This is a genomic window from Priestia sp. FSL H7-0729 (genome assembly GCF_038005685.1).
Classification (GTDB): Bacteria; Bacillota; Bacilli; order Paenibacillales; family Paenibacillaceae; genus Paenibacillus.
The window spans coordinates 461374-576716 of record NZ_JBBOTQ010000001.1 but is presented as its reverse complement, the minus strand read 5'-3'; the positions used below and the strand labels follow the sequence as shown (position 1 = coordinate 576716).

General features: G+C 44.0%; 91 protein-coding genes (2 of these 91 only partly in view). 68 read left to right on the top strand and 23 right to left on the bottom strand.

What is annotated here, in order from left to right; translation table 11 throughout:
• From MHH93_RS02500 to MHH93_RS02465, 8 genes are all read left to right on the top strand, one after another.
• Positions 1–3333 carry the 3' portion of a rhamnogalacturonan lyase family protein gene (locus tag MHH93_RS02500; RefSeq protein WP_500052636.1) on the top strand. Its footprint begins 3054 nt before the window's first position, so 3333 of the gene's 6387 nt are visible here — the last part of the coding sequence; its start codon lies off the left edge, out of view; its stop codon occupies positions 3331–3333.
• A 219-nt stretch (positions 3334–3552) separates the two neighbouring features.
• On the top strand, positions 3553–5265 hold the full coding sequence (locus tag MHH93_RS02495; RefSeq protein ID WP_500052635.1) for a sensor histidine kinase: 1713 nt from the start codon (positions 3553–3555) through the stop codon (positions 5263–5265).
• On the top strand, positions 5262–6665 hold the full coding sequence (locus MHH93_RS02490) for a response regulator (RefSeq protein ID WP_500052634.1): 1404 nt from the start codon (positions 5262–5264) through the stop codon (positions 6663–6665). The genes MHH93_RS02495 and MHH93_RS02490 overlap by 4 nt, the downstream gene beginning before the upstream one ends.
• Before the next feature lie 253 nt (positions 6666–6918).
• Positions 6919–8655: a type 2 periplasmic-binding domain-containing protein gene (locus MHH93_RS02485; protein WP_500052633.1), complete on the top strand. Its 1737-nt coding sequence runs from the start codon at positions 6919–6921 to the stop codon at positions 8653–8655.
• 60 nt (positions 8656–8715) lie between these two features.
• A complete protein-coding gene (locus MHH93_RS02480; protein WP_500052632.1) occupies positions 8716–9630 on the top strand; it encodes an ABC transporter permease in 915 nt (304 codons plus the stop codon).
• Positions 9631–9643: 13 nt separating this feature from the next.
• The gene (locus tag MHH93_RS02475; RefSeq protein ID WP_500052631.1) at positions 9644–10537 is read left to right on the top strand and encodes a carbohydrate ABC transporter permease; all 894 of its coding nucleotides are present in this window, start codon (positions 9644–9646) and stop codon (positions 10535–10537) included.
• Between the two features lie 22 nt (positions 10538–10559).
• Positions 10560–12188 (top strand): glycoside hydrolase family 13 protein, encoded by a 1629-nt coding sequence (locus MHH93_RS02470; protein WP_500052630.1) that lies wholly within the window; start codon positions 10560–10562, stop codon positions 12186–12188.
• Positions 12189–12247: 59 nt separating this feature from the next.
• Positions 12248–13915 (top strand): glycoside hydrolase family 13 protein, encoded by a 1668-nt coding sequence (locus MHH93_RS02465; protein WP_500052629.1) that lies wholly within the window; start codon positions 12248–12250, stop codon positions 13913–13915.
• A gap of 102 nt (positions 13916–14017) precedes the next feature.
• Here the strand turns inward: MHH93_RS02465 and MHH93_RS02460 are convergent, their stop codons facing one another.
• The 3 genes from MHH93_RS02460 to MHH93_RS02450 all read right to left on the bottom strand — a co-directional run bounded on the left by MHH93_RS02460 (position 14018) and on the right by MHH93_RS02450 (position 16529).
• Entirely contained in the window at positions 14018–14299 is a 282-nt protein-coding gene (locus tag MHH93_RS02460) for a GNAT family N-acetyltransferase (RefSeq protein ID WP_253436160.1), read from the bottom strand.
• Complete coding sequence (locus MHH93_RS02455; RefSeq protein WP_500052628.1) at positions 14292–14543, bottom strand: (4Fe-4S)-binding protein; 252 nt, start codon at positions 14541–14543, stop codon at positions 14292–14294. The genes MHH93_RS02460 and MHH93_RS02455 overlap by 8 nt, the downstream gene beginning before the upstream one ends.
• Before the next feature lie 192 nt (positions 14544–14735).
• Positions 14736–16529, bottom strand: a complete 1794-nt coding sequence (locus tag MHH93_RS02450; protein WP_500052627.1) for a methyl-accepting chemotaxis protein — start codon at positions 16527–16529, stop codon at positions 14736–14738.
• A 276-nt stretch (positions 16530–16805) separates the two neighbouring features.
• Between MHH93_RS02450 and MHH93_RS02445 the strand changes: the two genes are divergently transcribed.
• Positions 16806–18545 carry an ABC-F family ATP-binding cassette domain-containing protein gene (locus MHH93_RS02445; protein ID WP_500052626.1) on the top strand — a complete coding sequence of 580 codons (1740 nt, stop codon included), beginning with the start codon at positions 16806–16808 and terminating at the stop codon, positions 18543–18545.
• Between the two features lie 70 nt (positions 18546–18615).
• Here MHH93_RS02445 and MHH93_RS02440 read toward each other — a convergent pair whose 3' ends face one another.
• A complete protein-coding gene (locus tag MHH93_RS02440) occupies positions 18616–19011 on the bottom strand; it encodes a collagen-like protein (RefSeq protein ID WP_500052625.1) in 396 nt (131 codons plus the stop codon).
• A 513-nt stretch (positions 19012–19524) separates the two neighbouring features.
• Between MHH93_RS02440 and MHH93_RS02435 the strand changes: the two genes are divergently transcribed.
• Together MHH93_RS02435 and MHH93_RS02430 are read left to right on the top strand one after the other, a co-directional pair.
• Entirely contained in the window at positions 19525–19782 is a 258-nt protein-coding gene (locus MHH93_RS02435; RefSeq protein WP_500052624.1) for a hypothetical protein, read from the top strand.
• Positions 19783–20031: 249 nt separating this feature from the next.
• Positions 20032–20832 carry a Cof-type HAD-IIB family hydrolase gene (locus MHH93_RS02430; RefSeq protein WP_500052623.1) on the top strand — a complete coding sequence of 267 codons (801 nt, stop codon included), beginning with the start codon at positions 20032–20034 and terminating at the stop codon, positions 20830–20832.
• A gap of 81 nt (positions 20833–20913) precedes the next feature.
• Here MHH93_RS02430 and MHH93_RS02425 read toward each other — a convergent pair whose 3' ends face one another.
• Positions 20914–21810, bottom strand: coding sequence for an AraC family transcriptional regulator (locus tag MHH93_RS02425; protein ID WP_500052622.1), 897 nt, complete (start codon positions 21808–21810; stop codon positions 20914–20916).
• A gap of 123 nt (positions 21811–21933) precedes the next feature.
• Here MHH93_RS02425 and MHH93_RS02420 point away from each other — a divergent pair, with 123 nt between their 5' ends.
• Entirely contained in the window at positions 21934–23331 is a 1398-nt protein-coding gene (locus MHH93_RS02420) for an MATE family efflux transporter (protein ID WP_500052621.1), read from the top strand.
• 13 nt (positions 23332–23344) lie between these two features.
• Entirely contained in the window at positions 23345–23974 is a 630-nt protein-coding gene (locus MHH93_RS02415) for a sugar O-acetyltransferase (RefSeq protein ID WP_500052620.1), read from the top strand.
• 329 nt (positions 23975–24303) lie between these two features.
• Here MHH93_RS02415 and MHH93_RS02410 read toward each other — a convergent pair whose 3' ends face one another.
• Positions 24304–25869, bottom strand: coding sequence for an FAD-dependent monooxygenase (locus MHH93_RS02410; protein WP_500052619.1), 1566 nt, complete (start codon positions 25867–25869; stop codon positions 24304–24306).
• 129 nt (positions 25870–25998) lie between these two features.
• Between MHH93_RS02410 and MHH93_RS02405 the strand changes: the two genes are divergently transcribed.
• From MHH93_RS02405 to MHH93_RS02375, 7 genes are all read left to right on the top strand, one after another.
• A complete protein-coding gene (locus tag MHH93_RS02405; protein WP_500052618.1) occupies positions 25999–26658 on the top strand; it encodes a TetR/AcrR family transcriptional regulator in 660 nt (219 codons plus the stop codon).
• 20 nt (positions 26659–26678) lie between these two features.
• On the top strand, positions 26679–27440 hold the full coding sequence (locus tag MHH93_RS02400) for a pentapeptide repeat-containing protein (RefSeq protein ID WP_500052617.1): 762 nt from the start codon (positions 26679–26681) through the stop codon (positions 27438–27440).
• Positions 27441–27740: 300 nt separating this feature from the next.
• Positions 27741–28487 (top strand): ABC transporter ATP-binding protein, encoded by a 747-nt coding sequence (locus MHH93_RS02395; protein ID WP_500052616.1) that lies wholly within the window; start codon positions 27741–27743, stop codon positions 28485–28487.
• The gene (locus tag MHH93_RS02390; RefSeq protein ID WP_500052615.1) at positions 28471–30099 is read left to right on the top strand and encodes a hypothetical protein; all 1629 of its coding nucleotides are present in this window, start codon (positions 28471–28473) and stop codon (positions 30097–30099) included. The genes MHH93_RS02395 and MHH93_RS02390 overlap by 17 nt, the downstream gene beginning before the upstream one ends.
• 32 nt (positions 30100–30131) lie before the next feature.
• Positions 30132–30695 (top strand): GNAT family N-acetyltransferase, encoded by a 564-nt coding sequence (locus MHH93_RS02385; protein WP_500052614.1) that lies wholly within the window; start codon positions 30132–30134, stop codon positions 30693–30695.
• Positions 30696–30855: 160 nt separating this feature from the next.
• Positions 30856–31017, top strand: a complete 162-nt coding sequence (locus tag MHH93_RS02380; protein WP_500052613.1) for a hypothetical protein — start codon at positions 30856–30858, stop codon at positions 31015–31017.
• A 126-nt stretch (positions 31018–31143) separates the two neighbouring features.
• A complete protein-coding gene (locus MHH93_RS02375) occupies positions 31144–32022 on the top strand; it encodes an RCC1 domain-containing protein (RefSeq protein ID WP_500052612.1) in 879 nt (292 codons plus the stop codon).
• A gap of 75 nt (positions 32023–32097) precedes the next feature.
• Here MHH93_RS02375 and MHH93_RS02370 read toward each other — a convergent pair whose 3' ends face one another.
• The 3 genes from MHH93_RS02370 to MHH93_RS02360 form a co-directional block, all read right to left on the bottom strand.
• Positions 32098–33654: a glycine betaine uptake BCCT transporter gene (locus tag MHH93_RS02370; protein WP_500052611.1), complete on the bottom strand. Its 1557-nt coding sequence runs from the start codon at positions 33652–33654 to the stop codon at positions 32098–32100.
• A gap of 195 nt (positions 33655–33849) precedes the next feature.
• A complete protein-coding gene (locus tag MHH93_RS02365; protein ID WP_500052610.1) occupies positions 33850–34467 on the bottom strand; it encodes a CPBP family intramembrane glutamic endopeptidase in 618 nt (205 codons plus the stop codon).
• A complete protein-coding gene (locus MHH93_RS02360) occupies positions 34464–35153 on the bottom strand; it encodes a MerR family transcriptional regulator (RefSeq protein ID WP_500052609.1) in 690 nt (229 codons plus the stop codon). The genes MHH93_RS02365 and MHH93_RS02360 overlap by 4 nt, the downstream gene beginning before the upstream one ends.
• 341 nt (positions 35154–35494) lie before the next feature.
• Here MHH93_RS02360 and MHH93_RS02355 point away from each other — a divergent pair, with 341 nt between their 5' ends.
• The 3 genes from MHH93_RS02355 (at position 35495) to MHH93_RS02345 (ending at position 38482) form a co-directional block, all read left to right on the top strand.
• Positions 35495–37429 carry a fructose-1,6-bisphosphatase gene (locus tag MHH93_RS02355; RefSeq protein WP_500052608.1) on the top strand — a complete coding sequence of 645 codons (1935 nt, stop codon included), beginning with the start codon at positions 35495–35497 and terminating at the stop codon, positions 37427–37429.
• A gap of 178 nt (positions 37430–37607) precedes the next feature.
• Positions 37608–37958: a DoxX family protein gene (locus tag MHH93_RS02350; protein WP_500053305.1), complete on the top strand. Its 351-nt coding sequence runs from the start codon at positions 37608–37610 to the stop codon at positions 37956–37958.
• Between the two features lie 98 nt (positions 37959–38056).
• Positions 38057–38482: a MarR family winged helix-turn-helix transcriptional regulator gene (locus tag MHH93_RS02345; RefSeq protein ID WP_500052607.1), complete on the top strand. Its 426-nt coding sequence runs from the start codon at positions 38057–38059 to the stop codon at positions 38480–38482.
• Here MHH93_RS02345 and MHH93_RS02340 read toward each other — a convergent pair.
• On the bottom strand, positions 38447–38707 hold the full coding sequence (locus tag MHH93_RS02340) for an NAD(P)-dependent oxidoreductase (protein ID WP_500052606.1): 261 nt from the start codon (positions 38705–38707) through the stop codon (positions 38447–38449). The genes MHH93_RS02345 and MHH93_RS02340 overlap by 36 nt on opposite strands.
• A gap of 88 nt (positions 38708–38795) precedes the next feature.
• Here MHH93_RS02340 and MHH93_RS02335 point away from each other — a divergent pair, with 88 nt between their 5' ends.
• Together MHH93_RS02335 and MHH93_RS02330 are read left to right on the top strand one after the other, a co-directional pair.
• Positions 38796–39356, top strand: coding sequence for a helix-turn-helix domain-containing protein (locus tag MHH93_RS02335; RefSeq protein ID WP_500052605.1), 561 nt, complete (start codon positions 38796–38798; stop codon positions 39354–39356).
• Between the two features lie 176 nt (positions 39357–39532).
• Positions 39533–40780, top strand: a complete 1248-nt coding sequence (locus MHH93_RS02330) for a CynX/NimT family MFS transporter (RefSeq protein WP_500052604.1) — start codon at positions 39533–39535, stop codon at positions 40778–40780.
• 139 nt (positions 40781–40919) lie between these two features.
• Here MHH93_RS02330 and MHH93_RS02325 read toward each other — a convergent pair whose 3' ends face one another.
• The gene (locus tag MHH93_RS02325) at positions 40920–41177 is read right to left on the bottom strand and encodes a GlsB/YeaQ/YmgE family stress response membrane protein (protein WP_500052603.1); all 258 of its coding nucleotides are present in this window, start codon (positions 41175–41177) and stop codon (positions 40920–40922) included.
• Positions 41178–41331: 154 nt separating this feature from the next.
• Here MHH93_RS02325 and MHH93_RS02320 point away from each other — a divergent pair, with 154 nt between their 5' ends.
• From MHH93_RS02320 to MHH93_RS02305, 4 genes are all read left to right on the top strand, one after another.
• The gene (locus MHH93_RS02320; protein WP_500052602.1) at positions 41332–42039 is read left to right on the top strand and encodes a response regulator transcription factor; all 708 of its coding nucleotides are present in this window, start codon (positions 41332–41334) and stop codon (positions 42037–42039) included.
• A gap of 71 nt (positions 42040–42110) precedes the next feature.
• On the top strand, positions 42111–43463 hold the full coding sequence (locus MHH93_RS02315; protein ID WP_500052601.1) for a sensor histidine kinase: 1353 nt from the start codon (positions 42111–42113) through the stop codon (positions 43461–43463).
• 125 nt (positions 43464–43588) lie between these two features.
• Positions 43589–44293: a hypothetical protein gene (locus MHH93_RS02310; RefSeq protein WP_500052600.1), complete on the top strand. Its 705-nt coding sequence runs from the start codon at positions 43589–43591 to the stop codon at positions 44291–44293.
• Between the two features lie 241 nt (positions 44294–44534).
• The gene (locus tag MHH93_RS02305; protein WP_500052599.1) at positions 44535–46781 is read left to right on the top strand and encodes a glycoside hydrolase family 3 C-terminal domain-containing protein; all 2247 of its coding nucleotides are present in this window, start codon (positions 44535–44537) and stop codon (positions 46779–46781) included.
• Between the two features lie 38 nt (positions 46782–46819).
• Here MHH93_RS02305 and MHH93_RS02300 read toward each other — a convergent pair whose 3' ends face one another.
• The gene (locus MHH93_RS02300; RefSeq protein ID WP_500052598.1) at positions 46820–48043 is read right to left on the bottom strand and encodes a helix-turn-helix domain-containing protein; all 1224 of its coding nucleotides are present in this window, start codon (positions 48041–48043) and stop codon (positions 46820–46822) included.
• Between the two features lie 151 nt (positions 48044–48194).
• On the opposite strand from MHH93_RS02300, the gene MHH93_RS02295 reads away from it, so the two are divergent.
• The 7 genes from MHH93_RS02295 (at position 48195) to MHH93_RS02265 (ending at position 59542) form a co-directional block, all read left to right on the top strand.
• The gene (locus tag MHH93_RS02295; protein ID WP_500052597.1) at positions 48195–50924 is read left to right on the top strand and encodes a glycoside hydrolase family 78 protein; all 2730 of its coding nucleotides are present in this window, start codon (positions 48195–48197) and stop codon (positions 50922–50924) included.
• Between the two features lie 242 nt (positions 50925–51166).
• Positions 51167–52594 (top strand): MFS transporter, encoded by a 1428-nt coding sequence (locus MHH93_RS02290; protein WP_500052596.1) that lies wholly within the window; start codon positions 51167–51169, stop codon positions 52592–52594.
• Positions 52595–52713: 119 nt separating this feature from the next.
• A complete protein-coding gene (locus MHH93_RS02285; RefSeq protein WP_500052595.1) occupies positions 52714–53946 on the top strand; it encodes a cytochrome P450 family protein in 1233 nt (410 codons plus the stop codon).
• Positions 53947–54260: 314 nt separating this feature from the next.
• On the top strand, positions 54261–55019 hold the full coding sequence (locus tag MHH93_RS02280) for an SDR family NAD(P)-dependent oxidoreductase (RefSeq protein WP_500053304.1): 759 nt from the start codon (positions 54261–54263) through the stop codon (positions 55017–55019).
• A 219-nt stretch (positions 55020–55238) separates the two neighbouring features.
• On the top strand, positions 55239–56450 hold the full coding sequence (locus tag MHH93_RS02275; protein ID WP_500052594.1) for a sensor histidine kinase: 1212 nt from the start codon (positions 55239–55241) through the stop codon (positions 56448–56450).
• Positions 56451–57122 (top strand): response regulator, encoded by a 672-nt coding sequence (locus MHH93_RS02270; RefSeq protein ID WP_500052593.1) that lies wholly within the window; start codon positions 56451–56453, stop codon positions 57120–57122.
• Positions 57123–57325: 203 nt separating this feature from the next.
• Positions 57326–59542 carry an MMPL family transporter gene (locus tag MHH93_RS02265; protein WP_500052592.1) on the top strand — a complete coding sequence of 739 codons (2217 nt, stop codon included), beginning with the start codon at positions 57326–57328 and terminating at the stop codon, positions 59540–59542.
• 80 nt (positions 59543–59622) lie between these two features.
• Here the strand turns inward: MHH93_RS02265 and MHH93_RS02260 are convergent, their stop codons facing one another.
• Positions 59623–60207: a TetR/AcrR family transcriptional regulator gene (locus MHH93_RS02260; RefSeq protein ID WP_500053303.1), complete on the bottom strand. Its 585-nt coding sequence runs from the start codon at positions 60205–60207 to the stop codon at positions 59623–59625.
• Positions 60208–60494: 287 nt separating this feature from the next.
• Between MHH93_RS02260 and MHH93_RS02255 the strand changes: the two genes are divergently transcribed.
• A complete protein-coding gene (locus tag MHH93_RS02255) occupies positions 60495–61283 on the top strand; it encodes a glucose 1-dehydrogenase (RefSeq protein ID WP_402876531.1) in 789 nt (262 codons plus the stop codon).
• Between the two features lie 140 nt (positions 61284–61423).
• Here MHH93_RS02255 and MHH93_RS02250 read toward each other — a convergent pair whose 3' ends face one another.
• Positions 61424–62317, bottom strand: a complete 894-nt coding sequence (locus MHH93_RS02250; RefSeq protein ID WP_500052591.1) for an alpha/beta hydrolase — start codon at positions 62315–62317, stop codon at positions 61424–61426.
• Positions 62318–62415: 98 nt separating this feature from the next.
• On the opposite strand from MHH93_RS02250, the gene MHH93_RS02245 reads away from it, so the two are divergent.
• The 5 genes from MHH93_RS02245 to MHH93_RS02225 all read left to right on the top strand — a co-directional run bounded on the left by MHH93_RS02245 (position 62416) and on the right by MHH93_RS02225 (position 70468).
• The gene (locus MHH93_RS02245) at positions 62416–63330 is read left to right on the top strand and encodes a LysR family transcriptional regulator (RefSeq protein WP_500052590.1); all 915 of its coding nucleotides are present in this window, start codon (positions 62416–62418) and stop codon (positions 63328–63330) included.
• 643 nt (positions 63331–63973) lie between these two features.
• Positions 63974–66640: an endo-1,4-beta-xylanase gene (locus MHH93_RS02240; RefSeq protein ID WP_500052589.1), complete on the top strand. Its 2667-nt coding sequence runs from the start codon at positions 63974–63976 to the stop codon at positions 66638–66640.
• Positions 66641–66874: 234 nt separating this feature from the next.
• Complete coding sequence (locus tag MHH93_RS02235) at positions 66875–67840, top strand: ABC transporter permease (protein WP_500052588.1); 966 nt, start codon at positions 66875–66877, stop codon at positions 67838–67840.
• 17 nt (positions 67841–67857) lie between these two features.
• Complete coding sequence (locus MHH93_RS02230; protein ID WP_253436334.1) at positions 67858–68736, top strand: carbohydrate ABC transporter permease; 879 nt, start codon at positions 67858–67860, stop codon at positions 68734–68736.
• 46 nt (positions 68737–68782) lie between these two features.
• Positions 68783–70468, top strand: a complete 1686-nt coding sequence (locus MHH93_RS02225) for an extracellular solute-binding protein (RefSeq protein ID WP_500052587.1) — start codon at positions 68783–68785, stop codon at positions 70466–70468.
• A 100-nt stretch (positions 70469–70568) separates the two neighbouring features.
• Here MHH93_RS02225 and MHH93_RS02220 read toward each other — a convergent pair whose 3' ends face one another.
• The 6 genes from MHH93_RS02220 to lpdA all read right to left on the bottom strand — a co-directional run bounded on the left by MHH93_RS02220 (position 70569) and on the right by lpdA (position 77653).
• Positions 70569–72185, bottom strand: coding sequence for a response regulator (locus MHH93_RS02220; RefSeq protein WP_500052586.1), 1617 nt, complete (start codon positions 72183–72185; stop codon positions 70569–70571).
• On the bottom strand, positions 72163–73893 hold the full coding sequence (locus MHH93_RS02215; RefSeq protein ID WP_500052585.1) for a sensor histidine kinase: 1731 nt from the start codon (positions 73891–73893) through the stop codon (positions 72163–72165). Before MHH93_RS02215 ends, MHH93_RS02220 begins: the two co-directional genes overlap by 23 nt.
• A 40-nt stretch (positions 73894–73933) precedes the next feature.
• Positions 73934–74497, bottom strand: a complete 564-nt coding sequence (locus MHH93_RS02210; RefSeq protein ID WP_500052584.1) for a GNAT family N-acetyltransferase — start codon at positions 74495–74497, stop codon at positions 73934–73936.
• A 128-nt stretch (positions 74498–74625) separates the two neighbouring features.
• On the bottom strand, positions 74626–75774 hold the full coding sequence (locus MHH93_RS02205) for an ABC transporter permease (protein WP_500052583.1): 1149 nt from the start codon (positions 75772–75774) through the stop codon (positions 74626–74628).
• Positions 75758–76180: an HlyD family secretion protein gene (locus tag MHH93_RS02200; RefSeq protein WP_253436352.1), complete on the bottom strand. Its 423-nt coding sequence runs from the start codon at positions 76178–76180 to the stop codon at positions 75758–75760. The genes MHH93_RS02205 and MHH93_RS02200 overlap by 17 nt, the downstream gene beginning before the upstream one ends.
• Before the next feature lie 93 nt (positions 76181–76273).
• Positions 76274–77653, bottom strand: a complete 1380-nt coding sequence (lpdA, locus tag MHH93_RS02195) for a dihydrolipoyl dehydrogenase (RefSeq protein WP_500052582.1) — start codon at positions 77651–77653, stop codon at positions 76274–76276.
• Positions 77654–77850: 197 nt separating this feature from the next.
• On the opposite strand from lpdA, the gene MHH93_RS02190 reads away from it, so the two are divergent.
• The 6 genes from MHH93_RS02190 (at position 77851) to MHH93_RS02165 (ending at position 81544) form a co-directional block, all read left to right on the top strand.
• Complete coding sequence (locus MHH93_RS02190) at positions 77851–78432, top strand: TetR/AcrR family transcriptional regulator (protein WP_500052581.1); 582 nt, start codon at positions 77851–77853, stop codon at positions 78430–78432.
• A 114-nt stretch (positions 78433–78546) separates the two neighbouring features.
• On the top strand, positions 78547–78987 hold the full coding sequence (locus tag MHH93_RS02185; protein ID WP_500052580.1) for an acetyltransferase: 441 nt from the start codon (positions 78547–78549) through the stop codon (positions 78985–78987).
• A gap of 211 nt (positions 78988–79198) precedes the next feature.
• Positions 79199–80416 (top strand): DNA polymerase IV, encoded by a 1218-nt coding sequence (locus tag MHH93_RS02180; RefSeq protein WP_500053302.1) that lies wholly within the window; start codon positions 79199–79201, stop codon positions 80414–80416.
• Positions 80413–80778 carry a YolD-like family protein gene (locus MHH93_RS02175; protein ID WP_500052579.1) on the top strand — a complete coding sequence of 122 codons (366 nt, stop codon included), beginning with the start codon at positions 80413–80415 and terminating at the stop codon, positions 80776–80778. The genes MHH93_RS02180 and MHH93_RS02175 overlap by 4 nt, the downstream gene beginning before the upstream one ends.
• Positions 80762–81130, top strand: coding sequence for a YhjD family protein (locus MHH93_RS02170; RefSeq protein WP_500052578.1), 369 nt, complete (start codon positions 80762–80764; stop codon positions 81128–81130). Before MHH93_RS02175 ends, MHH93_RS02170 begins: the two co-directional genes overlap by 17 nt.
• Positions 81131–81328: 198 nt before the next feature.
• The gene (locus tag MHH93_RS02165; protein ID WP_500053301.1) at positions 81329–81544 is read left to right on the top strand and encodes a hypothetical protein; all 216 of its coding nucleotides are present in this window, start codon (positions 81329–81331) and stop codon (positions 81542–81544) included.
• 80 nt (positions 81545–81624) lie between these two features.
• On the opposite strand, the gene MHH93_RS02160 is transcribed toward MHH93_RS02165, so the two are convergent.
• On the bottom strand, positions 81625–81882 hold the full coding sequence (locus MHH93_RS02160; RefSeq protein WP_500052577.1) for a GlsB/YeaQ/YmgE family stress response membrane protein: 258 nt from the start codon (positions 81880–81882) through the stop codon (positions 81625–81627).
• A gap of 197 nt (positions 81883–82079) precedes the next feature.
• Between MHH93_RS02160 and MHH93_RS02155 the strand changes: the two genes are divergently transcribed.
• The 5 genes from MHH93_RS02155 to MHH93_RS02135 all read left to right on the top strand — a co-directional run bounded on the left by MHH93_RS02155 (position 82080) and on the right by MHH93_RS02135 (position 90069).
• Positions 82080–83732 carry an extracellular solute-binding protein gene (locus MHH93_RS02155; protein ID WP_500053300.1) on the top strand — a complete coding sequence of 551 codons (1653 nt, stop codon included), beginning with the start codon at positions 82080–82082 and terminating at the stop codon, positions 83730–83732.
• A gap of 74 nt (positions 83733–83806) precedes the next feature.
• Positions 83807–85645, top strand: coding sequence for a sensor histidine kinase (locus MHH93_RS02150; protein WP_500052576.1), 1839 nt, complete (start codon positions 83807–83809; stop codon positions 85643–85645).
• 3 nt (positions 85646–85648) lie between these two features.
• Positions 85649–87190, top strand: a complete 1542-nt coding sequence (locus MHH93_RS02145) for a response regulator (RefSeq protein ID WP_500052575.1) — start codon at positions 85649–85651, stop codon at positions 87188–87190.
• 152 nt (positions 87191–87342) lie between these two features.
• Positions 87343–89391, top strand: coding sequence for a glycoside hydrolase family 16 protein (locus MHH93_RS02140; protein ID WP_500053299.1), 2049 nt, complete (start codon positions 87343–87345; stop codon positions 89389–89391).
• A 315-nt stretch (positions 89392–89706) separates the two neighbouring features.
• The gene (locus MHH93_RS02135) at positions 89707–90069 is read left to right on the top strand and encodes a VOC family protein (protein WP_500052574.1); all 363 of its coding nucleotides are present in this window, start codon (positions 89707–89709) and stop codon (positions 90067–90069) included.
• Between the two features lie 54 nt (positions 90070–90123).
• On the opposite strand, the gene MHH93_RS02130 is transcribed toward MHH93_RS02135, so the two are convergent.
• Positions 90124–90558, bottom strand: a complete 435-nt coding sequence (locus MHH93_RS02130) for an Rrf2 family transcriptional regulator (RefSeq protein WP_500052573.1) — start codon at positions 90556–90558, stop codon at positions 90124–90126.
• 286 nt (positions 90559–90844) lie between these two features.
• Here MHH93_RS02130 and MHH93_RS02125 point away from each other — a divergent pair, with 286 nt between their 5' ends.
• The 10 genes from MHH93_RS02125 to MHH93_RS02080 all read left to right on the top strand — a co-directional run bounded on the left by MHH93_RS02125 (position 90845) and on the right by MHH93_RS02080 (position 106745).
• The gene (locus MHH93_RS02125; protein ID WP_500052572.1) at positions 90845–91342 is read left to right on the top strand and encodes a MarR family transcriptional regulator; all 498 of its coding nucleotides are present in this window, start codon (positions 90845–90847) and stop codon (positions 91340–91342) included.
• Positions 91343–91347: 5 nt separating this feature from the next.
• Entirely contained in the window at positions 91348–91923 is a 576-nt protein-coding gene (locus MHH93_RS02120) for a nitroreductase family protein (RefSeq protein ID WP_500052571.1), read from the top strand.
• 16 nt (positions 91924–91939) lie between these two features.
• On the top strand, positions 91940–92425 hold the full coding sequence (locus MHH93_RS02115) for a nitroreductase family protein (protein WP_500052570.1): 486 nt from the start codon (positions 91940–91942) through the stop codon (positions 92423–92425).
• 45 nt (positions 92426–92470) lie between these two features.
• Positions 92471–93043 carry a histidine phosphatase family protein gene (locus MHH93_RS02110; protein ID WP_500052569.1) on the top strand — a complete coding sequence of 191 codons (573 nt, stop codon included), beginning with the start codon at positions 92471–92473 and terminating at the stop codon, positions 93041–93043.
• Positions 93044–93173: 130 nt separating this feature from the next.
• Positions 93174–93329: a hypothetical protein gene (locus MHH93_RS02105; protein WP_500052568.1), complete on the top strand. Its 156-nt coding sequence runs from the start codon at positions 93174–93176 to the stop codon at positions 93327–93329.
• A gap of 132 nt (positions 93330–93461) precedes the next feature.
• Entirely contained in the window at positions 93462–95516 is a 2055-nt protein-coding gene (locus tag MHH93_RS02100; protein WP_500052567.1) for an alpha-galactosidase, read from the top strand.
• Positions 95517–95668: 152 nt separating this feature from the next.
• Complete coding sequence (locus MHH93_RS02095) at positions 95669–97999, top strand: glycoside hydrolase family 95 protein (RefSeq protein ID WP_500052566.1); 2331 nt, start codon at positions 95669–95671, stop codon at positions 97997–97999.
• Positions 98000–98099: 100 nt separating this feature from the next.
• Positions 98100–99632 (top strand): response regulator, encoded by a 1533-nt coding sequence (locus tag MHH93_RS02090; protein ID WP_500052565.1) that lies wholly within the window; start codon positions 98100–98102, stop codon positions 99630–99632.
• Positions 99633–99876: 244 nt separating this feature from the next.
• A complete protein-coding gene (locus MHH93_RS02085) occupies positions 99877–104457 on the top strand; it encodes an S-layer homology domain-containing protein (protein WP_500052564.1) in 4581 nt (1526 codons plus the stop codon).
• A gap of 167 nt (positions 104458–104624) precedes the next feature.
• Positions 104625–106745, top strand: a complete 2121-nt coding sequence (locus MHH93_RS02080) for an alpha-galactosidase (protein ID WP_500052563.1) — start codon at positions 104625–104627, stop codon at positions 106743–106745.
• Between the two features lie 68 nt (positions 106746–106813).
• Here MHH93_RS02080 and MHH93_RS02075 read toward each other — a convergent pair whose 3' ends face one another.
• Positions 106814–108571, bottom strand: coding sequence for a cache domain-containing sensor histidine kinase (locus tag MHH93_RS02075; protein ID WP_500052562.1), 1758 nt, complete (start codon positions 108569–108571; stop codon positions 106814–106816).
• 223 nt (positions 108572–108794) lie between these two features.
• On the opposite strand from MHH93_RS02075, the gene MHH93_RS02070 reads away from it, so the two are divergent.
• The 5 genes from MHH93_RS02070 to MHH93_RS02050 form a co-directional block, all read left to right on the top strand.
• Positions 108795–109751, top strand: coding sequence for an ABC transporter permease (locus MHH93_RS02070; protein ID WP_076289390.1), 957 nt, complete (start codon positions 108795–108797; stop codon positions 109749–109751).
• A 28-nt stretch (positions 109752–109779) separates the two neighbouring features.
• Positions 109780–110670, top strand: a complete 891-nt coding sequence (locus tag MHH93_RS02065) for a carbohydrate ABC transporter permease (protein WP_029880772.1) — start codon at positions 109780–109782, stop codon at positions 110668–110670.
• 133 nt (positions 110671–110803) lie between these two features.
• Positions 110804–112408: an extracellular solute-binding protein gene (locus MHH93_RS02060; protein WP_500052561.1), complete on the top strand. Its 1605-nt coding sequence runs from the start codon at positions 110804–110806 to the stop codon at positions 112406–112408.
• A 472-nt stretch (positions 112409–112880) separates the two neighbouring features.
• Positions 112881–114044, top strand: a complete 1164-nt coding sequence (locus MHH93_RS02055; RefSeq protein WP_500052559.1) for a cation:proton antiporter — start codon at positions 112881–112883, stop codon at positions 114042–114044.
• 586 nt (positions 114045–114630) lie between these two features.
• Positions 114631–115343 carry the 5' portion of a glycine C-acetyltransferase gene (locus tag MHH93_RS02050; RefSeq protein ID WP_500052557.1) on the top strand. Its footprint extends 478 nt past the window's final position, so only the first 713 of its 1191 coding nucleotides appear in the window; it begins with the start codon at positions 114631–114633; its stop codon lies off the right edge, out of view.

The window sequence follows — 115343 nt, the reverse complement described above, 5'->3', positions numbered from 1 at the left end:
GAACCCGAACCAGAGCCGGAAATCCAACTCTATGAAGAGGATTTTGAAGGCGATGCTGCGGGCTACCAGTATGCAATGGTCAATGCAACGGGTATTGCAGGAACCATGGCGGGAACGGTGGTCGAGCAGTCCGGAAATAAGGTACTGTCCGTCACAGGGTCCGGATCGGGCAATCGGGCCAAGGTGTTTCGTCTGTTTGATGCCGTAAACGGTGATCAAGTAAAAGTGAACTTTGACTGGCAATCCGGTAATGTGAGTGCCTATCCATCAGAAGGACATCTCACGATTCAGGATTCTAACGAAAATGCCCTGTTCACGCTGTATACCAAGACCGGAAGCTCGAAAATCCATTATTTTATCGGTGCGTATAATCCGGATTACGGCACAGGGGATACGGCCATACCCGAAGGAGGAACAGCTACAGATATTTCCAAGAATCAGTGGGTCAAAGTGGATGCAACCGTTAATTTCACCGAGAGAACACTTGATCTGACATTAAGTAATCTGGCAGATCCGACAGTTACTCAGACGATCGAAGATATCCAGATGAGTTCCGCCGCCTATGCGGACAATATCAGATCCATGCGGTTCCTGGGTACGAGAAAAGGCGGTGGAGGCACGTTGAACTGGACCACCCAGATCGACAACGTACGGATTGAAGGCACAGAACTTGCTTCAGAGGGCGGCGACCAGACGGCCTTAATCGCTCTATACGATGAGATCAAAGCACTTGATCTGTCGAATTATACAGAAGCATCCAAAGCTGTAGTGAACCGTGCTTTGGTAGCTGCCGAAGCGATTTTTAACACGGAAGCCACTCAGGCTCAAGTTGACCATGTGTTGAATATGTTAAATGTTGCGCAGGATTCATTGACAAGTGAACCGAGCGAAGAAATAAACGAATACCAATTTGATTTTGGTTCCGGCGGTGCTGCCGAAGGATATATCAAGGTCGATGCCAAGAGAGCATACATCGAAGGCAACGGGTATGGTTTTGCCGATACTGCACTGACCAAAGATGAGAACCGTGAGACCGGGGATGCACTCCAAGAGGATTTCACACGGGTAAATGGCACCTCCTTCCTGGTGGAGATGAAGCCAGCCAATTACCGGGTAACGATGACTATCGGGGATGCGGAGGAATCAACCAGCGCAAATGTTGTTGTCGAGCAGATGACAAAACTGCCGCTCACAACCATTGCCAAGGGCGAATTCAAAGAAATCACGTATGACATTGCCCTGATCGATGGCATATTTAACTTCAACTTCACCGGAAATGCACCGAAGATTAATGCGCTGAAGCTGGAGCGTCTGCCAGATCACAGTGCAAGCGATAAACCTGTTATATATTTGGCGAGCGATTCCACCGTGGCCAATTACGCTGAGAACTATCGTCCGCAAGCTGGCTGGGGTGAAACATTAGGCGACTATTTCGATCAGAATGAAGTCAGCATTGATAACCGGGCAGTTGGCGGTCTGAGCAGCAAAACCTTCCTGGTTGGCGGATATCTCAACGATATTTTGCTCGACATTCATGAAGGAGATTATCTGTTCATGCAGTGGTCTCACAACGATTCCACGCCATCCCGTCCGGAGCGTTATCTGACGCCCGAGCAGTTTAAGGTATATCTGAAAGAATACATTGACGGTGCACGCCAGAGAGGTGCGATTCCAGTTCTGGTCACACCAGTGAACCGCCGTGATTTTACCGGAGAGGTGCTGAACAAAAGCTTCCCGGCATACGTGCAGGCGATGAAAGAAACAGCCCAGGAAACGGAGACGCTCATCATCGATCTGAACCAGGCAAGTTGGGAGCATTTCCAGGAGCTTGGAACAGAAGGAACCAAATCGATATTCATGTGGGTAGGTACGACCGAAGACAATACACATTTGCAGATGAACGGTGCAATCAAGGTGTCTGAACTCGTGGCACGCCTTGTAAAAGATTTGAATATACCTTTATCTGATTTTGTCACGCTGGAAGGGGAATCACCGGAGCAGGAAGCCCCGCATACTAAGGCAACTGTGGAAGGGGAATCGCAGAACGACTGGTATACTTCTCCAGTACAAGTAACCTTTACAGCAAGCGATGAAGACTCCGAAATCGAAGGGACCTATTATCAAATCAATGGTGGCGAAACGGTGAGCGGTGCACAGTTGACCCTGACTGAAGAAGGTACACATACGATCACCTACTGGAGCGTCGATGTTGACGGTAACAAAGAGAGTGAACAATCGTTGTCCATATCCATTGATCTCGTACCTCCAACCATTGAAATCCATGGTCAAACTGAATACACCATTGATCAGCACGTGGAAATTGGCTATACCGCCTCCGATACTGTTTCTGGTGTGGCAGAACCGGAGGGTGTACTCCTGGACACACCGGCCTATACACTGGAACCCGGTCTAAACCAGGTCACGGCAACCGTCTCCGATATGGCTGGCTGGGAACAGACGGTTGAATATCGTTTTGCGGTTATTGCTACGTTCGATAGTCTGATTAATCTGACCAACGCCTTTGCTGATGAATCGATCGATCCGAATGCCGGTGTACTTGCTGATCAGCTTGCGAACACGTTACAGCAGGCCAAACAGGCAGCAAACGATCGTGAAGGAGCAAAAGCGCGTCAATGGCTTGCATCCTACGGTAATGACGTTCAAGCAGCTAGAGGAACCGTATTTACAGATGAGCAAGCAAGTGGGCTAATCAAGTGGGAGGAATGGCTTCAACAATCAACGCCACTAGCAAACGGGGCCCCTGGCACTCCGGTGTTATCTGATAATAATGGTTACGACACAGGGATCAAAGACGGGGACTATACCATCACAATGAATCTGTGGTGGGGGAATAACGGCAATCAGTTCAAGCTGTATGAGAATGGTGAATTGATCAAGGAAATTCCTCTGGTGGATCAATCCCCATCCGCCCAATCTGTTCAAGTTGATATTACTGGAAAGAAAAATGGCACCTACATCTATACTGGAGAATTGATCAATTCACTGGGTACAACCATGAGTATGTCGCTGACAGTTGTAGTCACAGATGCTTCCCCGGGGCAAGCCGTTCTGTCGCATGACAATTGGGACGGTGACGGAAACTATCATGTCACCATGAATCTATGGTGGGGAACAAACGCAACCGAATACGAACTTTACGAAAATGGTGTATGGATTGACACACAATCGTTGCAATCTCATTCACCTGGAGCACAGTCTGCGGTCACTTCAATCTCTGGAAAGGCACCTGGAACCTATGAGTATGAAGCCATACTTCGTAATTCTTCAGGGGAAACCAGATCTCACAAGTTAAATGTGACGGTACGAGAGTAAAGTAGGTATATCAAAAGTGCTGCACCTCATCATTCTGAGGTGTAGCACTTTTGTCTTTTCTGAGAAGCTCTGAACAGTAAGGGCAATGACAACTACGAGTATGAAAGCGTTTGACATATTTGAATATCAATCTATAATGATGAAAGGAAATTGGACTTGGAGCAAGCTTCTATACACAGGAGGCTTGCTGTTTCATTTTCAGAAGGAGATTAGGTCCCCATGACTCTTAAAAAAAGAATATTTTTATTGTTCTTTCTCAGTGCGTTTATCCCTTTTATCAGCATCTTTGCAATCTCTTATTATACTATTGACTCCATCTTCGCCAACAAAATTGATGATGGCATCCGTAGCAATTTACAGCAGGTCACGTCCTCATTGGAGAATTCAATCACCAATATGAATCACGTTACCCAGCAATTGTCGTACAGAGGAACTTTAGGCAAAAGCATGGATGAATTCTTGAATCCGTCCTCTGATATCTTCGAATTAATTGAGGCCCGGGACGAATTAAAGAGCGAGTTAAGTGTGGTCACATTTACCAATCCTAACATCGGACTGACTTTATATTACTTTGAAAAAGAAGGTACTACTCAGTTCGGCAACTTTCCAATTAAGGATCGGTTCTCTCCTGAGTCTCTGCCTGTGCTCTTCCAAACCTACGGCATTAAGTATTATGGCCCCCATATGAGTATGAACCGATTTGATGATCAACTTGTTCTGTCTGCTATGCGTAAAGTACAACTTTCCGAGAGGAACGACGTGTTCATTTACGTAGAATCAGGCTTTCGCCTCACACAGGATATCTTGGGCTACAATCAATACAACGGCGCACTTTCTCATCTCATCCTGGATGGTGAAGGCAACATTGTGTACAGCGAAATACCGGAAGCCATGAAGGTCGGGGAGAATTTCCCCAGCCTAACATCAGGTCCTGCCAAGGACGGAATATCCCGTGGGTATCACTGGTTCAAGGAGGATTCTTCACAGCAATGGAGTGTCGTATCGGTCATTTCACAGGCTCAATATCAACAGGAGAAAAACCAGTGGTTGCTGCAAATTTTACTGGTCGCTTTATTTTTCCTCGGCTTTACCGTGTTTCTCGCCTGGCTCTTATGGAAGATGGTCTACAAACCACTCGGGCTATTCCATATGGAAATCAATGGAATGTCCAAGAATCCACAAACCACTGGGAGCCGAGCTCGTACTCAGATTCCCGAATTTGATTTTCTGCTCAGTGAATTTTCGAATATGCAGCATCAGATTGGTGACCTCTTCAAGGAAGTTCAGCAGAAAGAGAAGATTCGTGCAGACCTCGAGGTGGAAAAACTGCTCTATCAGATCAACCCTCACTTTCTGATGAATACACTGGATACGGTGCACTGGTTAGCCGTCATGAACGGTCAAGGGGAGATCGACAAGCTGGTGCAGTCTTTGAACAAGCTGCTCTATTACAATCTGGGCAAATTAGGGCAAGTATCCACGATGGAAGAGGAGATCGATGCGTTAAGACAGTACCTGATTTTGCAGCAAATTCGGTATGACTTTGAATTTGACGTCCGCATTACTGCGGATGAACAGGTGCTTCAAATTCCTGTGCCCCGCTTCATTCTGCAACCGCTGGTTGAAAATTCGTTATATCATGGATTGAGTGACGAAGGTTTTATTCAGATAGAAGTGACATGCACGGCAACGTTGAACATTATGATACAAGATAATGGTGCAGGCATGACAGAAGAAACCATTCATAATCTGCTAAACAATCGTGTGGCTGAACAACAAAAAGTTGGGATGGGCATCGGACTCAACTACGTTCACCGCATGTTGAAAGCACAATATGGGGACCAAGCACAACTGGTGATCGAGAGTGAATTGGGAACAGGGACCAGCATTCTGCTCGTATTACCTATTAAAGGAGAAGATATCTCGACATGATTAAGGTATTGATTGTAGATGATGATAAGCTGGTACGCAAAGGCATTAGCTCTGCGATGCCGTGGAATGAGTTCAACATGGAGGTCGTAGGAGAGGCCAGCAACGGCGCAAAAGCACTGGATTTCCTAAAAACTCAATCGGTCGATCTGATGCTGACGGATCTTGCGATGCCCGTCATGTCAGGGATTGAACTGATGCGAATTGCGAGACAGCTTTATCCTGAACTTCATATTGTTGTATTAACCCTGCATCAGGATTTCGATTATATCCAGGAAGCTCTGAGGCTTGGAGCCATCGATTATATAGCCAAAGTCCAGCTGGAGAAAGAGCAATTCGAACATGTTTTGCAACGGATACATACCCGAATCAACGGGTTGACAAACACGATCAGAAAGATGCCTGCGCAGAATGAAATCAATGTCCATTATCAACATGTGTATGTACTGGTTTCACAGGATCGAAAATCAGAGCCTAAGTGGCCAATGGAGATAACTGCACATGAAGATGAGATAAGGTGGGAGGTGGAACGTAATAGCTGCATGTGGGCTGCCCACCCGTCCAAAGAGGATCAACTATTCCATCAATTGAAGGCATCCCTGGATCAAGTTCCCCATGGTACGTTGTTGGTGTTGTCTGATGTACAAGAGCGCACGTGGTCGCAAATCAAAAACTGGATTATGAACTATACAGATACGTCTTTATTCTATGCTTACAACCCCAATATCCAAGTCATTACTGTTTCGATGAATGAGGGGGAGATATGTTCAAAAGAACCGCAGGATGAAGATATGGATCGGATTAAGCAAAGTTGGTTCCAGACACCATGGACCCACCATGAGAGTTACTACAACCAACTCATCGACCAGTTTATATCTTTACACTTACATAAAAGTCAGTTGATGGGATTGTTGTACTCAATCGTGATGGAATGGAACCATCTTTTTGCCCAAACCACGCTTGGAAGAATCTCCATGATTCATTCTTTCGAGTCCTGGTACGAGGTTGAAGAATGGATTAAACAGACTGCTTCAAGCATTCGAAAGGCAGATGAGCAGACTTCGTATTCGCCGGAAATCATCGATGCCGTGAAAAAAGCAGTGAGGATCGTGCAGCATGATATGGAACAGGCCTATACAGCTTCAGGTCTCTCCCAACAACTCAATATCAGTCGAAGTTATTTCAGTCAATGTTTCAAAGATCTGATGGGGAAAACCTTTAATGAATACTCTCGTTTCATCCGGGTAGAGAAGTCCAAAGAGTATTTGCTCAATACGAACAACACCATTTTCTGGATTGCGGAGCGAGTGGGTTATACGGATGAGAAATATTTTAGCCGCATTTTTCGCGAACTGACAGGTCTTCTTCCAAGCGAGTATCGGCAGCAAGGCAGAGGAAATTAATAGCCGACAGCTTCCTGTTTCAGGGGCTGACGGCTTTTGTTTTTGATTCAGAGTGAGGGGAGTTAGACGAATGTAGATCAGCAGGTAGGGTAAATGCTCACAAGTTGGAAGTGCTTCGTAGTTTTCGATTGAAAACTGTACACATTAATCTATCCAAACGACCGTACAATCCCTATCTCCATTAGTCTACACTTCATTTTATAATGAAAGCGCCAACAAAAATCAACATCAGAATAAAGGGGAATCGAATTAGATGAAAACAAAATGGTCCATGAAAAGCAAACTGCTGACGAAGCGTCTGGCCGTGCTGTCCATGTCAGCCTTAATGGTAGCAATCCTCGCGGCATGTGGAGACTCTTCCACTCCTCCTACTGCAGAGGAAGCAGGCAAATATGAGGTAACGCCGGGAGATCCGTTTAGTGCCTATAAAGACGAAATTTCCGTAACCATGGGACGGGTAACTACAGCCAATCCAAAACTGCCGAGTGGTGATACCTATGAAAACAATGCATATACCCGACTGGTCAAAGACACGTTTAACGCTAAGATTTCAGATCAATTTGAAGCCAATGGCGAAGATTATAGCCGTCAGGTTTCGCTCGCCATCGCATCCGGGGAATTGCCTGACATGATGCGTGTTGATTCCAAAGATGAATTGAAAGAACTGGTGGATAACGATCTGATTGAGGATCTGACAGCCATATATGATCAATATGCTACAGACAATATTAAGCAGATATACGATTCCTATGATGGCCGTGCATTAGAAAATGCGACGATTGACGGACGTTTGATGGGACTTCCGGCGACTTCTCTGGATTCTGCACCCACGATGGTTTGGGTTCGTCAGGACTGGTTGGATCTGTTGGGGATTCAACTTGATGCGGACGGAGACGGTGCCATCTCGCTCGATGAAGTAGAGAAAACGGCACAGGAATTCCTGGAAAGAGACCCTGGCCAATCCGGGAACCCGGTAGGTATTCCATTTGTGAACACGATGAATACAACAGATTATAATGGCTCTGCATATACGATGCTGGGTGTGGCCTCAACCGAGGGAGCCTTCCCGCAATATTGGATGAATGGTGAAAACGGCAAAATCGTGTATGGTTCCACGACAGAAGCAACGAAGAAGATGCTGGGTATCATGGCGGATTGGTTCAAGAATGGTATCATTGACCCGCAATTTGGAACCCGCACGTTTGACGATATTACCGCACTCTACGCCAATGGCCAGAGCGGTATTGCTTTTGGACCTTGGCATATCCCTGACTGGGGACTGATCAGTGCGAAACAGATGGATAAAAATGCGAAATTCTCGGCTTATACGCTGGAGGATGCAAACGGCAAGGTTAACGTGGCGCATGCCAATCCATCCAACCAGTTTATCGTGGTGAGAAAGGGATATGAACACCCTGAACTGGCCGTTAAAATTCTTAACCTGTTCTACGATAAACTGGCCAATGATAAAAACGCCGCTACAACCATGCCGGAAGCTGCCAAGTATCAGGAGACTGGGGTAGACGGATCTACGAGACCTTTTAATATCGAAGTCAATTCGGCTACATCGCTGCTGGATGATTACTCTGACGTTGTTCGTGGGATCAAAGGAGAGATTGGTCTGGATGAGGTTCGAACAACCGAATCGAAAAACAATATCGGAAGCATCAAAACTTATTTGAGCGACATGGATACGGATGATGTAACTGCCTGGTCCAAATATCATTCACGGATCAACGGAGTGGGGCTTATTGACAAATTGACACAGGAAAACAAATTCGTATGGATGACACCTGCTTACTCTGGCACTACACCAAGCATGAAACAGACATGGGCCAATCTGACGAAGTTGGAGCAGGAGTCGTTTATCAAAATCATAACGGGTTCAGAACCTTTGGATTACTTCGATACATTCGTTAATAATTGGAAAAAACAAGGCGGTGATCAAGTCATTCAGGAAATTGAAGATGAGATCGCATCCAAACAATAATATCCATGCACAGTAGGGGGCTGCGATATGCAGCCTTTCTTCAACGAAAGGGGTTCATCCATGAAACAGAGGAATTTGAAAGCGAGAGGGCGCCTCAGTCCAGGTGCCATGTACCATATGATGATGCTGCCGGGTATTTTGTTTTTGCTGGTATTCAGCTATATCCCGATGGTCGGTGTCATCACAGCTTTTCAGGACTATGTACCGGCGAAAGGAATGTTTGGCTCTGAATTTGTAGGGCTCAAGCATTTTATGTATATGTTCAAGCTGCCGGATATTGCGCAGGTCGTCAGCAATACGTTGGTGATTGCGATTGGCAAGATTTTACTTGGAACGATGATGGCCATCATTTTTTCCGTTTTATTAAATGAAATTCGTGTCAAATACGTTAAAAAATCGGTGCAGACGATCGTTTATCTGCCGCACTTTCTATCCTGGGTTGTACTGGCATCGGTCGTTGTCAACATGTTCAGTTTGGATGGCATTGTGAATCAAATGCTCGCGTTCTTTGGCCTCGAAAATATTAATTTCCTTGGCAGCAACACCTGGTTCCAGCCACTGATTATCGGTACAGACGTATGGAAGGAGTTTGGTTACAGTTCCATTGTCTATTTGGCTGCGATCACGTCGATTGATCCCGGTCTGTATGAAGCGGCAGGCATGGACGGAGCCAGTTGGTGGAGAAAAGTATGGCATATTACCTTACCAGGAATGCTGCCTATTATTCTGCTCATGGGCGTAATGAGCCTGACCAACATTTTGAGCGCAGGTTTCGATCAAGTTTATAATCTGTATAATCCGGTTGTCTATGAATCGGGCGACATTCTGGATACCTATGTCTATCGGATCGGTCTCGTTGGGCGACAGTATAGCTTCGGTACGGCTGTTGGTTTATTCAAGTCTGTAATCGGCATTGTACTGCTTATGTCTGCCAACCAGTTGGCCAAAAAATACACGGATCGAAAAATATTCTAAGGAGGCCAAACCTGTGTCCTATTCTGCAAACTTCAAAGAACGAATTGGCCGGTTTGTCATCTATGCCATCGTCATTATGCTGGCATTGGTCTGCCTTCTTCCGTTATGGAATATCGTTGCCATATCATTCAGCAGCAGCGAGGCGGTATCCGCCAATGCTGTAGGTCTCGTTCCGGTCAATTTTACAACAGCAGCGTACACCAAAATTATTGATGATGCACAGTTCTGGCGTTCCTTTGGCATCTCCATTCTACGTGTCGTGCTTACTCTTGCGCTGAATATGATTTTGATTATTTTGATGGCTTATCCGTTATCCAAATCAAAGAGGGACTTCAAAGGCAGAAATATTTATATGAATATCATGATTTTTGCCATGTTGTTCAGTGGAGGCATGATTCCGACTTACCTGTTGATCAAAAACCTGGATATGCTAAATACGATCTGGGCACTCGTCCTGCCAGGCGCTGTCCCGATATTCAGTGTCATCCTCGTGATGAACTTCTTCTCTGCTGTACCTAAAGCGCTTGAAGAAGCAGCATTCATTGATGGGGCCAATCCGCTTCAAGTCTTGTTCAAAGTGTATGTTCCCGTGTCCATTCCAGCGCTGGCGACAGTTGCCTTGTTCAGTATTGTGGGGACGTGGAATGACTTCTTCAGCGGTCTGATCTATATGACCAAAGTCAGCAATTATCCGCTAATGACCTATATTCAATCCCTTAACGTGAATATTGCCGATTTGCTTCAAGCCGGTACGAATTCCAGCGAACTCAGCAATTTGACTGAAATTTCGAACAAAAACCTGAACGCTGCCAAAATCGTAGTCGCTGTTATCCCGCTGTTGCTGATTTATCCGTTACTGCAAAAATACTTTGTAACTGGCATTGTCGTAGGATCGGTCAAAGAATAACGTTAAGGAGGTTGAATGGAACATGGAAAATAAAAAATGGTGGAAAGAAACCGTTGTGTATCAAATATATCCACGGAGCTTTCAAGATAGTAACGGGGATGGCATCGGCGACTTGAAGGGCATTGTATCCCGATTGGATTATTTGCAAGAACTCGGCATTGGTGCGATCTGGTTATCACCTGTTTGCAAGTCTCCTCAGGATGATTACGGTTATGATATTTCAGATTATCAGGATATCGATCCGATGTTTGGTTCTTTGGAAGATATGGAAACGTTAATTCTTGAAGCGAAGAAACGAGATATTCGGATCATCATGGATCTGGTGTTGAACCATACATCTGATGAACACCCCTGGTTTCAAGAAGCCAAAAAAGGCAAAGACAATCCGTACCATGACTACTACGTCTGGAGAGATGGTGTTGAAGGAACACCTCCGAACGACTTGGGGTCCACCTTCGGTGGTTCAGCCTGGGAATGGGTGCCTGAGATCGGACAATATTATTTGCATTTATTCTCTGTTAAACAGCCGGATCTCAACTGGGAAAACCCCAAAGTCCGGCAGGAGATATACAATATGATCAATTGGTGGATCGACAAGGGTGTTGGTGGTTTCCGACTTGACGTTATCGACTTAATTGGCAAAGAACCAGATGCAAAGATTACGGGCAACGGACCAAATCTGCATAAATATATCAGGGAACTAAGCAAGGAGACGTTCCAAAACGCGGAAGACCTTCTGACCGTAGGCGAGACATGGGGCGCCACTCCGGAAATTGCCAAACTGTACAGCAATCCAGACGGTAGTGAGTTTTCAATGGTCTTCCAATTTGAACACATCAGCCTGGATGAACAAGAAGGCAAAGGAAAGTGGGCTCTTAAACCTTTGGATGTGTTGGAATTGAAAAAAGTGCTGTCCAAATGGCAGACGGAGCTGGGGGGCGAAGCCTGGAACAGTTTGTTCTGGAACAACCACGATCTGCCCCGAATTGTCTCTCGTTGGGGGAACGATGGCGAATTCAGGATCGAATCGGCTAAAATGTTGGCTACCCTTCTTCATGGCATGCAAGGCACACCTTATATTTATCAGGGTGAAGAATTGGGTATGACGAATGTACAATATGCGATTGAGGATTATCGAGATATTGAATTGCTGAACTTTTATAAGGAAAGAATGGGGAAAGGTTATCCTGAAAGCAGCGTGATGGAGTCGATCTACGCCAAGGGACGTGATAATGCACGCACACCTATGCAATGGGACACTTCCGATAACGCAGGTTTTACACAAGGGGAACCTTGGATTAAGGTGAATCCGAATTACAAGCATATCCATGCGGAAGAAAGTTTGAATAACCCTGAATCCATATTCCATTATTACCGGAAGTTAATTCAATTACGTAAAGATCATGAAGTCATCGTATATGGTGATTATGAGCTGATCTTTCCAGAAAACCCGGACGTGTTTGCCTATACCCGTACGTTGGATGGTACTATAATTCTTGTGGTATGCAATTTCCAGGGGAATACGATCGAACTTCCGCTTCAGGAACATTTAACAGCTTCCAATCAGCTATTGATATCCAATTATACAGGTGAGCACTCAGAGAGCATATTACGACCATATGAAGCAAGAATGTACCTTATTCATAATTAAGGCATTACACGTAATACGTTATGTCATGTTCAGTTCTCAAGAAAGAAGGATTATAGTCAATGAAAAGAGTATGGTGGAAAGAAGCAGTAGCCTATCAAATCTATCCGAGAAGTTTTATGGATTCCAACGGAGACGGGGTTGGTGACATCAAGGGGATCATATCGAAACTGGATTATATCCAAGATCTCGGTATTGATCTGATATGGGTCTGCCCGATGTATAAATCACCCAACGATGATAATGGTTATGACATCAGTGATTACTGTTCCATTATGGATGAGTTCGGCACGATGGCAGACTTTAATCAATTACTGCATGAAGTGCATCATCGCGGCATGAAACTCATTATGGACTTGGTGATTAATCATACAAGTGACGAACACCCATGGTTTATCGAATCCAGAGCTTCGCTGGATAACCCTAAACGAGACTGGTACATCTGGAGAGATGGGAAGAACGGTGAGGAACCAAATAACTGGGAGAGCATCTTTGGCGGTTCTGCCTGGGAATATGATGAAGTCTCCGGACAGTACTATCTCCATCTGTTCTCCAAAAAACAACCGGATTTGAATTGGGCTAATAAAGATGTTCGTAAATCAATATATGAAATGATGAATTGGTGGCTGGATAAAGGGATTGATGGGTTCCGTGTTGATGCCATTAGCCATATTCACAAAGAAGAGGGCTTGTTGGATATGCCATTCAAGGAAGGCTTTAAATACATCTCTTCTTTTGAAAAACATATGAATGTGAAGGGAATCCAGAGTTATCTGCAAGAAATGAAAGAGAATACATTGTCCAGATATGACGTCGTGGCTGTTGGGGAAGCGAACGGAGTAAAGGTAGAGGACCAGGAAGATCTGCTGGATTGGATCTGTGAAGTCAGAGGGAAATTTAATATGGTCTTCCAATTCGAACATCTTGATCTTTGGAAAAACAGCACGGACAGAGAACTGGATATCCCCAAATTGAAAACCGTCTTGACCAAGTGGCAAAAATCACTGGAAAACGTCGGCTGGAATGCTTTGTTTATTGAGAATCATGATCAGCCCCGCAAAGTTTCATCTTGGGGAAATGACAGTGCATATTGGTATGAAAGTGCCACTGCGCTTGGCGCCATGTACTTTTTCATGCAAGGTACGCCTTTCATATATCAAGGGCAAGAAATAGGCATGACCAACGTGGCTTACCCCTCTATAGAAGATTATAACGACATAGCCGATCGGAATATGTATCAGATCAAACGTGAAGAAGGGATGTCGCATGAGGAGATCATGAACATCATCTGGGCTTCAAGTCGTGACAATTCCAGAACGCCGATGCAGTGGTCTTCGGCCAAACAGGCCGGGTTTACTAGCGGTACGCCATGGCTGAAGGTGAATGACAATTACGTCCATATTAATGTAGAGAAACAACTCCAGGAACCAGGTTCCATCCTTCACTTTTATAAACAAATGATTCAGCTGCGAAAAGAGCATGATACGCTGACTTATGGTATTTATGAGCTTCTTATGCCGGATCATCCGAGTGTATATGCCTATACACGTACACTCGCAGACCAACAGGTGCTGGTTGTCATCAATCTAACCGAACATATCGTGGAGCTTGAGGAAGATGAGCTTAACCTCAACTTCTCAGAGATCTGGCTTACCAACTATAAGGATGGCATGCTGCCTCTAGTGTTGCGACCGTTCGAAACCATTGTTGGTTTAAGCGATAAGGAATAAGCAGAAAACGTAAAAAGGCGTCTATATCATGGTCTGAATGATATAGACGCCTTTATTGTTGTGTAACCCTATAAAAATCAACTGCGAATATTAGCCCTAGTATTATTGATGAAGAACATCCGCGTATTCAGAGATGCGCTCGAAACGTCCCTTGGCAAAAGGGCATAAAGGTAAAATTTTAATTCCGTTTTCCCGCGCGTATTCCACCATAGCTTTGATGAGCTCATCGCCAAGCCCTTGTCCTCGGTATGCATTTTCGACCAATGTGTGATCAATAATGTACAGCTCTGGACTTGAGATTACATACGTCATCACTGCAGCAATGTCGCCGTTATCTTGAATAAGAAATCTTTTGTTGGCGACTTCATGTTCTACATTATGCATGTTCATCCTCTTTCTTTGTTGAGTATTCATCTTTCAGAAGCTTGTACGTCAATGCTCCGCTTGGACATGTGTCAATATGCCGGGCAATGGCATCTGAAGTGTCACCATCAGGATCAACCCAGGGACGCTTGCTTAAATCAAAAACAGCAGGAAGGCCCTTTACGCAAATCCCGGAATGAATGCAGACATCCGAATTAAACATGACCTCGATATCTTTACCGTAGTATACCTTTTGTTTACTCATAGTTACTCACATCTTTCACGGTTGAGTTTTGTTTACAGATCTATAGTTCAGTCTTACCTGGCAAGCAGTATCTGCTTGGCTTTCGATGTCCGAATTATAAATGAGGAATCGTTAATTAGTCAACGTGACAAATCTCCTAATAATTTGGTGTAGCTGTATGCATTCGTCTTGTTCGCAAAAGAATTTCAGTTCTCAATCAGTGATGGAATCACCCTTAATGAGATCGGGAACTAATTTAGCGGCTTCGATCTGAAATTGATCGGAATAGGATTTGAGGTTGCCAGCAAGGCCGGCGAGCTGCCCGGAGATGTTCGACAGTTCACTCGCCGATCGCTGCTGCTCCACAGCACTGGCGGTGACTTCTTCAGCCATGGCCGAAGTTTCCTCCGTTGCAGAAGCAATATAGCTTAGGTGCTGTTCCACTTCCTGACGAATAGAATGCATATCCATCGTACGGTTTTCCAAACGCTGAGCAAGCTCGTGCACTTCAGTCGATAAAAGGCTAACCTGTCTGAAGGCCTGAAGGCATTCAGCGATCTGTTCTTCCTGTTCCTTAACCGCCACCATATTCGCTTCAAAATGACTGCCCATCCGGTGAATTTCTTGAACAAATGAACCCAGGATTACATCAATCTCCTGGATCGAACGTTCGGACTGCTGAGCGAGCTGTCCCATTTCACCAGCAACGACCGCAAATCCTTTACCTGCTTCGCCAGCACGGGCTGCCTCAATTGAAGCATTCAGCGATAGAATCTGGGTTTGTTTCAGGATATTGTGAATTTGACCGCTAATAGAGGATGCGAGTTCCGATTGAGTGGTTAGAGACCTGGAAATTTCCTGCTGATGCTCAACCCGCTTGGCATTCTCCCGGCCTTTCTCAAGCAGAACTTCATGTTCACGTGTAACTTGTACTTGTACGGCAGACAGCTGCTCTGAAGTATGGGTAAACTGTTGCACATAAGAACCTACTTCATCCATGATTATGCCGAGATTCTCCGAATGTTGGACGGAATGTTCAGTTTCTTCTGCCTGTTTCATGGAGCCTATAGCAATTTCCTCGATTGCTCTGGAGAGTTCTTCCGTCTGACGTTGGTTCGTCTGAGCCGTTTCCGCAATATTGGCCGAGGACTGCTGGAGCGTATTCGAACCTTGTTGTATTCCCATCAGTATGTTCGTCAATTGCGCAACCATGACATTAATCAAATCACTGATGTCACCGAGCTGATCGTTGGTCATATGTGCGGATACAACTTTGAGATTCCCATCCGCGACCTGTTCCAGACTTGACTTAATATCGCGTACTTGTCTGAGAATGCCTCTTACCACCAATAGCATCATGACCAGTGATAGAATCAGTACAACCACAAAAATTGGAATAATGGTCCGATACGCATTATTCACCGATTCAGCAGACACTTGATTTACTGCTGCAGCCGAAATATCAATGCCCAGATAGCCAATAATCGTACCTTGCGAATCCTTGATTGGTGTAAAGGAGGAAAGAAGCTGTCCCCAGGTTGGATCATCCACAATGCCTGTAGTAACGACTTCACCGCTTAACAAACGTTCCTGAATCTGGGCATTGAATTCCATTGCCGTCCCATAAGCGCTATATTCCGTGTCATCCCAATCCGCTCCATCTACCGTGTAAATCCACCCGTCTGACGTTTTGTTATACATATATACATAGAGGGCCCCCGATTGAAGCCGGACTTTAACGAGTTCGTCTCTAAGACTTTTGTATTCATCGCTTTCCTCTGAAGCCGTGGAGGATAATGTCTTGATTGATTCCGATTCCTGGCCTAGCAGGGAGGCGGTGTTTACTGCTAACTGCTGATTCTTATGCTGCATGGTCATTACAGATGCATTTTTACTGGAGTCAATGGTTGTCCACATGATGAGGCCGCCCATGGCCAGTAATGGAACCAATATGATTAAATACAGTTTAAACCTTAAATCCATCTTTTTTTTGAGAGTCTTTCTCACGTTGTGTTCCCCCTTGGATGTAATAAAGCAATATGGTTTATATGTAAAACCCCATACTATTTATCGTAACATTGAAGGGGGAAATGAAGACTGATTCTAAATTTGTATATACATATAGTTTGGAAGGGACTTGCTAAAGAAACTTTTCTAATTTTTGAGTGAGGGTAAGGACTACAAATGGATTGTACTTGGTGGTAATCAGTGTTACTCTAAAAGTCTGTGTTCGACAAATTATTTAATATACTCACCATTTTAGTTATAAAGAAAGGTAACACTATGATAAAAGTTGATAACTTAAGCTTCTCGTTTCCGCAAAAAGAACTATATCAAGACATTTCATTTACGCTTGAAGAGGCGCAACATTGCGCTTTTATAGGAACCAGTGGCAGTGGGAAAAGTACACTGATCGATATATTGATGGATCCGGAAAGATATTTGTTTGATGGCAAGTTAGAGATAGACCCCGATTGCAAAATCGGATATGTGAGTCAGTTCTCCCAAGTCGACAGCACAAAAGAAATGACCGTTTTTGAATATATCGGAGAAGAATTCATCAAGATACAGGATGAACTCACTGCCCTCTATGCGGAAATGGCAACTACATCGGATATGGATTCGCTGCTGGAAAAGGTTCAATTGGCTTTGGATGCCTTTGAGGCAATGGATGGGGATAATTTCGAAAACACCATTAATAAACAGCTAAACCTGGCCGACCTCATGAAGATAAAAGACCTTGATCTATCCGAATTAAGCGGCGGGGAATTCAAACTTATTCAAGTGATGAAAGAAATGCTGAATCGTCCCGACTTAATGATCATGGACGAACCCGATGTGTTTTTAGACTTTGAAAACCTGAATGCACTTAAAAAATTGATTAATTCCCACAAGGGAATGCTTCTCGTTGTTACGCACAACCGCTATCTATTGAATCATTGTTTCAATAAAATAATACACCTTGAAAACACAGAGATTCAAGAGTTTGACGGGCGATACATCGACTACAACTTCTCGCTGCTTCAGACAAAGATCGAGCTGCAAGAAATCGCGGTTGCTGAAGCTGAAGAAATTGAGAGATACGATCATATCATCGACAATCTTAGAGAGATCGCCACGTATAATTCGGAAGCCTCCCGAGGGAGAGCATTAAAAGCCAGAGTCAGGTTTCAAGAGAGATTGGAAGCACGTCGAATAAAAGAGCCCTTTGTTGATATCAAACAGCCGAATATCCGTTTTGGTATCGATAAGGAAATGGAAGACAACGTTGTGGTTAACGTCAATAACTACAGCGTTTCCTTTGATGAGTTGCTTTTGGAAAATGTGAACTTTGAGATCAAATCGACAGATAAAGTAGCCCTGATCGGTCCAAACGGTACCGGGAAAACGACTTTACTTCGAGAAATCTTCCAAAATAATCAGGACTCCATCCAAATAAATGCTGATGCTACAATGGCTTATTTATCCCAGTTTCAAGGCGAAATGCTCAAGGATTCGAATACCATACTAAATGACTTTATTGATGCTGGGTTTCAAACGTATGATGAGATTAGATCGCATCTTGTGGACTATGGCTTCGAAGGAGAAATCCTTGATCAAAAAATAGAGTCTTTATCTGGCGGAGAAAAAAACATGCTTCAATTGGCTAAAGTTGCTGCCAGTCAAGCGAGCGTGTTGCTTCTGGATGAACCGACAAGCCATTTAGACATCTATAGCCAAATCGCATTGGAGAAAGCTATTGAGGACTATAAAGGTGCGATTCTCATGATTTCTCATGATTTCTACTCTGTTGTGAATGGTATGGATTATGTTCTAATAATTAAGGACAAAACAATTAGTAAAATGAGTATAGAAGAATTTAGAGAGATGATTTATACGAGTCATTTTGATGAAAACTACCTGGAAGCGGAACAAAAGAAAAAGTCTGTTGAAATGAAAATCGAATTGGCTTTGAAAGATACTAATTTTGAACTTGCAAAAAGTTTGGTTGATGAACTGGAAAAACTGATTAAGTTGCTTTAGACAAGCTGAATTAGTCCAAAAATCCAAATCCCCCTGTATGCGGACTGATCCGTATACAGGGGGATTACTTCTAGAAACAGCTAAACGAGCTGATTCGCTGCAGATCAATACCGGTATATAGCCAGAAAAAGCCATTCCAGCGGAAGCCAGCCACCGAATTTCTACCTACAAATACGGGGTACATCCAGAAGCCGGGACCACGATCCGGCCAAATATATGTGTAGCGAAACAGACAGCCAGAGATGGCTCTTGGATCTACTGCAAACAACGAAGCGGGTTGCTGTGGAATGAATGATGGCGGCGGACCACTAGGTGCCTGCACGCCTTGTGGTCCGCCGCCGCCCCCACCTCCGGGGAACGATGGCGGACCAGGCATTCCACCAGGTCCTCCGGGTCCTCCGGGTCCTCCGGGACCCCAAGGTCCGCCAAATCCTCCGCCAGGTCCAAAAGGAGGTAAAAATGTCATATCACATCACTCCTGTTCATTAGTCTAATGTATTGTATGTAGGCAATTGAACAGGGGAATGGGTGAGAGCCCAGATTTTATATTTGAACACATGGTGAAGGAGCATCCTATTGTTTCTACAACCGAGCGGAAAATGGTAAAATGAATGTAATCTAAGCAAAGACATGGAAAGGGACTAAACTGTCATTGACCCCTACATACATTCAGAGGTTCAGCTTTCGGGCGAATATATTCATTGCTAAGCTTGTACGATATTTGGAGGAAGAAGGTGCACAGTAGTGAGTAAAATCCATGAATTTCTAACGTGGGCTGAAACCAACGGTTGGACAATCAGCTCCAAAACAGATCGTGATTTAAATTTAGATCTGGATGTGAGGATCAGATACAACAACATTCCTGATCAATATTTAGATTTGTTACGTGTTGTAAAACAATGTATTTCACCTAGTGAGCAGACATGGTTCCTGTGTGAAGATGAATATAATCACAGCGCAGATACGGAATTTCGATGGAATGAATTTGAATTACTCAGCTTGGAAGCAGCAGCTGGAGATGATCAATGGTCATCAGAGATTAAGACGTGGTGGGATCATTACCTGCCAATCGTCATCTGTACATGAAGGATATTCGTTCTACGCGATTGATCTGTTTAACGAGATAGGTTCAATTGTGCATGGAGAAGAACCTGAATTTGAAGAACTCACCAAAGTCGCAGACCATTTAGATGATTTTTTGCAACGTATTATGACCAATTCAATCGTTCTAGAATGAGCGGATAGACTGCAATCATCTTTTGTGGCGGCGATGTTATTCATGTTAAATTCAAAATAAATGTTGACATGAAACCAGTTACATACCTTAATCTTGAATTGTAGAGAGAGATCACACAATCTTAAATGCAAGTCACGATAGTTCTCTTTTTTTAAACACTTATTAAATATACATTATAAAGTGTATAAATAAAGATGTGGTCTCAATTCAAAAGACAAATAGGACATACTAAAATATGGAGGCATTAAGATGATTAAACTGGTAGTCACTGATTTAGATGGAACGTTCCTCAACAACAAAGGTTCGTATGATGTCGAACTCTTCAAAAAAGTGTACGCAGAGATGCAGCAAAAAGGAGTCACCTTTGTCGCATGTACCGGGAAACAATGTGAACGCGTAGAGAAACTGTTTGATGAGCATGGAAAAGGCGTTTGGATCCTGGGTGATAGTGCTGCTCGAATTAAAAAAGATGGTGAAGTTGTCAAAGAGTTCAGCATGAATAAGGATCTCGCCTTGAAGGCAATTCATCGAATTCAGGATTTCGACAACACGATGACTCTTATCGTATGTGCAAGCGATGCTGCTTACGTTCATTCTTCCATTTCGGAAGAAATGTATGAAGTCGTGAAGGGCTCTTATGAACGTGTAATCAAAACAGATTCCTTTGAAACGATCGAGAGTCATTTTATCAAAATTACGGTCTTTGATACGGAAGGACGCAGTACAGCATTAAGAGCACATGTGGAGGGTACAATGATCGGACAGATTTACATTGTTGACTCCGAGGCTAAATGGCTGGATATAACAGCATTACACACACATAAAGGAGAGACTGTTAAGAAGCTGCAAGACATGCTCGGTGTCACTTATGAGGAGACGATGTCATTCGGTGACGGTGAGAATGATGTGGAGCTCATGGCCATTGCCAAATATAGTTTTGCAGTAAGTAATGCTTGTGATAATACGAAAAAAGCAGCAAATTTCATCACGAAATCCAACGAAGAGAATGGCGTTCTTCTAACGGTTCAAAAAATACTGGATTTGCAGTAATACTTGTCTATTAAGAGGTATTGCATATTCGAATCGATAGGGCAATCATAAGATTGCCTTATTTTCATTGGATAATAAACGTTATTTGGAGTCCGATTCGTTGTACGTTACTTGTTTACGATAGTGCTGTGGAACTACACCCATCTGTTTACGGAAAATGGAGGTGAAATAACTTGAGCTTTGAAAACCGCAGGCAAGTGCAATTTCACTTATGGATCTTCGTGTTTCTTTTAACATTTCACAGCTTTTCTGAACTCGATACTGCGTGACATAGTTGTTCGGCGATTGGCCTACATATTTGTTAAACAACTTACAACAACGGCTTCTGCAAACAGCTCCGGCAGATGCGATCTCCTCAAGCGTTATCTTCTGATCATAGTTATGGTGAATGAATTGAGTCATTTCCTGAACATGCGTTAGTATGCCAGGCTGACCGGAAACGGGCTTTAACTGATCGCCAATTGTAGCACACAGTGACAACGCTTGGGATACCAAACGAAGTGGATTGGGAGGCGTATGTTCCCTATGCATTTCCCCATAGAGTTCCTGAATGGACTGTACGATGTTTTGTTGCCAGGTTATCTGCTCCGTGAGCACAACAAAATCAGCCATGTTGGAACTGAATTTCTCCTCCCAGTACGTCTGAAGATACGACGTTTTCTCACCAAGGATAGACGGATGGATAACGACCACCAGGAACGAACAATCGTTGTGATCCGCAACAGCGAAACCATAATGCAAACGTTGGCTGTTCACAAATAGTCCATCTCCTTGATGCAATCGAGTGATAACTCCATTAACAGAGAAATTCATCGATCCCTTTAATATATAGATAAACTCCAGATCCACATGCCAATGTGCAACTGCTGCATGATTACTAAATTGATGAAGACTTCCTTTACGGACATACAGGGGTAAGTCAGGAAGATTATAATCCAACCGTTCTGATAAATCAGAGAACACTTCTAAATCTGTCATTGAGAATCCCCTCTTTACACAAATGTACACGATATTAACAAAAGTATAGCCAATAGTGATGGAAACAACAATTAAAGTATCCTATTCTTATATTATCGAAAACAACGGAGAGGAAAGATAGAGGTGAGAAAACGCATGCAACTTCAAGGTTTCGGCAAACGAGACTTTAATCGAGAGTTAATATCGCTTGTGATCCCCATTGCATTACAGAATCTAATATCAGCAACGGTAATATCTGTTGATGTCATTATGCTGGGTATGATGAGCCAATCGGCAATGGCGGCCGTATCGCTCGCAGGACAAGTCACCTTCACATTAACATTATTTTATATGGGGTTGTCAGCCGGGGCGAGTATCCTCACTGCTCAGTACTGGGGAAAGAAGGATACAGTAACCATACAGCGCATTCTAAGTATCGCCTGTGTATGCTCCCTATGCATATCGATCCTGTTTTTCTTGTCTTCCTTTCTGTTTCCAGAAGCACTAATGCACTTGTTCACCAATGATCCTGAATTGATTCAATATGGTTCAAGGTTCTTACAGTTCAATTCCTTTTCTTACCTCTTCATGGGATTATCGCAGATGTATCTGAGTGTGATTCGAAGTATGGAAAATGCAAAACTCAGTGCTTGGATCAGTTCTTTATGCTTGGTTTTGAACATTATATTTAATGCCATTTGCATTTTTGTACTATTTCCGTCCAACCCGGAACTTGCGATTGCGGCAGTTGCTCTTGCCACGGTATTGGCACGTGTAATAGAACTGGCATGTTGTGTGATTCATTCCTATACTAAGGGATCTATTCGCTTTCGTTTACCGGTACGTGACAGTATGCAGCGTAATTTATTGAAGGATTTCCTGAGATATACTCTGCCTGTGCAGGGGAATTATATCGTATGGGGAGGAGCACTTACTGCTACAGCTGCCATTATAGGCCATGTGAACTCCGATATGGTAGCGGCGAACTCGATCGCATCTGTAGTCAAAAACTTGGCGGTTATTCTCTGTGGTGGCATAGCTACCGGGGGCTCTGTACTGGTTGGAAAGTATCTTGGACAGGGGGAAATGGAGAAAGCAAAGTATGCGGGTAACCATATGTGTTATTATGCTTTCATTTTTGGAGTCATTGCAGGCTGTACCATTTTGCTTATTAAACCTTTGGTTTACTCCATCGTCAATCTGAGTCCAGTTGCTCAAAGCTATCTGGATGGCATGTTATACATTAGTGCATATTACTGTATTGCAAAGTCGTTTAACTCCACAACGATAGCAGGTATATTCCCGGCTGGTGGAGATGCGAAGTTCGGATTATGGTGCGACATGGTTGTCATGTGGTTTATTATTCTTCCACTTAGTTACCTGTGCGCTTTTGTCTGGCAAGTGTCTCCCATTTTCTTGTACGTCATCATCAGCTTAGACGAGTTAATCAAACTGCCTATTGCTTTGGTGCGATACCGTCAATATAAGTGGCTGAACAACTTAACTAGAAACTTTAAGAAACCTGATCTTAACCAGGGATAAAGGAGAAGAGTATATGAATATTCAAGAACGAATGGCAAGCAAACAATTATTTACGGATGATGATGCGAATTACCCGAAAGAAGCTGAGGCATTAGCCAAGGCACGCCAGCGAGGTAAGGCACTATGCTATGAAATCAATAATTTGCATCCAGATGAGGTAGAGAAGCGCAAAGCCTTAATGAAACAACTTTTTGGTAGTATAGGGGAAAATGTATGGATGGAACCTCCGCTCCGCATGTCATATGGATCAACTACGACCGTAGGAAATAATGTATATATCAATTTTAATCTAACTGTGGTGGATGACTATAAAGTAACCATTGGGAATGATGTCATGTTTGGCCCAAATGTAACGATTGCTGTAACGAGTCATCCTGTACACCCTGAGAAGCGTAAAGAAGGCGGGATGTTTGCATTACCAGTTGTGATTGAAGATGGAGCGTGGATTGGGAGCGGAGCGATTATTCTACCAGGAGTCACAATTGGAGAGGGCAGTGTTATTGGTGCCGGCAGTGTTGTAACCAAGGATGTGCCTGCAAACGTAATCGCTGTTGGCAATCCATGCAGAGTTCTTCGTGAGATTACGGAACAGGATCGAGAGTTCTACTATAAAGACATGCGTTTTGATCAGGTTGAATGGTAAAAGAAGTGACTTTCACCTTCTAGAAAGGAGTTTGTCTGTGACTATGACTATCATATATGCTGTTCTTACATTATTAGCTCTGTTTTTTGTCATTAGAGCCATTGTTCATTCCCGCAGAACCCACTTCATAGCTAGTAAAATGAATAGAAAGTTTGAACATTACTATGATGAAGATAACTATCATAACGATATTTCTTCTGATGGAATAAAGTTAAACGATATAGGTGGTTCATGAATCAAAATTCGCGCCGTTGATTTAACGGCTTTTTTTTATCGGAATATGTTCTTGTCTCCAACCGAAGACAAGACTCATATTCCGATTGGGCAGATCAGTTTGCGCGATAGATGGAATTCAAGTAATTCGAAATCAATGTGGGTTCATCCATGGATGTACGCAGTGCGATGTAACCGTCGGGACGAATCAATATGAGTTCTTCACTTGCTACATCGTAAATTCGATAGGCATTGCCTGCTGCGTCTATTATGCCTTCCGCTCCCACTACGTTGGATGGCAGGATATGGTGCACATGGAGTTCATCGTTAGTGAAGTTATTCAGCGAAGGATGGGTGTGGTCTGCAAATACCAAAAGCGTCCAGTGAGGGCCACGCAATAGGTCAAAGATACTTCCAGCAAAGCCGGTGCCTTGCAGGCCTGTAGCATTAGGAGCACGATCCCCAGGACATAAACAGGCAGCATGTGTCAGTGCAGACGGACGGATTATAGAACTAGACCGATAGGAAATCAGAAGACCGCTCGTCAGATCGTCGGATATGGTGCTCAAAGATTGGGACAATCCACCGCCTTCAGTCGCCGTTCCTATGACCACTCCCATCTTCTTCGTGCTGTCTTCAAGCACGGCTTGAGCCACTGGGCGACGCTCCTCATCGTAAGTGTCGAGTAAGGTAGTATCCGCTCCCCGTAGCACAGCCGCCAGTTTCCAGCCAAGGTTGTACGCATCCTGCATCCCCGTATTCATGCCTTGTCCGCCGGCTGGTGAATGAACATGAGCAGCATCGCCGGCAAGAAATACCCGGTCATTGCGGTAACGTTCAACCATCCGAATGTTGACCCGGTAAATGGAGAGCCAGGAAGCATCCGTGAACTGAACACGTCCGGCCCCGGCCCTGCGGTCAAACATCGCTTGATATGCTTCCAGCGACGGCTGCTCTGGTTCATCGATATCTTCCGGAATTGTAGCCTGCAGCTGCCAAATATCGGATTTCGGCAGCGGTGTCACTCCGACCATTCCCTCTGAAGATGTCCAGATATGGATATGGTCACGATCTAATCCTTCCAATCGTACATCGCCAAGATACCAGCGCTCATGATCATGTGTTTCTCCAACCAGCGGTAAGTGAATAAACTTCCGGATATTGCTTTTTCCCCCGTCAGCGCCGACGACATAACGAGCACGAATGTGTTCTTCTCCTTGTGGGGAATTCACGGTCACCGTTACACCATCCACATCCTGAACCAGCCCCACAGCTTCCATGCCTAACTCAACTTGACCGCCAAGCTCTGCATATTGATCGCGCAATGCTTTTTCCACATCAAATTGAGCAATCCAGACCGGATCACGATAGGGCGTTTCAAGTTCGGCGCTGGCTGCAACAGTAATCGTCGGCTTCTCCACACTTGTGCCATCTGCGGTATAATAACGAACAGGCAAATCTACAACACCAGTGTCAGTGATGTAGTGAACAGCGTCCAAATCATCGACAACTTCAAGCGAGCGAGGCTGGATTGCTTTCGCGCGAGAGGCAACGTTATATACGGAGCTTCGTTCAATAATCCGATGGTCAACGTTTCGACGGGCAAGATCGCAGGCAAGTGTAAGCCCTGTGGGTCCGGCCCCAACAATGAGAACATCAACAAAAGACCGCTTGGTATTCATGGTAGAATCCTCCTTGATCATTGATTTAATATGCTACATTTGCTATACTACACCGTGCAGTGTAGTTTGTAAACAAAGCTTTAACTCTAGTTGATTTCAGATCGAATACATGTAGGGGGCATCATAAGAATGGATATGACGGAAAAAAAGAAAATCCGCAAAGGCTCTGCTGACAAACGAGCCAAAATTATAGTGGCAGCACGAGAACTGTTTCTTGCAGATGGATTTGAACGGTCCAGCGTCGATGCGGTCGCAGCTCAAGCGGGAGTCTCCAAACGGACAGTGTATGATTACTATGGCGACAAGCAGAACCTACTGCTTGCCGTTGTGGAAGAATCCAGTTTGGCCGTTCTTGAGATGATTGAGCAAGGGATTACAGACCATCTCTTGGAATTCCAGGATCTGCAGCAGGCCCTCATCTTATTCTGTGAACAAATTGTAGCTTCCGCGAACGGTTCGGCCGACTACATGGCTTTGATCCGGCTGGTTATGGTGGAAGAAGCCAACCTGCCAGACTCGTTATTTGAAAGGCTGGATAACGCAACAGAAGAGGGGATCATGAGGCGATTTACAGAGTTGGGTCAAAAGGGATTAATCGATGTGCCAGATCCTAAAATGGCTACCAAACACTTCGCTGCATTAACGATTCTATTGGTGTTTAATCAACCTAGAAGAACAGGGAGTGTGGATGTCGAACAAACGAGACATATTATCACTGAGGGTGTACGCGTCTTTCTTTCCGCTTATGCACATTCAAAGAATCAGCCTCAGGCAGATGACATATTCTGAAGAAAAGTAGGGGAATTGGGATGAGAAGACTTGAGTCTGGTGTGTCAGTAGACGACGAATTATTTTCTGATATTGTCAGGTACGAGCACGAAACGATAAATAGAACGACCATAACCAACTCGAATGTAGGCTCACCTATATTTTGGAACTGCAACCTGCATCATCTTGTATTTGATAGCTGCGATCTTTCGAATGCGAGATTTTTTGCCGGTAGTACGATTGATCATTGTACATTTATTCGTTCCGACTTACGCTCAGTAGGTATTGCCAAAGACGAAGCTGTTTTCACCAATTGCGAATTTACCTCGTGCGATATGAGAGGCATGACACTGGAGAATGCTACCTTTATCGACTGTACTTTTGTTCAATGTAGATTCAATGACCGGATTTTACAAGCGGCAAATATCGTCAATTGTTCATTTGCCGGCAAGCTAGTCGATATTACGTTTGAGGGACACAGCAGACAAAAGCTAATCGCCAATTTTGAAAACTGCATTCTTGACGGTGTTCGTTTTGTGGGCTGTGACCTGACGCAATGTATTCCTCCAAAATCCAAAAACCATCTCTATGTTGAACAGGTATCCGCACGTGTGAAAAATGCTTTGAAGAAGATCGACGTTGACACGAATCTATCCGAAGAGGATCGAAAAATGCTGGTACGCAGTCTGCGCAAGCTTGAGCATATGGAACAATATATTTTTAACATGAATTATATGAAGAAAATATATGGTGATGTTTTTGTTGAACGATTCTTCAGTAGTCTGGAATGTACCACTGCGTAAAAACTACATATCGAGGGACAAAAACATGATTCCATTTAAGCCGCTAATAGCGGCTTTTTTTAATTGATCGGCACACGTTCTTGTCCTGAATATGTTACATACCAGCACGCAGAAAAAGCGAAACAAAGGGATTATATCATTCAAAATAGAATATTTATAAGAGGAATTGTCTAATTTACCCACATTAGTTATATAGACCGAAAAAGGCGATTCTCAAAATACCGAAAGGATTGATATGTATGAAAACTAAACAACTTTCAAATAGGTTTGAAAACGGGAACAACATGGAGGAGAAAATATATGAAATTGGTACTTCAGAATTTAAGGAAGCGTTTTGGTAACCAACAAGTATTAACAGATCTGAATTTTCAATTTGAAAAGGGGAAGATTTATGGTCTTCTCGGACGAAATGGTGCTGGTAAAACAACATTATTTAATTGTTTAGGAGGCGAGATTCAGGCGGATAATGGCACAATGAAACTAGTGGACGAATCCACATCGCGTGACTTAGAGATGGATGATGTTGGATACGTGTATTCCATGCCAATGTTACCGGAATTTCTGACAGGATATGAGTTTATACGTTTTTTCATTGATGTTAATTCCGAAGTGATTGAAGGGCGAGGAGACGATATGGACGCCCTTTTTGATATGATGCACATTACACACGACGATCGGCATAAACTCATTAAGCACTATTCACACGGGATGAAAAACAAAGTGCAAATGCTGTTATTTTTACTTACTAAACCCACTGTGATCTTATTGGATGAACCTCTAACCTCGTTTGATGTTATTGTTGCGAGCGAGATGAAACAATTGCTACGAGATATGAAAAAGGATCATGTACTCATTTTCTCAACTCATATATTACAATTGGCAACCGATCTGTGTGATGAATTAGTTATTCTGAATGGTGGCCGTTTGACGCAGATTTCGCCAGAAATTCTCACGCAACCTGATTTTGAAGAGAAGATTATTGCCTTATTACAAGTCGATAACGAACAGGGTGCCCAGAAGGAGAATGCCGATGCAGGAAATGTTTAGTACGATTTCTCGCATGCGGCAGCTGCAGGTTATCACACTCGTAAACCGCATCATCTATTTCATGCAGAAGATACCCGTTGTTGGCCGTGTCTTCAGTGAACAGACCTATGCTGCTTTTCGGACGAAACGCATAATTGGTGCATTCGCAGTGGTTCTGATGCTTGTCGGCGGGTTGTTAGAAAGTGTGCTCTATTTCGGGGGAATGCTTGCATTGCCCATACTCTTATGGACAGAGGGTTCTAACACTACAGAGCGGTTCGCTCTTCTTCTTCACATGTATTTTTGCATTAGTGGAGTGATGGCCGGGATGACTAGTGCAAAAGTATTGGAATCAAACAAAATGAAGTATACTGCTGTCCGAATTATGCGAATAGCTCCTACCAAATTTATGCGAGCTGAGCTGTTTTATCGGTACACTACATTCTTTTTGTATCAAGGAATTGCATTGACGTTGGTTTCATTGTTTTTTAATTTCTCCATTTTTCATGCGCTTCTGGCCGTTGGAGTCATGACAATTTGGCGCCTGCTAAGTGAATGGATACATTTGGCCGTTTTTCGATCGAAAAGAACGATCCTAGTACAGAAAACAGGGGTTATGGGCTTGGTCATGTTACTCACATTGACAGCTGCGTACCTACCATTGACATCACTGAGTATTCCTCTTTTCGGATCGGTGATATTGGAGCAACGGTGGCTTGTCACACTAATAGCGTTATCTGGGACTGCCGCTGGATATAACTTACTAAAACATACGGATTTCACAGCAGCCGTACGCGCAGTAACGAACCAAGCTGATCCATTGTTGAATACGGAAATCATGATGGCTAATCTTCAACAACAGATGGTACAGGCAAAAGATAATGATTATGGCAAAGATTCCTTGTCCAACCTACATGTTCGCGGGCAAACTTCATTAGGTAAAAAGGGATACGAACAAATGCATAACCTCCTGGTTAGTAGGTACAATCATCTCATCCAGGTGCCGTTTCGCAGACGTTTAGTAGCTATTATAATTATCGGCTTATTCCTATCTTTCTTGGCATTCATTTTCCGTGATCATGTCTCTCTAAACGCAGTGGAACGATATGCGCCTATACTTATCATGGCTATGCTAAGTCTGACAATCGGACGAGAGGTTTGTAAGGGGCTATTTCTCCATTGTGATATGCAACTTATGCGCTATTCATTTTATCGCAAGCATGCGAAGCAACATTTTCGTTTAAGGTTTAGGAGCTTGTTAGTCTTGAATCTAAAATTAGGTGTGTGTTTAGCAACTGTACTGAGTGTGCCTTTACTTGTTTTGTCTGAAGGAAGGGTTCTAAGTACATTGCTTCCCATCTGGGTGATGACGATGGCACTGTCTGTATTCTTCTCAGTACATCATCTATTGGTATACTATGTGTTCCAGCCCTACACAACAGAGCTGAACACAAATAATCCGCTTTTTACATTCGTGAACAGTCTGATTTCATTAGGCTTTGTTACGGCGATGTTTGTAGGCCCTGCACTATGGATACTTACTGTTGTCTTCATGGTGTTAACTGTAGCATATCTGTTCAGCGCTGTACCTCTTGTAAGCAAATACGCTCCAACCAATTTTAGAGTAAAATAATAAAATGTGAGGGAGCAGATGGGGGTAATAAAATGCTGGAATTAGAGTTTACGACGATAGAGGCGTGGGATGAAGCATTGTGGGCACGGATGGAGCGAATCTATCATGAAGCTTTTCCGAGCGGCGCCAAGACAAAAGCGATTCTTCGCAGTATGCTGGATCGGCGCATTGGTTATTTACACACGGGCGTGCAACATGGAGAAGTGATCGCAATGGCTGTTACTGGACTGGTGGGGAAGGGTGCAGACCGCATCCTGATTATCGATTACCTTGCGATTGAACAGAAGCTGCGCGGTTCGGGAGTAGGAACCTGGATGCTGAAGCAACTCAGAGACTGGGCGTTAAGGGAACATCAGATCAGAGGCATAATCATCGAGGCGGAGTCCGGGACAACAGAGGCTCATCAGGAACGCATTCAGTTTTGGCAACACAACGGGTTTGTCCTAACCTCCTATGTTCATCAATATCGAATGGTACCTGAACCATATCAGGCGATGACGCTGCCACTGGATGGAAGCATGCAGGTGTTTGATGAGGGTGAGCAACTATTTCGTTATATCCAAGATTTTCATAAGGTGGCTTACCGGAAGAGTTAATCTATCAGCAAAAACCTTTTACAATCATTGTCAATACGCTATAATACAATCACCAGGTGGATTAACCCACAAAAAAAGTGAAATATTGTAATTCACTTGTGAAGCTGCATTATAACTCATTGGTTTATGAACAATATCATGAAATATTGGAGGTCTATTTATGGTCAAGAAGAAAATTTCCAAGGCTCTCAGCGCAACTTTAATCGTTTCTATGCTGGCTACTGGCGTGATCGTTGCTATCCAAGGTAGTACCACGTCAGAGTTAGCAAAAACAGCAGGGGATAAAAAGGTTGAAGTTATCAAAGGTATTCAAAACAACTGATATGATTGTCTGATGACTCATGAATATCAGAAGACTCTAAAATGATGGAAGAAAAACAGCAATAATAAAAAACCTCAGAATGGTTATCTCATCTGAGGTTTTTTATTATTGCTCTGGAGGATAGATATGAACTACGATTCACGGAAGAAAACGTTGTTGGATACGAGACGGCTCCGTAACGATCCCATAGCGGCGGGTCGTCGCCATACCGTTGCACTTCAATCTGACGGAACAGTCACAGCTGTGGGTGATAACAAATGCGGGCAATGTGAGGTAAGCGATTGGTCCCATATTATCGCAGTTGCTGCTGGTAATGTTCATATGGCTACGAATACCGGTAATGCCCACACAGTTGGTCTTCAATCGGATGGTACGGTAACAGCTATAGGTTGGAATAAGCATGATCAATGCAATGTAAGCCAGTGGCGCGATATAGTAACCATTTCGGCAGGTTGGTGCCGTACGGTTGGGGTTAAATCAGATGGCACGGTGGTTGCAGTGGGACGAAATAATGAAGGTGAATGCAACGTGAGCAGTTGGCATGATATTGTAGCGGTCACGACGGGTGACTGGCACACAGTCGGTTTAAAATTAGACGGCACGGTGACAGCTGTTGGTAACAATAAGTATAAACAATGTAACGTAAACGACTGGAGCAATATATTGGCTGTTTCGGCAGGGTATCTTCATACAGTTGGACTTAAATCAGATGGTACGGTAGTAGCTGTAGGTAGAAATAACGAAGGTGAATGCAACGTAAGCGGCTGGTCCGACATTGTAGCCGTTGCAGCGGGCAGTTATCATACTGTCGGTCTTAAGTCTGACGGTACGATGGTTGCTGTAGGTTCAAATAAACATCACCAATGCGATGTATACCAATGGCACGAAATTAGGGCTATTTCAGCAGGGTGTGCTCATACGGTTGGACTTAGATTGGATGGTACGATGATTGCTGTGGGCAACAATGATTATGGACAATGTGATGTAAGTGAATATAAAAGTTGAGACCATAAGCCACAGTCTATAGAAAAAGCACCCGTCTTAAGACAGGTGCCCTTTATTATAGAGGTCAAGTATACATTACCTTATGGGGATTTCATTCTGCGAGGTTTCTTGTTCCTCCAACAGTCGTTTCAGCTTTTGCCGTTGTCGTTTTTCCTTCTGACGTCGTTCTCTGTCTTCAGCCTGCAAAGCCTTGAGTAGGGAGACACACATACCAATAAGGACAACAGCAAACGGTAGTGCGGCTACAATAGAGGCTGTTTGAAGGCCATTCAACCCCCCGCTGATTAACAGGACGACAGCGATGGCAGACTGCATAATTCCCCAGGTTAATTTCACTCTTGCACTTGGGTTCAAAGTGCCGTCTGAAGTCAGCATGCCCAGTACAAATGTAGCCGAATCAGCTGACGTAATAAAGAAAATCATAATCAGAAGAGTGGCGATGGATGCTACGATCGTGCCCAAAGGCAACTGCTCCAGCATAAGGAATAGGGCGGTTGTCGTATCTTCCTGGACAGCCTCCGCAAGATGGGTTCCATTGAACAATTCCATATAAATTCCTGTACCACCAAAGACGGAGAACCAGACAAATCCGAAAAGGCTTGGAATAAGCAAGACGTAAATTACAAATTCCTTAATGGTTCTTCCTCTGGATACTCTGGCGATAAAAGTACCGACAAAGGGAGCCCACGCGATCCACCATGCCCAGTAAAATAATGTCCATGCCCCAATCCAGGTTTCTTTTGAGAATGGTGTCAATCTCAAACTCATATTAATGATATTTTGCATGTAACTGCCCAAGGTTGTTGTAAATGTGTCAAATATGAACGTAGTTGGTCCAGTTACCAATACAAATAGCATTAATAGCACAGCGATAACAAGGTTGGTGTTACTTAGAATTTTAATCCCTCTATCCAGACCGGAAGTTGCCGAGATTAAAAATAGTACGGTCACAACTGTGATAATGATAACTTGGACTATGGTCGAGTTAGGGATACCGAATAAGTGATTCAACCCGCCACCGATCTGAAGTGCACCCAATCCAAGTGAGGTCGCAACACCGAAAATGGTGGAGATCACCGCCAGAATATCAATGGCCTTCCCAAGCCATCCTGCAGCAAGCCGCTCACCGATCAAAGGAATAAAGGTGGAACTAATCAATCCTTTGTAGCCTTTCCGGAACTGGAAGTAAGCAAGAGCTAAGCCGATAACGGTATAGATCGCCCAAGGGTGCAATCCCCAGTGGAAAAAGGAATAACGCATTGAAAGTCTTGCTGCCTGGGTTGTTCCTGGTTCTGCTCCCTCCGGCGCAGATAAATAGTGGGACAACGGCTCAGCGACTCCCCAGAAAACCAGTCCAATACCCATACCAGCACTAAACAGCATGGACAGCCAGGAGACTGTAGAATATTCGGGTTCATCATCATCGTCTCCGAGCCTGATATTACCAAATCGGCTGAACGCCAGATAGAAAGCAAAGATCAGGAAGAACAATGTAGCTAGCAAATAAAACCAGCCAAAATTCTGAATAGAGAAGTTGTAGGCAACACTTGCCACATCCGCCAGTTGATCAGGAGCGACAGCACCCCAGATTGCAAACAGTGCTACGATGATAATTGTGATTGTAAATACCATGAAGAGACCTCCGTTATGTAAGCTTCATCCAACTTTTCCTTAGTATGTACTCGTGTAACTTGTAATATTTCGGAAAGCCGCTGTTGATTAAATAAAACAAACCACCGAGTATTGAAACACCCGCCGGTTTGTTTTATTTCAGCCAAGCTACAAACGATTGTTTTTTAGTGATTTGAGCTGCGAAAGACCATTTATTTACTTTTGGTACAAGCTGTCTTTTATAAAATAAATCCCTATGCCCAGATTATAAATAGCATGAGCAATCATGGGAGCAATTAATGAATCAGTATAATAAAACAACAGGGCAAGTATTAATCCATTAATAAATACTAATCCGTAAGCTAAATACACCCCCTTATACTGGGGGATATGAATAAGCCAAAACAAAAACGTACTCAAGCAGATCACAATTCCATCTACATAATGGTTATAACCTAGAAATAATCCTATTAGTACTCCCCTAAAGAAAAACTCTTCAAAAAAACTCCCACCTAGTGAACTAACGGCGATACCACTCGGGGTTTTCATGATACGAAGAATCAATTCTCCACCGTTCGATTGAGGAAGCTTTGTTTTTGTTTTTATAATAAGAGCAACAGAAACAAAAGCCACAATCACACCGACGATGAAACCGAGTAGGGTCACATCAAGAAAAGACATCTCATTGGGAAGAAACAATGAATGAATATAGGGATTTATTTCACCCCACTTAAAAAGTGCAATAAGCGCTAACCCTAAAAATAAGAACGGCATTAAGCCTAATATCATCTGAAGCAATAATCTATTATGCAGTCGAGCACTTATTTCATTCATAATTGTTCTCCGTTTTCCTCGCACTGGTTATGATATAACACTTGAATCGCTTCCTCAACAAATTCGACCGTACCAACAGGCAACAAAGCTTTATAAACTTCCAATTGTTTGACCAAGCCCAAATCAGACGCAGTAAGCTCTTGAATAGGTGCAGGAACCATAGCTAACAATTCTTTTAATTCTTCTTGTACTTCTTGACTATCGGGACGGAGTTCACGATGAATTGTTGTTTGAAAAAAAGATAATAATCTCCTGTTTAATAGATCCAAAGTGATTTGTTGATGTTTATTTATGGGCATGATTTTCCCTACCGTGTTTAGAGAGAAGTGCTGTTCTAAAATCGTCCTTTGATCTTCTTCTAAGCGAATAGTATTCATGAGCAACATCATTTCCAGGGACAAGTTTATTTTATTTCTATGATCAAGAAGAACAGCTTCTTGCATTTCTAACATGTTTCTAAAAGAATATTCTGTCTCTTCAAGCATTTGTTTGATTTCGTTTAAAGGCCAACCCATGCTCTTGAGCAACTGTATGTTATAAAATTTCTTGAGTTCATCTCTATCGTAAACTTTCTGATTGAGGTCATTTTTATTTTTTGGTACAAGAAGCCCGATTTTCTCATAATACCTGAGCGTTCTTATTGTTGTGTTAACCGTGCTAGCGAATTTCCCCACGGTAAATTCCACCTAATCACCTCCAGTTATATTAGCGTTTTTAGACTTATTAGCACCATGTTTTTATTATAAACTGTGACGTAACGTCCTGCTCAATACCCATTTTCGATGTAGCAAAAGATAAGTCAACGAGGTGAATTTCTGTTTTGAACAGATTGAATAAAGTTCATATTTCTAAAATAGCTACGGAACAATGTTTCAATCAACATGCATTCGAAGAAATTTGTTCATAGTTGATGAACTGGAGTATGATTAGGAAGGACAATGCTGATAATCACCATATAAGTAAAAGTCCCTTGAAAACTTACTATAAATTCAACATCACATAACTTATTTGAAGGGGGACATCTGTTTTGGATGAGCAATTTCTAGATTTATTGGCCCAGAAATATGATACGGAAGAAAAAATCATCACAGAGATCATCAACCTTGAAGCGATCTCCAATCTCCCAAAGGGAACCGAGCATTTTGTCAGTGATTTGCATGGGGAGTTTCAAGCTTTTCAGCATGTTCTACGAAACGGTTCAGGTACCGTCAAAGAGAAAATCAAGGAATTATTCCGGGGGGTATGGACGGATAAAGAAATCAATGATTTTGCAGCGTTGGTTTATTATCCGGAAGAAAAAATACAGCTGGTTATAGGCGAACTGAGCAACAAACAGGCTTTGAACCAGTGGTATAGAGAAACGATTGAACACATGCTTAAGCTTATTGCTTACGCTTCTTCCAAGTATACGCGCTCGAAATTACGTAAAGCTCTGCCGGAGCAGTATGTATATATTGTAGAGGAGCTTCTGTACAAGACGGATTCGACCAACAATAAGGATCCATATTATGAGGAAATATATCGGCAGATTATATCCCTTGGCCAAGCGGACAAGCTCATTATTGGCCTTGCTTATACCACCCAGCACCTGGTGGTTGACCATCTTCATGTGGTTGGAGATATCTATGACCGGGGACCGGACCCCGATAAAATTATGGATACGCTAATCAACTACCATTCTGTAGACATTCAGTGGGGAAACCATGATGTCCTCTGGATCGGTGCCTACGCAGGTTCTCTGGTCTGCCTTGCGAATATTATCCGGATCTGCGCCAGATACGACAATCTGGACATCATTGAAGATGTATACGGAATCAATCTGCGCCCACTGCTAAACTTGGCGGAGAAATACTATGAAGACAATCTGCCCTTCAGACCTAAACTACAGGCTGACCATAATGTATCTGAGCAGGAAATTCTGCAGATCACTAAAATTCACCAAGCCATTGCCATGATCCAGTTTAAACTTGAAAGCCCAATTATTAAGAGACGCCCGTACTTCAATATGTCTGAAAGACTTTTGCTGGAGCAGATTGATTACGACAAAAATGAAATCAACATCTGCGGAAAAACGTACCTGCTGGAAAACACCTGTTTTACCACTGTTAATCCGCAGAAGCCTGAAGAGTTGCTGGAGGAAGAACGCCAGGTGATGGAGAAACTGCTGTTCTCCGTTCAGCATTCCGAAAAGCTGGCCAGACATATGAATTTCCTCATGAAAAAGGGGAGCCTTTATTTAAAATACAACGGGAATTTGTTAATTCACGGCTGTATTCCTTTGGATGAAGAAGGAAATATGGAAGAAATGCAGATTGAAGACAAGACATATGCGGGCCGTCAATTGCTTGATGTTTTTGAGGATTATTTACGTTACGCCTTTGCACATCCGGAAGAGACAGAAGATCTGGCGACGGATATGGTATGGTACATCTGGACAGGGGAGTGTTCCTCACTCTTTGGCAAGAGAGAAATGACCACTTTTGAACGTTATTTTATTCAAGAAAAAGAAGCACATAAGGAGAAAAAAAATCCTTACTACCATTTACGTGAAAATGAAGAGATCTGTCGAAGAATCTTGCAGGAGTTTGATTTGAATCCGGATCATGGACATGTGATTAACGGGCACACACCAGTCAAAGAAATAAGTGGAGAGAGCCCTGTTAAAGCAAACGGAAAAATGATCGTGATTGACGGCGGTTTTTCCAAAGCCTATCAATCCACCACCGGCATTGCCGGATATACCTTGCTTTACAATTCTTTTGGCATGCAGCTCGTCGCCCACCAGAAATTTAATTCAAAAGAAGATGTGTTATGCAACGGAACGGACGTATTGTCTGTGAAAAGACTGGTAGACAAAGAACTGGAACGGAAACTGGTGAAGGAAACCAATGTGGGGGAGAAGCTGCTGCAAAAAATCTCGAATTTGAAGGATCTTCTGCAGTATCGTAACCCCGTTCAATAGGAATTGCGGTTAGATCGTAAAAATCACTTTCAAGCATATGTTATAGCATGTACTTGAGAGTGATTAATTTTCTAACCGACATGTGATACTACTTAAAGGTTGACAAATTGAACAATATCACACAAAATACATGCTATAGCATATATTAATCCCATATGCACAACTTAATGAAAGAAGGATAGCTATGTTCATTTTTATTACCGTTTTACAGATTCTTTTAGGTCTCTTTTTCCTACTCACAGGAAGCAAAATTATTTCGGGTAAAATGGCCGACGAATTCAAACGATTTGGATTGCCCTCTTACTTTAATGTTCTGACCGGTTCGTTTGAGATTGTGGGAGCCATTGGTATGATCATTGGCATACGGATACCTATTTTTGCACTTTTGGCGGGTGTGCTTCTAGGTGGAACGATGCTTGCTGGGGCGTTTACCTTGATTGTTTTAGCCAAAGATCCCATACAAAAGGCCATTCCTGCACTCGTTTTGTTTATTCTTAGCTTGATGGTGTCGATGTATCATTTCTTTTAAACGACTTATTTAAGCACGATGGCGATATAAAGTAGTTTGTAACAATCGTTCAGATCACCTATAATTGGTGTAAGAACATGATGAATGAGGGTACAACAATGGACTTATATGATGTGACTGGTTTTTTAATTCACCGTACTGATCTCAAGCTTACAAATTATTTTATCAAACAATTGAAACCTTATAAGGTCACGCCTGAACAATGGAGTATTATTTTTTATATGGATATTGATAAAGCTACGACTCAAAAAGAGCTGGCGGAGGCAATTGATCGGGATCAAACAACTGTCGTGAGGATGATACATTCGTTAGAACGTAAAGAAATGGTTCGACGTATGATTAATGATCAAGATAAGCGTTCACATCATTTATATTTGTCTCCTAAAGGAGAAGAAGTTAAGCAACAGTTGTTGTTAACGGTCAAAGACGCTCATAATTACGTTACACGAGGGTTAGAGCCAGAGGAACTTAAGCAGTTAAAAGTAATATTAGATAAACTGTATATGAATGTGCAAGAGGATTAACCGAATTGAAATGATAGGATCTAAAGCCCCCAAAAACATGCTATAGCATATATTTTTGGGGGCTTGAATATGTACACTGACGATGTCCGATGTGCTTATGAGCGTATCGAAATCGGTCATTTTCACCCAGTCGTCACATTGTACAACAGCTTTTCTTGCATAGGCCTGCACATTTATATCAAAAACCCTGCAAAATGCAGCCACTTTTTGTCCAATAGCGCCCAATTCATAATCTATCCCATGCTAATCGTATGGAAAAGATTCTAGAATAACAATATACTAGCTTTAACAGTTTAGTTGAGGTGAATATGAAATGGATGAAGTCAATGAATCAAAACAAATGGTATTACAAATGGGCAGTGCCTTGAAAAAATACCGAAAAGAAAACAATATGAGCTTAGATGACTTAGCGGAATTAACAGGCGTAAGCAAACTTACTTTGGGCAATATCGAACGTGGTGAAACAAATCCAACTTTGGCGATGATCTGGAAAATTTCAAAAGGCATATCTTTACCGCTATTGGCTTTGTTTCAATCAGAAGACCCTGTGAGTTTGTATCGAGCAGGTGAAGGACTACGATTTTCTAATGATCAAAAAAATTGGATCATTGAACCCGTTTTTAAAAGCAACGGTATTGAAATGTGTCGGGCTTACTTGAAGCCCCATAGCTCGTATCACCCTGAAGGTCATCATGTGAATACCACTGAAATTGCGACAGTAATGACAGGTTCCATTGAAATTCAAGTGAACGAAGAGATGTACACATTGAATCAATATGATACGATCAGTTTTCGCGCAGATTATCCTCACTCGTATACCAATCATACGAATAGCGAAACAGTGCTCCATATCTCCTTAAAGTATGGTCTCTAAAAATCAAAAATGCTACTTATCATACAACTCCCGAATTCCATGACAGGAATTTGGAGTTGTATTTTTGTTTTTTCACATTTTTAGTATATCATAAAATACTTATTGTAAATAATAATATATTATAATATACTTTTGTTGTCCGCGCGGATGTGAAATTCAGAAAGGAGAATTGAAGAATGCCGAACAAACAAAATAAAAAAGCCATACCATCTTCTATAGGGTTTATCATTCTCGGCATTATTGTTATTGCAGCTAATTTACGTACTCCCTTAACCTCAGTTGGTCCTTTAGTGAGCCTTATAAGGGAAGACGTTCATATTTCAAATACATTAGCAGGCCTGATCACAACGGTACCCTTGCTTGCCTTTGCTTTATTATCGCCTCTGGTACCCAAATTGGGAAGAAGGTATGGGGTTGAGCGTATCATTTTGATTGCCCTCATCTTTCTTACTGTTGGTATTGTCATACGATCTTTATCTGGCGCAGTTCATCTGTTTATTGGAACAGCAGTTCTTGGATTCTCCATTGCCATATGTAATGTATTATTGCCGAGTATAATTAAACGGGATTTCCCAAATAAAATTGGCTCCATGACAGGGATTTATTCCATTTCAATGAATTTGTGTGGAGCTATAGCATCGGGAGTCAGTGTACCTTTAGCCTTGAATGCAGGGCTCAAATGGCAGGGAGCAATGGGGATATGGGGGATACTAAGCTTTGTGTCGATCCTCTGTTGGTTATCTCAATTACGAAATCAAACGAAACAAACAGCCACGACGAGTCAACAAGTGGCCAGCAACAATGTGAATGTATGGCGATCTCCGCTTGCCTGGCAAGTAACCATATTTATGGGTATACAGTCCATGGTTTTCTATGTGTTGATCGCATGGTTGCCTGAAATTTTAAAGCAACAAGGAATTGAGTCCAACCAATCTGGATGGTACCTCTCGATCATGCAGTTGGCTATGCTTCCATTTACCTTTATCGTCCCCGTTATTGCTGGGCGCATGTCTAGTCAACGTTTATTAGTAGTCATCACAACCATTTTGCTAATGACGGGCACGCTCGGACTTCTTTACGGGAGCTCCAATGTCATTCTGTTGTGGATCATCATACTCGGAATTGGTGGAGGTTTCGCCTTTAGTTTGGCTATGATGTTTTTCGGGTTACGTACCGAAAATGCGCACCAAGCAGCGGAGCTGTCTGGCATGGCGCAATCAATCGGATATCTACTTGCCGCCATCGGTCCTGCCCTTATAGGATATCTGCATGACGCGACAAATAGCTGGAACCTGCCACTTTTCATTCTGCTTGGCGCATCGGTCTTACTCTTTATAGTCGGTATGGGAGCAGCAAAAAATCGTGTTGTAAGTGCCCGAAATGGAGAAAGCGAGTTTGGAACAGCTGCAACAAACCAAATCTAAGGTTTCACAGCTATCAATTTGCCGAGGTCTCATTGTTCATTAAAAATAAAAAAAGGACCGTAAGTGTTCATCTACCAGCGATGAATGCTTTCGGTCCTTTTATCTAATGAATGGCGGGATCAATTTCCGCCTCTCTTTGTTAACGTCTTCGGAAGACTCCGCCGCGTGCCAGAGCGAAGAAGATGAGCAGGGCAATAATCGAACCAATGATGGCTGGAATAATATGAAATCCGCCAATCACCGGCCCTCTTGGTCCCAGCAATTCCGTTCCTAACCAAGAACCTATAAAACCCGCAATAACGTTCCCAAGTACACCGCCCGGTACGTCCCGTCCAATCAAGTTGCCGCTTAACCAACCAATAAGTCCACCAACAATGAGTACCCAGAGCAGATCCATGGATTGTTCTCCTTTCTTCGGGTTTATTACAAGTTATGTTGGGTTCGTTGGATTATACCTCATCTTGCAGTTGGTGGAGGAATCTAAAGTGTCTGTGCTAAGATTGGGTTATATATAATTGAAGCTGGAGAACAAGGCTAGTTAGGGGTGTACATTGAAGAAAATCCTAGTTATTGATGATGAAATCGCAATTCGAGATTTAATTGAGCTGGTGCTACGGCGAGAAAACTACGATGTGCAGACCGCAGAGGACGGCAAAACGGGCCTGCAGCTGCTCGATTCTTTTCAACCGGACCTGGTGGTACTTGATCTGATGCTGCCTGACTGCTCCGGATATGACCTGTGCAAGGAAATCACCGGGAAACGTGCCATTCCTGTGATCATGCTCTCTGCCAAAAATGAGGTGATCGACAAGGTTCTCGGACTAGAACTGGGGGCGGAAGATTATATGACCAAACCCTTCGACAATCGGGAATTGCTCGCTCGAATCAAGGTAATTCTCAGAAGAAACGAGAGCAAGGAGGAATCCAGCGAAGGAACAGAAGTGAAATCTACACGCATCATTCATGAAGAGCTGACATTTGATCTGGAGAGCCGGAGAGTGCTGAAAAATGGTGAACCCGTCTCTTTAACGGCCAAAGAGTTTAAAATTCTGGAAACGTTACTCAAAAGGCCAGACAAAATCTTTACCCGGGATGAGTTGCTACAGATCGGTTGGGGATATGACTTCATGGGAGACAGTCGCAGTGTGGATATGACCATCATGCGTTTACGGAAGAAGCTGGAGGATAACGCGGACGAACCGAAATACATCAGGACGATCTATGGATTTGGCTATCAGCTTGGAGGTGGCGAGGCCTGAAGTATGCAACCCGGCTACTGCTGAATTATTTATTTTTCTCCGTGCTTTCTTTTGGCATCATCATTTTTGCGGTGAACAAAGCCATTGATTACTATAGCTTCGTTACGATTGAGAAACAAATGATGGAGAAGGCGGATCTGTCCGAGCTGTCCTTTCGTGAAGTGCTAGCACAGCACAGGTCATCGTCAGGAGAGCCGCAGACGGAGGAAATCGTCAGACTTGCTCTGGAGAAGCTAAAAGCTTCAGGCAAGGAAGTACGTATCTATAACAGCTCCAAGCAATTGCTGGGCTTGGCTGTGGATGGCATCATCATTAATGATGGCAAACCGCTTATTTTTGACAAAAATATTGAGAAAGCCCTGAGCGGCAGTTATGCCTACACCGTAACGGAAGATCATCAGCTTTATTTTGCGACTCCCATTCAGAATCAATTTTACGAAAACGCTTATGTGTATGAGTTTGTGGACGACATTTCGTACTTTTATGCAATTATGGATCAAATCCGTTATATCCTGTTTGCAGGTGCAGGCGGTTTCATTGTGCTGATTACGTTAGCCAGTCTGTGGATTGCCCGAAACACAACCAAGCCGATTAAGGTGCTGCTTGGCGCTGCACAAAGCTTCTCCAGACAGGAGTTTCGGAGGGTTCAGCTGAACCGGAAGGATGAGCTGGGCATGCTGGCAGAAGGGCTGGATTCCATGGGGCGGCAGCTTCATGATTACATTCAGTACCAGAAACAATTTGTCTCCAACGTATCTCACGAGTTAAAAACACCCCTGGCAGCCATACGTGGTTTCTCACAATACTTATATGAAGGGGAGAACGAGAACAAGGAGTTGCAAAAAATCTATGCTCATCTGCTGCACGAATCGGATCGGCTGACGCGCTTGATTAATGAACTGTTATTGCTCTCCCGATTCGACAAGGCCGGTTCTAACGAACTGGAAGCCCAGAAGACGGAAATGAACGAACTTGCTCAGGAAGTCGCCATGAATATGGGAGCGAAGGCCAAGGATAAAGGGATCGAGATCAAAGTTAGTAAAGTGGAGGAAGGATCGGCAGATGGAGTTCCGCAAAGAGTCTACGCCGACGTCAATCCAATGTTGATGTCCCATGCGATTGCCAATCTTGTGGACAATGCTATCAAATACTCAGGCAATCACTCCCAGATTAAAATAGAGATGGAACATACACCGAGTGAGGTGGTTATACGGGTACGTGATCAAGGGATTGGCATCGCGGGCGATGAGCTGGAGCGAGTGCAGGAACGCTTTTACCGGGCGAAAAATGCAAGCACAGCGAACGGATCAGGTCTTGGACTTTCCATCTGCAAGGAGATTGTAGAGCGGTTTAATGGATATATCGATATGGAAAGTCAAATCGGGGAAGGAACAACCGTTACGATTGTTTTGCCTCGTGCGTAGACCTGTATCCAAACCCAAGCCTAAATAAATAACGTTACAAGATTGGTACATTTCTGTTATAAGACTAACAAATGTTTTATTTATAATCACTTCATAAGAACAAATCACACATTTATGGAGGGATCATGATGAAATTAACAAAAAAAGCTGCAGGTTTTATCGTACTAGGTGCTTTACTAACGGGAGCATTAACGGGCTGTCAGTCCAGTGATGCTACATCTCCAGCAACCGGACAGAACACGGCAAATGAACAAAGCAAAGGTGAAGGATTAACCAATTCTACTGCGCCCGCTTCCGAAAATTCGGAAGAAAAGGGTACTGAAGCGATTAAGGAAGGTTCGATGGAAAAGGAAGGCAATGTGGTACTGAAGGAGCTTGCTTTTGTCTATAATGAGCACACCATCGCGATTTCGGATACAGCAAATGAAAATCAGATGGAGCAGATGCTGGGCAAACCGGATAACCTGAAATCTCATACGTACAGTGCCGATGATGGAACCAACATGGATACGTTAATTGGCTTTACAGAAAAAGTGTACACGTATCCTGGTCTGGAGATTAAAACAATCAGTATACCGGAAGGGAAACAAGACTCCATCTTTCATATTGAAATCACAGACCCCAAATACGCGACAGTCCGAAACATCAAAGCAGGAGACAGCCTGGATACACTCAAAAACGCCTACCCTGAAGGGAAACTCCTTGGTGATGGAGCTCCAGATGAGGAGGATGACTTCCGTTACGAGCCATCCAATTATGTGGATGTGATGTCATTCCATATCAAGGATGCCAAGGTGGAGAGCATTCAGATCTACAGCCTTCTGGACTAATATTTAGGACTCAATGATGGTAAGCCATTCATACGATTCACCTTTAATACCTGAATAAAAATAAAAGTTAACCCTCAACCATCCAGAAAAGGAGCAATGAGGGTTAACGTAGTTTTAGGACTTTGAATAACATATCATTTTCCCAAAAAGGAAATCATTTTACCATATAATTAGGATCATTTCATCTAGTCTTATGAAGTAACCGATTTCATTATTAACGTTTACCAACGGAGGAGAGCGAATGAATCCTAATTTGAAAGAAATAATCAGTCAAATGACATTGGAAGAAAAAGCAGAACTCTGCTCAGCTAAAGATTTCTGGAATACCATATCCATCGACCGCCTTGGGATTCCTTCTATTATGATGACAGATGGCCCTCATGGACTTAGAAAACAAGAGGGGAGCGCGGACCACTTAGGCTTAAACAAAAGTATACCGGCTACCTGCTTCCCATCCGGCAGTGGAGTTGCTTCATCGTGGAATCGTGAACTTGCCCATACGATGGGGAAAGCAATCGGACAAGAAGCAGCGGCAGCGGATATTTCGATTGTTTTGGGGCCTGGTGTGAATATCAAGCGTTCCCCGCTGTGTGGCCGAAATTTCGAATATTATTCTGAAGATCCTTATTTATCCGGAACTTTGGCAGCCAGCTATATTCAAGGAGTACAAAGTCAAGGCGTGGGTACTTCCATCAAACACTTTGCTGTAAACAATCAGGAATACAAGCGAATGTCGGTTGATGCGGTGGTCGATGAACGGACTCTACGGGAAATCTATCTGGCTAGCTTTGAGTATGCAGTGAAAGAGGGTGAGCCATGGACTGTCATGGCCGCTTATAACAGAGTAAATGGTGATTTTTGTTCCGAAAACAGCCGGTTATTGACTGAGATTCTCCGAGAAGAGTGGGGATTTACAGGCGTAGTGGTGTCAGATTGGGGAGCTGTCAATGAGAGGCATCATGGACTAGCTGCCGGATTGGACCTTGAGATGCCTTCCAGTAACGGGATAGGAAGTAAAAAAATGATTGAGGCTGTTTTTTCGGGCGATTTGAGCGAAAAGGTGCTGGATCAGTCTGTTGAGAGATTGTTGTCACTTGTATTCCAAGCTGTAGAACGCCAGCGGAAGTCAACATCGGTTGATGTAGAGGCACAGCACCAGCTGGCCAGAAAGATTGCAAGTGAATGTATGGTCCTGCTTAAGAATGAGGAGAGCATTCTCCCTCTAAACACCGAAGAATCCATTGCGGTTATCGGAGCATTTGCGCAACAACCACGCTACCAGGGCGGTGGTAGTTCACATATTATGCCGACGAAGCTGGATAACATCTATGAAGAAATTCTTAAAACAGCCACTGACAGTGCAAGCATCTCGTATGCGGCCGGTTATACATTAGACGAAGATATTGTCAACGAAGAACTGATTCAAGAAGCAGTTGCTGCCGCAAAGAATGCACAGGTTGCAGTGATTTTTGCCGGGCTGCCTGAACGTTATGAATCCGAAGGTTTCGACCGGAAACACCTTCAATTGCCGGAAAGTCACAGAACTTTAATTGAAGCGGTCGCGGAGGTTCAAGCGAATATTGTTGTTGTATTGAGCAATGGAGGTCCTATTGAAATGCCTTGGCTGGATAAGGTTAAGGCTGTATTGGAGGCATACCTTGGGGGACAGGCTTTGGGCGGTGCGATCGTTGATATTCTCTTTGGAAGTGTAAATCCAAGCGGGAAACTGGCTGAGACATTTCCTAAAAAACTGATCCACAATCCGTCGTACTTGAATTTCCCTGGAGACGGTGAGACTGCCGAATATCGAGAAGGTATATTTACGGGCTACCGGCATTACGATACAAGAGATGTGGAGCCTTTGTTTCCATTTGGCTTTGGTTTGAGCTACACCCAATTTGAATATCATGATCTGCGGGTCAGTCATAAAAAGATTAAAGATACCGATAGTGTAACAGTTACAGCAAAAGTAAAAAATACGGGTGAAACAGCGGGTAAAGAGGTCGTTCAGCTATATGTACGTGATGTGGAATCAACGGTGCCACGTCCACTTCAGGAACTGAAGGCGTACTCCAAAGTTTCACTTCAGCCTGGTGAAGTGACCACCATACATTTTGAACTCGACAAACGAGCCTTTGCTTACTACGATGTTAAGCTGGAAGATTGGCATGTGGAGACGGGCAAATTCGATATTATGGTTGGAAAATCTTCAAGAGAGATTGAGCTCGTTGAAACGATCGAGGTAGAATCGAGCGTTATTATTACCAGACCCATTACCAGACATTCCACATTCGGTGAATTACTGCAACATCCCGTTGGGGCTGAAATTATGGGCGCAATGGGGCAATATGACGGGAATGAAGCAGGACTGGGTGAGGGAATGCAGGAATTAATTATGGGTACCACACTACACAATGCAGCACTTATGAGCAACGGGCAGTTCACAGAAGAAACGCTACAGAGCATCTTATCCGCCATTAACCGTTGATTGAATGCAACGCTAGAATAAGCCCGACTTACTCGGGCTTATTGCTCTATCATATGATGCGTTTGTTGATACTGCTTCGGGGTTCTACCTGTGTGTTTTTTGAAAATCTTGGTGAAATAACTCTGATCCGTGAAATTCAAAAGAGAACCAATTTCAGAAAGTGGAGTGCTTGTAAATTGAATCATATGTTTAGCTTCCTCGATTTTGATCTGTTGAATATATTCATTAACGGGAACCCCTACTTCTTTTTTAAATAGTACAGACAGATAGTTTGGGCTAATAACAGCATGTTCAGCAAGTTCTTCATGTGTAATTTTGGAATAACGGTGGTTATATATATAATTTTTGCAAAGTGTTACGATTTTAGAATGCTGCGATTCTCTAGCCTGAGAGACTTTTTCGGTTAACGAAAAAAATGCTTCCAAGCAACATTGATCGATTTCTATATCGGTCCGTAGATCCTCGAGGCGCTGTATGTAAAGATCACTTACCGAAAAAGCAATCTCCGAATAGAGCCCCCCGTCAATGGCTGCTCTGGCTGCAAGAGCTATACCGATGATGCCAAGATTCTTTTTAGAACGGATATGACTTGATTTGGACAATACCCCTGTATTTTCATGACCAAGTTGTGTAAAGTGTTTGAGCATATCCAATTTACCTTCCTTGACGATTGTTAACAATCTCTTTTCAATCAGTGGGTTATGATGGAGCATCTCCTCATAGCCTTTTGAAGAATTCATGGAATCTTGTATTTCTTTATCCTTGATATACATACCACGCAAATGGTCTTGTGCTACATCCTCCGCTTCGATCAATTCATGATTAAACATTTGGTTAACCAGGATCGCGATGTTGATCAGCCTCTCATGGGGTACCACAGGAACAGACTGATAATAATGATATACTTGTTCCCGGTTGGCAAAGAGATGTGTGTCATTGATAAGCCCATTTATTTTATGTTCAATCAAGCTGAATGGAAGGGAAGGTCCTATAATAACTGTTCCTTCATCGTTCAGATGGTTACCAATACGAATTAAAATATAGTTCTCAAAAAACATCGTTCTTACCATAGATGGATTTTCTTTAGGTATAGATGGGTCAAACCCTAACATTGTAAAAAAGAATTGTTTATCATTTTTATAGAGTGGATTAAGTATGCGATTCCCCAACAGTTCGAGTTTAACTTCTCCGGTGGAGCTTACAAAGAAGATGGACATATCAAAAAGTTCTGCAATGAGTTGACATTGACGTTTTAGATCCATTTTGTGTTTGACTCCTTCTTTTTATCATCTTATCACATCAAAATTATAAAATTACAATGATAGTACCATATTGTATGAGAAAAATTCATTATGATATTTGGGTAAGCGTTAACATTTTGGTCTACGATCTATGTTGAAGGGTGGTTATCTCATGGAATTAAAAGATTTTCGAATTGAATACATGCAAAATCCGATTGGAATGGACACAACAAACCCCAGATTCTCATGGAAATTAGGTTCTACTGAACAGGACGTTATGCAATCCGCTTACCGAATAATAATCACACAGGATTTGCAGGAGATCTGGGATTCTGGAAAGAAGGATGAAGACAATTCCATCTTAGTGGAATATGATGGTCCTCATTTAGAGGCCACGACTTTGTATCAGGTTCAAGTCGAAGTTTGGGATAACAAAGGTAATCATGCAGTCGTGGAAGGACATTTTGAGACCGGATTGCTAAAAGGCAGCAACTTTCAGGCAGAGTGGATCACACATCCATCCCCGAGCGAAGAAAGTGCTCCACCCGTGTTCTACAAAGAATTCATCATCGAAAAGGAAATTCAGCAAGCCCGAATCTATGCCACTTCCCTCGGTGTTTACGAAATTGCGATCAATGGGACAAGAGTAGGAGAAGACTACTTTGCACCTGGATGGACGAATTACAACGAGCGATTGCAGTATCAGACGTACCGTTTGGACGGGATACTGGAGAGCCAGAATAAAATAGAGATTACGGTGGGGAATGGCTGGTATAAAGGCATATTTGGTTTTACTTGTACTCCGAACCATTATGGAGATAGAGTTGCTGCACTCGCGGAAATCCACATTGTCTATACGGATGGAACAAAAGAGATCATTACAACCGACAAAACCTGGCAGGTGACTACCGGAGCCATCCGTTCAAGTGAAATTTACATGGGCGAGACGTATGATTCTTCTTTTCATGAAAGTCAGTCCTTCCATGTGGAAACGGCTTCTTTCGATAACAATCGCCTCGTTGCTCAGGAAAGTGAACCTGTCAAAATCACAAAAAGGCTTCCTGCACTTCAATTGATTACTACTCCTAAAGGTGAATGCGTCATTGACTTCGGGCAAATCCTTACGGGGTTTGTAGAGCTTCGAACAAAAGGACGGAAAGGTCAGACGATAACCATACGGCATGCTGAAGTCCTTGATAAGGAAGGGAATTTCTATCCGGATACGTTAAGGCAGGCGGTATCCATTGATCGATTGATCTGTAATGGTAAAGATCAAATTTTCACCCCTCACTTCACATTCCATGGATTTCGCTATATCGCCATTGAAGGGGTAGATGAGATCCAGCTCGATCAATTCACAGCTTGCGTACTGCATTCAAGTCTGGAAGAGACAGGAAGTTTCGTGACCTCCAATGCGATGGTGAACCAATTGCAAAGAAACATTCAGTGGAGCCAAAAAGGTAACTTTCTGGATATACCGACGGACTGCCCTCAAAGAGACGAACGACTAGGGTGGACAGGAGATGCACAGGTATTTGCCGGGACCGCTGCGTTTAATATGAATGTTGCCTCCTTTTTCAAGAAATGGCTGCGTGACCTTGCCTCTGAACAGACGGAGGAATACGGGGTTCCCCATGTCATTCCTAACATTCTAGGGAATCAGGAAGGGGCCGCCGCCTGGAGCGATGCTGCTGTTATTGTTCCTTGGGTTATGTACCAAACCTATGGAGATCTTCGATTGCTGCGAGAACAGTACGACAGCATGAAGGGGTGGATTGATTATATGACTGCACGTTGTGGAGCCAACGGACTATGGCAGACGGGTCATCAATATGGGGACTGGTTAGGGTTGGACAAAGAGGAGATTAGCAATGATAGAACAGGGGCTACAGATATTTATCTGGTAGCAAACGCTTATTATGCGTATTCGACCGAACTCGTTGCCAAGACGGCCAAGCTTTTGGACAAAACTGAAGATGCCATCCGTTACGAAGAATTGCATAGCCAGATCAAACAGGCCTTCAATGCAGAATATATCTCTTCAACCGGCAGACTGGTCAGCGAAACTCAAACGGCCTGCGTGTTAGCGCTACACTTCGATCTTGCCGAGGAAACATACAAGGATCGAATCCGCAAGACGCTTGAAGTCAATATAGCAAAACATAAAAACCATCTCACGACAGGATTTGTTGGCACTCCATATCTATGTCATGCCTTATCGGACAATGACCTGCATGACCTTGCTGGTATCTTGTTTCTGAAAGAGGATTTCCCTTCCTGGCTCTACGCCGTAAAAAAAGGGGCTACCACGATATGGGAACGGTGGAATTCCATTCTTCCTAATGGTGATTTCGATACATCTGGTATGAACTCCTTGAATCATTATGCCTATGGTTCCATTGGTGAATGGATGTATAGAAAACTCGCGGGAATTAATTCAATTGAAGCAGGTTATAAGAAGATTCTAATTAAACCTCAATTCATCAGAGGAATAAATTCGGTAGATGCTTCTTTTGATTCAGTCTACGGAGAGATAAAAAGCGCTTGGTCATGCAAGGCGGGTAAAATTATGGTAAATGTAACGATACCAGCAAATACAACCGCAATTATTGTGCTGCCTGAGAAACCAGTGCCTGTGGAGGTTGGTTCCGGATCTTACTGCTTCGAATATTCGACGCAAACTAGCCTCGAAAGAGAACGGTTTACAATGGATTCCACACTTAAAGAGATTGTAGAAGAGCCCACAGCAGTTCGAATGTTAAACGAACACGCTCCCGGTATGCTGGATCACCCGATGATCCAATATGCTTATGATTTATCTGTAAGTGAAATGCTGGCCAATACTCCTGAGGAGACCGAACAGTTATTTAGAAGGGTCATTCAAATGCTCAATGCATCCTAGTTGTATAGGGGAGAGGGCTTACTATAGAAGGCGCTGCCGGATACGAGCAGTGCCTTTTCGTATTACCAAAATCCATTATCGATAAATGAAATAAAACAAAAATAGCAGCACATGAAAAATGGTTAAGCACCAACATGAATTTACTAAAAAAATAATGAAGTTACCATATTTATACCTTGAAGAGGACTAAAATAATGAATGAAAGCGGTACCATTAAGCGATTGAACTAAGGGGGAACATCTATGAAAACAGAGGAGGATATCTTAAATCCACCAGTCGTAAAGGAAAGTAAGAAGTCCAGGGCATTGGGCCTGGATGCCCAAGGAATCCAGAAAACAATGCGCCCTCACCATTACTTAGGTGATGGAGCAGCGCAAGTCGCCTTAAACTCCATCAACGGATTGATCGGGATGTTAACTTATTTTTATACAGACAAGGTAGGTATTGCAGCCGCCACAGTAGGTACGATTATGCTCATCACCAAATTTATCAATGCAATAGCAGACTTGCTGATGGGTAGAATCGTTGATGCGACAAAATCCAAATATGGAAAAGCCAGACCCTGGATTCTATGGATGGCTCTACCCGCAATGGCATCTATCATCTTACTGTTTACCGTACCCGCTGAGGCGTCATCAACTGTAAAAGCCTTCTATGCTCTAGCTACAGTTGCCTTTGCTTCAGCCATTGTGTATACGGGAATTGCGATCCCTTACGGAAGCTTGATGGCGATCCGTACCAGAAGTGTAGAGGAACGGAGTAAAATGGGCCTTACCCGAACCATCTTTGGATATATTATCGGGATGATTATCGCTATTGCATTAATTCCAATAACCAATATGCTTGGTGGGAATCAACGAGCTTGGATCATCGTTGCGGTTGTATTGGGTTTCGTGTCCTTCATTTCCTTAATCCTGACCTTTTTGGCATCCAAAGAAAATAATGCTGGCGTAAGTATTATTGAAAGCGATAACATTCCTTTTTGGGAAAGCATCAAGCTCTTATTTCAGAACAAATACTGGGTTATCATGCTGTTTGCTCAGTTATTGATTAACATGTTGTATACGCTTAATGGTTCAACAGGAATCTATTACACCAAGTATATTCTCGGGAATGAGGACCTGATCGGAATCATGGGGGCAGTTGGATTGGTACCGGTATTTTTGGGATTTGTTATGGTGGGACCTATGATCAAGAAGTTCGGACTTACCAGAACTGCACGGATAGGTATGATTCTTGGCATCGTTTCATCACTTATTCGTTGCTTCATGCCATATAACTTTATTGCAGCGTTGGTGCTTGGCGGTATCGCAACACTGGCAACCATTCCAATGATGGCTGTGGGCGGGGTGTTGGTGAACAACACTGTGGAATACGGTGAATGGAAGACAGGTAAACGGTTAGTTGGGATGGTCAATAGCGCGAACAGCTTTGGCGTCAAAATTGGTATGGGTCTTGCTGCCGCGATGATCGGCTGGATTCTGGCAATGGGCAACTACGATGGAGCGTCAGTAACACAGGCGGATTCAGCGATTACCAGCATCCTGGTTCTGACAGTATATCTTCCTTTGGTGATATTCGTTCTTACGTATCTCTGCTTGCGTAAGTACGATTTGGATGAGAAATATCCTCAAATTGTAAAAGAACTGGAAGAACGCTTGAATCCTTAGGAAGATGTGGGTTATCACGTATTACTGGGATTAAATGAACTTAATTGAAAGTGAATCATTAAATATGATAGTCTTTATATTGTAGTGATATTAACACTATCATTTTAAGGAGTGATGCAATGTTTACAATTGAAAATCAAGGTCGTTCCAAGTCCAAAGTAGATTTCATGGATCATTCTTTCATTCAGCAGCCTTTCCCAGTCTACGAAAAGTTGCGTGCCGAAGAGCCTGTTCATCGACTATTACTGCCAAGTGGGCATGCTGCCTGGATGGTTACCCGATATGAGGATGCCGTCAAAGTTTTGCAGGATGGTCGCTTTGTAACCGGAGTTCTCGATAACAGGAATGATGAAACGGAGGAGGCACTTCCTTCCCATCAAGCGATTATTTCACGGAATCTGATCAGTGTTGGTCCAGAAGATCATCGTCGACTGCGGCGCTTGATTCAGAAGGCATTTACTCCCCGTATGATTGAAAGGCTCCGGGGACGAATTGTGGAGATAAGCGATGAATTGCTAGGCAAGATTCAGGCCGGAAACATTCGAGAGTTTGATTTGATCGAGGACTATGCCTTTCCACTGCCCATTATCGTTATTTGTGAAATGCTAGGTGTTCCGCTGAAGGATCAAGACAAATTCAGAGCCTGGTCCAACACCATTATGGAGAGTGTCAGTAATCCGCAGATGAACCAGGAAAGCGATGATGTAATGAAGGCTTTTGTGGATTACTTACAAGAACTGATCACGGAGCGTCGTAACCATATCCAACAGGACCTCATCAGCGATCTCATCAGCATAGAGGAAGAAGGTGACAAACTAACAGAGCAGGAGTTATATGCACTTGTGTTCGTGCTCATCATAGCAGGGCATGAAACAACAGTGAATCTGATTGGGAACGGCATGCTGGCGTTGCTGGAACATCCCCAGCAAAAGCAACTACTTATGGATCAACCGGATCTGATTCAAGCAGCGGTTGAGGAAGTGCTGCGATTTAATGGGCCGGCAGAAATTAGCAATGTTCGCTGGGCTACGGAAAATGTTGATTTTCAAGGAATCCAAATTCGCCAAGGAGACATGATGCTTGTCGCTTTATCCTCAGCAAATCGGGATTCCAATCAATATGAAAACCCCGATACGTTTGACATTACTCGCAAAGTCAATGACCACATTGCTTTTGGTAAAGGAATTCATTATTGTCTGGGCGCTCCACTTGCGAGACTTGAAGGTGAGATTGCGATCAACGCTTTACTTCACCGGCTGCCTGAGATCCGGTTAAATACGGATACGGCACTGCTGGAGTGGAGGCCAGGTATGATCATCCGGGGACTCAAGGCTTTTCCGGTCGTATACTAATCGAAATAGATTTAACCCTAAATTAATATATTGGAGAGATGAACCTAATGAGTTATAACGAGAATATCAAAATTGGTGAATTATTGAACAACGCAGAATCGTTTGCTGTACTGGAGAAGCATTTGCCGGAATTCGTGAAGGAACCCACGTTCAAGATGGCCACTAACTTTACGTTGGATCAACTAGCTGCATTGCCTCAGGTAGATATTCCTTTGTCTACACTTCAGGCTTTGAAGCAGGAACTGGCAGCCATTGAGTTTGGAGCAACGGTCCAGAAGCAAGAAATTGGTGCACCTACAGGTAATAAAGAAGGTATTTCTCTGGAAGGTAAAGTGATCGTGGTTACGGGAGCTGGCAGTGGAATTGGAAGAGCCAGCGCGGTGCTTATGGGATCACGCGGAGCGAAGCTTGTACTGGTTGATTTCAATGAGCAGACAGGGGAAGAAACGTTAGCACTGGTTCGCGAAAATGGCGGCGAAGCTACTTTTGTACAGGCTGACGTATCCAAAGAAAGCGATGTTCAAAACTATATTCAAAAAGCAGTAGAAGCCTACGGAAAAATTGACGTGGCATTCAACAACGCGGGCATACTCCAGAAATTCCAACGTTTCCAGGATATCTCCGAGGAAGAATTTACACGGATCATGGATGTGAATGTGAAAGGGATCTTTTTAGGCATGAAATATGCCTTGCAGGTTATGGATAAACAGGGATACGGGCATATCATTAATACGGCATCCACTACGGCTATTCGTGCTGAACACAGTCTGGGTGCATACACCGCAAGTAAACATGCGGTAGCGGGTTTGACTAAAGCGGCGGCTATTGAATATGTGCGCAAAGGCATTCGTATTAATGCCATCTGTCCAGGAGGTGTGGCTACAACATTGACGGCTGCGGTTCCGCAATCGCTGCAGGAAAGCGGCTACGTACCTGAAGAGTTTCCGAATATGCGGATCGGGCGTTATGCAGAGCCTGAAGAACTCGCCCAGATCGTTGCGTTTCTTGCATCTGATTATTCCAGTTACATGACAGGATCAATCATCCTCGCAGATGGTGGCATCACACTCTAATCATTGGTTCAAGTTCACCTTCTGAAACGCTACAAAAATAGGAACTGTCCGGAGGGAGAACCCTTTAGGAAGTTTCACATCATTTTTCAAAGTTATCGTCCATAAGTCTAACTTGTGGGCGATTTTCATTACATAAAGGGATGTACGAAAGGGCATGTACGATCGTACATCTTTTTGGTTGTGATTTGGACTATAATGACTTATATAAGAGGTGATCCCATGAAAATAGTACGGAAGAAGACGAATCCGACGGTCATAAATGAAGAAACGGACCCGATTGCGTCTTCACGTATTCCCATAATCATCTGGCTCTGGCTTGTTGCCACGGCTACTTTGATCCTGCAAACCATGTCAACCCCTATATTAGTACCCAGTATTATCTTTGTAGTTGCCATGTTAATTCATACTATCGTGTACTGGGACGTAAACAAACTTATAAAACGATCCAAATTACTCTACATACTCCTTCAATCAGGGTTAATTTACGGAAGTGCCATGTTAATGCCAGACGGTATGCCTGCAGTGTTGATTGGTTTAATTCCGGTGTTGATTGGACAGACCCTTGCCATATACTATGAGACGACAAAAATTGTGCTAGTTGCATTTGTTTTATATTTATTATTCTGCACGGTAACCCTGTTTACACGATCGGGTATGGATGTCGCCTTGTTAATTCTATTACTGTTCATGATGATTGTTGTCGTGGTATCCTATGCGGTGCTTTTCTATCGTCAGGTCAATGCTCGTGTAAGGACACTAACGTTTCTGCATGAGCTGGAGAAGGCTCATCAAAAAGTAGAGGAATTGACACTAACAAGTGAGCGACAACGTATGGCAAGAGATCTGCATGATACATTAGCTCAAGGACTTGCCGGTATTATAATGCAGCTCGAGGCCGTCAATGAGCACATGAATCGAGGAAGTTTTCCGCGGGCCCACGAGATTATCCGCAGTTCAATGGGCCAAGCACGCCAAACATTGGCTGATGCACGCAAAGCCATTGATGATCTTCGAACCAAGGCAACGCCGGCTATTACCTTTGGAGAGGCAATACAGGAACAAATTCAACGCTTCCAACAAGCGACCGGAATCGAGGTCGTTTTGGACGGGAATGCTCCAAGTTTCATATCCAAAGTAGGAATGGAGCACGTACTGCACATTTTAAGTGAATCGCTAATGAACATAGCTAGACATGCCCAGGCAACGAGTGCAACCATTCACATGGCCATAGAAAAAAAAGTTTTTCATCTGATTATACGAGATAACGGAAGGGGATTTAGTGTGGACCGAATCGGTAAACAATCCGGGCACTATGGCTTGATCGGGATGAATGAACGGTCCAGATTGATAGGTGGTAACATTGAGATTGAGAGCGGAAAACAAGGAACGACTATTTTGTTTCGTGTTCCACTTGAAAAAGGAGAAGTCTGAATGAAATATAACATACTCATCGTAGATGATCATTGGGTGGTACGTGAAGGACTTAAACTAATATTGGAGACCAGTGAAAACTATCTAATTGTCGGAGAGGCTGAGGAAGGAGAAGAAGCTATCCGAATTATGTTAGACAAAAAACTTGATGTCATTCTCCTGGACTTAAATATGCCGGGGGGACTAAGTGGCTTGGATACCTTGAAACGTATGAACGAGCAAGACATTCGTATACCCGTCATTATTCTTACGACATACAACGAAGATGAATTGATGATCGAGGGACTTTCCCTTGGAGCCAAGGGGTACTTGCTCAAAGATACGAGCCGAGAACAATTATTTCGAACGCTGGATTCTGCCATTCGAGGCGAAACCCTACTTCAACCTGAAATAACATCAAGAGTCTTTGCGTTTCATGCAAAGTCTGCTCAAGAACCCAAAACACAGCCACAACTATTAATTGACAAGGAGTCAATCCTGATTAGTGAGAGAGAGTTACTCGTTTTACAAGCAGTGGCTCGTGGTTTACGCAGCAAAGATATTGCTTTTGACATGGGTATTGCCGAGAGAACAGTAAAAGCATACCTCACCAACATTTACAACAAACTCGGAGTGAATTCGCGATCAGAAGCTGTTGCAGTAGCTGTCGAGAAGGGGATCTTACACTTGTAAACCTATGGCTTGTAAGGCACCTTGTAATCAAAGATAAAATGGTATGCCCGTTATGACATATACCTTCTATGCCCCATCGTACATGAAAGGCTTGCCCTTTCGTACGATTTTTTTTTGGTTTTATTTCGTTAACATGAGGGTACAGAGCATTTCCTTAGATAGCTCTAGGATTTTTGTGGAAGTGAAAGGGGAAGAAATAAGCTATGGCAAAATGGTTATATCGTCTCGGGGCTTGGTCAATGAGAAAACGGAAAATCGTCATTACGATGGGACTAGCACTTCTGATCGTACTAGCATCTTTAGGACTTGGTATGGGCACTTCATTTACCGGTGAAATGACTATACCAGGGACGAAGTCGGATCAGGCGGCGAAAGTACTAAATTCAGAGTTTCCATCATCTGATGACGGTGGTCAGATCAGGCTCATTTTCAAAGCGGAAGATGATACATTGACTTCCGAAGCAAACAAAAGTTACATACGGCAAGCCCTGAAAGATGTAACAGCGGACTTGTCAGTTAAATCTGTAGCTAGCCCATATGAGGCAATGACTCTAAGCGCGGATAAAAAGATTGGTTATGCGGACATTACGTATTCAAAACCCGCGAGTGAAGTGAATGAGAACTCGAAGGAACATGTGTTGAACATTGCAGAGCGGCTCGGTAAGGAAGGGATTCAAACAGAGATTGGAGGCAGTGTTGCCTTTTCTGAAATAGAAGTTGGGGGCATATCTGAAGTCATTGGTATCCTCATTGCCTTCATGATTCTAGCATTCACGTTTACTTCGTTTCTAGCAGCAGGACTACCCATACTTACAGCGGTCATAGGACTCGGGATTGGTCTAATGACTGTCATCATTGGTTCTAATTTCGTATCAATGTCATCCTTCTCCATTACATTAGCAGTCATGCTTGCCTTAGCAGTCGGTATTGATTATGCACTATTTATCATCTCACGGTATCGTCAGCAGTTGGCAGAAGGATATGACAGAGAAACAGCGATAGCTCAGGCTAACGCAACAGCAGGAGGTTCGGTTGTATTTGCAGGACTGACTGTAATTATCGCACTAGTGGGTTTATCCGTCGTACAAATCCCTTTCATTACGATGATGGGACTAGCGGCTGCTATTAGCGTATTTGTAGCTGTCCTCATTGCAATCATTCTCGTACCAGCCATATTGGCTGCAGCAGGAGACCGCATTGGTCCGTCTCGCGAAAATCGTTGGCTGAGAAAATGGTCTGGGAGCAAAAAAGAGAAAACAAGCGAAAACGCATGGAGTCGAGTTGTCACAAGAAAGCCTTGGCTTACTGCCATTCTATGTATTGCCGTCTTAATCATGTGTACCTTGCCTTTTCTTCATATGCAACTGGGCTTGCCTGACAATGGCCTGAAATCAACTGAAACGACAGAGCGTCGTGGATATGATCTAATGGCTGAGGGGTTCGGTGAAGGGTTCAATGGTCCACTCGTTATTGTCGCTAAAGCTAATAACAGTGACGATCCTCAAGCTGCAATCGCTCAAGCAACGGCTTACATCAGCAATCTATCAGATGTTTCTAGTACAACACCCGCAATACCGAGTCCATCAGGAAATGCAGCCATCATTACTGTGTTACCCAAGACAGGCCCGCACGATATTCGCACCACTGAACTTGTGGAGACTATACGTGAAAAAGCGGACCAACAAAACAATAAACAGGTCGAGATTTTGGTTACCGGTGGGACTGCTGTTAACATTGACATTTCTGAGAAATTGCAACAGGCATTACCTAAGTTCGCTTTATTGATTGTTGGTCTTGCTTTTGTACTGCTTATGCTCGTTTTCCGATCTTTGCTTGTACCGATCAAAGCTGTACTTGGTTTTCTGTTTACATTGGGTTCAACACTCGGTTTTATTGTCTGGGTCATTCAGGATGGTTATCTGGCCAGTATGTTCGGTATCCCTGAGCCTGGACCGGTGCTTAGTTTCCTTCCCATTCTAGTCACTGGAATTCTGTTTGGACTTGCCATGGACTACGAGGTGTTCCTCGTCAGCCGAATGCGTGAAGACTTCACTAAGACCGGAGATGCACGACAATCGGTAAAAAGCGGGATAAAGCATAGTGGACCTGTCGTTACTGCTGCAGGTTTGATTATGATCGCGGTGTTCGCCAGCTTTATTTTTGCCGAAGATACCATTATCAAATCCATGGGATTAGCTCTGGCATTCGGCATACTTGTCGATGCTTTCATCGTGCGTATGACACTTGTGCCAGCTATAATGACCCTTCTTGGAAAAAGCGCATGGTATATCCCCGCATGGCTTGATCGCTTGTTGCCTAACATCGATGTAGAAGGCGAATCGGTTATGCGAGAAAACCATAAAGACACCAGTGGTTTTGATCAACCTATTATTGGGAAGAACTCACCTGTAAAAAGGTAGAGGATGAGGGGCTGCCCAAACTGCAGCGCCTTCTCCGTCGGATTTCATGAATCTGTTTGCAACGTTCATACGAATTGAAATCAAGGTTTCAAAGACTCTAGAAAAAGAGATTTCAGTAAGTTGAATTGCTCGGATGGGTCTACACGAGTGTTGAATGCATCGATACCTTCCAGCATGGACATTTTCTTGGAAAATGTTCCGAATACATTCATCATCGTAAGTAGGTTGTTGACGGAATTTGAACTGGTGCGGACAGAACGATCCTGTTCTCCCAGCGCTGCCAATTCAGTAAATAATCTAATGATTTTGTTATATTCCGTTTGATATAATTCCATATGCTCTACAGGCTCTTTGGAAAGCGCCACGTAACATTCAAAGGCTTCAATCAACTTGGAGTTTTGTTGATGCTCTGCTTGTTGAAAGAAGATCAGGGCATCAAATATTTCGTTTAATTTCTCGTAACAGGTTCCTTCACCATGCACAATCTTTTCAAAGATAATTACTTCGGACTGAACAATATATGAAGCCACGGCAACAATCAAATGTTCTTTCTTGGGAAAATAGCGGAATACAGTAGCTACGCCAAGGCTTGCAGCCTTGGCAATTTCCTGCATGGTGGCCTTTTCGAATCCTTGTTGTGTGAAAATAGAAATGGCAGCTTCAATAATGCTTAAACGACGTTTCTCTCGCAGCTCGCTACGCTCATTCTCCTGGCGTTGTCGGGGTTGAATAGGGATAACCTCCTTGTCTCTGTAACCTCAGGTTATGCTAACAATTGCAATTCTTTTTGTCAACGAAGCAAGGTACTAAACAATTTTATATTCAAGCAACTCTAATCAGATCACTAGCCAAGATAAGCTATAAGGTACCACATAGTGTTTATTTTTGCTTACTTGGGTGAATATAAGGTTATAAAACGTTTCGTTAATTTACGAATAAAGGAGTATTGATCATGAGTAAACGGTTTGAATCAAAGGTTGTTTTAATTACTGGGGCAGGCTCAGGTCTTGGACAAGCAGCGGCACTTGAAATCGCAAAAGATGGTGCCAAGCTTTCTCTCGTTGACCTTAATCAACCTGCACTTGAAGAGACTAAGAAATTGATTCTCGAAGTTGCACCTGAAACAGAAGTTCTTCTCCTTACTGCTGATGTATCTGATGAGCAAGCTGTTCAAAAATATGTCGATGATACGGTTCAGAAGTTCGGCCGCATCGATGGTTTCTACAACAATGCGGGGATCGAAGGTACTCAGGCCCCTACAGCTGAATATAACAGCAAAGTGTTTGACAAAGTCATTGACATTAACCTTAAAGGTGTCTTTTATGGCATGAAATACGTTCTTCCAGTGATGAAAGAGCAACAATCCGGTTCGATTGTCAATGTCGCATCGGTTGGCGGAATTCGCGGAGTTCTGAATCAGGCGGCGTATGTCGCAAGCAAACACGCTGTATCGGGTATGACGAAAAACGCAGCAATCGAGTACGGACAATATAACCTGAGCATCAATGCTATCGCTCCAGGGGCGATTATGACTGCAATGGTCGTCGGTTCCCTTAAACAAATTGGTGGCGAAGAAGGATGGGAAGAAGCTGGCAAAGAATTTGTTAGCGTAAACCCTAAAAGACGCTTTGGTAAACCTGAAGAAGTAGGCCGTCTTGTTGCCTTCCTGCTATCTGGCGAATCTGAATTTATTAATGGTGCTGTCATTCCTATTGATGGCGGACAATCGAACCAGTACTAATAACTTGAAGACTCCTCTTAGGTAATGTCCAGATGAGGATAACTACAATGAGGAAAAAGAGCAAGTCATCCCAAAGATGGCTTGCTCTTTTCTTGCGCTGATTTTTTGATATCTACACTTCACTTCTAACGCTATCGCTCCTACTTACCTCTGCTCTGGATAATATCCACAATCTGTTTAAGCGCCTTTTTGGCTTCGGGTATAGGAAATACGGGGAAGACATGATTCATTTTTGGATACTCGAAATAGTTGATATCAACGGATTGCCGGATAGCTTTTTCTTTGAATTTTCGGGCATCCGGAAGAAATAATTCATGTGTTCCTATAAACAGTGAAATTTTACCCAAATTTTTAATTTCCCCATGAATCGGGCTGAGCAAGTAGTGTGAGCGCGGGGTTTCACCTGCATACCTTTTCCCAGACTCAACCAGCATGTCCCAGTTTAACATCGGTTCTTTATCGATCATGGCGATTACTTCAGGGGTGCTTAATGTAATATCAAGCCATGGGGACAGCAGAATAATGTCCTTGGGCTGTGGCAATCCTTGTTCTAATAAATATTGCGCAAAAGCCAATGAAAGACCACCGCCAGCAGAATCGCCCATAATGACGATATTTTCCGGTTCAGTTATTTTTAATACATGCTCATATACCCTAAGAACACTCTCAATTGCATCCATATACTGATAATTCGGTGCTTTCGGGTAGATTGGCGCATACACCGTGCAATGTAGTTGCTCCGTTAAGTTGTGTAAAAAATGCCAGTGCCATGTTAGTGGTTGCTCAACATATCCTCCACCGGGCAAATACAGAACAACTCGTTCGCCCGAACGAGATTTGGATTTCAACATATACGTGTCTACCGGGAGACCGTGTTCTTTGGTGATATTATACTTCTGCTTAAGTTTGGCAGGTATTTCATAAGGCATGCTGTTACTCTTTCCACGTTTCTCCATAAACTCATTCACATCAAGCTTCTGTTTGGTCATTCTCAGCAACAATTCGACTAAGAAACTTCGTATACTCCGCATCATATCGACCTCCTATATAAAGGATACTTGAATACAATCATAAAATATATTTAAATATAATTTAGTATCATAAATATTTTTTTAAGAATAAGAGGGATGAAATGAATATTTCACAGTTGCAATATTTATTATCTGCTGCACAGTGGGGTTCATTCACGAAGGCCGCGAGCGCGCATCATCTCACCGTGCCAACGATCAGTCAGTCCATTAAACAATTGGAAGAAGAGATGGATACCGTTATTTTTTACCGTACCAAAAAGGGAGTCGTACCAACAGCAGAAGGAGAGCTTATTCTGCAGCATGCGGCAGCCGTCCTCAAAAATATTGAACATATGCAGAGTGCATTGCTCAGTTTCAAGGACGAATCCTTAGAGCGCATCACAATCTCCACCATTCCTGGTTTTGTTCCTCAAGTGGTGCAGACCATGTTGGAACTGATGAATACATATCCAACACTCAAAGTTCAGATGATCGAAGGAGATACGCTAACGGTGATGAAACATGTTCAAGAGGGTTATGCGCACATGGGATTACTCTCATATAATAAAAGCCAACAGGACGATTTGTACGAATGGGTTCCTATCGTTGAAGGCAACGCAGTGTTGATTATGAACAACCGCTCGTCATTACGCTTTTTCAAAACAATTTCGCCTGAAGACTTACACAATGAAGTATTCGTTCTGTACAAAGATGAACATATTGAAAATATCGCTCATACGTTAATGTCCACTAATCATACCAACCGTATCGCCTTGATCACGAATAATATGGATGCATTGTGCCAAATGATTGTTCATGGCAATGCTATAACGATTGCTCCAGATTTTATATTAAATGCGTTGTCTTCCACCTATCGTGAACAATTAGCAACAGTTCCTTTGCAACAATTCAGCTCTGAGAAAGCCATCTTAGGAAGAATCACACGAACAGATGAACCGCTCTCTAACATGGTCGAAGAATTTACAACCAAGCTGGCTAACCTTGTGCAAAACCCAAAAGGCTCTTCGTTGGATTAATCCAGCGTGAGCCTTGTATTGATGTAGAAAACCAATGGATCAAAAGGGAGATTTACTGTTGTATTCCAAACCAAATTCAGCTAAAATAAAGTACAAATTTTATATCATGCTTGTTTTTATTCTCGGGTAAAAACGATTAAAGCATTGAGTCTCAATTCCCATTAGGGCCTATGTATATAGGAGGGATGAGATTCAATGCTTTTTTTGATGCTGGAGGAGGGATCTTCGATGCGAGATTTAAGTGATAACGATGTTAGACAAGGGTTGAATGCTCCAAAAGTTATACATCTTGTTGAATCGGTGTATACAGCAAAAAGTGAGAATAATACAGAGACTTGGCCAACCATCTTTTAGATTTTGTTCCAGGCAAGGCAGATATGGACATTAAATCAGGGTATCTGAAACGTGATAAGGTATTTGGGCATAAAACGATCACATGATTTGCGGAGAATGAAGCGAAGCAACGGTTCTTCGCATTCTGATGCAGAATAGTTTATTACGCTCTACATAGCAGACGATAAAATTTTGTTATCTTTATTAGATATTTGTTATATGTAAGCGATGACAAAAGAAATATAATCCATTTATCTGGGTGTTTGTTAAATCATCTAGAAATTGGATAATCAACGAAAAGGAGGATCACATGAAACAATTACGTCAATGGAATATTGGTTTTTTAGTTTTACTGCTCGTTTTAACCACCCTTCCATTTTCAAATGTTTCACACGCAGCCAATGAAGTCACAGGTACAGAAGCAGGACAGTTCAGCACCAATTTTGAAGATGGTACACTTCAGGGATGGACTGCACGGATTGGTACGGAAAACCTCACAGTAACAGAAAAGGAAGCACATGAAGGGAAGTCAAGCATGTTGGTTACCAATCGTGAACGCTCCTATCATGGACCCATGTTCTCAATGAAAGAGCTGCTTCAGCGTAATCAATTATATGTAATTACAGCATATGTCAGGCTTACACAAGAGCCAGCCACCGATCAAACGTTGCAGCTCACTGCTTACAAAAAAACGAATGCCGAAAGCTGGAATTCGATCGGCAGCGTAGATATTGCTAAAGCGCAATGGAATACTTGGCACAAGGTCACTGGAACATTCCAGTACAGTGATGACCCTGCTGAGCTGAAATTATTCATTGAAACGCCTTACATCTCTGAGGATAGCGTAGATACGTTATCGTTCTATGTGGATGATGTATCCTTTGTTCCATCCGAGCAACCGAAGATTGAAGAAGATATTTTATCTCTGAAAGATTTGTATAGAGATGATTTTCCCATTGGTGCAGCGGCATATCGCTGGCAGCTGGATGGCGCATATGGACAACTGCTGTCGAAACACTTTAACAGCCTGACAGCAACCTATGAAATGAAACCAAAATACATGTCGCCATCCGAAGGAGTATATGAATTTGAGGCTGCCGATCAATATGTAAAGTTCGCCGAGGAACATCATATGGGTGTACGTGGACATGCGCTGCTGTGGCATATTGATGCTGCGGAATGGATGCTGAAAGATGCCCAGGGTAAACCTGCAAGCCGGGAGTTATTACTTGCCCGGATTAAGGATTACGTCGAAACCGTCATGACCCGCTATAAAGGGAAAATTGATGCCTGGGATGTGGTAAACGAAGCGATCGCCGATAGTAATGGGGATGCAAGTGGCTTACGAAAAAGCCCTTTTTATGAACTCATCGGACCGGATTATATTGAAAAAACCTATGAATTCGCGCGTGCAGCCGATCCGGATGCCAAACTATATTATAACGAATACTTCACAGAAGTCCCTGAGAAAAGAGAGCATATGTATCAGTTGGTCAAACGACTGAAAGAAAAGGGACTGATCGATGGTGTCGGCTTGCAGTCCCACTATAATCTGGCTTCCCCGCCCGTGGAGGAAATTGAGAAAACAATTAACCTGTTCGCTGGACTTGGACTGGATATTCAGATCACGGAACTGGATGTAGATAGCGGAATCCCGTATGGTGAAGAGATGCCCGTTGAAGTTGCTGTACAACAGGCTTATCGCTACAAGGAATTAATGGATCTGTATAAAAAACACAAAGATCAGATCTCTTCCGTAACCCTATGGGGACTTCAGGATGAGAAGTCTTACAACAACCAAGCGATGTTGTTTGATTCAGAACTGAAAGCCAAAAAAGCTTACTGGGTACTTGTAGATGCGTCCAGCTTACCCGTTTTGACACAGAGAGCCATCTCGCTTTCGGGTAAACCCGATAACAAAAAAACGCTTCATGACCCACTATGGAACAAAGCCGTATCTACACCATTGAAGGGAGAGTCATCCGGTACAGCCAGCTTCCGTACCTTATGGGACCCCAAAAACCTCTATCTTCTGGTCGATGTACAAGATGCGAAAGTCGATGAAAATGACCGCGTAGACATCTTTGTTGATTTTAATAATGGCAAGACCTCCTCCTACGAAGAAGATGACCGACATATTGTGATTACACGTACTGGAAAATATCAGGGTAAGGATGTGCGTTCATCTCGTGTAAGAGAAACGAAAGTCGGGTATCAGGTAGAATTGTCTATCCCTTGGAGTCATGTAAAGGTGGATTCCGGCTCCGAAATCGGCTTCGATATCCGTGTGACGGACGGCAGTGCAGGTGGAGAGCAACCAAATCAAGCACTTTATTGGAATGACCGGACACAATCCCAGGACACAGATACCAGCAAATACGGCGTGATTCAACTAGACCCTATGCCAAAATCTGTAGAAGCTGTGCAAGCTCAAGTCCAGATTGACGGGATTAAAGAGGCGGTGTGGAATAAGGCCGTTCCTTTTGAAGTAAAACGGTTGAATAAAGAGCCCGGCGCTGAGGCTGTGGCTCGTGCACTGTGGTCAGATGAGTATCTGTATCTACTGATTGACGTTACAGACCCAAACATTATCACGGATAGTATTAATCCATGGGATCAGGATTCGGTTGAGATTTTCCTGGACGAAAATCACCAGCGCACACCGTATTTCCAATATGATGACGCACAGTTCAGAGTCAGCGCAGACAACATGGGGACCTTCGCAGGCAGCGCCTCGCCTGGACGGTTCACAAGTGCGGTGAAGAAAAACAAAAAAGGCTATCTGGTCGAAGCCAGAATCAAGTTACAGTCCCTGACGCCCAAAGCAGGAGATGTGATCGGTTTCGAGCTTCAAATTAATGATAACCAGGGAGAGGGCAAGCAAAACGTAGCGAAGTGGAATGATAAAACGAATGAGAGCTGGAGAAATACGTCCCAGTATGGCATTCTCTCTTTTGTAGAAAAAGACAAACATTAATTCCTCGTTAGTGATCACTGTAAATTCAGAACCCTCGTACTTGTGGAGAGATCGATCCATAGGTATGGGGGTTCTTTTCGTGCAAACGACAAGTCATATTAACAATTTGTTATCAAAGCTATGGTTTTATCATGTTGACTTGGAGGGAGCCAATCTATACTTAAACCTACGGAGATCAAACAGAACCTTGGCTGACGTCTCTGAAACCAATAGAGAAAGAGGGGGAACACACGAATGAGTAATGCAAAAGCCAACACACCCACCCAAGTCGATGTGATTCGTCCGAGTCCCCGGCGTACCAAACGCAATAAAGGCTCCAGGCGAACGCTGGCACTGGATCTGATGTTATTGCCGGCAGTTATCCTGACGTTCATATTTGCGTACATACCGATGGGCGGATTGGTCATTGCTTTTCAGGATTACAAGCCCTGGCTCGGGTTTGCCAAGTCTTCCTGGATTGGACTTGAGCATTTCCAATTCCTGTTCAGCATGCCGGAGAATGTGCAGGTGATCTGGAACACCCTGATTATTGCAGGGTTGAAACTGATTGGTGGTCTGATTGCACCGCTGATCTTTGCCTTGCTCCTTAACGAAGTACGAAAGGAAACCTTCAAGAAGAGTATACAAACGTTCGTTTATCTGCCGCACTTTCTGTCATGGGTCATCCTAGGCGGAATTTTGCTGGACATGCTTGCAACGAAAGGCATGATCAATCAGTTTCTTGGGGCAGTGTTTGGTCTTGAACCGATCTTTTTCCTTGGGGATGGCACATGGTTTAGAATCGTCGTTGTTACAAGTGATATCTGGAAGGAATTCGGGTTCGGTGCCATTATCTTTCTTGCCTCGCTGGCAGGCATTAATCCAGCACTGTACGAAGCAGCTGAGGTGGACGGAGCAAGTCGCTGGCAGCAAACCTGGTCCATTACGATTCCTGCTCTTATTCCCATCATGATTGTTGTAGGAACGTTGTCCCTCGGGAATATCTTGAACGGAGGATTTGATCAGATTTTCAACCTATATAATCCGCTCGTTTACGATAAGGGTGATATCATCGACACCTTTGTTTATCGGGTAGGTCTCATCGATGGTAAGTTTGGATTCTCGGCTGCAGTCGGACTTTTCAAATCGGTGGTCGGATTCGTGTTGATCGTAATCGCATACCGTGCAGCTTATAAATTTGCGAACTACCGTATTTTCTAGAAAGGAGACCTCACGGCATGTATCATAAAACCAAGCCTTACAAAGTATTCACCGTATTCAACTATACGTTCTTAATTTTATTATCACTACTCTGTATCATCCCGTTGATCCACATTCTCGCGGTCTCCTTCAGCGGTAAAGCAGCTGCCAATGCGAATCTGGTTGGACTCTTTCCGGTGGAATTTACGCTTGATGCTTATGAGAAAACATTGGCTAATGAGAACTTCCTTCGTTCCCTATGGATTGCTGTACAGCGAACCGTGCTGGGTACAATCCTGAGTATGGTTATTGTCACGCTGGCGGCCTACCCTTTATCACGGGAGAATCGCAGCTTCAAACGGCGTAACATCTACACCTGGTATTTTGTATTTACGATGCTGTTCAGCGGAGGATTAATTCCATTCTACATTCTTATCCAGAAACTCAATTTACTCAACACGATGTGGGTGCTTATTCTTCCCGGAGCGGTATCTGTCTGGAACATGATTCTTTTATTGAATTTCTTCCGCAACGTTCCCAAAGAGCTGGAGGAGGCTGCCTTCATCGATGGTGCGGGTTACTTTCGAACATTGATCTCTGTCTTTTTGCCCGTGTCGATGCCAGCCATCGCTACACTCTCCCTGTTCTCCATGGTAGGGCACTGGAACGCCTGGTTCGATGGGTTGATTTTCCTGACGGATCACGAAAAGTACCCTTTAGCCACCTTCCTCCAGACGATCATCGTACAGCAGGACTTTAGTAAAGTTTCCGTGCGGCCCGAAGACCTGGAGAACATCTCACAACGGACGATCAAGGCGGCTCAGATATTTATTGGCATGGCACCGATTTTGGTTGTATACCCCTTACTGCAACGCTTTTTTGTTAAAGGGATTGTACTTGGTGCTGTTAAAGAGTAAGACGGATTTAGATCTAACCAATTTAGAATGATATGGGGGAGACAACATGTATAAAACATGGAAAAAAACGCTTCGCATATTGATGGCTGCCACAATGTTATCTGGTGTGCTCGCAGCATGCAGCAATGAATCTACTTCAGAGAAAAAACCTAGTGACAGTAATGAATTTTATTCCGCTCCGTTTGAAAATGGTAAATATGTTGAGCCGGTTACCATCTCGACGGTATTTCCGATCACCAGCAGCTTGAAGTTCAAAAACGGGGAAAACATTGAAAATAACGTTCATACGAAGTGGGCTCAAGATACACTGGGGATCGACATTGAATACTTATGGACCGTGAGTGAACAAAATAATGCGTACCAGACCAAACTTCGTTTAATGTTAACCTCGGGTCAGAAAATGCCCGATATTATCTCTTTCCGTGGTGACTCTACGCTAATCAGTGATTTAATCGAATCAGGTCAATTCACGGATGCAGGGGAATTATTTGATAAATATGCCTCCGATGTTTACAAAAAAGCAATGGAAGAAGATCCAAACGTATGGAACCCGTATATCCGTGATGGTAAGCGAATGGCTATTCCCATTCTGGAGAACGCTTACAACAATGACCCCGTCATGTACATTCGGGAAGATTGGCTCAAGAAGTTAAACTTGAAAGCACCAACCACTTTAGCCGAATTGGAGACGGTCATGGATGCCTTCGTCAATCAAGATCCGGATGGCAACGGCAAGAAAGATACCATTGCTTTGTCTGTAGGTTTCAAGAACGACCTGAACACTTGGATGTCGGAATCCGGTTGGATTTTTGGCATGTTTGGAGCGATGCCTAATCAGTGGAACAAAGCCGCAGACGGTTCACTTGCCTACGGCTCCATCCAGCCAGAGATGAAGCCAGCGTTGACGAAAATGAAAGAGTGGATGGAAAAAGGATACATTGATAAGGAAGCTGGTCTTTATGATGAGCCCAAAGCAACCGAGGCGTTTACTGCAGGCAAGTCCGGTATAATCGTTGGCCCTTACTGGATGACAGGCTGGCCGCTCCCGGATCTGCAAAAAAACGTTCCTGATGCTGAGTATAAAGCCTATCCACTTCCGGCCGGCCCTGAAGGGAAGAGGGGACGACATGGAACGCCAATTAGTACAGGAGCCGTTCTCATTAATAAGGAAATGGAACATAAAGATGCATTCTTTGTATATCAGAACTATTTGTTTGATCACTGGGCTAATCCGGAAAGCACTACGTTTGTGCACGGATTTGCTAAAGGTTATGATTATGACATCGCTCCAGACGGAACCGTCTATAAAGAATTGCAAAGCGACAAAATTCCTGGTGGCTGGATTGATGCGATCCGTTATACGTTGACGTTTGACGGCGCAATTATCCCTAACCTGATGATGAATACCCTGGCAGAACTTGCAGGTGGGAAAGAACCAACCACACAGTATGAGAAAAACCTGGCAGACCGCATCCCTGAGCAGATTAAGGCCGCCAAGATTGTCATTGACCAAAAAGATATCATCATGCCTGAGATGTTCACGGGTGTACCGACGAAAACACAAGTTTCCCGAGGCGATATGCTGAGCAAGCTGGAAAAGGAAGTGTTGAATAAAATCATTTACGGCCAAGCACCTGTTGATGATTTTGATGCATTCGTGCAACAGTACATGTCTTCTGGTGGGAAACAGATCACAGAAGAAGTAAATGCATGGTATGACACGATAAAATAAAAAACGAACCGCTCTTCATCTACAAGGAGTTTCATTTACCTGTGTACATGAAGTGCGGTTTTTACTTTGTTTTACGCTAACTTTCTTCATGAACTCTGCTTTACTGCTCCCGGTAATCCTGAGGCGTCATACCGAATTTATCGCGAAACACCTTGATGAAATATTGGGAGTTAGCATACCCCAGTTTATCAGAAATCTCATATACCTTATCCTGCGAGTGGTTAAGCAGGTAGAGGGCGAGATCCATTTTGACACTTAAAATGTACTCACTCAAGCTGATGCCTTGAAATTGTTTAAACAGCTTGGAGACGTAAACCGGATGCAAACATACATGATCTGCGATCGATTGAAGGCTAAGGGAGTGCAGATTGGCGGAAACAAACGTCTTGATCTGATGAATGACATCATGTTGCTCACCTAAAGACTGTTCTTCCAGCTTCATGCGCAGTCGATCAAGCATGTTCTCAGCCCAATCTGTAAGTTGGGATACGGACCGAAAAGGCATACGAGGAACCCATTCGTTTCCGACCAGATCGGATAAAAGTGCATGATTTTTGTGGGCGATGTAATGAAAAGCAGATAACAATATAATCCGAATCTCATCCAGATGTTCTTCGGTTTGTTCAGGCAGCGTGCTATACCCAGCCTCAATTCGGTGCAGACGTTCTTTGAATACTTCCCATTGTCCCGTTTCAAGCAAATGATTGAAGGTTGGTGGTTCATATAATATATGCAAGGAACGAATGGATACGGGACGATAGCTTTCCTGAAGAGATAGAAAGTATCCTGTGCCGTTACCTACTTGCTTTTTGAGAGCGGACAGGGCTTGCTCATACATGTCACGGATATCATGTTGGAGTTTACCCTTTTGGCTCAGGATGACGGAAATTCCACCTTTCAGGTATTCATTGACATTATGATGCAGCTGTAGGGAAATATGCGTGAGACCCTGATTCTGATCCTCAGCCTGATCCTTCTCCGGCAATTGCTTACTGTGACTTACCTTTAACAAGAAAACCAGATAATCATAACGATCTCGACAATGCCAGGTATGGAAAGCTGTATTGAATAACTCACATGCAATGTTGGTCACAGCGTATTCAAACAATTGCAGGCTACTCGTCGTATGTCTGGTGAAATGTTCTTCCAGCCGTACCAGAACGAGCTGAACTTCATCTTCCGCTTGGAAGGGCAGATGATAATGTTCCAACTTCTCGTTCAGAGCATCTTCAGCATAATGATTACCTTCAATCAACTGATTCAGCAGCCTGTCCTTAAGTGAAGGCAGGTGCTCGCGAAACGAATTCATCGCCTGTTCATAGGACAAGGCTCTGCGGATGTGCTCCTCGATGGAAAGTACCGTTTTCTCCAGACATGCGGCCAGTTTTTCTACATCAAGCGGCTTTAATAAATACTCAACAACTCCATGTTTGGTCGCTTCTTTCGCATACTCGAACTCGGCATAACCGGTAAGCAAAATACAGGGCAGGTTGGGTTTAGCCGCCTTAATCTGCCGAATTAGCTCAAGTCCGTTCATCACCGGCATTGAAATATCCGTAATCACGATATCTACGGTCTGTTCATCCAGGATGGATAAGGCCTGCATTCCGGAATATGCTTTGTGAATACGCTCAATCCGATATTCATCCCATGGAAATGAGATCTCAAGATCGTCAATCACATAGGATTCATCGTCAACCAACAGAATTTGATGCATCTTCAATATCCTCCTTATGTATAGTAATAATGCACAGGGTACCTTCATACAAGCCGGATTGAACGGACAAGCCAGATCGTTTTCCATATGTTAGTCTGATTCGCTGATTGACATTTCGAACTCCTGTTCCGATCTGTTCCTCCGGGCGGGTTAGTTCATCCATGTGTTTGCAGATCAGTGACAGTCGCTCTTCCGGCATGCCTACACCATTATCTGCAACGATGATACGGATGACCTCATGATCCTGCTCCGCGCGAATCGTAATTTGCCCTGAACCCATGGAGGGTTCAATCCCATGTTTGACCCCATTTTCAACAAGTGGCTGCAAAATCATACGAGGGATACGGACCGAGAGAAGCTCTTTGGGTACATCGATATCAAAAGTGATCGTTTTTTTTCGCATATGAATAATCGACATGTAATGATTCACAAAACGAAGCTCTTCACCCAGCGTCGAATCCATGTCTTCAATACGATGAATATAACGGCAGTAGGAAGCCAGCTCCAAGGTCATGGATGTGACCGATTCATAATCTTTTACACTCGATTTGCTCTGAATATAGTTGAGACAGTTGTATAGGAAATGAGGATTGATCTGAGCCTGATACTGCTTGAGTCTGGCCTCTTTGACAGAAAGCTCTCCAAGAAGGACCTGCTCAATTAATGTCTGCGTATTCTCAGCCATTCGGTTGAACGATCGACCCAGGATTTTAAATTCCAGAATCTGAGTTTCGTCGACACGGCTGGAGAAATCTCCCCGGTCAAACCGGTCGATCGCTTTACGCAACCGTATAATGGGTTGTTGAATCTGATTACGCAGAGCCAAGATGTACAAAAGCGAAAGAAGCAGCAGGGCTACAAGTGCCAACACAAACAACGTATTGTTACGTGAAATCGATTGCTGAAGCTGATTGGTTGGATGATAGTCGATAAAATACAAATCCAGAATACTTGCTTTCATATAAGTGATGAAGTAATTCCTGTCCTGAAAGGAGATTTCAAAGAAACCTCTGTCATTTCTGAGCTGTGGAACAACCTGAGCATCAGCCTGGGCAAGTTCAAGGGAGCCTGAACCTCGAATGGCTGTTTGAAAATGGGAATCATACAGCATCGGTGTTCCGGATGTGTAATCAGACATCATTTTCTGCAAAACGTCTAATGAGATCCTGATCTCGATATACATCGGCCCTCGGTGTCCCTTGGTGAGATGTGAATAATAACCTGTACCATCCTTGTTCATATGTAATATCCATTGATCGAGCGGGTCTTGAGACATGGAGAATGATCGAAATGAAAACTGGGGATCAGAAGATACCGTGTCCTTATGATCCGGATAATACAAAATAATGGTATTGTTCCATGAGGTGGAAGCACTGTTTAAAGCCAGCTTCTCAATGAGCTCCAGCTTGGCCTTGTATTTAGCAAAATCATTTCCGTAATGAAGAACATATGTATAACCTCTAACGGATTGATCCTCTGATAATGTTAGCGCATTCATTAATACCTGTTCAAATTGATTCGATAGCTGGGAGGACATGAATCGCACTTCGCCCAATTTATTCTTTTCTAACTCTCGTTGAATATCTTCCACATTTAATCGATAGATCCACCAAAAGATAAGTACGATCAGCATAAACATCAAAACTAGACCGAGTGCCAGCTTTCGAAAAATAGAGCCGTTCTCTGTGGCACACTTTTCCTTCAACATGTCATTTCCTCCTGTAGAATAAGAACGATCATCTCTGGCTTTATTGTTGTTTGTTCAACCACTCCGATTGCAGCATTGCATATTGAAACTCATCTATCCAGAAGCCTTTGGACATGTAATTTTCGAGCAGGTGTCCTTCACGTCTCATGCCCAATCGCTCTAACACTTGAATCGATTTGGTGTTTCTTACATCGGCGAAAGCGATCAGCTTATGTTTATTGAGAGCGCCAAATACATAGTCCATCAGGGCACAAAGTGCCTCATTCATGTATCCTTTGCCTTGAAATTCAGGTGCAAGAGTGAATCCGAGCTCGACAATCTGAGGTTCATCTGCACGTGTATGAATGGCACAATCGCCGATTAATTGATCCGACTCCGTTAGAGCAATGGCGTATTGGAACCAGGTCCCGGGCTGATCAGGGGAATGTACTATTTGTTTGCTAATAAATGCTTCAGCTTCTTGGAGCGTATAATTTTCCCAGGATTGAAAACGGGAAACATCTGGATTAGCCCGGTAGTGATAGAACGAATGTACATCCTGCATATCGAACTTTCGAATAACAAGACGCTCGGACACGCAATATACTTCGTTTGATTTTTTCATATCATAAACCTCACTTTTTCTGTGTAATGTTCGCTTGCAGGTGCTGGTGGCTTCATTTCTCTGGTTTTGATTCTAACATAAATCGCCGCAGCCTATCATTCTCACAGGCTTACGGCGATTGTCCATTTTTAAACTGCTTTTGCTTCAAGTGTTGACGTTGGCACCAGTGATTCTCTTCGCAGGAATAATCCTATACCTAATGAAGCCAAACCGATAATCAGTATACAGGCTCCTAGCTCTACACTATAAAAAGTCAACTCACCGTGTCTAAAGGCCATTCCACGAATCATACGATTGAGCCAATTCATAGGTATAGCCCATGCCGTAACTTGAAAAAATGTTGGAAATGCAAGCGGCGTCAGTTGAATACCGGTTAATAGGAATGATGGATATAGGATCAAGCTCATTCTGGCACCAATTCTAGACACATTTCGAACAGAATAACCAAGCAACATCGCGAGCAAACATAATGCCATCGTATACAGCAATAAAGGAACGATAAAGATATACGGTGCCGCTTCGAATCGCATATGTCCCACTTGTTTTAACATCCCATAACTGAGCAGGGAAGAGCAAGTGCTTAATATCACATAAGGCAAGGCCCGAATCCATAGCTGGAAGGGAGAAGTCCGAGCAGACAAAAGCTTACCCTCTTGCCGAAGGCGGGGAGCGATCGCGCCAGCCGCACCCGTCGTGAGCATCAGTATGATGATATTTACAAATCCAATCACCATGGTACCGATATAACTTGAATTGGGATTATATAACATGCGCTGCACTTGAGATAGCGGGGACACCAGAGCTTTTGCTGATTCGATGTCCATGCCGGTTTGAGCAAGACTTGATACAGCAAGCGTCATATTTTCGGTTGTAATTATTTCTTGAATTGCAGGCCGGATACCACTCAGGCTAGAAGGCATCGTATTGTCCATCCATATCCCGATATTTGAGGGCAGTCCCTTGTCTTTGCGTTGCTGCAATCCGTCCGGCAAGAAAATGACTGCCACTGCCTTCTCGTTCGCAAGCAGCGTATCCGGAGAGAGGCGATTGGGAAACACATTCGTGACTTTCATATATTGAGAAGCATTGATTTCTTCAATGAGTTGTCTTGAATAGGGAGAGTGATCCTCATCCACAACCACAACTGGTGTTTCGCTTAACTGATTTCGGGAGAACATAAGCCCGAAAAATACAGCGGCAATGAGAGGGGCAGCAAAAATAATAACGATCCACTTACTCCCGCGTATGTGCTTCCATTCATCAGCCAGTGATTTCATCAAGCTGCACCTCCGCAGTCATCCCCGGAAGCAAATCTGTGCTGGTTGGAATAGAAATCCGGATCAGAAACATACTTAGATCTGCTTGGCCCTTTTCCCGCGTCATGCGCAGATTGGCGAATTGAGGAGAGGGGGATATCGACGTCACCACACCTTCCTTTACAAGGAGATTCTCCAGATATGGAAAACGAACGTTTACCTTTTGATCTGCTTGAATCTGGTTAATTTGCGATTCTGGAATATACAGATCAACATAAAATCCTTCAGTGTTAGGTTCAGTATTCAATATTCCCTGCTTTTTACTTTCAGCCTGACTCACGGCGTCTGTGCCTTTCGCGATCAACAACCCGCCTGCCAAAATAATGATCAAAGTTATGACGATATATAATCTCCATTTAGACTTCAAGATGATCTCTCCCTAATCTTATTACTCTCTATTATGATAAGAGTTGGTTCATATACAATTTTCCAAGTGTAATCATACGACATACGGTTTCCTTTATTCCATTCTCCGATGAGCCTGTTCTGCGGCCTCCATAATGATTTCGCCTAGCGTTGGATGCGGATGAATGGTCATGGCTATATCTTCTACCGTTGCACCCATCTCAATCGCAAGGGAAAGCTCTGATATAAGAGTAGATGCTTCAGCGCCTACAATCTGTGCACCTAATACAAGGCCAGATGTAACATGAGCAACGATTTTGACAAAACCTTCGGTTTCCTTCAGAGCCAAAGCACGACCATTAATAGAGAAAACAGATTTGCCAACGACAACAGGAATTGATTTTTGCTTACACGCCGTTTCGCTAAGACCAACGCTCGTAATCTCCGGGTGAGAAAACACAACGAGCGGAATAGCTTTGTAGTCGATGACAGAGGGTTTGCCCGCGATAGCTTCTGCCGCAATTTTTGCTTCATAGGAAGCTTTATGAGCCAAAGCAGGGCCTTGAACAATATCTCCAATGGCATAGATATGCGGGATGGATGTTCTACACTGTTTGTCAATCTCGATCAATCCTTGTGGAGTAGGGGACAGACCTATATTTTCAAGACCCAAGGTTTCGTCTGTGTTCGGTTTCCTGCCCACCGTAATTAATGCATATGCAGCTTGAACAACATGGTGTTCATTCTGACGCATATAGTGGAGATCGATGTGACTTGTATATTGGTCTGCCCCTGTAACCTTAGCTTCGGTTAAGATGGTTATCCCGTCCTTTTTCAGTTGACGAACGACAGGTGCAACAAGCTCTGCTTCAAATCCGGGCAGAATCTGTTCACCGCCCTCGAGCATCGTAACTTTGGTTCCAAATCTCGCAAACATCTGACCCAGTTCCACGCCAATATAACCGCCGCCAACCACAACGAGACTCTCCGGAATGTCGGGCAGTGATAGCGCCTCAGTGGATGAGAGAATCCGTCCGCCGTAAGGAAGAGAACTTATTTCAATTGGACGGGAACCGGTTGCCAGTATGAGATGCTTAAAGCCAATTCGACGCGCATTCTGTTCAGCGTGATATATTTCAGCGGTATTCGCATCAATCAAGCTTGCTTGTCCTTCGATAACAGTCACACCCGCCGTTTTGAGCAAAAACCTAACCCCTCCAGACTGCTTATCCACCACAGCTTGCTTGAATACTTGAGCCTCCTGAAAAGAAGAAGCTCCGTCAACATCGCCCCAGTGTCTGCGTAAATGAAGACGCTCCGCTTCAGCAATCAGCGCTTTGGAAGGAATACAGCCTACATGCGTACATACACCTCCGATTTGTTGGCGCTCTACAATAGCTGTTTTCATGTCCAGTTGTGACGAACGTAAGGCGGCCACATAACCGCCAGGCCCTGATCCAATGACCAGAGTATCCACGACTTCTAATGAATTCATGATTCGTACCTCCAAATTTAAAATATGATGATCGTAATATATTATAGTCATCATATTTTAAAGGAGTCAATACTCCATTTGTAGTCGCTCTCCCGTTGCTGAAGATGCTGATAGTATGAATTGACATTAAATAATATGATAACTATAATATTTTAAAAAACATTAAATACAGACCTTTACAAAGGGGAGGAAGCAGGATGCCTTATCCGAAAGGGCACAAACTCAAAGTTCGGAACCATATTATTACCAGCGCGGCCAAAGCATTCCGAACCCACGGCGTGCGGAATATTAGTCTTCCACATATTATGAAAGGTGCTGGACTGACACATGGGGGATTTTACTCCCATTTTGAAAATAAAGATCAGCTTGTGATGGAGACCTGTCATTTCGCCATTAGTGACACCATTGAAATGCTGCAGAGAATTGCAGACAAAAACAAAAACGAAGATCAGACGTCGATTGAAGCCGTCATTGATTTTTATTTAAGCTCCCTGCATCGAGATCAGACGGAATTCGGTTGTATCTTACCAGCTTTATCGGGAGAGATATCCCAATTATCGGAGGATATCCGACAAGCTTACACGCAGGAGTTGCGACGTTTTATCGCGTTTATTACAACTATGGCTGGGATGAATACCGATGATGGTTATGCGTTGGTAAGCAGTATGGTGGGTACCGTTGCACTGGCACGGGCAGTTAGTGATGCGAAGTTCAGTGATGACTTGTTACAGGCAGGTCGTGTACAGGCCAAACAAATGGTAAACATCGGCTCCAGGTAACAACGACATGGATGAAACAGAGGCCGAATTGGGAACGCCAGTCACATTATAATGTGTCTCTAATAATTATTGAGAGAAAAGAAGACATACTAAAGAGAAACTGGAGAGATTGAGATGGATATCGTGTCATATCGGGAACAAGATCAGGAACGACTGGTTCAGATTTGGGAGAGAGCTGTTCGAGCAACACATACGTTTTTGGAGGAGCAACATATTCAATTCTATCGAGATGTGGTACGCAAGGTATTGCTGGAACGGCAAGTCGAGGTGTGGGAAGTTCTAGATATAGAGCATCAGCCTGTCGGTTTTATCGGGTTACATGATAACTTTATTGAGATGTTATTCGTCGATCCAAGTCAGCATGGACAGGGAGTAGGGCGTCTTCTGATCGAACATACAATCAGTATCAAAGGACCCCATCTAAAGGTGGATGTCAATGAACAGAACCCTGGAGCTACGCAATTCTATAGCAAAATGGGGTTTGTTCAAATCGGACGCTCCGAATTCGATGGATCTGGCAATCCGTTCCCGCTATTGCATCTGGAAATCTCATAAAGGATAAAAATATATTCCCGTTGAAGTCGCTAATTTAGCGGCTTTTTTGTTTGGTGTGACTTAGTATGATTTGAATCCGTCATTTTGTCGTATGCCTAATATAAATATTTACCTCTTGCATAAAGAACGTATGTTCGGTTTATAATATATACAAACATATGTTCTTAAATGTACAGGAGTGATTTCAGTGTGGACTAAGCAGCGAACCATCATGCTCATTGATATGCAGAGCTTTTATGCTTCAGTCGAAAAGGCAAAAATGCCCCAATACAAAAATAAACCCCTCGCCGTTGCAGGCGATCCAGCAAGACGTTCTGGCATTATCCTTGCCGCTTGTCCGTTGGCCAAAGCTAAAGGTGTATCTACCGCGGAACCACTCTGGCAGTCTCTTCAGAAGTGCCCTGAACTGATCATTGTAAAACCACACATGCAAGAATACATCGAAGTTTCCACCCAAATCATGTCCATTATTGAGGAATTCACCGATCTGGTTGAGCCATACAGTATAGACGAATTATTTGCTGATGTTACAGGGTCTATGCATCTATTTGGTAATGATCCAATCGATCTGGCCAAACAAATTCAAGACAAAATCTATAATGAAACAGGAGTTTACGCCAGAGCAGGCATTGGTGAAAACAAAATTATCAGTAAATTGTGCTGCGATATGATTGCTAAAAAAGCGGAGGGAGGCATTTTTCACTTAAAGAAAGAGGAGTTACACCTTCACATTGGAGATAAGCCCATCCGCGATATGTGGGGGATTGGCTCAAGAATGGAAAAACATCTGTGGAAGATGGGCATCCGAACCATTAAAGACCTGGCGAATACGCCTCTTAGCAAATTAAGAAGCAAGTGGGGCGTTAATGGAGAAGTCATCTGGAGAGTCGCCAATGGACTCGACAATTCGCCGGTAACCGTCAACACGCACAGTACACAAAAGGATATCGGAAACGGAATGACCCTGCCTAGAGATTTCTCAGAAGCATGGGAGATCGAAGTTGTTATCCTCGATATCTGTACAGAAGTGTGTAGAAGAGTCCGTAAAAAAGGGCTGATGGGTAGTGTCATATCTGTGAGTGTATCGGGAGCAGATTTTGATCACCCAACGGGTTTTCACAGGCAAGTTAAACTGTCTGATCCTACAAACATAACCGTTGATGTGTGCAAGATTGCCAAACGCATATTCCATCAACACTGGGATGGGCAACCGGTGCGCCGTGTAGGCGTATCCCTGTCTCAATTATCCAACGCGGATACATATCAACTATCTTTCTTCGATGATCAAGAGCAGAAACGAGCCATTGATCAGGTGATGGACGACATTAAGGATCGATTTGGCGACATTGCCATTCTGCGAGCGAGCTCCATTACGGCTGCGGGTCAAGCGATCGATCGGGCATCTAAAATTGGGGGGCATTACAAATGAGCAAAAAACTGGAGGCCAATGGATTATGGGAATCGAGCCGCATGATGCTTCCACAACATAAAGAACGAATTATACAGCATCGTACTCAAATTCGATATCAAACGAAACCTATACTTCATGAAGATGAGTGGGAGATTATTGCTCAACATATAGAAATGTCGCTCAATTATACGTTGCAAGCCACCATTGAAGTATTTCATGAGTCCGGCAATCGCTATATACATGGGATCGTCACTTCCGTCAGTGCCTTTGGAAAGAAAATCAAAATTGAAATGGAGAATGGATTTGAATGGGTCGATTTTGATCAATTGGTCACTGTAAAACTTGAAGAAGGAGGCGTGCAAAGTGAGGCAGACTTCTGAAGAACTTTTACTCGTGAAAAGGGTGGTAGAGCTCCCCTATCTTTTAGGTGCGCTGGAAGTAGATAAGCATAAAATATACGCTTCAAACTTTAAGATGAAATCGGTGTATATTGACTACCTGGACGATACCCAAAAGAAAATTGCTGTAGAGATGTACAAATTGAAACAAAGTTTAAAGCAGCAGCATATCAAAATCATAGATGAACAGAGATCCCAGCTGAGTTTAACGGTAGATTATTCTGTAAGAGGTTATCTTCATAAAATGACACTATTGTGGAGCAAAGTGAAAGTGGATGTAACCTTAATGCTTACTGAACATATGAGTGTTGATATCACCGATATAACAACATAAACATATAATTAGAGCGGGATACGGTATATAAAGGTACGGGGTGGATATAATACAGCTATAACCATTGTTTTCTTCTCCCGATTTGGGTAAACCGACCTTTGAAGTTCAAGGGTCGGTTTTTTTTGTCTCAAATTTTCGGATTGGCATATCGATCCATATACAGTACGGGCAATCCCCTGAAATTAGGAAAAATATGTTCTGGATTTCCTTTCCCGAAGTACTACTGTGATCCCTAAATCATCCAATCCTCAAAGAATAAAAGAGAACAGTGATCTATTCGACTTTGAGCTGAACGCAGAGGAAATGGAACAAATTCGCCACTTGGACACGGGAAAAAGATACTCCGTAAGCCCGACAGGTCTCATGGTTAATCCGATTTACGTCAACTTTATAAAGCTCTTCAGTTGTCCATAAAACCAAAGGAGGCCGCCGATCAACAGGATCGGCGGCCTTATTCGACTATCACAAAATAAAAACGTGTCGTCTCCGCCTGTTTAACGTCTTCGGAACGCTCCAGAGCGCGCCAGCGCATAGAAAATCAAGAGAGCTATGACTGACCCGACGATCGCGGGTATGATATGAAATCCACCCACTACCGGCCCCCTCGGCCCCAACAGTTCATACCCTAACCATGAACCAACAAAACCAGCAATGATATTGCCGAGTACGCCTCCCGGCACATCCTGTCCAATCAAATTTCCGCTTAACCAGCCAATTAGCCCACCGACAATAAGTATCCAGATTAAATACATGAATGGGTCTCCCTTCGATTGATTTATTACAAGTTATGTTTCGTTAGGGCGAATGTTGCGGATGACCTGAGAATCGACCATGAAACCATTTCCATTTTAATCCAATGATAGTAAAATCGGTTGTACCACTACTCGTATGAATGCTGGTGCAGGTGGGATTAGAGATACCAGTATAGAAAGGAGGCGCTTAGGTGTTCATGCTTCGAAGTCCGTTTATTGTAACCTTGTTAATGATGTGTCTGATGTCAGGTTTGACGGCTTGTTCGGAGTCAGAGCAATCGGAAGATGGGGATGCTTCGAACAAGGCTAACTTCACGGAGCAAATGCAGAGCCTTAATCTGAATATGGAAAAACCGTCATGGAAACTGGATACCACCCCCGTGAATCTAACGTGGTTCATTGGAGCCGAATGGTACGGACACACATGGGGGGAGAGTCTGACTTCCAAATATGTCACCCAAAAAACAGGGGTTAATATCGAATTTGAAGTAGCCACTGGTGAACCTAGCGAGATGTTATCACGGATGTTGACGAGCGGTAGTCTGCCGGATTTGATAACCATCGGCTCCTGGGAGAGTGCAGTTAACAAACTGAGGGATAGTCATCTCATCTATGCCCTGGATGAGTTAGCCAACCAGTATGATCCGTACTTTTACAAGGTTGCAGGTGATGGTGTTCTACAATGGTATCGACAGGATGACGGTCATACCTATGTCATTCCCAATGATGCGTACAGTCCCGAACAGATGCGTTCAACCGGCTTGACGGGAGCAAACCAAACCTTTCTCGTACGTAAAGATCTGTATGAGTCGATGGGCAAACCGGACCTTAGCACACCGAAAGGTTTTCTTAATGCATTGCGATTGCTGAAGAATCAATATTCGGTTTATAAAGGCCAACTAATCAGTCCGTTTTGGGTACAGGGAAATGCATCTTATGGAATGACCGAATACTTGCAAAATCTGCTTGCGATCCCCCATGAACAGAACGGAAAGGTTTACGACCGAATGACAGATCCCGATTATATCGAGTGGCTGAAAACATTTCGTACCGCATACGAGCAGGGCTTGATTAATGTTGATTTTCTGGTCGACTCCAGTGCACAGGTGCAGGATAAAACCAACCATGCCCAGTATTTTATGATGATTCGGGAATGGACAGACATATCGGACATCAATTCAAAATTGGAAGTCCTTACGAATCAAAATTCAACCTATATTGCTGTAGATGGACCCCAAAGCAGCAGGGGAGAATCCGCCAAACTGTTCCCTGGCAGCATGGATGGCTGGATGGTTACGATGATTAGCAGATCCACGAAAAACCCTGAACGAGCTATCCGATTTTTGACCTATCTGTCCAGCGAAGAAGGCCAAAGGGATTTATTTTTGGGCAAAGAAGGGGAAACCTGGACGATGGAGAACGGCAAACCGCAGTTGACGGCAGCAATGGTCCAGTTGTATGACACGGATCGGGAGCGGCTGGAAAAGGAATATGGCATTATGGATACCTACTGGATGCTGCGAAACCCTGCTTTCGTGAACCAGTGGAGACCAGAGCATACTCCATCCATTAAGCAAATGGAGGCGTTCGCCAACCAACAGGCCGATCTGGATAGCGGTATCTATAAGGGATTGGATCCCGTAGGGGATTCCGATATAGCGTTAGCCTGGTCACGTATTTCTCAGAATTGGGAAGAAGTGCTGCCAGAATTGATTACAGCGAAGGATGAAGCTGCCTTTGACAAAATTTTCGAGAATTTTCTGATCCGTCGTGTGAACTACGGCTTTAACCAGGTGATGGAATATCGCCAGGCTGAACTGGAACTGCGGAAAGCCAAGATAGCTAGATAACTATTCCCTAATACATGGTTAACGATCAGCTAACTAGTAATATAGGGTATAACAGAGGTGGTGAATACATCCGAATGAAATACCTGCTGACGAGATTGAGGAAGCTTTATCGCAATGCCCGTATATCCCAAAAGCTGTTTCTGGCATTTAGCCTAATGATTGCCATACCTGTTATTTTGATATCCTTTGTGTATATCCGCATGCAAGAAAACCAGCTATATAAGGACGCTATGGCAACAGGAAACAGTCACGTTTCATGGCTAAATGAACAATTACGCAGAAGAATGGACATGATTGAGAACGCTTCCAATACAACGCTCACTCAAAAGTCATTTGTGGATTTTATTCATTCCAATATGATTGTGGATGGACTGCGTCTGGTAAAGTTCAAGCAAAACCAGTATGAGCAAATGCTCAATATCATTCAAAGCAATGCGATGATCAGTGAGCTTAGCTTTTACGTCGATAACCCAAACTTGTATGAAATCTGGCCTGAAATCTATCATTACAAGAAATTTTCGCCGCAGGATTATTGGGTAAAGCTTCGGGATGAAGGTGGTGCGGCTTACCGCTTATTTTCTTTTAGGGATGGTGAAGACACATTATCCTACTATCGTCTGGTTCGCCTTCAAGGGCAGGAACAAAAACGCCCTAGTATTCTGGAAGTGCGCGTCCCGCACAGTTTGTTTTTCAGCGATCTGCTACAGGAGAACAAGGGGGACTTCTTTTCGGTGTTGATGAACGCAAGCGATTCTCCCCAGTATGTTTACAATCCCCAGCATGAGTTTTCGGAGAAGTACGGGCAGGCGCTGAAGGAGATCCTTGGCAGTATTCATCACCAGTTGGATATATCGCCGCAGGAAAGCCCGCTTCAGGTTAGGGTGGGAGATCAGAGCTACTATGTATTGTATCGATACATCGCCCCGTTGAACACTTACGTGGTCGATATTGCTTCTCATCAGGCATTGATGAAGGGGCCGCGCAGTTGGTATGCATTTGTGGTAACGATTACATTATGTGTATTGCTGCTGATTATGCTACTCGTATCCCAAACGACGCGGCGTATTTTCCGGCGGTTGGATAGCGTATTGGTATCCATGCGTCAAGTACGGAAAGGCGAGCTGGATGCAATGATTGATACAGGCCTTGATGAGAACGAAAGAGGAGATGAAATCGATGAGGTGGCGGTGAATTACAATAAAATGTTACATGAGGTCAAACGCCTGATGACACAGGTCGTGGATAAGCAGTTAATTGCCAAAAACGCACAGTTACACTCCCTGCATTCGCAGATCAATTCCCATTTTTTATATAACGCCCTGGAATCGATCCGGATGGTGGCAGAGGTACAAAAGCAGCCTGCTATAGCCAATTCATTGGTGTCGCTCGGCTCCCAGCTACGCTACAGCATGCAGTGGCGCAGCGATACTGTTGCTTTTCGTGAAGAGCTTGCCAATATCCAAAGTTATATTGAATTTATCAACTTTATGGAAGGCGGCAGTATCGTTATGACCGCGGATCTTCCGCAGGAGATACTTCGCTACGCCATTCCCAAGATGTGTATGCAGCCCATCGTTGAAAATGCCATTCACCACGGGGCACCTTCAGGTGGCAGGGTATCTATAGAGATTACCTTTTCTGTGGAGAATGACAGTCTGTTATTCATTAACATAAGAGATGACGGAGAAGGGTTAGAGCCTGAGATGTTACACCGTCTTCAGGCAGTGCTGCGAAGCGAAGCAGATACGCCGATGGTTACTAGCAGGAGCGGACTTGGTTTGGAGAACGTGAATAAGCGGTTGCAGCTTCATTATGGCAAGAATTGCGGTCTTTGGATTGATAGTGTGAGAGGTGAATATACCTGTGTAACGATACGCTTGCCTTGGGAAAATGTAAATCTTGGAGGGTGGTAGAGCATGATTAATATCCTGATTGTGGACGATCAAAAACACATTCGTGACGGCCTGCAGGCCATGCTGCATCAATTTCCTCTGAAGCTGAACAACATATATTGTGCCGCGAGCGGGATGGAGGCGCTGTGCCTATTGCGGCAGCATTGCATTCACATCGTTATTACCGATATCAGGATGCCGGATATGGATGGGTTGGCACTCATGGCTCAAACCAAAGAGGAATATATGGATGTGGAATACCTCATTATCAGCGGTTATAGTGATTTTACATATGCCCAAAAAGCGATCGGGCTTGGGGCAAAGGGCTACTTGCTAAAACCTTTGAAGCGAGAGGATCTGCAAAATTCCCTGGAGCATGTATGGCAAGAGATCCAGACACGGCAGGCACTTACGCATAATATGCAGCATGTATCCCGTCTCGCCCAAGAGACCGAGAGTAAAGAATTAAGAATGTTTATGCAAGGTGCGTTAAGTGATGACGCATGGATTCTTCAGATTGAGGAAAAAAATGATCCGTTATGGCGTAATTATCGCCTAGCCCTGCTGAGAGAAGAAGTTGGCATTAACCAGCCCGGAGCCAGCAGCACCCATAGTATGGAATCCATTGCTTATCGTGTGTTTGGCAGACAAGGTTGTATTTGCCTGCAACATCGCCCATACCTGATCCTTGCGGTGGATGCGTCCATAGATCCAAGTGTTTTTCCTGCAGCACTCAAGGAAGGAAAGATCGCTGCCATAACGGCCATGACTAACCCGATTCAGGGGTTAAAAGAACTACCAGACAGCTATACCCAAGTGCTTGAGCTCTATCGCCACAGTTACCTGTTTCCTGATCAATACAGTATCTTCCCAGCACATATTGAGCATATGGAGCAGCAGTGGCAACTTCCCTATGAAGACTTATATGAACTCTTCCAATCAGTTGGAACAGATAACAGTGGAATAATGACTCAGGGTATTTCTGCACTATTTCACAAAAAGGTACTGCAACGCTATCCTATTCGTTATACCCAGCAGCTCTGCGCCGCCACGGTTCAGATGATGGAGGAATACGAACGAGTTATCCGCCCTTATATGGGGGAAGAAGCGCTGGACCTTGAATCATTGCGTAATCTCTTTGATTATCCAGGGATGCGTGATTATATACAAGCACTGCAACAGCAGCTGCTTCGGCTGAATCAGTTCTATTATGACTTTAAGTGCAGCTATCGCCATTCGCACGATCTCAATGAAGCCATTCGTTATATACACGAGAGTTACCATAAACCGCTGGACCTCGCGATGGTATCCAATCATGTATCGCTTAATTATGCTTATTTTTCAAATCTGTTTAAGAAGAATATGGGTAAAGGTTTTGCTGAATACCTACGAGATGTGCGTCTGGATAAAGCACGGCGGCTTCTCGCCGAAACGGATCATAAAATTGTTGAGGTTGCTGCTATGGTTGGATATGAGAGCTACAAAAGCTTTACACGCGTGTTCCGACATGTGATGCAGATCCAACCCACAGAGTACCGACAAATGATGCGGCGGAAGGCAGATTGAATCAAAAGCCAAAAAAATGGGATACCACAAAAACAATTGTACCTTTTCAGCAAATTACCCTATTCGATAGAATAAAGATATCCCTCATGTAAGCGATTACCTAAATGCGCATGGATTGGGAAAATCTATTATTCTATTAAAGGAGGGCAATGATGAAACCTTCTCATTTTACGGAGAAAAGATTTATGAAAAAGGTACTCGGTATGTTGCTTGTGATTGTGATGTTGGCTAGTGTTGGTATACTGCCAGCTTCAAAGGTTCAGGCAGCAGGAACTACCGTAACTTCAATGGAGTACTTCTCACCCGCAGACGGGCCGGTTATTTCAAAATCAGGTGTTGGCAAGGCCAGCTTCGGATTTGTTATGCCTAAGTTCAATGGAGGCTCTGCGACATGGAATGATGTTTACAGTGATGTAGGCGTTAATGTAAAAGTGGGCAACAACTGGGTTGATATCGACCAGGCAGGCGGTTATATCTATAACCAAAACTGGGGGCACTGGAGCGATGGCGGCTTCCATGGCTATTGGTTCACCCTCTCCGCAACAACCGAGATTCAACTGTACTCCAAAGCGAATGGTGTTAAGCTGGAGTATCAACTTGTATTCCAAAACATCAACAAAACAACCATTACAGAGATGAATGCAACACAGGGTCCACAGATCACAGCAGGTTTCACAGGCGGTGCAGGCTTTACATATCCAACGTTCAACAATAATCCTGCGGTCACTTATGAAGCTGTTGCGGATGATTTGAAGGTGTATGTCAAACCTGTAAACAGCAGCACCTGGATTGATATTGACAATAACGCAGCCAGCGGCTGGATCTACGATCAAAATTTTGGCCAATTCACGGATGGCGGCGGGGGGTACTGGTTTAACGTAACGGAATCGATCCATGTCAAATTGGAATCCAAGACTTCTTCGGCTAATCTTGTTTATACCATTACGTTTAATGAACCTACAAGAAATTCATATGTCATTACGCCATACGAAGGAACAACCTTCACAGCAGATGCAAATGGTTCCATTGGGGTTCCGCTTCCGAAAATTGATGGGGGGGCGCCAATCGCCAAGGAACTGGGCAATTTTGTATACCAAATTAACATCAATGGGCAATGGATTGATTTGAGTAACGCCAGCCAGAGCAAATTTGCATACTCCGGTAATGGGTACAACAATATGTCCGATGCCAACCAGTGGGGTTACTGGGCCGATTACGTCTATGGCCTTTGGTTCCAGCCGATCCAAGAGAATATGCAGATTCGTATCGGCTATCCGCTGAACGGTCAGGCGGGTGGGAATATTGGCAACAACTTCGTCAACTATACCTTCATCGGCAATCCAAATGCCCCACGTCCGGATGTATCCGACCAAGAGGATATCTCCATCGGAACGCCAACCGACCCGGCAATCGCGGGCATGAACCTCATCTGGCAGGATGAGTTTAACGGAACTACACTGGATACAAGTAAATGGAACTATGAAACAGGATATTATCTCAATAACGATCCGGGTACCTGGGGATGGGGAAATGCAGAACTGCAGCACTACACGAACAGCACCCAAAATGTATATGTACAGGACGGAAAGCTGAATATCAAAGCCATGAACGACAGCAAATCTTTCCCGCAGGACCCGAATCGGTATGCACAGTATTCTTCAGGAAAGATCAACACCAAGGATAAACTGTCCTTGAAGTATGGCAGAGTCGACTTTCGTGCCAAACTTCCTACAGGTGATGGTGTATGGCCGGCGCTGTGGATGCTTCCACAAGACTCGGTATACGGCACTTGGGCTGCATCAGGTGAAATTGATGTGATGGAAGCGAGAGGCCGTCTGCCTGGATCAGTAAGCGGTACCATACACTTTGGTGGACAATGGCCCGGGAACCAGTATTCGGGCGGCGATTATCACTTCCCGGCAGGGCAAACTTTTGCCAATGATTATCATGTATACTCGGTAGTCTGGGAAGAGGACAACATTAAATGGTATGTAGACGGCAAGTTTTACTATAAAGTCACTAACGAGCAGTGGTATTCCACAGCAGCACCAAATAATCCGAATGCGCCTTTCGATGAGCCGTTCTACCTTATTATGAACTTGGCAGTCGGCGGAAACTTTGACGGCGGCCGCACTCCGAACGCATCTGATATCCCGGCGACTATGCAAGTGGATTATGTACGCGTGTATAAAGAACAGTAATAAAACAGCTGTTTTCGCAATGAACAAGCCGTTGATCTGATGATCAACGGTTTGTTTGTTCTTTGAATTGATGTTGTACCAGCCGTCACAACCTTCTATTGCCAGGAGGAGTTCTGCGTTTTCTTTCTGCCCATTATGAAAGTCCAGGCCATTAAAGAGGCAGAAAAACTTGAGGAGCAAGACCTTATCGAGGTGACGCTACGAATTTCGGTCAAAGGCGCTTACCGGAGCTTGACAAGTTCAAAATTTTTATATATAACTAATTCAGTTATAACCATTATGGTTATATTTAAAAAATGAAAATTGGAGGTAAGCATGAAAATTACAAATCATTTTATACCCGTTTTTACCGATCAACTGGAGTTAACCGTTGCATATTATGAATCTCTTGCTAATCGAACTATGGATCGCACCTGGAATATTCCCGAGGCTGGCTTATCTTTAGCCACAGTATATCCTTACGTCATTGTATCTGGAAGTCCAGAGGCTTTGGAGCCCGCTAGATCACTTCGAGCAGTGGTGTATGTCGATTCCATGGACGAATTGAAGGTAGAACTAACAAAACAAAATACCCTTATCGTAAGAGATCAGCATGGTCCTATTGGTCCAAGCGTTTTTGTTCAACATCCTGATGGTAGTTTTATTGAATATGTTGAGCCTGCGGAAGCTTCTGTCTGAATTGGTGCAAAATCAAAAAATACAAAATAAAGCTACTCCGTTAGAGGAGCAGCTTTATTTTGCATTTGCCTTTATCCGTAGTTGCTCCACAATTTGAGCTAGGGTAACAGAAGCGAGTTCATCCTCCATAGCCTTCTGTGCATTAGAGAATTGGGGTAATAGAATGGATTCAATGTTCATTCCTACAGAACAATTGGGGTCAGTATCCTTGTGAATTTTGAAAAGCTGATTTCCATCCACAGATTCGACTGCTTGAAAAATACCCAGTAGGGTTAGTTTTTCGGGAGATATCAGAAGAGAGGCCCCCGCAACTCCTGGTTTTGTATCAATATAACCTGCTTTTTTGAGCTGAGCCATAATCCTTCTAATGACTACAGGGTTACTATTGATACTACGGGCAATTCGATCGCCTGTACTATATAGGGGGTCCAACGAGATCATGGAGAGAATATGGACTGCCATCGAAAAGCGACTACTTATTTGTTTCAATCTACTCACCTTCTTTGCTGAATAGTATAGTTTCTTTCATAGAACAGGTCAATCGACGGGCATACCGGAAAACAGGGAAGATCCCTGAATTAACTAAAACCATAATAAGGAGGGTCTCTGTCCGGGATTGAAGCGTGATGTTGTGATGTCAGAGAATGCGCAGTTGATAATAATTATCATTCATGCTATATTGTTCACCAGTAAATAAAATATAATAAATTATCAAAAAACACTTTATTATTAAAGCAATATTTTTGTTTACAAGTAAATAAGGAGCGATCATAAGATGACTTCAAAAGATCGAACAAAACAGCTGCTTCATGACCAATTTATCCGTCTTTTACATGTGTATGAGAACCACAAGAATACAGAAATTGAGCATTTCCTAAGTATCGCCCAGCGAGAAAGCATCGAGAAAATCCCTCAGCATTTGACCGCGGTTCATATGATAGATTGCATAGGCAAGCATGAGCCTATTAACAGCACAGGTATTGCCGAGGCGATGAATTTGTCCAAAGCAAGTATCACGAAAATTGGCAACAAACTGCTGGAGGAAGGATTCGTCAAACGCACAAAAATGAATGACAACAAGAAGGAGAGTTATTTCCGGTTGTCACCGCAAGGCAAAAAGATCTTTGAACTGCATGAACGTCTGCATGTACATGAGGCTGAACGCTTCAATCGTACTCTCGACAAATATTCGGAAACAGAGCTAAAAGTAATTCATCAATTTCTTCAAGACAGTAGCATCAATATTGAATCCAGATCGAACGAAGGAGAGTGAAGCATTTGAGTCTGGCAGAATTGATCAGGGAGCGCAGAAGCATTCGTAAATGTAACTCTACGCCGGTGGACCAGGAGTTAGTTGTTGAATTGCTACGTAAGGCTAATCGGCTTCAACCATTTGGTGAGACTGGCTCGTGGCGTGTGGTATATGCCGGAACTCCAGAAGCGCGTAACCGGTTGGTGGACTGCATGCTCGAACAGATGTCGCAGAGCAAGATTGGCAAACTGATTCCCGGGAAACTTCTGGATGTTTTCAAAAAGAGATTTACCGATATTCCTGCCCACGTCATTGTTATGTCGACTGCAGGACCGGATCGTCTCACCAATGACCGCAATTATGCTGCTGCCTGCGGGATGATGCAGTGCTTCCAACTGATGGGTTGGGAACAGGGGTTAGGGATGCTATGGGATACAGAGTCCATAATTCAGCATGAAGGGTTTTTCAAAGGAATTGGCCTGCGTGAGGATGAAAGATTTGTTGGCATTCTTCATATAGGATATTTCGACAAAGTGCCAAGAAGTCGGAAAAGAACACCAGCCGAGCAGAAGTGGACCGTATTACGAGGGCAGTCTACATAGCAGAGGAGGATGTAAAATGAAATTGTCAGATTTGGAAGAAGACATGGGCGGTCCGATTGAGTTTATGGATCGACCGGTATCGCAGGACTTAATCCTTGAGTTGCTCAATCATGCCGTATGGGCGCCAAATGATGGACTCCGAGAGCCGTGGAGATTTATATTTGCTGATAACCGGTATGGGAACATCATGCAGGGATTGCAGGAGCAGGCCCCTGCGTATCTTCTGGTCTTGGTGAAAACAGAGGCTGACCAACATAAGCGGGAAGAAGACTTTGCAGCGGTCTGTTGCCTAATTCAGAATTTCCGCTTGCTGGCTCATGAGCAGAGTTTGGGTGTGCGCTGTACCTTGCATGACTGGATGTACGACTCGAGCCATACTGAAGTGTTCGGTGTACTGAATAACGAGCGTATTGCTGCAGTTCTGGAATTGGGATACGGTGCAAATCAGTGGAAAGGAAATACGGAGTTACCTGAGACTCAACTTCATTTTGAACTGCTCTAGGGTGGACAGGAGGGGATGAGACTTTAAAGGAAAAGAGGGATATAAATGACTACGCTAGGATTGATCCGACATGGAGTCACGGATTGGAACGATGAATATCGAACACAAGGCCATTCCGATATTCCGCTTAATGAGAGAGGTCGAAACCAAGCTGAACTATTGGCCAAAAGAATTGGCATAGAACATTGGGACTATATTTATTCTAGTGATTTGTCCAGAGCACTTGAAACAGCGGAAATCATCGGTAAGATCAAGAATATTGAAGTGAGAACAGACCCGCGCTTAAGAGAAATGAACTGTGGACTGATAGAAGGAACGACAGAACAGGAACGCGTCAAACGGTGGGGATATGGATGGTTCAGACTAGATCTTGGTATCGAATCAAACGATGAGATTGTAAAAAGAGGAAAGCAGTGTCTTACCGACATATCATTCAGACACCCAGACCAGAATATATTAATTGTGAGTCACGGTGCATTCCTTGGAATAACTCTGAAGAGACTCGTACCCCATATCGACATGACTGAAAGTCTCTTGAATACATCGATTACCCTGCTGATTACAGGACAATCGCGATGGAACTGTTCGCTATATAACTGCACTAAACATTTAGTATGAGATGAATGATGTTGTTTTCACTGATGGTGGCTTTTTTATTTTATAATAAATGGTTTTTTAATCTAGAAGAAGTGTCGATAAACAAGAACATATTCCCATTGCCGATTAGTTAATTAACTAAGTGAGGGCGATGGGCAGACGAAAGCACGGGCCGGAGCCTGTTCTATATCCGAATCTTCTTGGCGCACAACCTCCGCTTCAGATCGACGGCAACCTCGCGGCCTCTGCCAGAGACTGTGTGCTTAGAGGTGAAGGCCCCATTGTGGTAACGCTAGAGTTGAGTTAAAACGCGTTATGGATCGGAAGATTGTTGCATGGAAAATGCTCTATTCGGTCTTTATAATGAGGGCAGACTTGGGCAGGAGAGGCATAACCAGCTCCGCTCAGGGCACAGCATGCAACAATAAGGAGGCACATCATGCTAACTAGCGATACAGCCGTACAAGTGCAGCAACAGAATGATAATCTTGTAAGCGTTACAAATGGGCACGTGAGCCTGGAGATCAATCTTAAAAATGGTGAAGTGTCCTGTATCAGCAATCATTCTTCCCATGTAAAGGGCATTCGTAGTGCTTTTCGCTGGCACGGCCGGGAATACAGCACGGATCATTATCAGAACCATGAGCTGGCGGCACAGGAAGATATTGTCCGAGAAGGTTTTGGAAAAGGCATCCGCTTGGTCGTGCTGCATAAAACCTCGTTGCTGCCGCAACTGGAGCAGCATTTTTATATGTATGAATCCTCACCGTTTGTACTGGTGCAGACCGCTATAGTCAGTGATGAAGAGCTTAAGGCGAATCGCATGGCTGTCATCCAATCCAAAATCATATCCCTCGGCGGAAATTCCGGCCAGGATGAACCGAGCATTCTGCGTGTACCGTTTGACAACGATAAATGGGTGAGATATACGGTGGTCAAGCCGCCGCTTGATGTGGAGAGCTACGAAGCGACAGTTTTGTTCGCGCCCGATAGCCGCCGGGGAATTGTGATGGGTTCCCTTACGCATAAAGTATGGAAAACAGGGATTCGTATGCAAAGCGAAAAAAGCAGACAGATAGAGGGACTTGATCTGTACGGTGGTGCCGTGAGTGAACTGACTCGCGATTCCCAGCCTCATGGCTATGTGAAGGGAAAAAGAGTGGAATCTCCCCTGGTATTCATCGGGTTCTATGAAGACTACCGTGAAGGTCTTGAAGCCTACGGTCAGGCGAATACCTGGATTGAGGCTCAATTACCTTGGGAGGGCGGCGTTCCGATCGGGTGGAACAGTTGGTCTGCGGCCATGAGTGATCTGGACTATGATCTGTATACAGCAACCAGCGATTTTCTTAAAAAAGAAGTGCAACCACTTGGATTCCAGAATGAAGATACTTTATATATTAACTTTGACGCGTTCTGGGACAATTTCACACCGGAAGAAATGAAGAGTGCGTTGGACCGGGTACGGCAAAACGTACATAGGGCGGGCACGTATTGGACCCCATTTGCCTTTTGGGGAGGGCCTGATCAGTTCGGTCAGACGGTCGAAGGAACAAAAGGCAAATACACCTATGCTGATATCCTGCTGCGTGACGGTGAGGGCGAGATCCTGCCGGATGTAGACGGTGGTCTGGCTATTGACCCGACACATCCTGGAAACCTGCAAAGAATTGACTGGTTCACGGACAAATTCATCTCGGAAGGTTTCGAATATATCAAATTGGATTTCTTGGCGCATGGCGCGCTGGAAGGGCAGCACCACAACCCGGATATTACAACAGGAATCGCGGCTTATCATTATGGCATGTCTTATTTGCAGCATAAGCTCTCGCCAGACGTAATCGGACGACCGTTTTTCATTAACTTGTCCATCGCCCCATTATTTCCTTATGCTTATGCCCACAGCCGCCGTATCTCCTGTGATGTCTTCGGTACACTTGCGGATACGGAATACCTGCTGAACTCATTGACACACGGCTGGTGGATGAGCAATACGCTCTATCGCTACAATGATCCTGATCATTCGGTGTTGTACAAGAGCTTCAACCAGGAAGCAACCGGTTGGCATGAAGGACGCAGCCGTCTGACCGCTTCAGTTATTGCCGGTACGGTGCTCCTGCTCGGGGATGACTTCCGCAAAGAGGAAGCTGCCGAACGAGCAAAAGAATGGCTTGGCAACAAGGATATTTTGAGCGTTGCTCGTATGGGCAAAACCTTCCGTCCAGTTGAAGGTGATTATGGGAAGCTGTCTTCTGACGTGTTTGTCCTGGAATCGCCGGAAGAGAAGGGTTTCTATCTTGCCGTCTTCAATTTTGATGCTGAACAAGCTGCGGTTAAATCTATCTCGCTGGAGCGGGCCGGACTAAACGCCAATGCTGTATACAGCTTGCATGATCTGTGGGATGGCTCGCAAGGGGAAACGTCTGGAGGGCTTACTGTCACACTTGAACCGGCGGAATCCAAAATCTTCAGATTGACTGTGAAGGGAAACTGACTTGGGCGAAGTGACCATTCAAACCCGTGATTCAGTTTTAGCATAAAAACAAAGTCAAACGCGCGCTTATGTATCTCACAGATCGCGCGTTTGTCTATTTTTGAGCATGAGTCTATTTCGAGAGAAAATCATTTTGGACCGGAGGACATGATATGAATGATTTTACTATGTGGTATTCAACGCCTGCTGCACATTGGTCTCAAGGCCTGCCGCTGGGAAATGGAAGAATAGGGGCAGTTGTTATGGCTTCATCGCATCGAGAGGTATGGAGTATGAGCGAGGTTACCTTCTGGTCGGGTCGGATTGAACAAGAACAGCCTTCCGAAGGAGGCAAGGCCGCACTGGAAGAGATGCGTAGCTATTTCTTCTCCGGCGATTATGATGAAGGAGATCGTCTTGCCAAACAACATTTACAGCCAAAGAAGCGTAATTTCGGCACCAATCTTGGACTATGTGAAGTTGTTATTGATTTCGAGAAGAAGAATTCGGATTCTGATGAAGAGGGGATTTTCCAACGTGAGCTGGATCTGACTCAAGCGCTGGCCGGGGCGTTCTCGAAGAATGACGACAGCATGATTCGACGTGAAGTTTTCGCTTCCAATATCGATGATCTAGTGGTCTCCAGAGTCTGGAGCGAAGTTCCGGGTGGGGTAACCTTTACACTTGGCCTACAGGCAGGTACGGAATCATTTAAGGTTGTAGCTTTAGATGACAATACGCTTGAATTCCAAGGACAGGCAACGGAAAATGTACATAGTGATGGGACTTGTGGCGTATGGGCCAAGGGTTTGGTCAAGTTGGTTATTTCCGGAGGGGCCATCGCAAGTAGAGATGGTCGATTGACTGTGACCGGAGCGGATGAGGCATGGATTTATTTTAGTGTGAGCACAGATTATCGCCGTACAGATCAGGATTGGGAAACAGAGAGCGGGTCTACGCTTTTGAAGGCTTTAGACAAGGGATATGCCTTACTCAGGGAGGAGCATATTCGCGATTACGGCGAGCAATATGACAAGGTTGATATTCAATTGGGGGGCAAGAGGAAAGCCGATCTGGCTACAGATCAACGCATTCGTTTGTTGGAACAGGGTGATGGAGATGAAGATCCGCAACTGTTCGCATTATTTTTTCAATATGGACGGTATCTGACCATTGCGGGTTCTCGCAAGAACTCTCCGCTGCCGCTCCATCTCCAGGGAATCTGGAATGATGGTGAAGCGTGCCGGATGGGCTGGAGCTGTGACTATCACCTGGACGTGAATACCCAGATGAATTATTACCCCACAGAGATTGTGAATCTGGGAGAGAGCCATCTTCCGCTGTTGCGCTACGTTGAAGATCTCGCACTGGCAGGCAGAGAAACGGCACGTAACGTATATGGATGCGACGGATGGGTCGCTCATGTGTTCTCCAATGTATGGGGTTTTACGTTACCTGGATGGGAGACCTCTTGGGGATTGAATGTTACAGGCGGATTATGGCTGGCTACACACCTGATTGAGCATTATGAGTACAGTCAGGATCGTGTTTTCCTTGAGAATGTGGCCTATCCCGTACTTAAAGAATCGGCGGCTTTCTATCTGGACTATATGTGTGAGCATCCTCGGAACGGTTGGCTGGTAACGGGCCCTTCCAATTCACCGGAAAATCATTTCTATCCTGGTAATTCAAGAGAAGGGGCACAACAGCTGTCCATGGGAACGACAATGGACCAGATGCTGGTGCGCAGGCTCTTTGAGTTTTGTCTTCATTCAGTTAAACTTCTGAACAAAGACGAGGAACTTGAACGCAAGCTGTATGAAGCAATTAGCAAGCTTCCACCTCTACAGATCGGCAAGAAAGGCCAGTTACAAGAGTGGCTGGAGGATTATGAGGAGGTGCAGCCGGAGCATCGGCATTTGTCCCATATGTATGCTCTGTATCCGGACAGTCAGATTACACCTGAGCTTACACCGGAACTCAGTGCGGCAGTACGACTAACGCTGGAGAACCGCATGCTCCAGGAAGAGCTGGAGGATGTTGAATTTACGGCTGCTTTGTTTGGACTGGGTTTTGCGAGATTGCATGATGGGGAAATGGCATATAAACACCTCTCACATTTGATCGGCGGCTTGTGCTTTGATAATCTGCTCACCTATTCCAAATCCGGCATTGCAGGAGCAGAGAGTAATATTTTCGTCATTGATGGAAATTTCGGCGGTACAGCTGTCTTAGCGGAGATGCTGCTGCAAAGTTATGCGGGCGAGATTCACCTTCTCCCAGCACTGCCACAGGCATGGAGCACAGGATCTATCTCCGGTCTGCGGGCAAAAGGGAATGCTGAGGTTGACATCGTCTGGGAAAATGGAAAGCTGACCTCAGCGAACATTCACACGAGCTCGTCAGGAACGTTCACCATTTGTTGGGGGAAACAAAGAACGATCCTGCATGCCGAAGCAGGCGGAAGTTACTATTTCAATAGCGAGCTGGAGTTGGTAAAATAACGATCTATACTTGAAAATAACTTTCATTGATATGGACCATGGTCCCACGGGGGGAAAAACATATAATAGAGACAGAAAGAGACAAAGGGAGGGGACATGGATGTACAGTATTTTTTTGGTAGACGATGAAGAGCTGGGACTTGAGATGATGAGGGATTATATCCGTTGGGAAGAGATGGGGATCTATATCATGGGAACAGCGAGTAACGGCAGGGAGGCCTTGGAGAAGATTGAGGCTACCCAGCCGGACATCGTTCTTACCGATGTTCAGATGCCGATAATGAACGGGATTGATCTGGCTAGAAAGATATATGAGAGCTACGACTCGATCCAAGTGATGTTTCTGACCGGACACGACGAATTTCAATATGTAAAATCGGCTATCAACGTAGGGGCCGTGGGATATATGTTAAAACCTTTGGATATGAACGAAATTGAGAGCGTTATCAGTAAAGTTAAACAGCGTTGTGAAGAGGTTGCAATGAAGAACCGTTCCATGGAGGCGGCCAAAGCCAATATCCTGAAGGAATTATCTTACGAAAAAAATGAGGCTCGTGCTAACGATCTTGCTTGTAGTTACAGCCGTCTAACCCGACAACCGGAGACCGCCCGATATGCAATGGCCTTGTTCAGTATCGATCCCAAGGAGGCTGAAGAGGAACAGCAAAGTCTGGAGGGATGTACAGGTCGGCTGGTGGCTTTTCTCGACCATTTCTTCAAGGCGAAGAACATGAAAGTGATCTTTGTGGATTACAAGGAAGGAGAGACAGGTGTATTTATGGAAGCGTCCCAGCAGCCGGGGCACTATGCATGGGAAGACTTGGCTGAGGCTATTCGTAGTGCACTGGATTTCACGGTGACGGCAGCAGTAGGCGGACAAGAGACCGAGTTAGCCCTTATTCACTGTCTGTACGAACAGACGCGTATCGTTTTGAACGAGCGTTTCTATGAAGGTACAGGCACGATTATTCATGCGGAGTCGCTTTCGAACCAGTTTTATACAGAGCATATGCCCCCTTTTGAACAAAAGGGATGGTTTGAGGCTATTAACCGACTGGATTTTGAATGGGCGGCACAGAATCTGCACGGGTATATTGAGGGATTGGCAGCACTGCGAGTCAAGAAGAAAATCATCTGCGACTGGTCGATAGATCTCGTGAATGAGCTGCTGGAGCAGCTTCATAAACCTGTTCCGAAGCGGGCTGAGCTATATCATTCCATCTATAATGCACTGACTCTGCATGAGATCGAAGATCTGATTCTCGGTACTGCGGAAGATGCTGTGAGTATGCTGGGTGAGCGGTTTATGGACAAAAATGCAAAATTGATTCATAAGGTCCGTACCCTCATCGATCAGAATTACAATCAGCCGATTACGATCAACAGCCTGTCTGATCAGGTCTATCTGTCACCGAACTATTTGAGATCCATTTTTAAGGACAGGACAGGGATGACAATTCATGATTACCTGACACGCATCAGACTGGATAAAGCCAAGGAACTGCTGGCAGATGGCTCGCTCAAGATTCACGATATCGCGCAGAACGTGGGCTATGAAAGTACATCCTATTTTATTTCTCTATTCCTGAAGACACAGGGCGTAACACCCAACGAATACAGGAAAAGTATATGACGATAAAGGTTGTTTGGTAATGATGGTATTGATATGGCAAATGAAAGAGGCTTTCCTGTATGAATAGTAACATTGTGGTATGGAACATCCCCCTCCTCCTTTTTACAATTAGGCATATAGGAAAGGAAGGAGGGGACAGAGGATTAACAGCTCTTTATGAAAGCGATTACAAAAAAGGCTATGAACCACTTCAGGAATAGGCATAGGGAGATCTAACTCAATCATTAGAAAATGGAGGCATGTTATGTTGGGACGGATGATGAAAAAAGGATTTGTGTTCTTTATCATTTTTTGCTTGGTCATTGGCGGGGGCCAGTTCGCCCGAACAGCTCACGCCGATGAGATGAATACCTATGAAGCTGAGGCCGAGGGGAATATTTTGCTTGGTAACGCGACGATCTCTGATAGCCCGACGGCTTCAGGCGGCAAGAAGGTCGGAGGCATGTACCAGGGAAGTTCCTTGCAATTTAATAATGTTACTGTAAGTGAGACAGGAAATTATAAGATTTCCGTTTACTACATTTCAGGTGATTCGCGGCCATTCAATATTAGTGCGAATGGCGGGGAGAAGCAATATGAAGAACCGCCCAAGACAGTTGACTGGGATACGGTGGGAATGTTTGATGTGACCCTTCCGTTGAACGCGGGTACCAACACCATCCTGATCGATGACAACAACTGGTATTCTCCCGACATCGACAAGATCGTGATCCGAGGTTTGGACAGTGGTCATCCGGGAGAAGGTGGCGGAGACGATTGGAAGAAAAATCTGCATGGTGCAGTCATTGAGGCAGAAGCAGCCGACAATATTTTGAAAGGCAATGCCAAGGTGGTGGACAGCAGTATCAGTTCAGGCGGAAAAAAAGTAACGGATCTGAACAAAAACAGCTCACTGCAATTTACGAATGTTACTGTACCGGCAGAGGGTACATATTTGATCCGAATATCTTATATCTCCGGTGACCAGCGACCTGTCTATATGCAGGTGAACAATGGCACGGATGAGATGATTGATCTGCCCAAGACGGCTAGCTGGAATACGGTAGGTACGTATGATGCGGAAGCTTCCCTCCATAAGGGAGTGAATACCATTACGTTCTCGGATCATGATTGGTACTCTCCCGATTTTGACCGAATTGAAGTCATCCCGTATACGCTTAGCTATGAAGCCGAAGATGCGGGCAATACGTTGACTGGTGAAGCGCGTGTAACAGAGAGTCCGAATGCTTCCGGCGGCAAAAAGGTTGGCTATCTGAATGGCGGGAGCTCCTTGACGTTCAATCAAATTATAGCCCCCATGACAGGTGATTACCGCGTTAAGGTAGATTATTTTTCCGGTGATCCACGGAGTTTCTATGTCCATGCGAATGGTGGGGAAGAGCAGTTCCACGACCTGCCCAAAACCCCGGATTGGGATACGGTAGATACGTATGATCTTACACTCCCATTAACTGAAGGCGAGAATACGATTACCTTTTCAGACAATAATGGCTATTCTCCTGATCTGGACCGGATTATCGTTGAGCCTGCGATAGAGACAGAACCCGAAACTCCGGGTGAAGGCGATGATGATCTGGGAACACCGGGTGACTCGCAACGATACGGGGATATCACGGTGACTGATTACACCCATGGCCTTCTGGTATCGAACGGAAAATATGAAGTGTCTTATAATACCCAAACCGGATTTGCCGGTTACAGCTGGGCAGACGGACAGAAGATGCGTGGTATCTTCAGCAGCATTAAAATTGGGGAGAATCTTGTTGAAACCAAAGGGTATGAGAGTCATGCAAGCGGTGGAAAACCGGTGGAAATTCAGGATGGCTTCGGCAAAGGCGTGGAGCTGACTTTTGTTCATACTTCCACTGGCAAGCCAACTCTGAAGCAAGTCTATCGGTTTTATGAAGATCAATCGTATTTCCTCAACCGTCTGGACGCTATCAGTGATACAGAGATCCAGAGTAATTATATGTCACCCATAACGGTGAAAAATACGGGCGGTGTGGATATCGGCGTCAGCTCAGATAATCGAGTACTGACGGTACCTTTTGACAACGATGCCTGGATTCGTTACAAATCTCAAACGATGAACCGGGCGGATACCAGCTACGAAATGACGACGGTATTTAATAACTCGTCTCGTCATGGTCTGGTGATCGGTTCAGTAACCCATGATACATGGAAGACTGGTATTGATTGGAAAGGTTCTGCTAATCGTTTGAATGAATTTGCTGTGTACGGTGGCGCAGCGAGTGACGTTACTCGTGACACCCAGCCGCATGGCAGCCTGACCGGTACTGAACTATCTTCACCACTGATTATGGTAGGTGGTTTCAGTGATTATCGTACAGGACTTGAAGAATACGGTAAAGCCAATGCGATCATCACGCCTCCCCTGGCCTTGAATCCGGCATTGCCGCAAGGTGTTCCGGTTGGATGGAATAGTTGGGGAGCTTATGACAGCGGGCTGTCGTATCAGAACGTAGTGGATGTGTCTAATTATTTCAAGAACAGCCTGGCGAAGTTCAATAATAACGGCAATGTATTCATTAATATGGATTCCTACTGGGATAATCTGAGTGATGCAGAGCTTGCCCAAGCCGTATCCGTAATTAAGAACAATGGTCAGCATGCGGGCATCTATTGGGGACCATTTGTATATTGGGGCAACGATATGAGCCAAAAAGTGGATGGTACCAATGGGCAATATACGTATGGGGATATTGTACTCAAGGATAGTGCAGGGAAACCTCTGCCTACACTGGATGGAGCGTATGCACTGGATGTGACACATCCGGGGAGTCAAATGCGCATGAATTATTTTCTGGATAAATTTAAAGCGCTTGGCTTCACATTCATCAAACTGGATTTCCTAACCCATGGCTCGCTGGAAGGCCAACATTATGATACTAATGTGACGACAGGGATCCAGGCATACAATGAAGGAATGCATTACGTCGAAGAACGATTGGACGGGAAAATGTTTATTAGTGCGTCCATTGCACCGATCTTTCCAAGTCAATACGCGCACAGCAGACGGATCTCCTGTGACACCTATGGCAAAATCAATGAAACGGAGTACATGCTTAATTCATTGACCTATGGCTTCTGGCAAAATGGGACGATTTATTCCTATACAGACCCTGATCATCTTGCATTAAGCAGATCATCCGGCCTGGAGGAAGCCCGTAGCCGCGTGAATTCCGGTGTAATTGCCGGTACGGTGATGCTGGATTCCGATGATGTGAATGATCCGAAGGCACAGGAGTACATGACAGCATTGTACAATAACACGGATGTTCTTCAGGTGGCGTTGAAAGGGAAAGTATTCAAACCACTTGAAGGGAATACAAACGCCAACGCCGCAGATACGTTTGTTCTGAAGGAAGGCAATGATTATTACCTTGCTGTATTTAATTACAACGGCAACAGTTCAGCAAACAAAACGATCGATCTGGGCCGCGCCGGACTGAATGATTCCAAAACCTATACTTTAAAAGACTTGTGGACAGGGGAATCTTCGTCAGCCACAGGTTCATGGTCCATCTCGCTGGGGCCGGCTGAATCGAAATTGGTTAAATTGACCGAAAAAACGATTAACCCTGAAAATCCAGGCAACCCAGGCAACCCAGGTAATCCAAGCAATCCTGGCAACAATGGCAATAACAATCATACTACTAGTGGGAACTCCGTCAACAGCACAGCTCAGGAGAACGATACCGTAACACTGATCATCACAGCCGATATGCTGAAAGTGGACAGTGGCGCAGGGAAAGCCGTTGTGGACATCAAGGCTGGTACTCAGGAGCTACAATTGTCATCTGCTGTTTTACGCCAGCTTGGCAACCATCCACTGGAAGTGAAATCAGGCAAGCTAAACCTGCAAATTCCTTCGAGTTTGTTCCAGCAGCTGTTGAGCAAGCTACCAGCTGGGCAACGGGAAGATAGTACGATTTCCTTGAAAATGGTTCCACTTGGCAGCAAGGCCAAGGAGGTCGTTGCAGCAGTGGAATCATCATCTCGGGCAACCGTTGCTCTTAAGGGAGAAATCTATGAATTCAGCCTTTCGGCAACAACCAAATCAGGTACAACCGAAACACTATCTGTGTTTGATCACCCCATTACGCTGAGCCTAGCAGCAGCCGAGAGCTTCGACCCTTCACAGGGAGGAATGTATTATATTAACGAAAATGGCGAACTGGAATTTTTAAAATCGGATTATGCGAATGGTGTATTAATGACTAAAGTGAGCCACTTCAGCAAGTATGCCGTGCTGGAACTAGATCGGACTTTTACCGACGTTCCGGCCAATCATTGGGCCAGCTCTGTCATCAAGGAGTTAGCGGCTAAGTTGTTTGTTGATGGCACAAACGAGGATCGATTTGAGCCAGGACGTGCAGTCACCCGCGCTGAATTCACCACCATGCTCGTTCATTCTCTGGGGCTGACCGTAGCAGGAGAAATACAATTTTCAGATGTTGCGACAGATGCCTGGTACGCGGAACCCATCTCGATTGCGACCCAAGCCGGAATTGTGAAGGGACGAAGCGTAGTCAGCTTCCAGCCTGATTCACAGATTACCCGGGAGGAAATCACGGTGATGCTGATGAAGGCATATGAACTGAATGTTGGGAACGTGCCTGTTGGTTCTACCAATATCTTGTTTACCGATATGGATCAGGTTTCTTCATGGGCAGCTGATTCGGTAAAGGATGCAGCCCAACTAGGACTGGTTCAAGGCCAAAGACAGGGACAGTTTGTGCCTAAAGGGATTGCATCCCGTGCAGAAGCGGCTCAGGTTATCTACAACTTAATTTTGAAGTAAACTTTAAGGCTGCGAATTATATCGCAGCCTTATTTTCATACCTTTGAAATGACAGACGATATACCCTATGGATTGTAAGAATGCGATATAGCTAATGTAACTCCTGCTTCCTACAATAATAAGTATGTTCACAACACACAGCACGAGGGTAACAGGAACTCGAAAGGATGATAAACTTGACGATTCAATATAATGAACAGCTACGTATATTTGCAATACAGACGCAAAATTCGTCCTACATTTTCGGAATTAATGAGAGAGACCACCTCCAGCATCTGTATTGGGGTGACCCCGTTGACATTGAGGACAGCGCTCCGTTGCTCCAACTACAATCCCATAGCTCTTTTGACGCGGAAGTGGAGGGAGAAGTGGAGGAGTACAGCTTCTGGGGAGGCGCATCTTATACAGAACCGTCTTTGAAGGTTCGTATGCCTGATGGGGTTCGTGATCTCCGGGTACGGTACGACCATCACGAAATTACTGAAAAGGACGGCAGAAAGACGTTGATAATTACGTTGAAGGATCAGGCATATGCACTTGAAACACAGCTGGTATATCGGGTTATCCCGGAGTTCGATCTGGTGGAGCGTTACGCCAATATCATCAATATGGGACAGAAGGATATTGTGCTGGAAAGCATGCAATCCGCAGCCTGGACTTTGCCATATCTCCAGGATTACCGTCTGACGCATGTTACGGGGAAATGGTCGGGTGAATTCCAACTGCGAAATACCATTTTGACAGAGGGAAAAAAGGTGCTTGAATCGCGGAGAGGTTTCACAGACGGTCATGCCAACCCATGGTTTGCGATTGATGATGGTCTTTCCACAGAAAGCGGCGGTGGGGTATGGTTTGGTGCTCTTGCCTGGAGCGGCAACTGGAAGATTGTTGCGGAGAAGACCCCATTTACGAATGTACGGGTCACAGGTGGCATCAATGATTTTGACAATGAATGGTTACTGGGTGCGGGCGAGACGTTTGAGACACCTGTCTTTGTCGGCGGATTCAGCCCTGAGGGCTTTGGCGGAATGAGCCACCGTTTGCATCAATATCAATACAAGTGCATATTGCCCCGCAGTGAGAATGGGAAAGTGCTGTACAACTCCTGGGAAGCTACCTACTTCGATGTGAACGCACAGGATCAAATCGCGCTTGCTGAGCGGGCAGCCAGGATGGGTGTGGAGCTATTTGTCGTGGATGACGGCTGGTTTGGGCAGCGACATTCCGACCGTGCAGGGTTGGGTGACTGGAACGTGAATCAGGAGAAATTTCCGAACGGACTTGTGGAGCTGATTGACCGGGTTCACGGACTTGGGATGGAATTCGGCATATGGGTAGAGCCGGAGTCGGTCAACCCGAATAGTGATCTCTATAGAGCACATCCAGACTGGGTATATCATTTTGAAACCCGGGGACGAACGGAGCTTCGCAATCAGCTGCTGCTGAACATTTCCAAACCTGAGGTTAAGCAATACATTATCCATTTTATGACCGAACTGCTTGGTAACCATGAGATTAAGTTCATTAAATGGGACATGAACCGAACCATCACGGAGCCTGGCATGAAGGGTCATCCCATTAACCGCCAGAAAGAAATATGGGTAAGGCATGTCCAGAGTCTCTATGATATATGGGCACAGCTGCGAGCCAAGTTCCCGGATGTCGAGTTTGAGACTTGCGCAGGAGGTGGCTCGCGGATTGATCTGGGCATCTTCCGTTATGCTGACCAATCCTGGCCGAGCGACAATACGGATGCGTTCGACCGTCTGAGCATTCAGGAAGGCTTCTCGTATACGTACGCGCCACGTATGATGACCTGTTGGGTAACCGAGTCACCTACAGGAATGAATGGTCGAAACGTCTCCCTGAGATATCGTTTCCACAGTGCAATGATGGGCACGCTTGGTATTGGCTCCAACCTGAACGAGTGGAGTGATGAATGGATTGAACAGTCCGGGGAATTCATCGGTCAGTACAAAGCCATTCGCCACCTGGTGCAATTCGGCAGACAATTCCGTTTGACTGCGCTTCGCCATAAGGGAGTTACCGCTGTACAGTACAGCGATGCTGCCGCAAGTGACATTGTGCTGTTTGCTTTTCTTCACTCGCAGAAGCTGGGTGAACCGTTGCCTAGACTCCGTTTGGCAGGTCTTCAGGCTGACAAGACCTATCTCATTCAAGAGCTGGGGTTATCAGTCCGTGGCCGTGCACTGATGAACATCGGGGTGGAATTGCCTTTGCGCGGAGATTTTGACAGCCTGGTGTATCGTATTCGTGAGCAGATATAATAGGATGTTGTAGAACAGTTTAAAAGGAGTGCTTTGCAGGCCGATAACGGCTGCATCGCACTCCTTTTTTATTGGATCTCTTTTTGCGGCAGACGGATCTGGACCGTGGTTCCCATGCCTAGTTTGCTATACACTTTAACACCGTAATACTCACCAAATTTCAGCTTAATTCTCCGATCCACATTTGAAATGCCATAGCCCCGTCCTTCTTTCTCCTCAAACAAAGACTGAAGCGTCTCACGCCGCATGCCCATTCCATCGTCTATAACCGATAAGATGATGCTACTGTTCTCGATGACGCCCTTGATATGGATATTTAGGGGCCGATCCTGATTCCAAAGAGCGTGAATGACTGCATTCTCCACAAAAGGCTGTAATGCAAGCTTCACGGTCGAGTAGGGCAGGATCGATTGATCTATCGTGTAGATGATGTTCAGCTTGCCCTTAAATCGAATAAGCTGAATGGCATTATAGCTCTGCGTCAGTTTCAATTCCTCATTGATGGTCAGGATGCTCTTTCCTTTATTCAGGGATATCCGATAAAACTTGGCCAGATGAAGGACCATATCCTGAATCTGTGGATCTTGATGTTTTACGGCCAGAGAGGAGATTGAGCCGAGTGTGTTATACAGAAAATGAGGATTGATCTGAGCTTGAAGCAGGTCAAGCTCAGCTTCCTTGCTCTGCAGCTCCTTCTGGTAGACCTCCGTCACCAGGCTTTTCAATCGGGTTGTCATCTGTTCGAATGCAAAGTGAAGCTGTCCTATCTCATCACTGCCCATTTGTTCCTCGTGGGTAGGGTTGAAATCTCCTCGTTCAATACGCCGGATCATCCGAATTAACGTCCTGATGCGTTTGCTGAATAGCGATGCGGTAATATAAATGAGCAGCAGCGCCACGCCGATGAAGCCGAGTGAAATTTTGATAATAAGCTGAGAGAGAGCTTTGGCATCCTTGATAATACTGTCATAAGGGAAAATGGATACCGTTTTCCAGCCGTTTTTGAGCGTGTTATACACCGCTAGAGCCTTTACGCCTTGATACGTTGTATCAAATCTTCCTGAAGCCATATCGTCAAAATGTTGATGTAGCAGTTCGGGCAGGCTTGTATTAATTAACTGTTTGTCGGCGGAGGACAGAATGATACCTTTGTCATTAATGATAAAAATATCTTTGCCGCCTGCTTCCTTTTCCATTAAGGAATAGATGACCGACTCCGAGATTTGAAAGACCAGCATCCCATAGGGATACTGATTACTATTGTTGTTAAGCAGCCGGGCGAGTGTAAACATGGCAGGACCGTTCTCTGTCTGCGGCGTTGAGAGATGAATAATGTTCCCATAGGATTGTTTCAATTTGTGGAACAGTTCCGTGTTCTTAACTTCGGGTGTAATCGGCCGGATATAATAATTGTCTTTGGGCAATGATGGATTGTCTGAATAAATGAATGCGCTATCAAAATCAGGGTAGGCAGCCATCACGGTGTCAATCCGATTGCCAATGTAATTATAGACGTCCAGATAGGATGGATCATCCTGATACTCGTTTGTAAGGTAATTGGCAAGGCGGTTATCCAAATAAATAGAGGCGGAAATATGTTCATAACTGTCCAGCTTGTTCTCCAGATTTTTAGTGATCTGAGCTGTTGAGTTCGTCATATTGATGTAGATCTGCTCAGTAAGCTTCGTTTTGGTAAGTTCATAGGAAAAATAAACCAATAGCATCATCGGAATGATGGTGACCAGAACAAATACCATAAACAGTTTGGAACGAAAGCTCAGGTTAACAAAAGGCATGTATATGTATTTTCGATAGAATTGGCGCATTCGAAAGCCCTCTCTTGACTGAATATTCGTTGCACTGTTCATCATAGCAGAGTAAATATGGAAATCCAATCCCTCACTTTGCACAAAAACATCTTTAAAAAGCGGTATCTTTCGGAAAATTCAACTATGGCAAGCGATCTGCCTCAAATTTATGATAAATAGGAGAGAAGTTGAATCAGATATGGCCGGCCATGCTGCGGTATAGAAAGAGGGAGGGTATTTAATGCATAAGGTAAGCGCTATCAAAACAGTCAGGAGCAATAATCTGATAAGCAGACTAAAAGAGCAAAAATGGTTATTCGTGCTTATGCTTCCTGCCTTCATTGCTACATTGTTATTTTCCTATGGTCCGATGTTTGGACTGTATATGGCGTTTACGAATTATCAACCAGGTGGGGGATCGTTCTTTTACCAGTTCTTCCATGCCGAATTTGTAGGTTTCCAATGGTTTGAGTATTTCTTTACTACAGGGGATTTCTACCGGGTTATGCGTAATACACTTGCGACTAGCTTGCTGACGCTGTTCTTCGGTTTTCCTGCCCCAATCATCCTCGCGCTTGTGCTGAATGAAGCGAGACAGGGATTTTTCAAACGTTTTGTGCAGACAGTCTCTTATCTGCCACATTTTATCTCATGGGTTATTGCAGCCAACATTGTAATTACGCTGCTGGCTTCAGATGGAATGCTTAACAATATTCTGGTTCTGCTCGGCATCGTCAAAGAACCCGTCGCATTTTTACAGAACGGGCCTCTATTTTGGTGGATTATCGCATTGTCGAACATGTGGAAAGAGATGGGTTTCAGCGCCATAATGTATCTCGCCGCAATCGCTTCGATAAATCCGGAGCTCTATGAAGCCGCCAGAGTGGACGGAGCCAGCCGGTTTAAGCAAATGTGGCATATTACACTGCCATCCATGCGCCCTACCATTGTCATATTGGCTATTCTCGCGGTCGGAGGCATTTTGAATGCAGGATTTGAACAGCAATACCTGCTGCAAAATAACACCGTACTTGAATACTCCGAAGTGATCGACATTTATGCCTACAAATATGGACTACAGAACAGCATGTTCTCCTACGGGGCTGCTGTAGGGATGTTTAAATCCGTTGTTGCCTTTATTCTTGTTCTCATCGTGAACCGGATTTCCAGAAAAGTGAACGACCAGGCGTTGTTCTAACTATAAAAGACAGAGGGGAGCGCTTGTAATGATTCTGAACAGATTCGGGGATCGTATTTTCAAAATAATTGTATATTTCATTCTTATTCTCGTATTACTGGTTACATTTCTTCCGTTTTGGAATATACTCGTTCTTTCATTGAATAGCGCGGAAGATACGGTACGGGGCGGCGTCTACCTGTGGCCAAGGGATCTGACCTTGGATAGCTATCAGCAGATTTTGAAAGATAGCGAGATATTGAACGGGCTGTGGGTAACCGTCAAGCGAACGCTGATTGGTGCACCGCTGTCGGTTCTGGTCATTACGATGCTTGCGTATCCGCTAAGTCGGCGGAATCTGATTGGACGCAAAGGCTGGAACCTGTACTTTATCTTTACCATGTATTTCAGTGGTGGACTCATTCCGTTCTACATGGTGCTTAAGGCACTCAACATGATCGATACATTCTCGGTATTCATTTTGCCCAGTTTGATGAATGTGTTCTATATGATCATTGTCCGTACCTTTATGGAGCAGCTGCCCCATGAGATTGAAGAATCGGCGAGGGTGGATGGGGCTAACGATCTGACGATTTTCTTCCGAATTGTGATGCCGCTGACAACACCTGTGCTTGCAACAGTGGGCCTCTTTCAAGCCATTGGGCATTGGAATGCCTGGTTTGATTCCTATGCGTTTACCTACAGCTCAGACCTGAAGACTTTGCAGGCCGTGCTCGTCAAAATATTGAATCAATTTCAGACTGGTGGAATGATTTCCCAAACGCAAATGCTAGCTAACTCCGCCAAACGAAATGCCGTTTCCAGCGATACCATTCGAATGGCTGCTACGATGGTAGCCACTTTACCAATCGTTATGGTGTATCCGTTCCTGCAAAAATACTTTGTTAAAGGCATGACTTTGGGAGCGGTGAAGAGTTAATCTATTCCATAATCCGGTTACAGGGAAGGCTTGTCCGGTGGCCTCTCCCTGAAAGGGGGTGGGCAAAGATCGTTTTGGAAATGCTCAATCTAGCACGACAGGAATTTATTCATTGGGAGGAATTAGGGTGTCAATGACAAAGACTAAAAAATGGATGATCATGGGGATTACAGCTGCATTAGCGGTTGGTTTACTGGCCGGTTGCTCCTCCAATGATGGGGAGAACAATACAGCAGGTAAAGACGGAGAACAAGGGCCGATTACACTGACTTGGTTTGATGGCAATACCAAGGGAGAACCTTTTACCGATGCTGTTGCCCAGGAAATCACCAAAAAGACGGGCATAGAGATTTCCATCCAGCAACCAACGGGTAATCCAACAGAAAAACTGAGCCTAATGCTGGCGAGTGGTGACTATCCCGATGTGGTGGTCATGAGCCGGGGAGATGCTTCCCTTGATAAGTACATTTCAAGTGGGGCATTCATTCCACTGGATGAGTTAATTGAGAAATATGGTTCTGATCTGAAAGCAATGTACGGAGATACCTTGACCAAAACACGTAATACAGACGGCAAGAACTACTATCTGGCGAACTGGTATGGACTCGACAGTGATCCGGTTTTCGGTATGCTGATGAGACAGAGCCTGTTGGAAGAGTTTCTTCTGGACAAAGCAGATGGTTCACAGCCCCTCACAACAGATGAATTCGAAGCGCTCCTGAAAAATTTTAAAGAGAAATACAATACGATTGATGGCAAAGAGTCCATTCCGATGACGATGAACGGGGAGAACATGGGTGCGAATCTGGGCACATTCAAAGGCATGTGGGGCTTAAAGACGTATTATGACAACAACGGACGTCTGCAATATGATGTCAAGGACCCCAAATATCGCGAGATGCTGTTATACATGAATCGCTTATATAGAGAAGGTCTGATCGAAAAGGAATTTGCGATTAGCAAAACACAGACCTGGATTCAAAAGCTGACGACTGGTGCGGTATTTGCTACCCCAGGTGCATATTGGGATCCGGGGAACGGCAATGCGGCCTTGAAGAAGGATGGCGGGGAAAAGAATCAACTCTTTGCTTACAAAGTTGTTGCTCCAGGTGTAGATCCGGCTCAAACGACGTTTGGCCCAAGAAGTTCGCTTGGATGGGATGCAATCGCCATTACCAAAAACAACAAACACCCGGAAGAAACGATGAAATTGTTTAATTATCTGGCTAGTGATGAAGGACAGCATTTGCTGTTGTGGGGTAAGGAAGGCGAGCAATATACCATGGTGGATGGCAAGCGACAACCGGACCCTGCATTCTTGCAGAGTTTCAAGGATAATTGGGATGATACGGTGAAGAAAAGTGGCGTTCGTAAATGGTTATGGTTTGTCAAAAATGGTCTGGATCCAAATGGACAGCCGTATGACATGGCCGTTAAATTCCAACGTAGTGAAGTAGATGAACTGGCCATTAAAAGTCTTGGTGATTCCGTATGGGATACAGCGCAGTATGATAACCTGAATCCAGATGGGGGAACACCTCAAGCACTGACCGCCCAGAAGGTGAAGGATATTATGGATCAGAGCATTACGAGAGCAATAATTGCTCCAAGTGAAGCTGAAGCCAACTCTGTATTTGACAAGATGCTGGAGGATATGAAGAAGGCTGGCGATGAGAAAGTGGAAGATATCATTAACGAGAAATATGCTCAGCGTATGGAACTGTGGTCTTCGAAATAATTGGAAATCAACTCATAAATAAGAGTGTCCCGGGTGATTGCTCGGGGCTCTTTTTATTTGTGGACGCATTTAATCATCCTGTTGCTGTCGCGGGACAAGAGCATTTTTACCGATTAGAGTGTTACCCAATGATTATTATGACAGAAATGATGTGGCGAGATAAAAGCACAATTCGCTTAGTGCTTCACCGAGCAAGTAATGTTGCCTTGGAGTCATACTGTTACCGAAATTATGCGTTGAGTTTCCGTTTCTGGTTATTATGTTTTTTTGTACATATTAAAAAACGTCACTGATGCTCGTTTTTAGAGTTTTTATCAAAAATACGTATATGGGGATTAATGATGGTTTTCATAAGGGTAACGACCCTGTTTTGTTGCTTAAAAAGCTATATTGACCTACAGTTTTAGGTCTATTATTATGTTGGGGAACGCGTTCGCATTGTTTGTGATATTGTTGTTGAGGAGTAGGTAGAATGGAGTTTATATGGTATTTGGCTTTAATCATTGTTAGTACAAAAATAGCAGGACATGTATCCGTGAAATTGGGGCAACCCTCTGTTCTTGGGAAATTGGTTGTCGGTATTATTTTGGGACCTGCAATTCTGGGGTGGATTGATAATAATGAATTCATTCATTATGTCTCTGAAGTAGGTGTGTTATTACTTATGTTTATTGCTGGATTAGAAACTGACCTAAATCAGTTAAAGAAAAATTGGAGATCAGCAGTTGCTGTTGCTTTTGGTGGGATTATACTTCCTTTTGTAGGTGGATTTGGAGTAGCAGATTTATTTGGACTATCTACGAACTATGCACTTTTTATGGGAGTTTTATTCAGTGCAACATCTGTAAGTATATCAGTACAGGTGCTAAAGGATATAGATCGCTTAAGTTCCAGGGAGGGCACAACCATTCTTGGAGCTGCTGTAGTAGACGATATTTTAGTTGTTATCCTTTTAGCATTTATGATGAGTTTCTTGGGTACAGGTCAGGATGTATCCTTGGGACTTCTAGTAGGAAAGAAAGTGCTGTTCTTCATAGGTGTATTTGTTGCAGGTGCATTTATAGTTCCTCGTGTTATGAAATGGCTATCAACTCTTAAAGTAACAGAGCCCATAATATCAATCGCACTCTTCATTTGCTTTGGATTTGCATACTTTGCTGATCTGATGGGTATGGCCGGTATAATCGGTTCATTTGCTGCCGGTATTGCAATCTCACAAACAAATTTTAAGAATGTTGTTGAAAAGAAGATCGAGCCAATTGCATATTCAATTTTTGTGCCCGTATTTTTTGTAAGCATTGGTCTCAATGTTTCATTTGAAGGTGTAGGTCAACAGATCGGATTCCTTATCGTTCTAACCGTTGCTGCTGTTTTGACTAAATTACTCGGCGGTGCATTGGGAGCAAAGATTACAGGATTCAGCAATGTTTCTTCTTTTGCTATAGGAGCTGGGATGGTATCACGAGGAGAGGTTGCATTAATTATTGCATCAACTGGTTTACAAGCCGGACTTCTTTTACCTGAATACTTCACTTCAGTTATTATAATGGTCATACTTACAACTTTAATAGCGCCACCATTGTTAAAGGTGTTATTTAATCCACGTCAGGGGATTGCTTCAAAAGAAGCCGGGTAATAAAGTAAAAGGGGGCGACTATTATATCTAAACTTTATTTGTTTTCTTATAAGCCTAAAAATGAAGGATGGACTGAGGAGTGTATTAACTTTCATCTTGAACATCTTTTTGAGGTCAAACATCTTCATGACAGAGTGTATTTAATTAAAACAGCGGATGATATTGATTTGTTAGATAAGTACCTTCTTGAGTGTCTACGTACACACGATAGTTACTTTTTGCTACAAATCAGTGAGATGCCTGTCACACATCGTCAGAATGGTCTTATATCTGAAGATGTGGCTAGATGGCTTCAACTGTAACTAATTTCAGCGGACTATCATTAGATAGTTCGTTTTCTTTTTGTTGAAAAAGGGAGGCGTCTACAGTATTGCAACTCCACTCAAGAAGTTGATTTCGGATCTAGGGATGAAGGAATAATCACTATATTTATTTGCGTATTATTTCACTTTTTGTCCTCCACATGTGTACAAATAATAAAAATGATGCTACATTGAAATTAACCCAACTCCCTTTATAACAAGGTTTTTTCGCATAACTACATGTCTCCTGCACAAGGACAAACGTATATCAAGGAGGGAATCGAATGTCAAGTCACACATTGGACGAATTTTTGAGTTCGAACATCGAAGATCTAAACAATAAAGGTCTATATAACGTCATCGATACACTACAGGGTGCAAATGGTCCTGTTATTCGTATTGACGGAAAGTCCCTAATCAATTTATCTTCTAATAACTATTTGGGCTTGGCAACAGATTACCGTCTGATTGATGCTTCAGTTAAGGCGGCCCAGACATACGGGGCAGGAGCAGGGGCTGTGAGAACAATTAATGGTACGATGGACCTTCATATTGAGCTTGAAGAAAAACTGGCCCGTTTCAAAAAAACGGAAGCCGTTATCGTGTATCAATCGGGATTTAACTGTAATATGGCTGCTATATCCGCGGTAATGGACCAACATGACGCGATTTTATCGGATGAGCTGAACCACGCTTCCATTATTGATGGCTGCCGCCTGTCGAGAGCCAAGGTGATTCGCTTTAAGCATTCGGATATGAATGATTTAAGACAGCAGGCAAAAGAGGCCAAGGAATCCGGTCAGTACCGTAAAATTATGGTCATCACCGACGGGGTTTTCTCCATGGATGGTGATATCGCAAAGCTGCCCGAAATCGTGAAAATAGCAGAAGAATTCGATCTGATTACTTATGTGGATGATGCCCACGGTTCGGGCGTTCTCGGAGCAGGTGCGGGAACCGTGAAACATTTTGAATTGTCTGACCGCATTGACTTTCA

What these genes read in the sequence shown, in the direction of transcription:
- MHH93_RS02490 (WP_500052634.1), top strand. Translation starts at nt 5,262, where the DNA reads ATGATTAAGGTATTGATTGTAGATGATGATAAGCTGGTACGCAAAGGC.
- MHH93_RS02255 (WP_402876531.1), top strand. Translation starts at nt 60,495, where the DNA reads ATGAGTAAACGGTTTGAATCAAAGGTTGTTTTAATTACTGGGGCAGGC.
- MHH93_RS02295 (WP_500052597.1), top strand. Translation starts at nt 48,195, where the DNA reads ATGGAATTAAAAGATTTTCGAATTGAATACATGCAAAATCCGATTGGA.
- MHH93_RS02370 (WP_500052611.1), bottom strand. Translation starts at nt 33,654, where the DNA reads ATGGTATTTACAATCACAATTATCATCGTAGCACTGTTTGCAATCTGG.
- MHH93_RS02240 (WP_500052589.1), top strand. Translation starts at nt 63,974, where the DNA reads ATGAAACAATTACGTCAATGGAATATTGGTTTTTTAGTTTTACTGCTC.
- MHH93_RS02085 (WP_500052564.1), top strand. Translation starts at nt 99,877, where the DNA reads ATGTTGGGACGGATGATGAAAAAAGGATTTGTGTTCTTTATCATTTTT.
- MHH93_RS02095 (WP_500052566.1), top strand. Translation starts at nt 95,669, where the DNA reads ATGAATGATTTTACTATGTGGTATTCAACGCCTGCTGCACATTGGTCT.
- MHH93_RS02425 (WP_500052622.1), bottom strand. Translation starts at nt 21,810, where the DNA reads ATGACAGATTTAGAAGTGTTCTCTGATTTATCAGAACGGTTGGATTAT.
- MHH93_RS02460 (WP_253436160.1), bottom strand. Translation starts at nt 14,299, where the DNA reads ATGCATAATGTAGAACATGAAGTCGCCAACAAAAGATTTCTTATTCAA.
- MHH93_RS02075 (WP_500052562.1), bottom strand. Translation starts at nt 108,571, where the DNA reads ATGCGCCAATTCTATCGAAAATACATATACATGCCTTTTGTTAACCTG.
- MHH93_RS02485 (WP_500052633.1), top strand. Translation starts at nt 6,919, where the DNA reads ATGAAAACAAAATGGTCCATGAAAAGCAAACTGCTGACGAAGCGTCTG.
- MHH93_RS02300 (WP_500052598.1), bottom strand. Translation starts at nt 48,043, where the DNA reads ATGGATCTAAAACGTCAATGTCAACTCATTGCAGAACTTTTTGATATG.
- MHH93_RS02435 (WP_500052624.1), top strand. Translation starts at nt 19,525, where the DNA reads ATGAATTTGAATTACTCAGCTTGGAAGCAGCAGCTGGAGATGATCAAT.
- MHH93_RS02405 (WP_500052618.1), top strand. Translation starts at nt 25,999, where the DNA reads ATGGATATGACGGAAAAAAAGAAAATCCGCAAAGGCTCTGCTGACAAA.
- MHH93_RS02265 (WP_500052592.1), top strand. Translation starts at nt 57,326, where the DNA reads ATGGCAAAATGGTTATATCGTCTCGGGGCTTGGTCAATGAGAAAACGG.
- MHH93_RS02210 (WP_500052584.1), bottom strand. Translation starts at nt 74,497, where the DNA reads ATGAAAAAATCAAACGAAGTATATTGCGTGTCCGAGCGTCTTGTTATT.
- MHH93_RS02215 (WP_500052585.1), bottom strand. Translation starts at nt 73,893, where the DNA reads ATGTTGAAGGAAAAGTGTGCCACAGAGAACGGCTCTATTTTTCGAAAG.
- MHH93_RS02190 (WP_500052581.1), top strand. Translation starts at nt 77,851, where the DNA reads ATGCCTTATCCGAAAGGGCACAAACTCAAAGTTCGGAACCATATTATT.
- MHH93_RS02065 (WP_029880772.1), top strand. Translation starts at nt 109,780, where the DNA reads ATGATTCTGAACAGATTCGGGGATCGTATTTTCAAAATAATTGTATAT.
- MHH93_RS02330 (WP_500052604.1), top strand. Translation starts at nt 39,533, where the DNA reads ATGCCGAACAAACAAAATAAAAAAGCCATACCATCTTCTATAGGGTTT.
- MHH93_RS02160 (WP_500052577.1), bottom strand. Translation starts at nt 81,882, where the DNA reads ATGTATTTAATCTGGATACTTATTGTCGGTGGGCTAATTGGCTGGTTA.
- MHH93_RS02365 (WP_500052610.1), bottom strand. Translation starts at nt 34,467, where the DNA reads ATGAATGAAATAAGTGCTCGACTGCATAATAGATTATTGCTTCAGATG.
- MHH93_RS02415 (WP_500052620.1), top strand. Translation starts at nt 23,345, where the DNA reads ATGAATATTCAAGAACGAATGGCAAGCAAACAATTATTTACGGATGAT.
- MHH93_RS02220 (WP_500052586.1), bottom strand. Translation starts at nt 72,185, where the DNA reads ATGCATCAAATTCTGTTGGTTGACGATGAATCCTATGTGATTGACGAT.
- MHH93_RS02470 (WP_500052630.1), top strand. Translation starts at nt 10,560, where the DNA reads ATGGAAAATAAAAAATGGTGGAAAGAAACCGTTGTGTATCAAATATAT.
- MHH93_RS02070 (WP_076289390.1), top strand. Translation starts at nt 108,795, where the DNA reads ATGCATAAGGTAAGCGCTATCAAAACAGTCAGGAGCAATAATCTGATA.
- MHH93_RS02230 (WP_253436334.1), top strand. Translation starts at nt 67,858, where the DNA reads ATGTATCATAAAACCAAGCCTTACAAAGTATTCACCGTATTCAACTAT.
- MHH93_RS02060 (WP_500052561.1), top strand. Translation starts at nt 110,804, where the DNA reads ATGACAAAGACTAAAAAATGGATGATCATGGGGATTACAGCTGCATTA.
- MHH93_RS02395 (WP_500052616.1), top strand. Translation starts at nt 27,741, where the DNA reads ATGAAATTGGTACTTCAGAATTTAAGGAAGCGTTTTGGTAACCAACAA.
- MHH93_RS02285 (WP_500052595.1), top strand. Translation starts at nt 52,714, where the DNA reads ATGTTTACAATTGAAAATCAAGGTCGTTCCAAGTCCAAAGTAGATTTC.
- lpdA (WP_500052582.1), bottom strand. Translation starts at nt 77,653, where the DNA reads ATGAATTCATTAGAAGTCGTGGATACTCTGGTCATTGGATCAGGGCCT.
- MHH93_RS02175 (WP_500052579.1), top strand. Translation starts at nt 80,413, where the DNA reads ATGAGCAAAAAACTGGAGGCCAATGGATTATGGGAATCGAGCCGCATG.
- MHH93_RS02310 (WP_500052600.1), top strand. Translation starts at nt 43,589, where the DNA reads ATGATGAAATTAACAAAAAAAGCTGCAGGTTTTATCGTACTAGGTGCT.
- MHH93_RS02290 (WP_500052596.1), top strand. Translation starts at nt 51,167, where the DNA reads ATGAAAACAGAGGAGGATATCTTAAATCCACCAGTCGTAAAGGAAAGT.
- MHH93_RS02410 (WP_500052619.1), bottom strand. Translation starts at nt 25,869, where the DNA reads ATGAATACCAAGCGGTCTTTTGTTGATGTTCTCATTGTTGGGGCCGGA.
- MHH93_RS02440 (WP_500052625.1), bottom strand. Translation starts at nt 19,011, where the DNA reads ATGACATTTTTACCTCCTTTTGGACCTGGCGGAGGATTTGGCGGACCT.
- MHH93_RS02105 (WP_500052568.1), top strand. Translation starts at nt 93,174, where the DNA reads ATGGGCAGACGAAAGCACGGGCCGGAGCCTGTTCTATATCCGAATCTT.
- MHH93_RS02140 (WP_500053299.1), top strand. Translation starts at nt 87,343, where the DNA reads ATGAAACCTTCTCATTTTACGGAGAAAAGATTTATGAAAAAGGTACTC.
- MHH93_RS02135 (WP_500052574.1), top strand. Translation starts at nt 89,707, where the DNA reads ATGAAAATTACAAATCATTTTATACCCGTTTTTACCGATCAACTGGAG.
- MHH93_RS02080 (WP_500052563.1), top strand. Translation starts at nt 104,625, where the DNA reads ATGATAAACTTGACGATTCAATATAATGAACAGCTACGTATATTTGCA.
- MHH93_RS02445 (WP_500052626.1), top strand. Translation starts at nt 16,806, where the DNA reads ATGATAAAAGTTGATAACTTAAGCTTCTCGTTTCCGCAAAAAGAACTA.
- MHH93_RS02455 (WP_500052628.1), bottom strand. Translation starts at nt 14,543, where the DNA reads ATGAGTAAACAAAAGGTATACTACGGTAAAGATATCGAGGTCATGTTT.
- MHH93_RS02375 (WP_500052612.1), top strand. Translation starts at nt 31,144, where the DNA reads ATGAACTACGATTCACGGAAGAAAACGTTGTTGGATACGAGACGGCTC.
- MHH93_RS02205 (WP_500052583.1), bottom strand. Translation starts at nt 75,774, where the DNA reads ATGAAATCACTGGCTGATGAATGGAAGCACATACGCGGGAGTAAGTGG.
- MHH93_RS02335 (WP_500052605.1), top strand. Translation starts at nt 38,796, where the DNA reads ATGGATGAAGTCAATGAATCAAAACAAATGGTATTACAAATGGGCAGT.
- MHH93_RS02180 (WP_500053302.1), top strand. Translation starts at nt 79,199, where the DNA reads ATGCTCATTGATATGCAGAGCTTTTATGCTTCAGTCGAAAAGGCAAAA.
- MHH93_RS02270 (WP_500052593.1), top strand. Translation starts at nt 56,451, where the DNA reads ATGAAATATAACATACTCATCGTAGATGATCATTGGGTGGTACGTGAA.
- MHH93_RS02480 (WP_500052632.1), top strand. Translation starts at nt 8,716, where the DNA reads ATGAAACAGAGGAATTTGAAAGCGAGAGGGCGCCTCAGTCCAGGTGCC.
- MHH93_RS02305 (WP_500052599.1), top strand. Translation starts at nt 44,535, where the DNA reads ATGAATCCTAATTTGAAAGAAATAATCAGTCAAATGACATTGGAAGAA.
- MHH93_RS02155 (WP_500053300.1), top strand. Translation starts at nt 82,080, where the DNA reads ATGCTTCGAAGTCCGTTTATTGTAACCTTGTTAATGATGTGTCTGATG.
- MHH93_RS02495 (WP_500052635.1), top strand. Translation starts at nt 3,553, where the DNA reads ATGACTCTTAAAAAAAGAATATTTTTATTGTTCTTTCTCAGTGCGTTT.
- MHH93_RS02115 (WP_500052570.1), top strand. Translation starts at nt 91,940, where the DNA reads ATGAAATTGTCAGATTTGGAAGAAGACATGGGCGGTCCGATTGAGTTT.
- MHH93_RS02145 (WP_500052575.1), top strand. Translation starts at nt 85,649, where the DNA reads ATGATTAATATCCTGATTGTGGACGATCAAAAACACATTCGTGACGGC.
- MHH93_RS02400 (WP_500052617.1), top strand. Translation starts at nt 26,679, where the DNA reads ATGAGAAGACTTGAGTCTGGTGTGTCAGTAGACGACGAATTATTTTCT.
- MHH93_RS02345 (WP_500052607.1), top strand. Translation starts at nt 38,057, where the DNA reads ATGGACTTATATGATGTGACTGGTTTTTTAATTCACCGTACTGATCTC.
- MHH93_RS02245 (WP_500052590.1), top strand. Translation starts at nt 62,416, where the DNA reads ATGAATATTTCACAGTTGCAATATTTATTATCTGCTGCACAGTGGGGT.
- MHH93_RS02125 (WP_500052572.1), top strand. Translation starts at nt 90,845, where the DNA reads ATGACTTCAAAAGATCGAACAAAACAGCTGCTTCATGACCAATTTATC.
- MHH93_RS02385 (WP_500052614.1), top strand. Translation starts at nt 30,132, where the DNA reads ATGCTGGAATTAGAGTTTACGACGATAGAGGCGTGGGATGAAGCATTG.
- MHH93_RS02150 (WP_500052576.1), top strand. Translation starts at nt 83,807, where the DNA reads ATGAAATACCTGCTGACGAGATTGAGGAAGCTTTATCGCAATGCCCGT.
- MHH93_RS02380 (WP_500052613.1), top strand. Translation starts at nt 30,856, where the DNA reads ATGGTCAAGAAGAAAATTTCCAAGGCTCTCAGCGCAACTTTAATCGTT.
- MHH93_RS02250 (WP_500052591.1), bottom strand. Translation starts at nt 62,317, where the DNA reads ATGATGCGGAGTATACGAAGTTTCTTAGTCGAATTGTTGCTGAGAATG.
- MHH93_RS02110 (WP_500052569.1), top strand. Translation starts at nt 92,471, where the DNA reads ATGACTACGCTAGGATTGATCCGACATGGAGTCACGGATTGGAACGAT.
- MHH93_RS02465 (WP_500052629.1), top strand. Translation starts at nt 12,248, where the DNA reads ATGAAAAGAGTATGGTGGAAAGAAGCAGTAGCCTATCAAATCTATCCG.
- MHH93_RS02390 (WP_500052615.1), top strand. Translation starts at nt 28,471, where the DNA reads ATGCAGGAAATGTTTAGTACGATTTCTCGCATGCGGCAGCTGCAGGTT.
- MHH93_RS02055 (WP_500052559.1), top strand. Translation starts at nt 112,881, where the DNA reads ATGGAGTTTATATGGTATTTGGCTTTAATCATTGTTAGTACAAAAATA.
- MHH93_RS02430 (WP_500052623.1), top strand. Translation starts at nt 20,032, where the DNA reads ATGATTAAACTGGTAGTCACTGATTTAGATGGAACGTTCCTCAACAAC.
- MHH93_RS02090 (WP_500052565.1), top strand. Translation starts at nt 98,100, where the DNA reads ATGTACAGTATTTTTTTGGTAGACGATGAAGAGCTGGGACTTGAGATG.
- MHH93_RS02185 (WP_500052580.1), top strand. Translation starts at nt 78,547, where the DNA reads ATGGATATCGTGTCATATCGGGAACAAGATCAGGAACGACTGGTTCAG.
- MHH93_RS02225 (WP_500052587.1), top strand. Translation starts at nt 68,783, where the DNA reads ATGTATAAAACATGGAAAAAAACGCTTCGCATATTGATGGCTGCCACA.
- MHH93_RS02275 (WP_500052594.1), top strand. Translation starts at nt 55,239, where the DNA reads ATGAAAATAGTACGGAAGAAGACGAATCCGACGGTCATAAATGAAGAA.
- MHH93_RS02325 (WP_500052603.1), bottom strand. Translation starts at nt 41,177, where the DNA reads ATGGATCTGCTCTGGGTACTCATTGTTGGTGGACTTATTGGTTGGTTA.
- MHH93_RS02100 (WP_500052567.1), top strand. Translation starts at nt 93,462, where the DNA reads ATGCTAACTAGCGATACAGCCGTACAAGTGCAGCAACAGAATGATAAT.
- MHH93_RS02235 (WP_500052588.1), top strand. Translation starts at nt 66,875, where the DNA reads ATGAGTAATGCAAAAGCCAACACACCCACCCAAGTCGATGTGATTCGT.